General features: G+C 68.7%; 102 protein-coding genes, 1 other RNA gene and 1 pseudogene (2 of these 104 only partly in view). 60 read left to right on the top strand and 44 right to left on the bottom strand.

Features of this window, described 5'->3' with window-relative positions:
* Positions 1-2,051, bottom strand: partial view of an ATP-dependent DNA helicase RecG gene (recG, locus tag GGD82_RS05710; RefSeq protein WP_150062359.1) — the 5' portion only. 46 nt of this gene lie to the left of the window's left edge; 2,051 of the gene's 2,097 nt are visible here — the first part of the coding sequence; its start codon is at positions 2,049-2,051; its stop codon lies beyond the left edge, outside the window.
* A gap of 100 nt (positions 2,052-2,151) precedes the next feature.
* Here recG and GGD82_RS05705 point away from each other — a divergent pair, with 100 nt between their 5' ends.
* The 5 genes from GGD82_RS05705 to GGD82_RS05685 all read left to right on the top strand — a co-directional run bounded on the left by GGD82_RS05705 (position 2,152) and on the right by GGD82_RS05685 (position 7,786).
* On the top strand, positions 2,152-2,409 hold the full coding sequence (locus tag GGD82_RS05705; protein WP_150062360.1) for an FAD assembly factor SdhE: 258 nt from the start codon (positions 2,152-2,154) through the stop codon (positions 2,407-2,409).
* Positions 2,410-2,677: 268 nt separating this feature from the next.
* Positions 2,678-3,856, top strand: a complete 1,179-nt coding sequence (locus GGD82_RS05700) for a sensor histidine kinase (RefSeq protein ID WP_150062361.1) — start codon at positions 2,678-2,680, stop codon at positions 3,854-3,856.
* A gap of 140 nt (positions 3,857-3,996) precedes the next feature.
* Entirely contained in the window at positions 3,997-5,931 is a 1,935-nt protein-coding gene (amt, locus tag GGD82_RS05695; protein ID WP_150062362.1) for an ammonium transporter, read from the top strand.
* 52 nt (positions 5,932-5,983) lie between these two features.
* Complete coding sequence (locus GGD82_RS05690) at positions 5,984-7,066, top strand: DMT family transporter (RefSeq protein WP_150062363.1); 1,083 nt, start codon at positions 5,984-5,986, stop codon at positions 7,064-7,066.
* A 273-nt stretch (positions 7,067-7,339) separates the two neighbouring features.
* Positions 7,340-7,786: a CBS domain-containing protein gene (locus GGD82_RS05685; RefSeq protein WP_150062364.1), complete on the top strand. Its 447-nt coding sequence runs from the start codon at positions 7,340-7,342 to the stop codon at positions 7,784-7,786.
* A gap of 36 nt (positions 7,787-7,822) precedes the next feature.
* Here the strand turns inward: GGD82_RS05685 and GGD82_RS05680 are convergent, their stop codons facing one another.
* On the bottom strand, positions 7,823-8,725 hold the full coding sequence (locus GGD82_RS05680; protein WP_150062365.1) for a hemerythrin domain-containing protein: 903 nt from the start codon (positions 8,723-8,725) through the stop codon (positions 7,823-7,825).
* A gap of 437 nt (positions 8,726-9,162) precedes the next feature.
* Here GGD82_RS05680 and GGD82_RS05675 point away from each other — a divergent pair, with 437 nt between their 5' ends.
* Positions 9,163-10,140 (top strand): AEC family transporter, encoded by a 978-nt coding sequence (locus GGD82_RS05675; RefSeq protein WP_150062366.1) that lies wholly within the window; start codon positions 9,163-9,165, stop codon positions 10,138-10,140.
* Positions 10,141-10,178: 38 nt separating this feature from the next.
* Here the strand turns inward: GGD82_RS05675 and GGD82_RS05670 are convergent, their stop codons facing one another.
* Complete coding sequence (locus tag GGD82_RS05670; RefSeq protein WP_150062367.1) at positions 10,179-10,994, bottom strand: methyltransferase domain-containing protein; 816 nt, start codon at positions 10,992-10,994, stop codon at positions 10,179-10,181.
* Positions 10,995-11,120: 126 nt separating this feature from the next.
* On the opposite strand from GGD82_RS05670, the gene GGD82_RS05665 reads away from it, so the two are divergent.
* The 11 genes from GGD82_RS05665 to GGD82_RS05615 all read left to right on the top strand — a co-directional run bounded on the left by GGD82_RS05665 (position 11,121) and on the right by GGD82_RS05615 (position 20,325).
* A complete protein-coding gene (locus GGD82_RS05665; RefSeq protein ID WP_150062368.1) occupies positions 11,121-11,720 on the top strand; it encodes a phenylacetic acid degradation protein PaaY in 600 nt (199 codons plus the stop codon).
* Positions 11,721-12,103: 383 nt separating this feature from the next.
* Entirely contained in the window at positions 12,104-12,388 is a 285-nt protein-coding gene (locus tag GGD82_RS05660) for a hypothetical protein (RefSeq protein WP_150062369.1), read from the top strand.
* Positions 12,389-12,486: 98 nt separating this feature from the next.
* Positions 12,487-13,992, top strand: a complete 1,506-nt coding sequence (locus tag GGD82_RS05655; RefSeq protein ID WP_150062370.1) for a replicative DNA helicase — start codon at positions 12,487-12,489, stop codon at positions 13,990-13,992.
* A gap of 137 nt (positions 13,993-14,129) precedes the next feature.
* Positions 14,130-14,729: a D-sedoheptulose-7-phosphate isomerase gene (locus tag GGD82_RS05650; RefSeq protein ID WP_150062371.1), complete on the top strand. Its 600-nt coding sequence runs from the start codon at positions 14,130-14,132 to the stop codon at positions 14,727-14,729.
* Positions 14,730-14,757: 28 nt separating this feature from the next.
* Complete coding sequence (gene rdgB / locus GGD82_RS05645) at positions 14,758-15,405, top strand: RdgB/HAM1 family non-canonical purine NTP pyrophosphatase (RefSeq protein ID WP_246163876.1); 648 nt, start codon at positions 14,758-14,760, stop codon at positions 15,403-15,405.
* 313 nt (positions 15,406-15,718) lie between these two features.
* Positions 15,719-16,933, top strand: coding sequence for an NADP-dependent isocitrate dehydrogenase (locus GGD82_RS05640; protein WP_150062372.1), 1,215 nt, complete (start codon positions 15,719-15,721; stop codon positions 16,931-16,933).
* Positions 16,934-17,140: 207 nt separating this feature from the next.
* Positions 17,141-17,395, top strand: a complete 255-nt coding sequence (locus tag GGD82_RS05635) for a FitA-like ribbon-helix-helix domain-containing protein (protein WP_150062373.1) — start codon at positions 17,141-17,143, stop codon at positions 17,393-17,395.
* A gap of 68 nt (positions 17,396-17,463) precedes the next feature.
* The gene (locus GGD82_RS05630) at positions 17,464-17,814 is read left to right on the top strand and encodes a PIN domain-containing protein (RefSeq protein ID WP_375782116.1); all 351 of its coding nucleotides are present in this window, start codon (positions 17,464-17,466) and stop codon (positions 17,812-17,814) included.
* A 55-nt stretch (positions 17,815-17,869) separates the two neighbouring features.
* Positions 17,870-18,436: an AAA family ATPase gene (locus GGD82_RS05625; RefSeq protein WP_150062374.1), complete on the top strand. Its 567-nt coding sequence runs from the start codon at positions 17,870-17,872 to the stop codon at positions 18,434-18,436.
* A gap of 48 nt (positions 18,437-18,484) precedes the next feature.
* Complete coding sequence (locus GGD82_RS05620) at positions 18,485-19,447, top strand: proline dehydrogenase family protein (protein WP_150062375.1); 963 nt, start codon at positions 18,485-18,487, stop codon at positions 19,445-19,447.
* A gap of 80 nt (positions 19,448-19,527) precedes the next feature.
* Entirely contained in the window at positions 19,528-20,325 is a 798-nt protein-coding gene (locus GGD82_RS05615) for a substrate-binding domain-containing protein (protein WP_150062376.1), read from the top strand.
* A gap of 82 nt (positions 20,326-20,407) precedes the next feature.
* Here the strand turns inward: GGD82_RS05615 and GGD82_RS05610 are convergent, their stop codons facing one another.
* The 3 genes from GGD82_RS05610 to GGD82_RS05600 all read right to left on the bottom strand — a co-directional run bounded on the left by GGD82_RS05610 (position 20,408) and on the right by GGD82_RS05600 (position 23,596).
* Positions 20,408-20,836 carry a hypothetical protein gene (locus GGD82_RS05610; protein ID WP_150062377.1) on the bottom strand — a complete coding sequence of 143 codons (429 nt, stop codon included), beginning with the start codon at positions 20,834-20,836 and terminating at the stop codon, positions 20,408-20,410.
* 68 nt (positions 20,837-20,904) lie between these two features.
* Positions 20,905-22,203: a DUF2478 domain-containing protein gene (locus GGD82_RS05605; protein WP_150062378.1), complete on the bottom strand. Its 1,299-nt coding sequence runs from the start codon at positions 22,201-22,203 to the stop codon at positions 20,905-20,907.
* Positions 22,204-22,216: 13 nt separating this feature from the next.
* Positions 22,217-23,596 carry a YihY family inner membrane protein gene (locus GGD82_RS05600; protein ID WP_150062379.1) on the bottom strand — a complete coding sequence of 460 codons (1,380 nt, stop codon included), beginning with the start codon at positions 23,594-23,596 and terminating at the stop codon, positions 22,217-22,219.
* A 236-nt stretch (positions 23,597-23,832) separates the two neighbouring features.
* Between GGD82_RS05600 and fabI the strand changes: the two genes are divergently transcribed.
* The 4 genes from fabI (at position 23,833) to GGD82_RS05580 (ending at position 26,948) form a co-directional block, all read left to right on the top strand.
* Positions 23,833-24,678, top strand: a complete 846-nt coding sequence (fabI, locus tag GGD82_RS05595; protein WP_150062380.1) for an enoyl-ACP reductase FabI — start codon at positions 23,833-23,835, stop codon at positions 24,676-24,678.
* Between the two features lie 37 nt (positions 24,679-24,715).
* A complete protein-coding gene (aroC, locus tag GGD82_RS05590) occupies positions 24,716-25,807 on the top strand; it encodes a chorismate synthase (protein WP_150062381.1) in 1,092 nt (363 codons plus the stop codon).
* A gap of 119 nt (positions 25,808-25,926) precedes the next feature.
* Positions 25,927-26,169 carry an Lrp/AsnC ligand binding domain-containing protein gene (locus GGD82_RS05585; protein WP_150062382.1) on the top strand — a complete coding sequence of 81 codons (243 nt, stop codon included), beginning with the start codon at positions 25,927-25,929 and terminating at the stop codon, positions 26,167-26,169.
* Between the two features lie 119 nt (positions 26,170-26,288).
* Positions 26,289-26,948: an ABC transporter substrate-binding protein gene (locus GGD82_RS05580; RefSeq protein ID WP_150062383.1), complete on the top strand. Its 660-nt coding sequence runs from the start codon at positions 26,289-26,291 to the stop codon at positions 26,946-26,948.
* A gap of 10 nt (positions 26,949-26,958) precedes the next feature.
* Here the strand turns inward: GGD82_RS05580 and GGD82_RS05575 are convergent, their stop codons facing one another.
* From GGD82_RS05575 to GGD82_RS05535, 10 genes are all read right to left on the bottom strand, one after another.
* Positions 26,959-27,738, bottom strand: a complete 780-nt coding sequence (locus GGD82_RS05575) for a L,D-transpeptidase family protein (RefSeq protein WP_211364764.1) — start codon at positions 27,736-27,738, stop codon at positions 26,959-26,961.
* A gap of 16 nt (positions 27,739-27,754) precedes the next feature.
* Entirely contained in the window at positions 27,755-28,138 is a 384-nt protein-coding gene (gene erpA / locus GGD82_RS05570; RefSeq protein WP_150062384.1) for an iron-sulfur cluster insertion protein ErpA, read from the bottom strand.
* A 340-nt stretch (positions 28,139-28,478) separates the two neighbouring features.
* The gene (locus GGD82_RS05565; protein ID WP_150062385.1) at positions 28,479-29,351 is read right to left on the bottom strand and encodes a 3-hydroxybutyryl-CoA dehydrogenase; all 873 of its coding nucleotides are present in this window, start codon (positions 29,349-29,351) and stop codon (positions 28,479-28,481) included.
* An 83-nt stretch (positions 29,352-29,434) separates the two neighbouring features.
* Positions 29,435-30,370, bottom strand: coding sequence for an electron transfer flavoprotein subunit alpha/FixB family protein (locus tag GGD82_RS05560; RefSeq protein ID WP_150062386.1), 936 nt, complete (start codon positions 30,368-30,370; stop codon positions 29,435-29,437).
* 3 nt (positions 30,371-30,373) lie between these two features.
* On the bottom strand, positions 30,374-31,123 hold the full coding sequence (locus GGD82_RS05555; protein WP_150062387.1) for an electron transfer flavoprotein subunit beta/FixA family protein: 750 nt from the start codon (positions 31,121-31,123) through the stop codon (positions 30,374-30,376).
* 308 nt (positions 31,124-31,431) lie between these two features.
* Entirely contained in the window at positions 31,432-32,283 is an 852-nt protein-coding gene (locus tag GGD82_RS05550; protein ID WP_150062388.1) for a TIGR00282 family metallophosphoesterase, read from the bottom strand.
* Positions 32,283-32,936 carry a 5-formyltetrahydrofolate cyclo-ligase gene (locus GGD82_RS05545; protein WP_246163878.1) on the bottom strand — a complete coding sequence of 218 codons (654 nt, stop codon included), beginning with the start codon at positions 32,934-32,936 and terminating at the stop codon, positions 32,283-32,285. Before GGD82_RS05545 ends, GGD82_RS05550 begins: the two co-directional genes overlap by 1 nt.
* A 96-nt stretch (positions 32,937-33,032) precedes the next feature.
* Positions 33,033-33,191, bottom strand: a non-coding RNA gene (gene ssrS, locus GGD82_RS21685) — 6S RNA.
* Positions 33,192-33,201: 10 nt separating this feature from the next.
* On the bottom strand, positions 33,202-33,582 hold the full coding sequence (locus GGD82_RS05540; RefSeq protein ID WP_150062389.1) for a cell division protein ZapA: 381 nt from the start codon (positions 33,580-33,582) through the stop codon (positions 33,202-33,204).
* Positions 33,583-33,589: 7 nt separating this feature from the next.
* Positions 33,590-33,844, bottom strand: a complete 255-nt coding sequence (locus GGD82_RS05535; RefSeq protein WP_150062390.1) for a hypothetical protein — start codon at positions 33,842-33,844, stop codon at positions 33,590-33,592.
* 172 nt (positions 33,845-34,016) lie between these two features.
* On the opposite strand from GGD82_RS05535, the gene GGD82_RS05530 reads away from it, so the two are divergent.
* Together GGD82_RS05530 and ccoG are read left to right on the top strand one after the other, a co-directional pair.
* On the top strand, positions 34,017-34,460 hold the full coding sequence (locus GGD82_RS05530) for a hypothetical protein (RefSeq protein WP_150062391.1): 444 nt from the start codon (positions 34,017-34,019) through the stop codon (positions 34,458-34,460).
* Between the two features lie 333 nt (positions 34,461-34,793).
* Positions 34,794-36,308: a cytochrome c oxidase accessory protein CcoG gene (gene ccoG / locus GGD82_RS05525; RefSeq protein WP_150062392.1), complete on the top strand. Its 1,515-nt coding sequence runs from the start codon at positions 34,794-34,796 to the stop codon at positions 36,306-36,308.
* Positions 36,309-36,372: 64 nt separating this feature from the next.
* On the opposite strand, the gene GGD82_RS05520 is transcribed toward ccoG, so the two are convergent.
* Positions 36,373-37,212 carry a universal stress protein gene (locus GGD82_RS05520; protein ID WP_150062393.1) on the bottom strand — a complete coding sequence of 280 codons (840 nt, stop codon included), beginning with the start codon at positions 37,210-37,212 and terminating at the stop codon, positions 36,373-36,375.
* A 542-nt stretch (positions 37,213-37,754) separates the two neighbouring features.
* On the opposite strand from GGD82_RS05520, the gene GGD82_RS05515 reads away from it, so the two are divergent.
* Positions 37,755-39,041 (top strand): glutamine synthetase family protein, encoded by a 1,287-nt coding sequence (locus tag GGD82_RS05515; protein ID WP_150062415.1) that lies wholly within the window; start codon positions 37,755-37,757, stop codon positions 39,039-39,041.
* 48 nt (positions 39,042-39,089) lie between these two features.
* Here GGD82_RS05515 and GGD82_RS05510 read toward each other — a convergent pair whose 3' ends face one another.
* Entirely contained in the window at positions 39,090-40,190 is a 1,101-nt protein-coding gene (locus tag GGD82_RS05510) for an adenylate/guanylate cyclase domain-containing protein (protein ID WP_150062394.1), read from the bottom strand.
* A gap of 186 nt (positions 40,191-40,376) precedes the next feature.
* Here GGD82_RS05510 and GGD82_RS05505 point away from each other — a divergent pair, with 186 nt between their 5' ends.
* Both GGD82_RS05505 and GGD82_RS05500 read left to right on the top strand, forming a co-directional pair.
* Entirely contained in the window at positions 40,377-40,580 is a 204-nt protein-coding gene (locus GGD82_RS05505; RefSeq protein WP_150062395.1) for a hypothetical protein, read from the top strand.
* Between the two features lie 142 nt (positions 40,581-40,722).
* The gene (locus GGD82_RS05500) at positions 40,723-41,478 is read left to right on the top strand and encodes an SDR family NAD(P)-dependent oxidoreductase (RefSeq protein WP_246163880.1); all 756 of its coding nucleotides are present in this window, start codon (positions 40,723-40,725) and stop codon (positions 41,476-41,478) included.
* 79 nt (positions 41,479-41,557) lie between these two features.
* On the opposite strand, the gene GGD82_RS05495 is transcribed toward GGD82_RS05500, so the two are convergent.
* The 7 genes from GGD82_RS05495 to GGD82_RS05465 all read right to left on the bottom strand — a co-directional run bounded on the left by GGD82_RS05495 (position 41,558) and on the right by GGD82_RS05465 (position 48,204).
* Positions 41,558-41,896, bottom strand: a complete 339-nt coding sequence (locus tag GGD82_RS05495; protein ID WP_150062396.1) for a rubredoxin — start codon at positions 41,894-41,896, stop codon at positions 41,558-41,560.
* Positions 41,897-42,033: 137 nt separating this feature from the next.
* The gene (locus GGD82_RS05490; protein ID WP_184013234.1) at positions 42,034-42,783 is read right to left on the bottom strand and encodes an ABC transporter ATP-binding protein; all 750 of its coding nucleotides are present in this window, start codon (positions 42,781-42,783) and stop codon (positions 42,034-42,036) included.
* An 81-nt stretch (positions 42,784-42,864) separates the two neighbouring features.
* On the bottom strand, positions 42,865-43,656 hold the full coding sequence (locus GGD82_RS05485) for an ABC transporter ATP-binding protein (protein WP_150061858.1): 792 nt from the start codon (positions 43,654-43,656) through the stop codon (positions 42,865-42,867).
* Positions 43,653-44,411, bottom strand: a complete 759-nt coding sequence (locus tag GGD82_RS05480; RefSeq protein WP_150061859.1) for an ABC transporter ATP-binding protein — start codon at positions 44,409-44,411, stop codon at positions 43,653-43,655. Before GGD82_RS05480 ends, GGD82_RS05485 begins: the two co-directional genes overlap by 4 nt.
* Before the next feature lie 15 nt (positions 44,412-44,426).
* Positions 44,427-45,590 (bottom strand): branched-chain amino acid ABC transporter permease, encoded by a 1,164-nt coding sequence (locus GGD82_RS05475; protein ID WP_150061860.1) that lies wholly within the window; start codon positions 45,588-45,590, stop codon positions 44,427-44,429.
* A gap of 4 nt (positions 45,591-45,594) precedes the next feature.
* Positions 45,595-46,623, bottom strand: coding sequence for a branched-chain amino acid ABC transporter permease (locus GGD82_RS05470; protein WP_150061861.1), 1,029 nt, complete (start codon positions 46,621-46,623; stop codon positions 45,595-45,597).
* A gap of 237 nt (positions 46,624-46,860) precedes the next feature.
* Positions 46,861-48,204, bottom strand: a complete 1,344-nt coding sequence (locus GGD82_RS05465; RefSeq protein ID WP_184013233.1) for a substrate-binding protein — start codon at positions 48,202-48,204, stop codon at positions 46,861-46,863.
* Between the two features lie 300 nt (positions 48,205-48,504).
* Here GGD82_RS05465 and GGD82_RS05460 point away from each other — a divergent pair, with 300 nt between their 5' ends.
* From GGD82_RS05460 to GGD82_RS05430, 7 genes are all read left to right on the top strand, one after another.
* The gene (locus tag GGD82_RS05460) at positions 48,505-50,073 is read left to right on the top strand and encodes a helix-turn-helix domain-containing protein (RefSeq protein WP_150061862.1); all 1,569 of its coding nucleotides are present in this window, start codon (positions 48,505-48,507) and stop codon (positions 50,071-50,073) included.
* Between the two features lie 127 nt (positions 50,074-50,200).
* Positions 50,201-50,572, top strand: a complete 372-nt coding sequence (locus tag GGD82_RS05455) for a response regulator transcription factor (RefSeq protein WP_170284233.1) — start codon at positions 50,201-50,203, stop codon at positions 50,570-50,572.
* A 54-nt stretch (positions 50,573-50,626) separates the two neighbouring features.
* Positions 50,627-50,905 carry a hypothetical protein gene (locus GGD82_RS05450; RefSeq protein ID WP_150061864.1) on the top strand — a complete coding sequence of 93 codons (279 nt, stop codon included), beginning with the start codon at positions 50,627-50,629 and terminating at the stop codon, positions 50,903-50,905.
* Positions 50,902-53,613: a sensor histidine kinase gene (locus tag GGD82_RS05445; protein WP_150061865.1), complete on the top strand. Its 2,712-nt coding sequence runs from the start codon at positions 50,902-50,904 to the stop codon at positions 53,611-53,613. Before GGD82_RS05450 ends, GGD82_RS05445 begins: the two co-directional genes overlap by 4 nt.
* A gap of 130 nt (positions 53,614-53,743) precedes the next feature.
* Positions 53,744-56,110 (top strand): xanthine dehydrogenase family protein molybdopterin-binding subunit, encoded by a 2,367-nt coding sequence (locus GGD82_RS05440; protein WP_150061866.1) that lies wholly within the window; start codon positions 53,744-53,746, stop codon positions 56,108-56,110.
* Complete coding sequence (gene cysQ / locus GGD82_RS05435) at positions 56,110-56,934, top strand: 3'(2'),5'-bisphosphate nucleotidase CysQ (RefSeq protein ID WP_150061867.1); 825 nt, start codon at positions 56,110-56,112, stop codon at positions 56,932-56,934. The genes GGD82_RS05440 and cysQ overlap by 1 nt, the downstream gene beginning before the upstream one ends.
* Positions 56,912-57,724, top strand: coding sequence for a trypsin-like serine peptidase (locus tag GGD82_RS05430; protein WP_170284234.1), 813 nt, complete (start codon positions 56,912-56,914; stop codon positions 57,722-57,724). Before cysQ ends, GGD82_RS05430 begins: the two co-directional genes overlap by 23 nt.
* 39 nt (positions 57,725-57,763) lie before the next feature.
* Here GGD82_RS05430 and grxD read toward each other — a convergent pair whose 3' ends face one another.
* The 5 genes from grxD to GGD82_RS05405 form a co-directional block, all read right to left on the bottom strand.
* The gene (grxD, locus tag GGD82_RS05425) at positions 57,764-58,105 is read right to left on the bottom strand and encodes a Grx4 family monothiol glutaredoxin (protein WP_150061869.1); all 342 of its coding nucleotides are present in this window, start codon (positions 58,103-58,105) and stop codon (positions 57,764-57,766) included.
* A gap of 191 nt (positions 58,106-58,296) precedes the next feature.
* A complete protein-coding gene (locus GGD82_RS05420; protein WP_150061870.1) occupies positions 58,297-59,181 on the bottom strand; it encodes a TIGR01459 family HAD-type hydrolase in 885 nt (294 codons plus the stop codon).
* A complete protein-coding gene (locus GGD82_RS05415; RefSeq protein ID WP_150061871.1) occupies positions 59,178-60,260 on the bottom strand; it encodes a quinone-dependent dihydroorotate dehydrogenase in 1,083 nt (360 codons plus the stop codon). Before GGD82_RS05415 ends, GGD82_RS05420 begins: the two co-directional genes overlap by 4 nt.
* A gap of 2 nt (positions 60,261-60,262) precedes the next feature.
* Positions 60,263-60,667, bottom strand: coding sequence for a DUF952 domain-containing protein (locus tag GGD82_RS05410; RefSeq protein WP_211364736.1), 405 nt, complete (start codon positions 60,665-60,667; stop codon positions 60,263-60,265).
* A 289-nt stretch (positions 60,668-60,956) separates the two neighbouring features.
* Positions 60,957-61,934 carry an MlaA family lipoprotein gene (locus GGD82_RS05405; protein ID WP_246163794.1) on the bottom strand — a complete coding sequence of 326 codons (978 nt, stop codon included), beginning with the start codon at positions 61,932-61,934 and terminating at the stop codon, positions 60,957-60,959.
* Positions 61,935-62,661: 727 nt separating this feature from the next.
* On the opposite strand from GGD82_RS05405, the gene GGD82_RS05400 reads away from it, so the two are divergent.
* Together GGD82_RS05400 and GGD82_RS05395 are read left to right on the top strand one after the other, a co-directional pair.
* Entirely contained in the window at positions 62,662-63,936 is a 1,275-nt protein-coding gene (locus GGD82_RS05400; protein WP_150061872.1) for an OmpP1/FadL family transporter, read from the top strand.
* A 110-nt stretch (positions 63,937-64,046) separates the two neighbouring features.
* The gene (locus tag GGD82_RS05395; protein ID WP_170284235.1) at positions 64,047-66,098 is read left to right on the top strand and encodes a tetratricopeptide repeat-containing sulfotransferase family protein; all 2,052 of its coding nucleotides are present in this window, start codon (positions 64,047-64,049) and stop codon (positions 66,096-66,098) included.
* Positions 66,099-66,110: 12 nt separating this feature from the next.
* On the opposite strand, the gene GGD82_RS05390 is transcribed toward GGD82_RS05395, so the two are convergent.
* Complete coding sequence (locus tag GGD82_RS05390) at positions 66,111-67,142, bottom strand: glycosyltransferase family 2 protein (RefSeq protein ID WP_150061874.1); 1,032 nt, start codon at positions 67,140-67,142, stop codon at positions 66,111-66,113.
* A 146-nt stretch (positions 67,143-67,288) separates the two neighbouring features.
* On the opposite strand from GGD82_RS05390, the gene GGD82_RS05385 reads away from it, so the two are divergent.
* Positions 67,289-67,927 (top strand): SOUL family heme-binding protein, encoded by a 639-nt coding sequence (locus GGD82_RS05385; protein WP_170284236.1) that lies wholly within the window; start codon positions 67,289-67,291, stop codon positions 67,925-67,927.
* 20 nt (positions 67,928-67,947) lie between these two features.
* Here GGD82_RS05385 and GGD82_RS05380 read toward each other — a convergent pair whose 3' ends face one another.
* Entirely contained in the window at positions 67,948-68,886 is a 939-nt protein-coding gene (locus tag GGD82_RS05380; RefSeq protein WP_150061875.1) for an alpha-E domain-containing protein, read from the bottom strand.
* A gap of 4 nt (positions 68,887-68,890) precedes the next feature.
* Positions 68,891-70,318, bottom strand: coding sequence for a circularly permuted type 2 ATP-grasp protein (locus GGD82_RS05375; RefSeq protein ID WP_150061876.1), 1,428 nt, complete (start codon positions 70,316-70,318; stop codon positions 68,891-68,893).
* Positions 70,319-70,599: 281 nt separating this feature from the next.
* On the opposite strand from GGD82_RS05375, the gene holA reads away from it, so the two are divergent.
* The 11 genes from holA (at position 70,600) to fba (ending at position 86,713) form a co-directional block, all read left to right on the top strand.
* On the top strand, positions 70,600-71,637 hold the full coding sequence (gene holA, locus GGD82_RS05370) for a DNA polymerase III subunit delta (RefSeq protein ID WP_150061877.1): 1,038 nt from the start codon (positions 70,600-70,602) through the stop codon (positions 71,635-71,637).
* Between the two features lie 117 nt (positions 71,638-71,754).
* Positions 71,755-72,264 (top strand): Lrp/AsnC family transcriptional regulator, encoded by a 510-nt coding sequence (locus GGD82_RS05365; RefSeq protein ID WP_150061878.1) that lies wholly within the window; start codon positions 71,755-71,757, stop codon positions 72,262-72,264.
* 116 nt (positions 72,265-72,380) lie between these two features.
* A complete protein-coding gene (locus GGD82_RS05360; protein WP_150061879.1) occupies positions 72,381-73,865 on the top strand; it encodes an NAD-dependent succinate-semialdehyde dehydrogenase in 1,485 nt (494 codons plus the stop codon).
* Positions 73,866-74,044: 179 nt separating this feature from the next.
* Complete coding sequence (locus GGD82_RS05355) at positions 74,045-75,421, top strand: aspartate aminotransferase family protein (RefSeq protein WP_150061880.1); 1,377 nt, start codon at positions 74,045-74,047, stop codon at positions 75,419-75,421.
* Positions 75,422-75,823: 402 nt separating this feature from the next.
* A complete protein-coding gene (locus tag GGD82_RS05350; protein ID WP_150061881.1) occupies positions 75,824-77,890 on the top strand; it encodes a PhoX family protein in 2,067 nt (688 codons plus the stop codon).
* Between the two features lie 268 nt (positions 77,891-78,158).
* On the top strand, positions 78,159-78,815 hold the full coding sequence (locus tag GGD82_RS05345; protein ID WP_170284237.1) for an OmpA family protein: 657 nt from the start codon (positions 78,159-78,161) through the stop codon (positions 78,813-78,815).
* Positions 78,816-78,914: 99 nt separating this feature from the next.
* On the top strand, positions 78,915-81,296 hold the full coding sequence (locus GGD82_RS05340; RefSeq protein WP_150061883.1) for a caspase family protein: 2,382 nt from the start codon (positions 78,915-78,917) through the stop codon (positions 81,294-81,296).
* Between the two features lie 60 nt (positions 81,297-81,356).
* The gene (locus GGD82_RS05335) at positions 81,357-83,456 is read left to right on the top strand and encodes a serine/threonine protein kinase (RefSeq protein WP_150061884.1); all 2,100 of its coding nucleotides are present in this window, start codon (positions 81,357-81,359) and stop codon (positions 83,454-83,456) included.
* Positions 83,431-84,255, top strand: coding sequence for an alpha/beta hydrolase (locus tag GGD82_RS05330; RefSeq protein ID WP_150061885.1), 825 nt, complete (start codon positions 83,431-83,433; stop codon positions 84,253-84,255). The genes GGD82_RS05335 and GGD82_RS05330 overlap by 26 nt, the downstream gene beginning before the upstream one ends.
* Positions 84,256-84,358: 103 nt before the next feature.
* Entirely contained in the window at positions 84,359-85,348 is a 990-nt protein-coding gene (gene moaA, locus GGD82_RS05325) for a GTP 3',8-cyclase MoaA (protein WP_221240723.1), read from the top strand.
* A gap of 297 nt (positions 85,349-85,645) precedes the next feature.
* The gene (gene fba, locus GGD82_RS05320; protein ID WP_150061887.1) at positions 85,646-86,713 is read left to right on the top strand and encodes a class II fructose-bisphosphate aldolase; all 1,068 of its coding nucleotides are present in this window, start codon (positions 85,646-85,648) and stop codon (positions 86,711-86,713) included.
* A 99-nt stretch (positions 86,714-86,812) separates the two neighbouring features.
* Here the strand turns inward: fba and GGD82_RS05315 are convergent, their stop codons facing one another.
* The 3 genes from GGD82_RS05315 to GGD82_RS05305 all read right to left on the bottom strand — a co-directional run bounded on the left by GGD82_RS05315 (position 86,813) and on the right by GGD82_RS05305 (position 90,204).
* The gene (locus GGD82_RS05315) at positions 86,813-87,412 is read right to left on the bottom strand and encodes a hypothetical protein (protein WP_150061888.1); all 600 of its coding nucleotides are present in this window, start codon (positions 87,410-87,412) and stop codon (positions 86,813-86,815) included.
* A gap of 78 nt (positions 87,413-87,490) precedes the next feature.
* Complete coding sequence (locus GGD82_RS05310) at positions 87,491-89,086, bottom strand: DHA2 family efflux MFS transporter permease subunit (protein WP_150061889.1); 1,596 nt, start codon at positions 89,084-89,086, stop codon at positions 87,491-87,493.
* Complete coding sequence (locus GGD82_RS05305) at positions 89,083-90,204, bottom strand: HlyD family secretion protein (RefSeq protein WP_150061890.1); 1,122 nt, start codon at positions 90,202-90,204, stop codon at positions 89,083-89,085. Before GGD82_RS05305 ends, GGD82_RS05310 begins: the two co-directional genes overlap by 4 nt.
* Before the next feature lie 92 nt (positions 90,205-90,296).
* Between GGD82_RS05305 and GGD82_RS05300 the strand changes: the two genes are divergently transcribed.
* The 3 genes and pseudogenes from GGD82_RS05300 (at position 90,297) to GGD82_RS05295 (ending at position 91,925) form a co-directional block, all read left to right on the top strand.
* On the top strand, positions 90,297-90,938 hold the full coding sequence (locus tag GGD82_RS05300) for a TetR/AcrR family transcriptional regulator (RefSeq protein WP_150061891.1): 642 nt from the start codon (positions 90,297-90,299) through the stop codon (positions 90,936-90,938).
* 200 nt (positions 90,939-91,138) lie between these two features.
* A pseudogene (locus tag GGD82_RS21550) lies at positions 91,139-91,213 on the top strand (hypothetical protein); the annotation flags it as partial.
* A gap of 94 nt (positions 91,214-91,307) precedes the next feature.
* Positions 91,308-91,925, top strand: a complete 618-nt coding sequence (locus tag GGD82_RS05295) for a Fic family protein (RefSeq protein WP_246163796.1) — start codon at positions 91,308-91,310, stop codon at positions 91,923-91,925.
* A 3-nt stretch (positions 91,926-91,928) separates the two neighbouring features.
* Here the strand turns inward: GGD82_RS05295 and GGD82_RS05290 are convergent, their stop codons facing one another.
* From GGD82_RS05290 to sdhC, 4 genes are all read right to left on the bottom strand, one after another.
* Complete coding sequence (locus GGD82_RS05290; RefSeq protein WP_150061892.1) at positions 91,929-92,711, bottom strand: succinate dehydrogenase iron-sulfur subunit; 783 nt, start codon at positions 92,709-92,711, stop codon at positions 91,929-91,931.
* 160 nt (positions 92,712-92,871) lie between these two features.
* The gene (gene sdhA / locus GGD82_RS05285) at positions 92,872-94,659 is read right to left on the bottom strand and encodes a succinate dehydrogenase flavoprotein subunit (RefSeq protein ID WP_150061893.1); all 1,788 of its coding nucleotides are present in this window, start codon (positions 94,657-94,659) and stop codon (positions 92,872-92,874) included.
* 7 nt (positions 94,660-94,666) lie between these two features.
* The gene (sdhD, locus tag GGD82_RS05280) at positions 94,667-95,071 is read right to left on the bottom strand and encodes a succinate dehydrogenase, hydrophobic membrane anchor protein (RefSeq protein ID WP_150061894.1); all 405 of its coding nucleotides are present in this window, start codon (positions 95,069-95,071) and stop codon (positions 94,667-94,669) included.
* Between the two features lie 14 nt (positions 95,072-95,085).
* The gene (gene sdhC, locus GGD82_RS05275; RefSeq protein WP_150061895.1) at positions 95,086-95,484 is read right to left on the bottom strand and encodes a succinate dehydrogenase, cytochrome b556 subunit; all 399 of its coding nucleotides are present in this window, start codon (positions 95,482-95,484) and stop codon (positions 95,086-95,088) included.
* 17 nt (positions 95,485-95,501) lie between these two features.
* Between sdhC and GGD82_RS05270 the strand changes: the two genes are divergently transcribed.
* Complete coding sequence (locus GGD82_RS05270) at positions 95,502-95,675, top strand: hypothetical protein (protein WP_170284238.1); 174 nt, start codon at positions 95,502-95,504, stop codon at positions 95,673-95,675.
* 393 nt (positions 95,676-96,068) lie between these two features.
* The gene (locus GGD82_RS05265) at positions 96,069-97,649 is read left to right on the top strand and encodes an ABC transporter substrate-binding protein (protein ID WP_150061896.1); all 1,581 of its coding nucleotides are present in this window, start codon (positions 96,069-96,071) and stop codon (positions 97,647-97,649) included.
* 30 nt (positions 97,650-97,679) lie between these two features.
* On the opposite strand, the gene GGD82_RS05260 is transcribed toward GGD82_RS05265, so the two are convergent.
* Complete coding sequence (locus GGD82_RS05260) at positions 97,680-98,699, bottom strand: tyrosine recombinase XerC (protein WP_150061897.1); 1,020 nt, start codon at positions 98,697-98,699, stop codon at positions 97,680-97,682.
* Entirely contained in the window at positions 98,699-99,286 is a 588-nt protein-coding gene (locus GGD82_RS05255; protein WP_150061898.1) for a YqgE/AlgH family protein, read from the bottom strand. Before GGD82_RS05255 ends, GGD82_RS05260 begins: the two co-directional genes overlap by 1 nt.
* 397 nt (positions 99,287-99,683) lie before the next feature.
* Here GGD82_RS05255 and GGD82_RS05250 point away from each other — a divergent pair, with 397 nt between their 5' ends.
* The gene (locus GGD82_RS05250) at positions 99,684-101,786 is read left to right on the top strand and encodes a protein-disulfide reductase DsbD family protein (RefSeq protein WP_311731928.1); all 2,103 of its coding nucleotides are present in this window, start codon (positions 99,684-99,686) and stop codon (positions 101,784-101,786) included.
* 36 nt (positions 101,787-101,822) lie between these two features.
* Positions 101,823-102,308 (top strand): peroxiredoxin, encoded by a 486-nt coding sequence (locus GGD82_RS05245; protein WP_150061900.1) that lies wholly within the window; start codon positions 101,823-101,825, stop codon positions 102,306-102,308.
* Between the two features lie 62 nt (positions 102,309-102,370).
* Here GGD82_RS05245 and moaC read toward each other — a convergent pair whose 3' ends face one another.
* Complete coding sequence (gene moaC / locus GGD82_RS05240) at positions 102,371-102,844, bottom strand: cyclic pyranopterin monophosphate synthase MoaC (protein WP_150061901.1); 474 nt, start codon at positions 102,842-102,844, stop codon at positions 102,371-102,373.
* Positions 102,845-103,285: 441 nt separating this feature from the next.
* Here moaC and GGD82_RS05235 point away from each other — a divergent pair, with 441 nt between their 5' ends.
* From GGD82_RS05235 to ftsY, 5 genes are all read left to right on the top strand, one after another.
* On the top strand, positions 103,286-103,963 hold the full coding sequence (locus GGD82_RS05235; protein WP_150061902.1) for a response regulator transcription factor: 678 nt from the start codon (positions 103,286-103,288) through the stop codon (positions 103,961-103,963).
* A 67-nt stretch (positions 103,964-104,030) separates the two neighbouring features.
* Entirely contained in the window at positions 104,031-105,392 is a 1,362-nt protein-coding gene (locus tag GGD82_RS05230; RefSeq protein ID WP_150061903.1) for a sensor histidine kinase, read from the top strand.
* A gap of 44 nt (positions 105,393-105,436) precedes the next feature.
* Positions 105,437-106,288, top strand: a complete 852-nt coding sequence (gene dapF, locus GGD82_RS05225) for a diaminopimelate epimerase (protein WP_260178287.1) — start codon at positions 105,437-105,439, stop codon at positions 106,286-106,288.
* Complete coding sequence (gene mtaB, locus GGD82_RS05220; protein ID WP_150061904.1) at positions 106,285-107,556, top strand: tRNA (N(6)-L-threonylcarbamoyladenosine(37)-C(2))-methylthiotransferase MtaB; 1,272 nt, start codon at positions 106,285-106,287, stop codon at positions 107,554-107,556. Before dapF ends, mtaB begins: the two co-directional genes overlap by 4 nt.
* Complete coding sequence (gene ftsY, locus GGD82_RS21010) at positions 107,553-109,103, top strand: signal recognition particle-docking protein FtsY (protein ID WP_170284239.1); 1,551 nt, start codon at positions 107,553-107,555, stop codon at positions 109,101-109,103. Before mtaB ends, ftsY begins: the two co-directional genes overlap by 4 nt.
* Here ftsY and GGD82_RS05210 read toward each other — a convergent pair.
* Positions 109,100-110,269, bottom strand: coding sequence for a diaminopropionate ammonia-lyase (locus tag GGD82_RS05210; protein ID WP_246163800.1), 1,170 nt, complete (start codon positions 110,267-110,269; stop codon positions 109,100-109,102). The genes ftsY and GGD82_RS05210 overlap by 4 nt on opposite strands.
* 261 nt (positions 110,270-110,530) lie before the next feature.
* Between GGD82_RS05210 and GGD82_RS05205 the strand changes: the two genes are divergently transcribed.
* Positions 110,531-112,878, top strand: partial view of a PAS domain-containing protein gene (locus GGD82_RS05205; protein WP_150061907.1) — the 5' portion only. The gene runs 187 nt beyond the window's last position; only the first 2,348 of its 2,535 coding nucleotides appear in the window; it begins with the start codon at positions 110,531-110,533; its stop codon lies beyond the right edge, outside the window.

Here is a 112,878-nt window from a genome sequence, read left to right as displayed (position 1 = left end):
TACAGCAGCACCCGCAGGGCCTGACCGCGCGGGGTCGTCAGGTCCGGGTCGCGCTCCAGGATCAGGCGGGCGTCGGCGCTCGCGGTGTCCAGCAGGTCGGCGTGCGCCGCCAGATCGGCAAGCCGGAAGTTCGGCAGGCCGCTCTGGCGGGTGCCCAGAACTTCCCCGGCGCCACGCAGGCGCAGGTCCTCCTCGGCGATGACGAAGCCGTCTTCCGTGGTGCGGATCACCTGCAGGCGGTCCCGGGCGATCTCCCCCAGCGGCCCCTGATAGAGCAACAGGCAGGTGGACTTCGCCGAGCCGCGCCCGATGCGGCCGCGCAACTGGTGCAACTGTGCCAGCCCGAACCGCTCGGCGTGCTCGATCACCATCACCGTCGCGGCCGGCACGTTCACCCCCACCTCGATCACCGTGGTGGCGACCAGCACGTCGACGCCCTCGCCGGCGAAGCGCTCCATGACGGCGTCTTTCTCGGCCGCCTTCATGCGCCCGTGCACCAGACCGACGCGCCCGCCCAGGATCTGGCGGAGGTCCTCATACCGGCCCTCGGCCGCCGCGACGTCGTCGGTTTCGGATTCGGCGACCAGCGGGCAGACCCAATAGACCTTGTTGCCGGCCGCGATGGCGCGCTGGATGGCCGCGATGACGTCGGGCAGGCGCTGGGTCGGCAGCACCACGGTCTCGATCGGCTGGCGCCCCGGCGGCTTCTCGTCCAGGCGCGAGATGTCCATGTCGCCGTAGTGCGTCAGCGTCAGGGTGCGCGGGATCGGCGTGGCCGTCATCACCAACACGTCCGCGTCCGGCCCTTTGCTGGACAGGCCAAGGCGCTGGTCCACGCCGAAGCGGTGCTGCTCGTCGATGACCACCAGTCCCAGGTCGCGGAACCGCACGTCGTCCTGAAACAGTGCATGGGTGCCGACGATGACGCGGATGGTGCCGGCCTCCAGCGCGGCCAGGGTCTCCTCGCGCGGCTTGCCCTTGTCGCGTCCCGTCAGCAGGGCGATTCGGACGCCGATGGCCTCCGCGAGCGGGGTGAGGGTCTCCATGTGCTGGCGGGCCAGGATCTCCGTCGGCGCCATCAGGGCCGCCTGGGCGCCGGTTTCCAGCGCGATCAGCATGGCCAGCCACGCCACCACGGTCTTGCCGCTGCCCACGTCGCCCTGAAGCAGCCGCAGCATGCGCGAGGGGCGGGCCATGTCGGCGGCGATCTCGTCCAACGCCGTGCTCTGCGCGCGAGTCAGGGCGAACGGCAGGCCCGCCAGCGCGGCGGCGCGCATCGCGCCGTCCCCCTCGCGTGGGCGGCCCGGCCGGGCGCGCATCTTGGCGCGCGCGATCGACAGGGCGAGCTGGGTGGCCAGAAGCTCGTCGTAGGCCAGCCGTTGTCGCGCCGGGGACAGCGGCGACACCGCGTCGTCGTCCGCGGGCTCATGGGCGGCGCGCAGGGCATCGCCCCAGGTGGGCCAGCCACGCCGCGCCACCAGGGTCGGGTCGAGCCACTCGGGCGCGCCCTGGGCGACCTTGAGCCCGGCCGCCAGCGCCGCCAGCACGATCTTGCGCAGCACGCGCGGGGCCAGCCCCTGCGTCATTGGATAGACCGGTTCGATGGTCTGGATCGAGGCCAGCTCCGACAGCGGCACCACATGGTCCGGGTGCGCCATCTGCGGCAGGTCGTTGAACACCTCGATCCGGCCGCTGACGGCGCGCTGCTCTCCCGGGGGCAGCAGCTTCATCATGTAGTCTCGGCCCGCGCGGAAGTAGACCAGCGTCAGCGTGCCGGTCGCGTCGGACGCCGCCACGCGGTAGGGCGCCCGGCTGCCCGGCGGGGGCGCCCGGTGCTCGTCGACGGTCAGGACCAGGGTGGCCACCTTGCCCGGGATCGCCTCCGCCACCGTGGGGCGGTAGCGCCGGTCGATGACGCCGGTCGGCAGGTGCCAGAGCACATCCACGACCTTCGGCCCGGCCAATTTGTGGACCAGGGGGGCAACGCGGGATCCGACCCCCTTGAGGGAGTCGACGGGCTGGAACAGGGGGTAGAGCAGTTCGGGGCGCATGGCGGAGGGCGGAACCGGTCGGTGTGCTGACAGGGGCGTTTGGATCTCGTATAACACGGGCCGCAGGGATGCGCCGTCATCCTACCGCCTGGAGCACTCCATGGACGATCGCCGTAAACGTATTCTCTACCGCGCCAAGCTGCGCGGCATGAAGGAGACCGACCTGATCCTGGGTGGTTTCGCCGAGGAGTTCCTGGCCGATCTGAGCCCGTCCGAACTCGATCAGTTCGAAACGCTGCTTGAAGAACCGGACGCCAACATCATGGACTGGCTGTTCGACCGCACGCCCGTACCGGCGGCCTATGACACGCCGATCATGGCGCGCCTGAAGGCCTACCGGCTGATGCCGCCCGTCTGATCCGATCGGTCCGCGCCGGTCGCTTCGAGCGGTGTCCCGGCGTGCCGTGTCCTCTGTCTCCTCCGTCTCCTCCAAAGGGATACATCCCTTGGAACGGGTGTCGCGCGATCGAATCGCGGGCAAAAGCGTAATCCCCTCTAGCCGTGTGTGTATTGCTTCAGGCATGCTGAACAATGCCGGTTCGGGATGGCGGTGCCACCCGGACTAAGGCGTTGGTTTGGCTGGCCTTGGTCGTGCGTGTGTGCGCCGGGCGGAAAGGGGAGACGCCATGGCGGCGGACGGTATGGATGCGGTTTCGGTGCAGACACGGTGGGACGCCCTGACCCTGTTGGACGCCCTCGGCGTACCCGTCTACATCAAGGACACGGATCTGCGGTTTACGGCCAGCAACGTCCGCCATGCCGCGCGGGTGCTCGGCCGGTCCCGGATGGATGTCGTGGGGCGCATGGCCTCGGAAATCATCGGGGTCACCGCGCTGGTCGATGAGGACCACGACCGCGCTCTGTTGGCGGAGGCCGAGACAGGCTCGGCCGATCCCTGCACGCGCGACATGGCGGTTTCGTATGCGGACGGCACGCGCGGACACGCGCGCGTCATCAAGACCGTCATGCGCGACGAGGTCACCGGCATCGTGACCGGGCTGACCGGCATGCTCGTCGATACCACGGCGGATCAAGCGCAGGTCGCGGCCCTGAGCCGCGCGGCGGCGCACGCCGAGCATGCCAGCGCGGAAAAAGACCGGTTCCTGGGCGCGATGAGCCAGCAACTCCGGACACCGCTGAACACCATCATCGAATCCGCCGAGGCGCTCGGTCAGGGGGCGGCGGGGCGCCTCACCCCCGGACAGCGCGACGTCGCAAACGGGATCGTCGCGGCGGGGCGCCATATGGAAGCAGTGTTCGCCGTGGTGCCCGACATCGCGCGGCCCGCCGCGTCCGGTCACCGGGGGGCACGGGGGCGCGTGGACCTGCGTGCCCTCGCTGCCGACGTGATCCAGCGCGCACTGCCGGACGCGACGGCCGCCGGCGTGACGCTCGGGTTTCAGGTCGATGAGGCGCTGACGGGGCGTTCCCTGCGCGCGGACGGCGCCGCCATCCGGCACATTCTGCACAATCTGATCGCCAACGCCCTGGCCTTTACCGCGGCGGGCGGTCGGGTCGACCTGTCCCTGCGGCTGGATCGGGAGCGCTTGCTGCTGCAGGTCGGGGATACCGGGGGCGGGGGCGCGGCGGCCGGCCGTATCCGCCGCATGCTGATACCGTCCGCCAGCCGGGAGGGGAGCGCTGCCGGCGAATCGCATGACGCCGGCGTCGGGCTGACGATCGTGAAGACGCTGGTGGGTGCGCTGGGCGGTGTCTTCGATCTGCACAGCGTGCCGGGGCGCGGCACCACGGCAACCGTACGGTTGGCGGCCAGCCGGCTTGGACCCGGTCCGACGGTGGGGTGATATCCGTTTTTAGAGTGTTCTGTAAACGATACAAATATGCGTATTGTCACAGTCCATGTGTCTAGGTTGACATTCCGCGATGGGAGGCGCCCTTTTTTGGGCACGCGCCTTCTGCTGCCACTTTGTAAGGCAGTTTATCCATGTCCGACCAACACATGATCTGGCTTGCGCTGTCCACGTTCCTGGTGCTGCTCATGCAGGCCGGGTTCACGTGCTACGAGGCGGGCATGGTCCGCCGCAAGAACTCTGTGAACGTGGCGATCAAGAACGTCGCCGACCTGGGCACCACGATCGTGTTCTTCATGCTCATCGGCAACGGTCTGATGTTCGGGGCCAGTTGGTTCGGACTGCTTGGTCACGGGGCCTCGGTCATGGTGACCGGTAACGCCTCCGAACTGCTGGTGGCGCTGTTTCAGGCCATGTTCTGCGGCACCGCGATCACCATCGTGTCCGGCGCGGTGTCGGAGAGAACCAGTTTCGGTGGTTATCTTCTGTTGGCCATCTGCATGAGTGTGCTGGTCTATCCCGTCAGCGGCCACTGGGCCTGGGGCCAGGGCGGATGGCTGGCGGAGCTGGGCTTCCTGGACTTTGCGGGCAGCACCGTGGTGCATGCCGTGGGGGGCGCCATCGCGCTGGCGGCGGTGTTGCACATTGGGCCGCGCCTCGGGCGGTTTGACGGCACCCGTCCGAGCGGCACCATCGATGGTGACAACCTCGCGCTCTCCGCCCTGGGCGCCTTTCTGCTGATGTTCGGCTGGTTCGGATTCAACAGCGGCGCGGCCAAGGACTTTGAGCATCAGGTGCCGCTGATCCTGGTCAACACGGGCGTCGGCGCGGCGGTCGGCATTGTCGCCGTCCTGGCCTGGGCCATGCTGTGGCGGCGCAAACCGAAAGCCACCGAAATCCTCACCGGTATGCTGGGCGGACTGGTGTCGATCACCGCCGGGTGTTCGGTGGTGCAGCCCCTCGGCGCGATGGCGATCGGCGCCATGGGGGCCCTGGTGGCCGTCTGGGGGCTGGGGGTGCTGGAGCGCGTTGGCATCGACGACCCGGTCGGCGCCATTCCGGTTCACCTGTTCGCTGGCGTCCTCGGTACCGTGATGTTGCCGCTGTTCGCCACGCCGGAGCATATTCCGCCTGTCTTGGGCGGACGGTTGGCGTGGGTGGCCGTGCAGATGCTGGGCGCGGTGGTCATTCCGGTGTTCGCGTTTGTGGTCGCCTGGGTGTTCATGGCGGTGACGAGCGTCTGGATCGCCTACCGGGTTTCGCCCGAGGACGAACGCATCGGGCTGAACGTGGCGGAGCACGGCGCCGGCACGGCCATGCTCGATCTTCTGAACCAGCTGTCGCAGCAGGGCGCCATGGGGGATTTCTCGACCCCGGTGGAGGTGGACGAGGAAACCGACGCGGCGCATGTGGCCTGGTTCTACAATCAGGTGCGCGAACGCTTCGTGCGGGAGTCCGAGCGCAGCCGCAAGCTGCTCGACGAGGCCGCCTACCTTGCCCTCCACGATCCCCTGACCGGGCTCAAGAACCGCCGGGCGTTCATGCTGTCGGCGAGCGACTACATGGCGGACCTGAACCGGTACAGCGGCGACGCGGCCTTGATCATGCTGGACCTCGATCATTTCAAGGCGATCAACGACACCCATGGCCACGACGTCGGGGACGAAGTCCTGATCGAGGTCGCCCGGCGGCTGCACCATGTGGTGCGGGAGACGGACGCGGTCGCCCGGCTCGGCGGCGAGGAGTTCGCCGTCATTGTGTCGCATGCGACGGTGACGGAAGGGATGGTCGCCGCGCGGCGGATCCTGGCTGCGATCAACCGGGAACCCTTCGCGACCGCGACCGGTCCGCTGCCCGTGACGGCGAGTCTTGGCCTGACGGCCATGGCGCGGCACGCGGCCTTCGACGACGCCTTGAAGGCGGCCGACGACGCCCTGTATGAGGCGAAGCGGACGGGACGCAACCGGATGGCCCTGGCGGTCGGCGACCGCCCGGACATCGCGGGGACCGTGGCGTCGGAGGATCGGGACCGTACGGGCGCGCTGTCCTCGCAGGCGCGGCCCGCCTGACGACGGACCGGGACGCGCGCGCTGTCCGCACATCTGATTATGCGCGCACTGCATGGCAGCCCTGATGCGCAGCGCGTCGCTTTCGGGCCGCGCCGAGGAAGGAACCCGTTACTCTAATCGACTGCACACCAACGTTCGCCGCATACGCTGCGCGTTCCTCGCGAAAGGTCAACCCGTGCCGCCTGCCGTTGCCTCCTGGTGGCGGGCATTGTCCGGCAATGCCCGCGGGAGCCTGTTCATGCTGCTCAGCGCCTTCTGCTTCTCGGTCATGAACGGCATGATCAAGATGGCCGGGATGGAGCTGCACACCTTCCAGATCGTCTTTTTCCGCTGCCTGTTCGGCCTTATGGCCCTGCTTCCGTTCATTCGCCGCGAGGGGCTGGCGATCTATTGCACCCGACGGCCGGGGCTCCACGCCCTGCGGGTCGCGATCGGTATCCTGGCCATGTTCTGCCTGTTTCAGGCCATCACGCACATGGATCTGGCGACGGCGGTGTCGATCACCTATGCCCGCCCGATGTTCATGATTCTGCTGGCCATTCTGATCCTGGGCGAGGTGGTGCGGTGGCGGCGCGGGCTGGCGACCGCGGTGGGCTTTGCCGGTGTGCTGATCGTCATGCGGCCCGATACGGCCGCGCTGGACCTCAACGCCCTGACCGCGCTGGCGTCGGCCGCCCTGGTCGCGACGGCCATGACGCTGGTCAAGCTGCTGTCCCGGACCGAGCGGCCCTTGACCATTCTGATGTGGTTCGTGACCGGGGCCGTGGTCATCACGCTTGGTCCCGCGCTCTGGGTCTGGCAGTGGCCGGAGCCGCTGACCTGGGTCGTCCTGGTCGCCATCGGTGGGACGGCCAGCCTGGGCCAGTTCCTGGCGGTCAGCGCCTACCGGGAGGGCGAGGCCACGCTGGTCACGCCCTTCGACTACAGCCAGATCGTGTGGGCGACCCTGATCGGGATCCTGGCGTTCGGGGAACTGCCCGACGTCTGGACCTTCGTGGGGGCGGGGATCATCATCGTCTCGGCCCTGTATATCCTGTACCGCGAGGCGCAGCTCGGCCGCGTGGCGGCACAGAACGATGGGGCCCTGCCGGCGCCCGGCACCCACGTGGTGTCCGACCCCGAGCGACGGCGGTAGGGGCCCGCCCGAACCGAAACCCGATGGTTTCCATTGGTCGGAAACCGAGCGGGCGTGGGCCGCCAACGCCGCATTGTCCGACCCCGCAACACAGTCTATACTCCTCTCTCGTCAAGACGGACTTACCATCCGGACAACCGATGCGTTAAGGACGGTGTGTGGGCGGTCCGGCGTTTCGACGATCCGCGCCCGGATACACCCGATCCGGGTCACGCGCACGACCAAACGGGACGGGCGTTCGCAGCCACGTTCCAGCGATGGGGAGGGTTCCGTATGCTTCGGAAGCTCGTGCCGGACATTGTAAACATGAGCGTGCTGATCAGCGTCGCCCCAGAGGCGACGGCACGCGACGTGGCCGTGGCGATGACCACCCACCGGGTCGCGGCGGTGCTGGTCATGGATGGCAAACGTCTGGTCGGGATCGTGACCGAGCGCGATATCACCGGCCGCATCGTCGCAGAGGGCCGCAACCCGGCCGTCGTTCGCGCGGACGAGATCATGACGCGCGATCCCTACTCGCTGCCACCGGATGCGACCGCGTTCGAGGCGCTGGGCCTGATGCAGGCGCACAAGTTCCGGCATCTGCCGATCGTGGAGGATGACCGCGTCGTGGCCATGGTCTCGATGCGCGACCTTCACAGCGCGATTCATCGCCAGCTGTCGCAGGATCTCCGCGATCGCGACACCTACATTCACGGCGAGAACTACGGCGTCGCGTGATCGCTGCCGGTTCCGCGTTCCGATCCCGGCCGGCTGTCACGGCGCCCGTTCGAGCACGAGCGCGCGCAGCGGTACGGCGGCGTCGAGCGTGGTCTGGGCGGCCGTTGCGATGTCGGCGACGCGGCAGGGATAGCCGAGGATGTTGGCGACACCGGCGCCCTCGCACGCATCCAATATGTCCAATGGGTTGCCGAAATGGCACGCCACCACCGCCGTTTCGGTGGTCCGGTACACCCGCCGGGCCAGCGGTGTGGCGCCGGGTAGCGTCCAGTCGAGGAACAGCAGGTCCGGGGTCTCGGTCTCGATGAGGGCGCTGGCGGTTGCAAGATCGCGTGCCTGAGAGACACTCATGCCCTGGTCGCGTAGGGCGCGCGACAGGAAATAGGCGCGCCCGACGTCGCCCTCCGCGATGGCGGCGTGGCGGCCCAAGAGCGGTCGCCGGTCGGCGGGGTCTGGCGGGGCGTCCGGCCGACCGAGGTTCAATCGGTGTGTGATGGGTGCGTACCGGCACCGCCGGATCTCCGCCTCAATCTCCGGGTGGCGCCGCATGACGGCCCCCACGTGCGCCCGGTCTTCCTTGCCGATATGGCGTGTGAGCCACTGCGTCAGGGCCTGCACCATCGACGGGAACGGAACCGTGCTGGGATCGGCCTTGAACGCCCGGTCTGTCTCCATCAGCCAGGCGAGAAGGCGCTGGTGGCTGTCGTGGTGCGCCTGAAGGATGGTCGCCGGCGCGTTGGCGCGGGCCAAGACCCGTTCCTCGACAAAGAAATGGATCTGGGCGTAGCGCGCCAGAACGGCCAACTCGCGCCGCACCGCCGGCAGGCAGCCGCGCCAGTCCTCTCCGAGGTCCATCATCCGGTTGAGGCAGCCCAGCAGGATCTGATGGTGAAAATCCAGCGTGGGCGAGTGGACCGACAGCGTCTCGGTCCAGGCCATAGAACAGGAACGGCGCGCGGCCGGATGATCGCCCCCGCTATACCAGGAGGCGGCCGCGCCGGACGTGTCCCACGGCTCCTTCTTCGACCGGTGTATGTCCACCCGAGCCTTGTCCCCTCGCGGCGAGGCCTGTGTCCTCCGGGTCCAGGTGCGGCCACACACGCGGTGTTCGCGACCCGCCGCTCTGCCTCTGGGCTCGGGTTTGGACCCGGGCCGTCTCCCGCGAACTAAAAAGCATGACACATCGGTTACAGAATACCACGATGGTGAAGGAACGCCCACCTGGACGAAGTGTGTAGGAGGGGGACCGGTCCCCTCGGAGCGCCAAAGGTCCGAGAATCCCGTTGTGGTCGGCGCGCCTTTGCGCCAACGTTTTTTCGCCGTTTATGGTGAGAGGTGCGTGTTTCAACGGGTGGCCGCCACGATGACCGGGGCTCATGTTAAACGTTATCGGACTTATTCTTCCGCTGTTCGGTCTCATCGCGCTGGGTGCGGTTCTGGGGCGGCTGAAGCGGCTGCCGCTGAACGAGCTTGGGTGGCTGAACACGTTCGTCGTCTATCTGGCGCTGCCGGCGCTGTTCTTCAGCCTGCTGGCCAAGACGCCGGTGGAGACGCTGACACGCTGGGACTTCATCCTCACGAATGTCGGGATGACGTTCGTGGTCCTGGCTTTGACGTTCGGCGTGGCGATGGTGGCCACGCGCGGACGCGGTGATGAGGCCACGGTGCAGGCTCTGGCGGCCGGCTACGGCAACATCGGCTACATGGGGCCGGGCCTCGCCCTGCTGGTGTTCGGTCCGGACGCGGCTGTGCCCGTCGCGCTGATCTTCTGCTTTGAAAACGTTATGCACTTCACGCTCGCGCCGGCGCTGATGGCGCTGGCCGGGAAGCAGGCGCGCCCGCCGTGGCGGGTGGCGCGCGATGTGGTGATTCAGATCGTGACGCATCCGTTCATCGTGGCGACGGCGCTGGGGGTGGCGACGGCGTTCCTGGGCCTGGTGCCGCCCGGCCCGTTGAGCCGCATGATCGATACGCTGGCGGGGGCGGCGGCGCCCTGCGCCCTGTTCGCGATGGGGGTTACGCTGGTGCTGCGTCCGCTCACGCGGGTGCCGGCCGCGTTGGGCTACATCGTGCCGGTGAAGCTGGTGGTCCACCCCGCGCTGATGCTCGCGGGGCTGTCCCTGGTCGGGCCGTTCGATCCGGTCTGGACGGCGACGGCCGTGCTGATGGCCTCCCTGCCCACCGCGACCAACGTGTTCGTGATCGCGCAGCAGTACGATGTGTGGACCGAGCGGGCCTCGGCCAGCATCCTCGCGACCACGGTTCTGTCGGTGCTGACGGTTCCGGTGCTGCTGTACGCGATGACGGCGGGGATCCTGCCCGGCGCGTTGGCGGTGCCCGCGCTGCCAGGGTAGCGCCAGGGGACGGCGACCGTCGGTCAGGCGTCGGTCGGTCAGGCGTCGGGCCGCGTGGCGATCAGGAACAGCCGGCGGAACGGGAACAGGGTGCGCCCATCCGGCAACGCTGTGTAGGCCGCCGCCACCCGCGCGCGGTAGGCCGCGAGGAAGGCATCGCGCTTTGTGGGATCATCCTCCAGGCGGGCCAGCCAGGGCCGCAGCGTGGTCGAGCGGGTGACGTCGGCGATGGTCTCCGGGCCGCCCGGGAGAATCTGCTGGTAGTCCGTCTCCCACAGCGCCAGGTCCGCCGCGCCGGCCGCCAGCAGGCGCGCCGCGTAGGCGTCCGGTGGGTCCACGGGCGCGGGGCGCGCGATCAGGTCCGCGAACCGGTCCGCCCAGGGGCCGTCCGCTGCCACGGTCTTGACCAGGGCGTGCGAGGGGCGATCGAAATTCCGCGGCATCTGCACCGCGAGCACGCCCCCCGGCGCCAGAAGACTCAGCAGGCGCGGAAACAGGCGGTCATGATCCCCCAGCCAGTGCAGGGCGGCGTTGGACAAGAGGACATCGGGGCGAGCCTCCCGCGGTGGGGTCCAGGTGGCGATATCGGCCTCGGCCCAGGCGATATCCGGGGCGCTTTCGGCGCGCGCTCGCGCCAGCATGGCGGGGGAGGCGTCCACGCCCAGGATCGCCGCGTCGGGCCAGCGGGTGCGGGCGTGGCGGGTCAGCGTGCCGGTGCCACACCCCAGGTCCACGACATGGGCCGGCCGCTCCAGCGGTACGCGGGCCAGCAGGTCCAGGGCCGGGCGCAGGCGATGGTCGGCGAAGGCAAGATAGTCGCTTGGGGTCCAGTCTGGCGGGGTCCAGTCGGTCATCGGTGTGTTCTCCCTTGCCCGGCCGGGCGTCCGCCGTCACCATGGCGGGAACCATACGGTGGCGGATGGAACCGGTCCGCCCCGTCGTCGCGGACCCCGATCCGACGGACCCGGAGAGCCGAGCCCATGCCCGTGTATGCTTTCGAAGACCTGATCCCGGTCGTGCACCCCACGGCCTTTATCCACCCCACCGCGATTCTGATCGGGGACGTCCAGATCGGGGCCGGCGTCTATGTCGGGCCGTCCGCGTCGCTGCGGGGCGACTTCGGCCGTATCCTCCTGGAGGAGGGCAGCAACATCCAGGACAATTGCACCATGCACGGGTTCCAGAACACGGACACCGTGGTGGAGGCGGACGGCCATATCGGCCACGGCGCCATCCTGCACAGCGCGCGGGTGGGGCGCGGGGCGCTCGTCGGCATGAACAGCGTGGTGATGGACGGCGCCGTCATCGGGCCGGAAAGCATTGTGGCCGCGCAGTGCTTCGTGAAGGCGGGCAGCACGTTTGGGCCGCGTTCCCTGATCGCCGGCGTGCCGGGCAAGGTGATCCGGGCGGTGACCGACGCGGAATTTGCGTGGAAGACGGAGGGCACGCGGCAGTATCAGGACTTGGCGCAGCGCTGCCGCAGGGGGCTGCGGGTCGTCGAGCCCCTGACCGAGCCGGAGCCGGATCGTCCGACGGTGCAGTGGGCCGACCTCAAGCCGCTGTATCAGTCCCGGGGCTAGATCTTTGCGCGGCGGGTCCCGGGGCCACATGGCCCCGGAGCGTGTCGAGTCGCACACCGCGCGGGGGGAGCGGTCCCCGCCATGCGCAGAGTGCGGCACATTGAAACGAAATCGAAACGGCGCCATATGGTTTAGTCGACCCCATCCGAAACAATTCAGGGGCGGTCGAAGGCATGCGTTTTTGACCCGTATCGCTTCCGTCGTTGGTATACATATAGCTGCAGCCTGTACACATCGACGGCACACCTTTTCGGTGTCTCATCTTTTCTTATATGATTCGTGAGGTCCAAAAGTAGAGCACTCGCGGACGGCTATCCTGGAACCGAAGATCCCGTCTGTGTACGTCGTGCACGACGCGGACATCCTTGGAGGGGGATGGATCCATGCCGTACATCGAGCCGAGACCGAAGACACCCAAAGGGCGCGCGCGGCGGACACCGGAGCGGTCTTTGGAGCGGGGGGCCACCCCGGAGGACGATCAAACCCTCGTGGAGCGCGTGCATGCTTTCGCACTGTCGGTCTCTGCGACGGAAGAGCAGGCGTGGCGCGCGACCGTAGGCGCCTACCTTCAAAAGCATCCGGATGTCAGTCTCGCCATGGCTGAACGGGTGGTGACCTGTCTGATCCGGCCGATCAAGCCCGCTGTGCGATCACGGATCGCCGAATAACACCGATCCGGTTCCGCGCCTCCGTTATCCCCGGGATTCACAGGCTTGGATCCGCGACCCCTCTTCGTCGGACGCGGGCAAGGCGCTATGCTCCGGCCATGTCCACGTCCCTCAATCCCACGCGCGACGAGGCCGGCGCCAGCGCCGGTCTGCGTCCGCCCCCCGCCAGCCTGGAGGCCGAGCAGGCCTTTCTCGGCGCGCTGCTGTCCAACAACAAGGTCTTGGAACGGGCCGGTGAGTATCTCCGCGCGGAGCATTTCACGCACCCGGCCCACAGCCTGATCTATGACGTCTGCCAGCGCCTGATCGAGCGCAATCAGGTCGCCAACGCCGTCACCGTGAAGCCCTATGTGGAGTCGGACGACGCCCTGGCCGATCTGGGTGGGGCGCGTTATCTGGCGACGCTGATGGGCTCCGTCGTCACGATCATCAACGCGACCGACTATGCGCGGCTGATCCATGACTACTACCTGCGGCGTCAGCTTGTCGGCCTCGGCACCGACATGGTCAACGAGGCGCACGACAACGACATCGAGATCAACGCCACCGATCTGATCGAGGCGGGTGAGCAGCGCCTGTACGATCTGGCGACCCATGGGCAGTACGATGGCGGTCTGACGGACTTTTCCTCCGCCCTGCGCGGCGCGTTGACGATGGCGGAGGCCGCCCACCGCCGTGAGGGCCGGCTGGCCGGCGTGACGACCGGTCTGGTCGACCTGGACCGCAAGCTGGGCGGCCTGCACCCGTCGGATATGTTGATCCTGGCCGGGCGCCCGTCCATGGGCAAGACCGCGCTGGCGACCAACATTGCCTTCAACGCCGCCAAGTACTGCCTTGACGAAGCCGACGAGGAGTTCAAGGGCAAGGCGGTCGCCTTCTTCTCGCTGGAAATGAGCGCCGAACAGCTCGCCACCCGTATTTTGTCAGAGCGTCTGGAGGTGTCCTCGCACAAGATTCGCACCGGCGAGCTGTCCAATGAGGACTTCGACCGCCTGCTGGTCGAAAGTCAGGACCTGAACCGGATCCCGCTGCACATCGACGACACGCCGGCCCTGACCGTCTCCGCCATGCGCACCCGCTGTCGGCGGCTGGCGCGCCAGCACGGTCTGGCGCTGGTGGTGGTCGACTACCTCCAGCTCATGAGCGCGGGCAAGTTGGCCAACGCCGATTCCCGCGTGCAGGAGGTCTCGGCCATCACGCGCGGCCTGAAGGCGCTCGCCAAGGAGCTGAACGTCCCGGTCATCGCCCTGTCGCAGCTCTCGCGCGCCGTGGAGCAGCGCGAGGACAAGCGGCCGCAGCTCGCCGACCTGCGTGAATCCGGTTCCATCGAGCAGGACGCCGACGTTGTCATGTTCGTGTTCCGGGAGCAGTACTACCTGGAACGTGCGGAGCCCATGCGCCGGGCCGAAGAGACCGAGGACAAGTACATGGAGCGCCACCAGCAATGGCTGGAGCGCTGCGACAAGGCCCATAACGTGGCCGAGGTGATCGTCGCCAAGCAGCGCCATGGTCCCATCGGCAATGTGCGCCTGTTCTTCGACGGTCTCTACACGCGCTTCGGCAACCTGGAGGTCAGCGACGATCCGGAAGGGCCGGACTTCTGACCGGGCACGCGCCCTTAGGGTCATACAGGGCGGGATGTCACGCGCTCGGGCCTTGACCTGGACGGACCGGAGCGGGACAACCGAACGAACGCCCGACGCGGCGCCTTCTGTCCCTTGTCATATCGGACCTTTCGCCCATGGACGCTGCCCCGTCCGGCCCCCCGGGGGCCGAGACCAGCCTGACCGAGTATCTGGACGACAGCCTTGCGGTGCTGCGCGCCCTGCAGGACGCCGACGTCACCCATGCCATGCAGGCGGCGGTGACCCTGATGGTGGATGCGCTGCGCGCGCGCCGTCCCGTGCTGGTCTGCGGCAATGGCGGCTCCATGGCGGACGCGCAGCACATTGCCGGGGAGTTGACCGCCCGCTTTCTGCTCGACCGCGCCGGCCTGCCGGTGATGGCGCTGGGCACCAACACGGCGACCCTGACGGCCTGGAGCAACGACGTCGGGTTCGAAAGCCTCTTGGCGCGGGAAGTGGAGGCGTTCGGCGGCTCCGGTGGGGTGCTGCTGGCGATCAGCACCAGCGGCAACTCGGCCAACGTCGTGGCGGCGGCGCAGGCGGCGCGCGCCCGCGCCATGACGGTCATCGCGATGACGGGAGCCGGCGGTGGACGGCTGGCGCCGCTGTCTGATGTGCTGCTGGCGGCGCCGTCCTCGTTCACGCCGATGATCCAACAGGCGCACCAGTGCCTATACCATTATCTCTGCCTGCGGGTGGAGGCGGCTCTGGCCTGACCGTTCCAGTTCTGATCGGGAGACGCTCATGCACGGCACCATGCCCCCCCGGCCGGAGGCGCGCCCCGCGTCCCGCCGCTTCGACCACGGCACCCTGGTCGTCGCCAGCCACAACCCCGGCAAGGTCCGGGAGATTGCCGATCTGCTGGCGCCCCTGGGCGGCCCCCGCGTCGTGTCGGCCGGAGACCTTGACCTGCCGGAGCCGGAGGAAACCGGAACCACCTTCATCGCCAACGCGGAACTGAAGGCGAGGGCGGCGGCGCAGGCCAGCGGCCATCCCGCGCTGGCGGACGACTCCGGGCTAGAGGTGCGCGCGCTGGAGGGCGCCCCCGGTATCTACTCGGCGCGCTGGGGCGGACCCGACCGCGATTTCGCCCTGGCCATGAGCCGGGTGAACCGCGAACTGGGCGGCACCCGGGATCGCCGCGCCAACTTCACCTGTGCGCTGTCCCTCGCCTGGCCGGATGGGCATGTGGAGACCTTCGAAGGGCACGTGTACGGCGATCTGGTCTGGCCGCCGCGCGGCGCCAAGGGCTTCGGCTACGACCCCATCTTTCAACCGGACGGTCACGCGCAGACGTTCGCCGAGATGGAGCCCGCAGCCAAGCACGCCATGAGCCATCGGGCCGAGGCGTTCCGTCAACTCGTCGCCGCCTGCTTCGCCCCGGCCCGGTAGGGCGGGGGCGGGAGCCCGACATGCGGACTCGGCGATACCACTCCGGGCTTGCCTTCACCGGCGGGGTTGCTATGGTTCCGCCGTCCGTTTCCGGGCCTTCGTCCTGAGGGCCCCGCCGCGCTCGCCCCGGGCCGGCCTCACTTTCCCCAGGGGGCGCTCCCCCGCGGACATGAGCCGCCGCGCTGACCGGGATGGATCCGTCCCGCCGTCGCCGGCGGTGTTCGGTGACAATCCTGCGCGGCCCGTGCGCCCGCCCGGTCCGATCCGGCGGCGGTGGCGCCTGGGCGCGAATGAAGCAAGAGGAGCCCCCGTCATGAGCAAGATCAAGGTCGCCAATCCGATCGTGGAGCTGGACGGCGACGAGATGACCCGCATCATCTGGGCCTTCATCAAGGACAAGCTGATCCTGCCGTACCTGGATGTCGAGCTGCTGTACTACGATCTCGGCATCGAAAAGCGCGACGAGACCGACGACCAGATCACCGTGGACGCCGCCGAGGCGATCAAGACGCACCGCGTCGGCGTGAAGTGCGCGACCATCACCCCGGACGAGGCGCGGGTGGAGGAATTCAGCCTCAAGAAGATGTGGCGCTCCCCCAACGGCACCATCCGCAACATCCTGGGCGGCACCGTCTTCCGCGAGCCGATTATTTGCAGCAACGTGCCGCGCTATGTGCCGGGCTGGACGCAACCGATTGTGATTGGCCGTCACGCCTTCGGTGACCAGTACCGCGCCACCGACTTCACGGTGCCGGGCAAGGGTAAGCTGACCGTCACCTTCACGCCCGACGACGGCGGCGCGCCGATCACGCACGAGGTCTACGACTTCCCGAGCGCAGGCGTCGCCATGACCATGTATAACCTGGACGACTCCATTCGCGGCTTCGCCCGGGCCTGCATGAACTACGGCCTGAACCGGGGTTGGCCGGTCTACCTGTCGACCAAGAACACGATCCTGAAGGCCTATGACGGCCGCTTCAAGGATCTGTTCCAGGAGGTGTTCGACGCCGAGTTCAAGGACAAGTTCGACGCCGCCGGCATCACCTACGAGCATCGTTTGATCGACGACATGGTCGCCTGCTGCATGAAGTGGGAAGGCGGCTTCGTCTGGGCCTGCAAGAACTACGACGGCGACGTGCAGTCCGACACCGTGGCGCAGGGCTTCGGCTCGCTGGGCCTGATGACCTCCGTCTTGATGACGCCGGACGGCCAGACGGTCGAGGCCGAGGCGGCGCACGGCACCGTCACCCGCCACTTCCGCCAGCATCAGAAGGGGCAGGAGACGTCGACCAACCCGATCGCCTCCATCTTCGCCTGGACCCGGGGCCTGAAGTTCCGCGGCGAGTTCGACGGCACGCCCGAGGTGGTGCGCTTCGCCGAGACGCTGGAGCGCGTGTGCGTGGAGACGGTCGAAGCCGGCTTCATGACCAAGGACCTGGCGCTGCTGATCTCCAAGGATCAGCCGTACCTGACCACCCAGCAGTTCCTCGACAAGCTCGACGAGGGCCTGAAGGCCGCCATGGGGTGACGCGGCGGAGGCCGCTGCCTTGCCGGGGGTGACCCTGGGGCGTAAATCTAAAGGGTCCGTCGGTTGCCGCCGGCGGGCCCTTTTTGCGTTCGATCTGGGATGGCCACGTATGGCCTTCGTGGTTCTCGTCGCCGTCTGTACGTGCTGGACGATGGCAGGCTTATCATGCTGATAGCAGTGCAATCACATGGATGGAGGCGCGATCCGATGCCCGCTGTCACCATTCGCAATCTGTCGGCGGAGGCACACCGCGCCCTCAAGGTTCGCGCGGCCCAGCATGGCCGTAGCACCGAAGCCGAAATGCGCGGCATTCTGGAGGCAGCGGTTCGTCCGGCCGATCGCCTTCGCATCGGATCGGCGCTGGCGGCCTTGAGCCGCGATGCCGGGGTGACGGATGCCGATGTCGAGGCTATGGATCAAGGGCGCGACAGGACACCCGCCGCGCCCTTGGGCTTTGAATGATCGTCCTGGAGACGAACGTTGTGTCCGAGGCGATGAAGCCCGCGCCTGCCCCGGCCGTGCGCGACTGACTGGATGCCCAGGCGGCCGAGACGCTGTTTCTGTCCAGTGTGACCGTCGCGGAACTGCTGTTCGGCATTCGCGCCTTGCCCGAGGGGCAGCGTAGGCACGCCCTCGCCGGGATGTTCGACGGGCTGCTTGGGTTGTTCGAGGGCCGGATCCTGCCTTTCGATACAGAGGCCGCCTGTCACTATGCCGATCTTGCCGTGGCGGCCCGCGCCGCCGGTCAGGGGTTTCCGACACCGGACGGATACATCGCGGCCATCGCCAGCGCCCACGGGTGCGCGGTCGCCACGCGCGATGTGGGCGCGTTCAAGGCGGCGGCCGCTCCGACCCTTGACCCTTGGGCGACGGGACGGTAACGGGGCTGCGTTCGCGGTGCTTGATCCGGCGGTGTGATCGCGGAAGGGAAACCTGATGACTCGGTTTGTTGTGATCTCGGGGTGTTCGGGGGGCGGTAAGTCCACGGTGCTGGCCGCGTTGGCGCGGCGTGGGTACGCGATCGTCGAGGAGCCGGGGCGCCGCATCATCCGCGCGGAGGAGCAGCGCGGCGGAACGGCCTTGCCCTGGGTCGATCTCGCGGCCTTCGCGCGCCGGGCGGTGGCGATGGCCCTGGACGATCGGGCCGCCGCATCGCAAGCCCCCGGCGCCTGGGTGTTCTTCGACCGGGGCCTGATCGACGCGGCCGCCGCGCTGGCGCAGGCCACGGGCGACGACGCCCCGTTGGCGGACCTGTCCCTCTGTCACCGCTATCACCGGCAGGTTTTCCTGACGCCGCCCTGGCCCGAGATCTACGTCACCGAGCCGGAGCGGCGGCATGACCTGTCCGCTGCCGTGGCGGAGTATGATCGCCTGCTGCGCCTCTACCCCACGCTCGGATACGAGGTCGTGCTGGTGCCGAAGGTCTCGGTGGCGGAGCGGGCGGCGTTCATTCTCTCCACCCTGGCCGCGCCCGACGGTCCGGCCGACCCCGTCGCCGACTGAAGGCACCGAGTCCAGCCCTCCCTTCAAAACAGCAGGATCGACACGCCCATGTTCGCTCGCCTCTGGCAGTCTGCGATGATCGCCCTGGCCCGCTCACCCCGGGTGACCCACTTCATGCAGACGGCGCGCATCACGGCGGGCTTACGCGACCGGTTCGTCGCCAGCGGCGACGCGACCGACGCCGTGGCGCGCGCCCAAGCCTTGTTCCGGGACCAGGGCTTGCGATCCTCGCTGTTCTACCTGGGCGAATACGTCGATCAGCCGGCGTTGGTCGACGAGAACGTCGCGGCCAAGCAGGCGGTCATCCAGGCGCTGCGCGGCACCGGGCTCGACGTTCATGTGTCGGTGGACATGACCCAGGTGGGCCACCTGCTCGACCCCGCTCTTGCCGCGCGCCACTTGGACACCATTGCCGAGACTCTCCGGGACGGAGCGGCCGACGCGCCGCCGGACGGCCTGCATGTCCTGATGCTGGACATGGAGGATCCCTCGGTGGTCGATGCCACCATCGCCCTGCACGACGGTCTCGCGGATCGGGGCCTGCCGGTGGCGCTGACCCTGCAAGCCTACCTGAAGCGCACCGAGGCCGACCTGGACGCCCAGATCCGCCGGGGCGGCGCGGTTCGGCTGGTCAAGGGCGCGTTCGTCGGTACGCCGGCCATTGCCTACACCCGCCGCGCGGACATCAAGGCCAACTCCCGCCGTCTGATCGACCGCATGTTTTCGGCGGAGGCGCGGGCGGCCGGCTTTTATCCCATTGTCGCCACACACGACGCCCGCCTGACGGCCTACACGCGGGAGCGGGCGCGGGCCGGCGGCTGGCCGCCGGGTTCCTACGAGTTCGAGATGCTGCTGGGGGTGCGGGAACCGCTCGCCCGGGCGCTGGTGGCGGAGGGGGAACGGGTCCGCCTGTACGTGCCGTTCGGGCGCGACTGGTGGCCCTACTCGGTGCGGCGGATCGGGGAGAACCCGGCCAACGCCTGGCTTCTGACCCGCAGCCTCGTGGGCTGACTCTCGCCACCGCCCTAAGCCTGCCACATCGCCTCGGCACCGTTATTGCTCTGTCGTTTTGTCCGGTGTGGAGGTTTCTTATGGCCACTCCTGCTTTCGTCTCCCGGCGCGCGGCGCTGACCGGTGCGGCCGCGGCGACCGCCCTGGCGCTCGCGCCGTCGTCCGGTCGCGCCCAGACCGCCGGCACGACGGTGTTCGCCGATCCCTCCCTGAAACCCGTGCTGCAATCGCTGCTGCCCACGGTCCAAAAGACGGCCGGGCTGTCACTGATGGTGGCGTTCGGGGAGGCCTCCGGCGCGGCCGGCCGCACGGGCTCGCTGGTGCACGACGTCATCATCGTCGCCGGGGCCGGCAACATGGCGCGGCTGGTGGACGCCGGGCAGGTGGAGCCGCCGACCGACCTGCTGACCAACGGCCTGGCGCTGGTGGCGGCCCCGGGACGCGCCGCGCCGGACGCCGTGAGGCGCGGAATGGATCTGACCGCCTGGGTGGACCGGGACGCGCCGCTGGCTCTCGTGGATCCGGCGGCGAACAGCATCGGCGAGACCAGCCTGGATGCCCTCCGCGCCCTGGGGTGGGGTGAGGGTGTGTCCCGGCGGGTGGTGTTGGCGCCGGGACCGAGCACGGTGCTGGACTGGGTGGCCCACGACGAGGCCGCGCTGGGCGTCGCCCTGGCCAACGCGGCGCGGCACGACACCCGGGTTCGGGTCGTGGGCGCGTTCCCGCCCGGCACCTCAACGCCCGTGCTGTATCAGGTGGCGGTGCGGGCCGGCACGCCGGTCGACGCCCCCGCGCGGCGGTTCGTGCACGCGCTGTACAGCGAGGCCGCCCACGAGGCCTTCCGCGCCGACGGCCTGGTGCCGCTGGTGGCGCGTTGATGTCGTCCAGCCCCTTCGGCGCGCGGCGGGTGGTGGCGGCCGGGTCGGCCAGTCCAAAGTCCGCTCTGAGGGACAGCCCTGTCTACCGCGTTTCCTTGATCCTAGTGGCGATCAACAAGCATAAGGCCAGCGCAAGCCCGACAATCCCGGCGCACACGATCAAAGCCACGGCGGACCAATATGCGTCGCCAGTGGCGATGATATAGGCACACGCTGTCAGAGCGGGCGGGACCAGAAGCGCGAACCCCGTCGTTCCGGTATGCCGAGCACGGCTGACGTCGCTTGATAGTTTGGCAAGCGTTAGAAAGCACAGTGTCAATCCCAGTCCAAGCGACGTAAGGCCAAAAATAAGGGCTATACCGAGCCAGTATTCATCGGATGTAACGCTTAAATAGGCCGATATCGTCAATGCGGGCGGTATCGCTATGGCGATGAGCTTGTTTAGAAGTCCGTTGGATCCCTTTGTTATCTCGAGCTTTATGTTCCAGTTCTTTTTTTCTTGGTCTGTCATGAACAGTGTTCCCGCATGTTAAGATGTCAACAACCGTCACGCATCGGCTGCCAAAGGTCATTCGGCGCTTAAACGGGCTCGTCCGCTCCATCGCCGGTCCGTATCACCACGTCGCGGCCATAGCGGCGCAGCGTGCGCGCGCCGGCCCCTTCCGCCACCGCGCGCGCCAGCCCGTCCGGGTCTTCGGCCACGAACCCCGCCAGCGTCGTGATGCCGTGGTCGAACAACAGGGGGGAGAGCGGCGTGCCGGGGCCGACCAGCACGACCTCGGCGCCCGGCCGTGTGAGGGCGAGCAGGCCGGGCAGGGATCCGTTGGCGAAGGTCGAGGCGGTCAGCAACACCGCCTCGGCGTCGGGGATCAGGGCGCTGGCGGCGTGCTCGGGATAGCGATCCGGACCCGGGGTGCGCTCGATCAGGCGCAGGGCGGGTACGCGCTCGCGCACACCCGGGAACGCGCCCACCATTACGGGGGCGTTGGCGTGGACGGCGGCCTCCGCGAACAGATCGAGCCCGTTCGCGGAGTCTCCGGGGTGATCGAACCGATTCAGGGCCGTGTTCAGCGCCGCCGCACCCAGACCGCGCGCCATTGGATCCAGCGAGCCCGCCAGCCGTGCCAACTCGGCCAGGGGACGCCCGTTCAGGGTGCCCGCCGCCGGGGGCGGGCGACAGCCGGCGCCGTCGCGCGTGGGCGTCTGGGCGAGGCCGACGCCCTCCGGCCCCTCGACCAGGGTCCAGTTCAGGCCGATCACGACGCGCTGCACCACCGCGTCCGGCGGCACCAACGCCTGGAGGTCGTCGTACAGGCCGTGCGGTCCCCACCAGCGCCAGCATGCGTCCAGCGAGGGCGGCAACAGGCGACCGACCGGATGGGTGAACCGCAGCCAGTCCACGGCGTGGGCTTCCGGCACCAGGGTCAGCACCGGAACGCCCTCCGCCATCGCCGCCAGCATGTCGTGGGCGAGGCCGCCGCCCTCCGCCTCCAGGTGGGAGAACTTGGAGGCCACCAGCAGGTCAACCCCCGCGTCGAGGGCGGCGCGCAGCACGGGCGCGGCCCCGGCCAGCCCCTGCGTATCGAGGGAACACGCCGTGGAATCGCGGCCCAACGCCTGCATAATGTCGTGCGGTCGGCCGGTGGCAAGGTCGAGCAGGGTCATGCCCACCTTCCGCCCGGTCTCCGGATGGCGTTGGGTGCGTTGCGCAAGCCCGCCGACCCGCACTCCCCGGGCCTTCAGCGCCTCGGCGAAGGCGATCGGGATCGCCTCGACCGTGCCGGCGTGGCCGCTGTAGACCAGGGCGGCCGGGCCGGGGCGGGGGCGGGGAACGGTCGGGCCGGGATCGAGGCGGGCGGGCGGCGCGGATGCGGTCATGGTGTCCTCGTCCTCATGGGGTCGGGGGCGCTTCGCCCGCCAACAAAGGCTTGAGCGGCAAGGACAGAGCCTCGCGCTCCGCCGTGCGCGCCCGGCGCAGGCAGGCGCCGATGGTGTCGGCCCAGGGAGCGCCGGACAGGGGGCCACCAGATAGGGGACCGGTGTCCGGCATGCGCAGGCTCAGGCGCCCGAGCAGATCGTCCAGGGTCACCGCGTCGAGGTCCCGCGCCAACAGCCAGCGCCCGCCCTCCGACCGGGCGATGATCCCGGCCTCGGCCAGTTCGCTCAGGATGCGGCGCAGGCGTTCCTCGGGCAGTTCCGTGTCCCGCAGCAACTGCTGGCGCGTCGCGCCGGCCGATCCGTCGGGCCGCGTGGCCTCGTTTTGCAGGCCGGACAGCACCCGCAGCGCCGCATTCAGGTCCTGGCGGCGCGGGTCGGGGCCTTCCAGGCGGCGCATGCGCCACGCCGGCAGCACGGCCGTGAACACCGCACCCGCCAGCACCACCAGCCAGGACAGATACATCCACACCAGGAACACCGGGATCACGGCGAGGGTCCCGTACAGGGTGCGATACGCCTCGGCGTTGGTCACATAGATCAAAAAGCCGAAGCGCAGCGCCGCGACCAGGGCCGCCGCGACCAGCCCGCCGGCCAGGGCGTCCCGCATATGAATGGGGCGGTGCGGGACGATCAGGTACAGCAGCGTGAAGGCCGCCGCCGTCAGCACCCAGGGCACCAGCCGGGCGATCAGGCCGCCCAGGCCGGTCAGCAGCATCGGCCCGCCGGTCGTCATGTCCTGAAGGGCGTAGAGATAGCCGGACAGGGAGAAGCTGGCCCCCAGCAGCATCGGCCCCAGGGTCACTACGGCCCAGTACATCAGGAATCGGCCGATCAGGGAGCGGGTGGACCGCACGCCGAAAATGCCGTTCAGGGCCGTTTCGATGGTGACCAGCAGCATGACCGCCGTCACCCCGATGCCGACCACGCCGAACGCGGTCAGCCCGCCGGCCGCCTGCACGAACTCCTGCACTTTGCTGCGCACGGTGGCGTCGGCGTAGGGAAACAGCACCTCGAACAGGCTGGTCATGATCGTCCCGCGCACCTCCTCGAACACCGGAAAGGCCGCCAGCATCGCCAGCCCGATGGCCAGCATGGGCACCATTGCCAGCAGGGACGTGTAGCTCAGCGAGGCCGCCATCCGCACCGTCTGCGTCTCGTTGACCCGGTTCAGGATCAGCCGCGCCAGCAGCTCCAGGGACTCCGTGCGCGAGGGCGCAGGGGCGGTCGAACCGCTGTCCGCAGGGGATGCCGGGGCCGCATCGTGGTTCGCCGGGGCCGCATCGGTGTCGGTGTCACGGTCGGTGTCACGGGGGTTTGCGGTTGCGGTGGTCATGGTTGCTCCCTTGGCACGGGGTGGCGCACGAAGCGATTTCCTTGCATGGGATTCTGCTCTAGTGTACGGCCCCCCGGGACGTTTCCATACTTTCCGTACCCGTATTCGCGTGCCGGTGTCCGAGGGACCTGCGCCGGGTCGGCCGTCCGACCGGCCGGGTCCGGGCACACGGTGCGGTCCGCTGGGATTTCATGGGCACGCGCCTCAGCACAAGCAGACGAAAAAAGAGGAAGAGCATGACGGCTACCACCCCTATCCTGGCCGGGAAACGCGGTCTCGTCATGGGCGTTGCCAACGACAGGTCGATTGCCTGGGGGATTGCCAAGGCCTGCGCCGCGCACGGCGCGGAACTGGCCTTCACCTACCAGGGCGACGCCCTGCTGAAGCGGGTCAAGCCGCTGGCCGATAGCCTGGGTGTGACGACCCTTATCAACTGTGACGTCACCGATTCCGACAGCATGGACGCGGCCTTCGAGGCTCTCGGGCAGCAGTGGGGCGGTCTGGATTTCGTGGTGCATGCCATCGCCTATTCCGACAAGGATCAGTTGAAGGGGTTGTACCTGGATACGACGCCGGACAACTTCCAGCAGACCATGATGATCTCGTGCTTCTCCTTCACCGATGTGTGCCGCCGCGCCCGGCCTCTGATGAAGGAAGGCGGCAGTCTTCTGACCATGACCTATTACGGCGCCGAGCAGGTCATGCCGCACTACAACGTGATGGGCGTCGCCAAGGCCGCATTGGAGGCCAGTGTGCGCTATCTGGCCAACGACCTCGGGCCGGAGGGCATCCGCGTCAACGCCGTGTCGGCCGGGCCGATTCGTACCCTGGCGGCCTCCGGCATCGGGGACTTCCGCTTCATTCTGAAGTGGAATGAATACAACGCACCACTGCGCCGGAACGTTTCCACGGACGAAGTGGGCAACTCCGCCGTCTATCTGTTGTCCGATCTGGGCTCGGGCGTGACGGGCGAGGTCCACCATGTGGACAGCGGTTATCACACCGTCGGCATGGTCGCGCCGGATTCGGCTCCGCAGATCATCGACCTGCTGGGCGGGTTCAAGCCCAAGAGCACGGACTGAGAGAGTACGAACTGAGTCGGGCACGGGGGTCCACCGGATGTCGCACAACAGCTTTGGCCACCTGTTCCGCGTGACGACGTTCGGGGAGAGCCATGGACCCGCCATCGGCTGCGTCGTCGATGGCACGCCCCCCGGCCTGCCGTTGGCGGAGGCCGATCTGCAACGTGATCTGGACCGGCGGCGGCCGGGCCAGTCGCGCCACACCACCCAGCGGCGGGAGGCCGATCAGGCGCGGATCCTATCCGGTGTGTTCGAGGGTCGGACCACCGGAACGCCCATTGCCGTGCTGATCGAGAACACCGACCAGCGCAGCAAGGACTACTCCGAGATTGCGGCCAAGTACCGGCCCGGCCACGCCGATTACACCTATGAGGCCAAGTACGGTCTGCGGGACTATCGCGGCGGCGGTCGGTCCTCGGCGCGTGAAACCGCGTGCCGGGTGGCGGCGGGCGGCATTGCCCGGGTCGTTCTGGGACCCTCGGTGATCGTGCGCGCCGCCCTGGTGCAGGTGGGGGCCGACCGTCTGACCGTGCCCCGGAAGGACTGGGACTGGGACGAGGTCGGCCGCAACCCCTTCTTCTGCCCGGACGCAGCGACCGCTGAGCGTTGGGGCGATCTCATGGACGGGGTCCGCAAGGCTGGCAGCTCGGTCGGTGCGGTGGTGCAGGTGGAGGCCGAGGGTGTCCCGCCCGGCTGGGGCGCGCCCCTGTATGGCAAGCTCGATCAGGACATCTGTTCCGCCTTGATGAGCATCAACGCGGTCAAGGGGGTCGAGATCGGCGCGGGCTTCGCCGCCGCAGCCCTCAGTGGCGAGGACAACGCGGATGAAATGATGCCCGGCCCGGACGGCCGGCCCGTGTTCACCGACAACCATGCCGGCGGCATACTGGGCGGCATCTCGACCGGACAGACCGTGGTCGCGCGCATGGCGGTCAAGCCCACCAGTTCCATTCTGAACCCGCGCCGCACGGTCGACCGCGAGGGCCACGCCACGGACATCGTGACCAAGGGGCGGCACGATCCTTGCGTGGGCATCCGCGCCGTACCGGTGGCCGAGGCCATGCTGGCCTGTGTGCTCGCCGATCATCGCCTGCGCCACCGGGCGCAATGCGGCGAAGGGGCGTGTTGAGCGGCGCCGGCCTGTCGTGACACGCGCGGCATGCCGGGGCTTGACGGGCCTGCGTCGCCCGCCCACGATTTCGGCCCGCCGGGGTGTCCCGGTTGTGTCCTCCACCGTGAGACGGAACCATGCAGAAAATCTTCGTGCTGATGAAATGTGAACTGGGTCAGTCCTATAAGGTGGCCGCCGCCCTGGTGGATGGCCTGGAGGAGGTGTCCGAGGTGGACAGCATCTCCGGCCAGTACGACCTGCTGGCGAAGTTCTACCTGCCCCGGGATCTCGACGTCGGCCGCTTCGTCACCGAGAAGGTGCAGACCGTGGCCGGCGTGAAGGACACCTTCACCCTGGTGGCGTTCAACGCCTTCACCTGATACCTGACACCGCGAGACCTTACACGCGGTGGGGCGCCGCAAATCCGCCATGACGGTGAACAACACTGTGCCGGTCGCCTCGCCCCGTTTGACGGTCGTGTGTTCCGGAGCTCGCGTGCATGCCCCAACTGTCCCATTCCTTGCCATCCGTGTCCCGGCGCCGTCTGTTGGCCCTGGCGGGCGCGGCCGCGCTCGTCGCCGTGTTGCCTCGAGGTCCGGTCTGGGCGCAGGCCCCGGCCGATTCCGCCGCCGTGGCGCTGATCGAGACCTATCAAGCGGCCCTGCTGGATGTGATGCAGCGCGCGGAGGCGCTCGGCATCCAGGGCCGGGCCGAGGCGCTGGACGACCCCGTGCGGGCCACGTTCGATTTCAGCCGCATGGCGCGTGCCGCTGCCGGCCGCGCCTGGCGTGATGCGGCAGAGGCGGAACGCGCGGCCATGGCGCGCGCTTTCGGGGACTATTCCGTGGCGGTGCACGCGGACCGGTTCGATGGGTTCAGTGGCGAGCGGTTCGTCATCGACGGCACCGCGCCGGGGCCGGCCGGGACGACTCTGGTCCGGACCCATATCGACCGGCCCGACGTGGAGAATGTGCCGATCGACTACGTGGTCGCGGAGGGGGACGACGGGCCCGCCGTGGTCGATGTCCTGTTGAAGGGCTCGATCAGCGAAGTCGCGTTGCGCCGCTCCGAATGGGCGTCCATCGGGGCCCGCGACGGCCTGTCCGGGCTGGTGACGGCCCTCGATAGCCTGACGGCGCGGATGCTGAAGACCCCGTAACCCGCGCCTCTCATCCCGGACCGAACCGATAGCGGCCCTCCCGGACCGTGACGTCCGGCGGCCGGGCCGTGTCCTCGAACCACCGATACCCCTCCGCCAGATTGGCCCAGAACGCGGCCCAGGGATGATCCGCGTCCGCCGCCAGAGCGTCCGGCGTCAGGGCGAAGGGCAGGGCGTGCACCCGGACGAAGGGCTGTCCGGCCGCGAACGCCGCCACCATCAGGGTCCAGATTTCATTGATCGGGTCGTTGTGGTCGGCGCCCACGGGCAGCAGGCGCTTGCCCATGGCGTAGCAGCCCACCGACGCGCAATCCCCATGCACCATCAGGGCGCTGCCGGTCCAGCCGCGCGCCCGCTCATAGGCATTCGGGTAGCCGAGGTTGAACGACAGGTGGAACCGGCTGTGCGGATTCATCCGGCCGGGCGGCACGAAATAGAAGCCCTCCGGCGCCTGCCCATCGCCTTCGGCCGTCTTGGGGCCCAGGTCGCCGGACCGGGCGCAGACCGGCCAGGACCGGAACAGGGTGAAGGGGCCGCCCGGGGTCGTCTCAAGCCACGCCTCCAGCCGCCGCTCCCGCTTGAAGACGCGGAGGAACACGGGCGCGCCCCAGCGCAGCCCGGCGGCCTCCACATCGGCGCGCAGGCCGGATTCCACGCGGGCCATGGCGGCGGACGCGCGGTCGCTGGTCGGGATGGTCGACGCGGCCGCGGTAGGCTCGGAGACGACGGCGGCCATGGTTAAGGCGAGCCAGCCGAGCGCCGCGCGTCGCGGTATCGGCTCCGGTTCCATGCGCGATCCCGCCGGATCACACCGAGAACGATGTGCCGCAGCCGCAGGTCGCGGTGGCGTTCGGATTGCGGATGGCGAAGGCGGCGCCCATCAGGTCCTCGACGTAGTCGATGACCGAGCCGTCGAGAAGCTCCAAAGACGCCTCGTCGATCACCACGCGCACGTCGTGGGCGGCGAACAGGCGATCGTCCTCCGCCGTCGTCTTGTCCAGGTCGAAGCGGTACTGGAACCCGGAGCAGCCGCCGCCGTCCACGATGACGCGCAGCATCAGATCCGGATCGCCCTCGGCGGCGATCAGCGTTTTGACGCGGGCCGCGCAGGCCTCCGTGATGGTCAGACCGCCCGCGGAGGGCGGCGGCGGAGCGGTCAGCGTGTCAGGTTCGGTCGTCGTCGGGGCCATGACGGTGTCCTCGCGCGGTCTCCATGGAATGTTTCGCATGTAGGCATGCGGGTGGACCCTGTCGAGGGGCCGAAGCCTGTCACCCCTCTCCTCCCTCCGTCGGGGGGAGGCCGGGAGGGGGGCTGAGACCGTCGCCGCGTCTGCCTCAACCCCACCCCCTCCCTCCCCTGTCCAGGGGAGGGGGCGGCTGGCCCTTCAACCCGATCCGGATGCTGACCCAGCACGGACCCAGCAGGGGAGGTCCTGATCGTCCGAAAACGGTAGAAGACGGATCGGTCCTGCACCGGACCCGCCTTTTCGCGGTGTTAGGTCGGACGTCCGCGCCCGTCGGCCCGCGGGCTTACCGCGTCGGGATCGGGGGATCGTTGGTGTAGTCGTAGAAGCCGCGATTGGTCTTGCGGCCCAGCCAGCCGGCCTCGACGTACTTCACCAGCAGCGGGCAGGGGCGGTACTTCGAATCCGCCAAGCCCTCGTACAGCACCTGCATGATGGCCAGCACGGTGTCGAGCCCGACGAAGTCCGCCAGTTCCAGCGGTCCCATCGGGTGGTTGGCGCCCAGCCGCATGGCCGTGTCGATGGCCTCGACCCCGCCGACGCCCTCGTACAGGGTGTAGACGGCTTCGTTGATCATCGGCATCAGGATGCGGTTGACGATGAACGCGGGGAAGTCCTCGGCCGGAACCGACGTCTTTTCCAGCGTGTCCACCACGGCCCGGACGGCCTGATAGGTGTCCTCGTTGGTCGCGATGCCACGGATCAGCTCCACCAGCTTCATCAGCGGCACCGGGTTCATGAAGTGCATGCCGATGAACTTGCCCGGACGGTCGGTGGCCGCGCCCAGACGGGTGATGGAGATCGACGAGGTGTTGGACGCCACGATGCACTCGGGCGTCAGGTGTGGGCACAGGTCGACCAGGATCTGGCGCTTGACCTTTTCGTCCTCGGTCGCGGCCTCCACGACAAGGTCACAGTCGCCGAAGTGCTCCATACCGGTCGACGGGACAATCCGAGCCAGGCCGGCGTCCTTGTCCGCCTCGGTGATCCGCTCACGCGTGACCTGACGGGACATGTTGTGGTCGATCACAGCCATGCCCTTGTCGAGGGCGTCCTGACTCACATCCGTAAGCCGGACATCGAAACCGGCGAGCGCGCACACGTGACTGATGCCGGTGCCCATCTGGCCGGCGCCGATGACGCCGATCTTGCTGATCATGCCGTGGTCCTTGTCTGGGCGGGGCGGACGGCCCGTGACCGGTGCCGCCCGCCCGCGTGGGAAACAGCCCGTGCCGACGGGTCTTACTTCGCCAGTTCCGCCTCCAGCGCGGGCACCGCCTCGAAGAGGTCGGCCACAAGGCCATAGTCCGCGACCTGGAAGATCGGGGCTTCCTCGTCCTTGTTGATCGCGACGATGACCTTGGAGTCCTTCATGCCGGCCAGATGCTGGATGGCGCCGGAGATGCCGACGGCCACGTACAGCTCGGGGGCGACGATCTTGCCGGTCTGGCCGACCTGGAAGTCGTTGGGCGCATAGCCCGCGTCGACCGCCGCGCGGCTGGCGCCGACCGCGCCGCTGAGCTGGTCGGCCAGCTTCTCGATGTGGTGGAAGTTGTCCGCCGAGCCCATGCCGCGCCCACCGGAGATGACGACGCGCGCGCTGGTCAGCTCGGGGCGTTCGGACTTGCTCAGCTCCTGGCCGACGAAGCTGGACAGGCCGGGATCCTCGCCCGGGGCCAGGGTCTCGACCGGCGCCGTGCCGTCGCCGTGGGCGACCTTGTCGAACGAGGCGCCGCGCACGGTGATGATCTTGACGGCATCGCCGCTTTTGACCGTGGCCATGGCGTTGCCGGCGTAGATCGGCCGGATGAAGGTGTCGGCGTCCACCACGCCCGAGATGTCGGACAGCATGGCGACGTCCAGCAGCGCGGCGACGCGCGGCAGGGTGTTCTTGCCCATGGTGACGGCGGGCGCCAGGACGTGGGTGTAGTCCTTGGCCAGCCCGACGATCAGGGCCGCGAACGATTCCGCCAGATGGTGGGCGTACAGCGGGGAGTCACAGCACAGCACCTTGGAGACGTCGGCGATCTTGGCGGCGTCCTCGGCGGCGGCGGCGCAGCCCTCGCCGGCGACCAGCATGGTCACATCGCCCCCGATGGCGGCGGCGGCGGTCATGGTGGCCAGGGTGCCCTGACGGACGCTGGTGTTGTCGTGGTCCGCGATGACGAGAATGGTCATGGGTCAGATCACCTTCGCTTCGTTGCGCAGCTTGTCCACCAGGGTGGCGACGTCGGGAACGACGACGCCGGCCTGACGCGCCGGCGGCTCGTCGACGGAGACCGTGGTCAGGCGGGGAGCCGTATCGACGCCCAGGCTGTCCAGCTCCAGGGTCTCGATGGGCTTCTTCTTCGCCTTCATGATGTTCGGCAGCGAGGCGTAGCGGGGCGTGTTCAGGCGTAGGTCCACCGTGCCGACGCAGGGCATCTTGACCTCGATGGTCTCCAGGCCGCCATCGACCTCCCGGGTCATGGTGGCGGCGCCGTCACCAAGGGCCACCTTCGACAGGAACGTCGCCTGCGGCCAGCCGAGCAGCCCGGCGAGCATCTGGCCGGTCTGGTTGCTGTCGTCGTCGATGGCCTGCTTGCCCATCAGCACAAGGTCGGGGGCTTCCTTCTCGACCAGGGCCTTGAAGACCTTGGCGATGCCCAGCGGCTGCACCTCGTCGTCGGTCTTGACCAGGATGCCTCGATCCGCGCCCATCGCAAGGGCGGTGCGGATCGTTTCCTGGCATTGCTGGGGGCCGATGGAGACGGCGATGATTTCGGTGACGGTGCCGGCCTCTTTCAGGCGCACCGCTTCCTCGACGGCGATTTCATCGAACGGATTCATGGACATTTTGACGTTGGCCGTTTCGACGCCCGTCTTGTCCGCCTTCACGCGGATCTTGACATTGTAGTCAACCACGCGCTTGACCGCGACCAGGACCTTCATGGCACTCCCTGTCCTTATTGCGCGCGAGGAGCCGGAACCGGGGCCGAGGTCCGGCCGTCAGGGCGGCCAGGGCCGGGCGGGCAGTCCCCTCGCGGACTTCTCCCAAGTGGTGTCCAGGGGCGCGCGAACACGCGCCGGTACCGGACCGCGACGCCGAACCCGGCCGTTTGGGCCGATGGTCGCCGCGACCAACGATGTCTCGCCTGACGATCGCCGCTCGTCAAGCACGACGTGCCGTCGAGTCCCCTCGGTTGATGGGACCCATGATACTGTTGCATTGCACAACGTACGAAGCCCGACCGGCGGAGTCAAATACCGCTGGCCGCAGGTGCCGGCGCGGCCGGCATGGTTGCGGCCAGCCGCCCGCCGAGGCGCACCGGTGCAATGGTGATGGCCCGGCCGGTGGCGTCGTCCGTTTCGATGACGATGCCGCAGACGGTGGCGGGGCCGCCGGCGGGGCTGAGCCGCTCGGTCGGCATCTTGCGGGCAAAGCGTTCGACCGCCGGCTCCTTGACCATGCCGATGACCGAGTCGTAGTCGCCGCACATGCCGGCGTCCGTCTGGTACGCGGTGCCGCCCGGCAGGATCTGGGCGTCCGCCGTCGGGACATGGGTGTGGCCGCCGACCACCGCCGAGACGCGGCCGTCCAGATAATGGCCGAGGGCCATTTTTTCGCTGGTCGCCTCGGCGTGCACGTCCACCAGGATGGCGCTGACGCCGCGTCCGGGCGGGCCGGCCAGGGGATTCGCCTCGATTTCGCGGCGGGCGGCGGCAAACGGGTCGTCCAGCGGGTCCATGTACAGGCGGCCCATGACCTGTACGACCAGCAGACGGCGGCCGCGTGCGTCGGTCATCACGATGGCGCCTTGTCCGGGCGTGCCGGGCGGGTAATTGGCGGGCCGGAGCAGGCGGGGTTCCCGCGCGATATAGGGGATGATGTCGCGCTGATCCCAGCTGTGGTTGCCCAGGGTGACGACGTCCACGCCGCCCTCGAACAGTTCGTCACAGATCTTCGGCGACAGGCCGAAGCCATGGGCCGCGTTCTCGCCGCAGGCGACCACCACGTCGAGCGCCAGATCGCGGCGCAGGCCGGGTAGGGTGTCGATCACGGCGTCGCGGCCGGTGCGGCCGACGATATCTCCCAGGTACAGCAGGCGCATCAGAGCCTCTCCGGACGGATGATCCCCGCGTCCGTCACGAGGGCGGTCAGCGGGCGGTCGTGGGGTTCGCAGGGCACGCCCCCGTCGGCCAGGGGGATCTCCTGGACGGCAAAGGCGAAGCCGAGGGCGGTGAGGGCCGGACCCCGGGCCGCGAGGTAGCGGTCATAGAACCCGCCGCCATAGCCCAGCCGTTGGCCACGCCGGTCGAATCCGAGCAGCGGAACCAGCATCCAGTCGGGCTGGACGTCCGGTGCTCCCTCCGGGGGGTGACGGGTCTTGAACGGGCCGGGCGCCAGACTGGCCGGATTGCCGTCCCAGCGCCGGAAGCGCAGGCACGGCGGTGCGTCGGCCGGTGGGGTGACGGGCAGGGCCACGGGATGGCCGCGTTCCGCCAGGATCGCCAGCAGCGGCCCCGGGTCCAACTCCCCCCGCATGGGCCAGTAGCCGGCCACGATGGCGCCGGGCGGCGGGGGCGCGTCGCGCAGCACAACGGCGCATGCGGCTTCGGCCGCCTTCCGTGCGTCCTCGGGGGGAATGGCGCGGCGGCGTGTGAGTCCCTTCGCGCGGGCCTCGGCCTTGCGGACGGCAATGGCGTCCGGTGGCGAGACCGGCGGCGTCGGGACGGTTGGGGCAGGAATGGAAGCGTCGGACACGCGGCCTCCGAGCGGGCCGGCCGCACGATGGGCAGCGCGACGTCAGATGTGCGCGAAGTGATCGGCGGATCGAGCCGCGGATCCTTCGGAAAGGGGTGCGGAGCCACCCTGGCCGTTGGCGGTGCGACCTCCACATGGGCCGCGGCAACAACGTGGGCGCCGTGTGCCGAGACCAGGATCCCGACAGGGACAGCTCCCTTTCACAGACGTATAGCCCCCGGGAGTGTGCGTGCCTGACGCACCGGGCAGCCCCGCACCCCCAAACCTAGGCCTGGTCCAGGCGGTCGGCAAGGGCTTCGATGCGCGACGCCATGGCGACGATGGCGGCAGCGGCTTGTTCCTCGGCCAGGGCGTGCTCTCGGGCGCGGTCCTGCGCCGCTTCCTGGGCGGCCTCCTCGACTTCGTCCAGCGCCCCCCGCTGATCGCGCAGGACTTCGACTTCGCGCCGCAGGTCGGTCAGTTCGTCGGCCAGAGTCAGGCCCAGCATGACGAGTGCCATGCCCTCGCTGACGTGGCCGACGCGGGCGGTCAACTCGCGGGTTTTGACGTCGATCTGAGCGGCCAGCGTGCTGACATGCGACTCTTCGCCGGGACCGCAGGCGATCCGGTAGTCGCGACCGTTCACCGTAATCGTGACCTGGGGCATCGGCGGGCTATCCCTTGAGCAAGGCGCGGAGGCGCGCAACGGTGCCGTCCAGGCGGCCGTCTACCTGCCGGACGACGGTGCGAAGCTGCTCGTACTCGCCGCGCAACGCCTGGTACTCATCGCGCATGGCGTTCAGTTCTTCGTCGCGGCGGTCCAGGTCTGCGTCGTCCCGCACCCGGCGGGCCTCGCGTTCGGACATGGCCCGTTCCAGACGATCCAGGCTTTGGCCCAGTGTTTCGAGCGCGGCGTCAACCGGGGGCACGGCTGGGTGTTCCTCGTGCTGCGCGCGGGCCGGGACCGCACCCCCCCATCCCATCCCGGGTCGGAGGGGAGATTCGGTGTTGGTCCCGCCGCGAATTTCTTTTCGATTTCATGGCGCTACTTTGCCATGTTGGATGTTCGTACGAGAATAGGCACGGAACGGAGACGCGTCAATGGCGACACCAGTGTCCGAAGGCGACTCCTGTGCCCCGATTGCGGGCCGGATCGCGGAGGTCGGCACCCCGTCGGACCTGATTGGAGTCGCCCAGGGGGGGGCGCCGGACGGCGCGCCGCTGCGCGTGGCCGGGCCGCCCGGCGCGTTGGACCAATGGGGGCCGGGCTGGCCGGGGGCGCTTGCCGCTGCGTTCGCGGAGGGATGGGCCGAGACCATGCCGGGCCGGCCGGCCCCGACCATCCATTTGACCGTGGACGGTGGCGTGGCCGTGGGAACCGTGTTGGCGCTGCTGGCGGATTGGACCGCGCCGGCTGGATGGCAGCTGGACCTCGTGCTCGACCCGACCGTGCCGCCGTCGGCGGTCGCGGCGCTCGCGGCGCGGGCCGAGGCCGCGCATGGGAACCATGTCACCGTGCGTGTGATTCCCGATCCGCCGGCTTGAGCAGGTCGGACGTGCGGCGTCCCAGGCCCTTTGCGTTTCGCCAGGGGATCATCATATCCCGTCGGTGTGATAGACCGTGGGTATAGGATGGACGGGCGCGGCGCGATCGTGGGCTAGAGGATCCGTCGAGCCAACCAGTATCGGGTCCGGACCCAGGCCCGCGCCTTGATCGACATCAATGTGCAGAAATGAGGCGCGGGCGTACCAAAGGGAGCGCGAACAGCTGCGGCGGAACGCTATGGCTTCGGCGGTGGTCGGTCGCGGGGAGGGCTCCTCATCCCCCGGCTCGCGCTGCATGGCGTCGGATGACGCGATTAGGGAAGGCAGGCAAGGATGACGGCAACGGACGGAGTGGCCGTGGCGGCCGCGAGCGACGCGGACGCGAGCGCAAAGGGCCGGGGCGGCGCGGGCGGAGGACGTCCCAAGCCGGAGAAAGCCTCCCTGTACGACAGTTACGAGAAAGTGTACCCGCGCAAGAGCGAGGGCCGGTTCCGCCGCATCAAGACGGCGATGAATTGGGTTCTGCTGTCCATCTTTTTCATCGGGCCCTGGCTGCGCTGGGATCGGGGCGCCGGGGCGCCGGATCAGGCGATCCTGATCGACATGCCGGGGCGCAAGGCCTACTTCTTCGCCATCGAGATCTGGCCGCAGGAGGTCTACTACCTGACCGGCATCCTGGTGCTGGCGGCCATCTCGCTGTTCTTCGTCACCGCGCTGCTGGGGCGGGTCTGGTGCGGGTTTGCCTGCTTCCAAACCGTGTTTACCGACATTTTCGTGGCGATCGAGCGTGCCATCGAGGGCGACCGCAGCGCCCGCCAGCGTTTGGACCGGGGCCGTCTGACCGCCACCAAACTGCGCCGCAAGGTGGCTAAGAACGCCGCGTGGCTGGGGGTCGCGGCTCTCGTCGGCCTGGGGTTCACGCTGTACTTCGGCAACGCGCCGACGCTGCTGGTCGATATCCTGACGCTTCAGACGGGTCTGGCGCCCTACGGCACCATCGCCGTGGTGGGCGGGTTCTGCTTCCTGCTGGCGGGCTATGCGCGGGAACAGGTGTGCATTTACATGTGCCCCTACGCGCGCTTCCAGTCCGCCATGATGGACGACGAGTCGCTGATCGTGACCTACGAGCGGTGGCGGGGCGAGCCGCGCGGCAAGGCGCGCAAGACCGAGGATTTCAGCCAGCGCGGCCATTGCGTCGACTGCACCCTATGCGTCCAGGTCTGCCCGACCGGCGTGGACATCCGTAAGGGCACGCAGCTCGCCTGCATCGGCTGCGGTTTGTGCGCCGACGCCTGCGACAGCATCATGGAGCGGTTCAATCTGCCGACCGGGCTGGTGCGGTTCGATTCCGTGAAGAACCAGGCCCAACGCGCCAAGGGGCAGTCCGTGGTGGTGCGCTGGCTGCGGCCGCGCACGCTGATCTACACCGCCGCCCTGACGGTGGCGGTCGCGGTCATGGCCACGGCGCTGATGACGCGGTCGCGGCTGGAGGTGAACATCCAGGCGGAGCGGAGCCCGCTCTATGTGCAGCTTTCGGACGGCTCTATCCGCAACGGCTATACGGTCAAGATCCTGAACATGGAGCGCATCGATACGCCCTTCGTGGTGACCGCCGAAGGGCTGCCCGACGCGCAGATGAACATCATCGGCTACGACACCGATCCCGGCCAGCCGACCACGGCGACCCTGCCGGTGACCGGCGACAGCGTGGGCAGCTTCCGCGTCTATCTGTCGGCGCCGCCCGACGCTTTGGAGGGCGAGGCCACCCCGTTCACCTTCCGGATCGAGAACAGGGCGACCGGTGAGGTCACGACGCAGTCGGCCAACTTCAACGCGCCGGCCTCCTGACGCCCGCGTCTCAGGCGGACGCGGCCGGGGCGGCGACTGCTGCCGTCGCCCCGGGGCCGCCGGCTCAGTGCCCCATCAGGATGGGCACGGTCATGTGATGCAGGATGTGCCAAGTGGCGCCGCCCAGCACCAGTTCCCGCAGGCGGGAGCGGCCATAGGCGCCCATGACGATCAGGTCGGCGCCGGAGTCACTGGCGCGGGACAGCAGCAGGTTGCCGACATCGACATCGTGCGCAACGACGTGTTCGGCCACGGCCTTGACGCCATGCCGGGCCAAGTGGCCGCAGATATCCGCGCCGGGAATGTCCCCGTGGCCGTTGACGCCGTTGTGGTGCGGGTTGATGGCCAGGACATCGACCTCCCGCGCCGTTTGCAGGATCGGCAGCGCATCGCTGATGGCGCGCGTCGCCTCGCGGCTGGCGTTCCAGGCCACCAGGACCTTGTCGCCGATCCGGGGGTGCTGCCCGGCGTAGGGAATGACCAGCACGGGCCGGCCGGAATCCATGATGACCTGATCGGCCGCCTCGCGTTCGTCGGCCATGTTGTCGTCGCGGCGGTCGTATTGGCCCAGGATCACGAGGTCGGCATAGCGGGCGTGCAGCACCAGCGTGTCCAGCAACTCGCCCTCGGGGTCGCGGTACTCCGACGCGATCTCGAACCCGCCCAGGACCGCCTCGAATGTCGCCTTGGCCTTGGCCGATGCCTCCTCGGCATAGCGCCGCTGCGCGCGGGTGACCTCCGGGCCCAGTTGGGACATCACGAACTGGGGCACATGGGGGGTGGTTCGCACGAACAGACCGGTCAGCCGCGCCCCATGCCGAGTTGCGAGGCTCGCGGCGGCCTCGACCCGGGCCCGGCAATGCTGGGAACTGTCGAGATGAACGAGGATATCCTTGAGAGCCATCGAAAGGTCCCTTCTGGTGCGTAACGGCGCTGGGCGGTCCGCTCTGAACGGGACGCATCCCGGCATGGTGGCGGCCACGATGGATCGTGCCGAAGCGGTCTTCCCTTGGCAAGGGCGCCCCGCCATCCCCCACCGGGGTTGCGGACCCGGCGCCCGGGTCGGAGTTCTCGCACAGGGGAAGTGTACCGCCCGGCTGCGGCGCGCGGCTACGCAATCGCGGATGGTCTGGTCGGAGGGGGCTGCGCAGCACGGGGAGAACGCGCCATACGCCGCCGCCGCACCCTGGCCTTTGCCTCGCCGGAGGGCGGGAGTAGAGTCACGCACGGCCTACGTCCCGTGTCCCAGTCAGAAAGACCGCCCCCGTGACCTCCACGCCCTCGCCCATCGAGACCGACCCCACGCTCCTATCCAACGCGACCGAGGCACCCAGCGGGGTTCCCGTCGCCGCCGAGGCGCCGGCGGAGGACGATCGTCCGGGGCCGGGCGACATCGCCGCCCTGGAGCGCTGGGTCCGAACGCGCGGAATCACCGAGGTCGAATGCATGTTGCCTGACCTGACCGGGATCCCGCGCGGTAAGATCCTGCCGGCGCACAAGTTCCTGACCAGCCTCCGGGACCGGGGCCTGCGGTTGCCGGAATCGGTGTTCATCCAGACCGTGACCGGGGGCTATCCGGAAGACGACCCGGTCGATATCGAGGATCGCGACATCTTTCTGGTGTCGGACCCCACGTCGGTCCGCATGGTGCCGTGGTACGACGAGCCGACGGCGCAGGTCATCACGGACTGCGTCTACCGCTCGGGCGAGCCAGTCGAGGCGGCCCCGCGCCATGTGCTCAAGCGCGTGCTGGCGTTGTATGCCAAACAGGGGTGGCACCCCATCGTGGCGCCCGAGCTGGAGTTCTTCCTGGTCAAGATGAACGACGACCCGGACTATCCGCTCGAACCGCCGATGGGCCGGTCGGGCCGGGCGGAGACGGGCAGCCAGGCCTACGGCATCGACGCGGTCAACGAGTTCGATCCGCTGTTCGAGGATATCTACGACTTCTGCGAGGCCCAGGGCCTGGACGTGGACACGCTGCACCACGAAGCCGGCGCGGCGCAGATGGAGATCAACTTCAACCACGGCGATCCGCTGTCGCTGGCCGATCAGGTGTTCCTGTTCAAGCGCACGGTGCGTCAGGCGGCCCTGACGCACAAGGTCTACGCCACCTTCATGGCCAAGCCGCTGGAGGGCCAGCCCGGCTCGGCGATGCACCTTCACCAGTCCGTCACCGGCGGGCCGGACGGGCGCAACCTGTTCGCGGAGGCGGATGGCGCGGACAGCAACCTGTTCCGCTGGCATATCGCCGGCCTTCAGCGCCATTTGCCCGAGGCCATGCTGCTGCTGGCCCCGAACGTGAACAGCTACCGTCGGTTGGTGCCGGACTGGGGCGCGCCGATCAACATGCACTGGGGCTACGACAACCGCACCGTCTCGCTTCGGGTGCCGTTCTCCGACGCGGGCAGCCGCCGGGTGGAGAACCGGCTGTCCGGCGCCGACGCCAACCCCTATCTGGCCATCGCGGCGTCGCTGGCCTGCGGCTATCTGGGCATGATGGAACAGCAGGAGCCAAGCCGCCCGATCAAGGGCAGCGCCTATTCCCGCGCCCATGCCCTGCCGCGCCACATGCCGGACGCCATTGAGCGGTTCACCCGCGCCCGCTCGCTCCAGGAGGTGCTGGGCGAGGACTTCACCCGCGTCCTGACCAGCGTGAAGTGGGCGGAGTGGGATGCTTATCAGCACGTCATTTCGAGCTGGGAGCGGGAGTACCTCCTGCTCAACGTGTAGAGCCGATCGGGACGGTCCCCGTCGAAGCCCCTCGTTCGCCGTGGCGCGTTACGCGGCGCGGCGCCGGTCTACCGCGCGGGGCTGTTCGGCTGGGGGCGCCCCCGGGGTGAGCGTGCACAGTGCGATTGGGTCATCCCGCCCGCGCAACGTGACCGTGCCGACCTCCGTCCGGGACCAGCCGGGGATTGCGGGCATGCGGTCGATCAGAGCCGTCGGGACCAGCAGCCAGTGCCGCATCGCCCTCGTCGCCTGCTGCAGCCGGGCGGCGGTGTTGATGGTGTCTCCGAAGTAGACGATCTCGACGCGGGCGTCGCCGCATTCCCCGGCCACCACCGGGCCGCCGTTCAACCCCGCGCGGATCGCCGGTTCGACGCCGAAGCGGCGGCGGTAGGCCGACGCCCGCCGCGCCAACCGCTCGCGGATCGCCACCGCGCAGCGCAGGCAGCGGCCGTCCCGAAGGGCGGCATCAAGGGGCCACGTCACCACCACTTCATCGCCGACGTAGCGATGGACCTCGCCTCCATGCGCGGTGATCACCGTATCGAGGTCGAAGAACACCCGGCTGATCAGGGCGTGCGTCTCCACGTCGCCCAGCCGTCGGGCAATGGCCGTCGAATCCACCAGATCGACGAACAGGAACGCACGGTGCTCGCGACGCGGCCGGGCATAGCGCCCGAGGACGATGTTCGCGAGCACTCGCCCGCCGATCAGGCGCCGCATCTGCATCACGAACTGAATCAACAGGACGATCAGGAGCGAGAACGCCGTGTCCTGGGCCAGACCGGTCATCACGTAACGCCGGGCCGCGGACGTGGTCTCGGCCGAGGGCAGAAGCCACACGTTGTAGGCGATCAGGATGGCCAGGACGAGGCAAGTGTATACGGTCGTCTTGACCAGCAAACGGACGGGAAACGAGCGACGACGGAGCGGGGCGGCTATAGGTCCCGCCCACACGAAGATCTCGAACACGCCGATCATGCCGGTGATGGTGGCGCCGTTCAAAACGCCATTGCGGAGCAGTTGCCAGGTGAGCGGCAGGAGTTCGGCGCTCGCCAGAAAGGCGACGTAGAGCAACCCGGCCAGGATGCCGGCGAAGACAACCCAGGCCAACGCAGTGAGCTTGGCCCGGAGGCACTGGGGTCTCCACATGGTGGTACTCCTGTCCCGGTAGGGGCGGCCGATACGACACGCCAGTGTAGCAGAGCCGTCCGGGCGGAGGCGGCGACAACCGTCGGGTGTTGCGGGGCGGCAACGGTGTTCCGCCCCTTGAACGTGTCCCAACAGGCTCCGACATCCCGTGACATGTATCGAGTTCGTAAGGGAGGGCCGGCGACCATGGGAGACGGCGCGGCGATCGTCATCATGGAGGTGTTCATGTGGGCGGGGGGAGCGTTCTTCCTGCTCTGGCTGGACCGGCGCAACCTGAAACGCGCCAAGGCGGAGCGCGCGCGCCGCAAGGCGAAGGAGGACGGCGCTCCGTCGCGGCCGTCGCCGTCGATGGTGCCGACGTCGGTGGGGGACGCCGGCGGTCAATCCTGACCGGGCGACTGCGGCGGACCGGGCTCCCAGCGGACGGCATGCACGGGTTTCGGGTCTGGACAGGCCAAGGTGGCGCGGCGTAAACCGGGCCTCCCGCCACGGTATCGTGGCGGCCTCCGTTCACGCCTGACAGGATTGACCGATGACTTCGTCCGACTCGTCCGCTCCGATGTCTCCCTCTCCCGCAACGGGCCGCATGGCGGGGCGCGTGGCCGTGGTCACCGGCGCGTCGCGCGGAATCGGCCGGGCCGTCGCCCGGTTGTTCGCGCTGGAGGGGGCTCACGTGGTCGCCGTGGCGCGCACCCAGGCGGCGCTGGAGGAATTGGACGACGAGGTCCGGGCGGCCGGTGCGGGGCCACTGATGCTGGTGGCCGAGGATCTGTGCGATTTCGAGAAGATCGACCAGATGGCGTATGCCCTGGCGAAGCGCTTCGGGCGGCTGGATGTCCTGGTGGGCAACGCTGGACTTCTGGGCCGGCTGGGGCCGATGGGCGATCTGCCGCCGGAGATGTTCGAGCAGGTCATGAACGCCAACGTCACGGCCAACTGGCGGCTGATCCGCGCGCTGGATCCGCTGCTGCGCCAGTCGGAGGCCGGCCGCGCGGTGTTCGTCACCTCGTCCGTCGGGCATCAGGCGCGGGCGTATTGGGGCGCCTATGCCGTGTCGAAGGCGGCGCTTGAAATGATGGTCAAGGTCTGGGCGGACGAGTTGCACAAGACCAACGTGAAGGTCAATCTGGTCAACCCGGGCCGGACCCGTACCAAGATGCGGCAGGCGGCCTATCCGGGTGAGAAACCGGAGACCCTGCCGACCCCCGAATCCCACGGTGAGGCGTTCCTGCGGCTGGCCAGCGCCGACTGCCAGGATCACGGCGCCACGTTCGATCTGAGTGCGTAAGCTGTGGCCGCGTTGGAACGGCTTCGTCCGTTCCAACGCCTCCGTCGTGCCGCGCGGCGCGGTGCCGTGGTGTGCGGGATCAGCCCTCCTTGATGAACCAGCGTTTCGGCGCGCCGCAGACCGGGCACAGCCAACTGTCGGGCAGGTCCTCGAACGCGGTGCCGGGCGGAATGGGGTGCGATCCGACGATGTTTTCCGGGTCGCCCTTCTCCGGGTGATAAAAGTACGGCTCGCACTCGTTGTAGGTGCAGCGCCACACTTGCGTGAGCGGGTCATAGGGTGCTGTGGGCGCGGTGGTCTTGGCGTAGGCGGGCGCGCCGCCCGGCCGGGCGATGGCGGCAAGCAGGCCGACCAGGGCCACCGGCAGCCCGCGCAGCAGGGCGCGGCGGCTGGATCCGCGCGAACGATCCTCGGTCATTCTGGGGTCTCCCGTGTCGAGAAGGGCCAACACGGGTGGAGTTTGTGGCGCGCTGGGGGGCCCGGCATTGACCCGCCTCAAACGAGATGCGGTTGTCACGCAAAGGTCATACGCCCCGCGGCGTGTTCCGGGGTCGGTCAGACCGCGAGGTACTGTTGGCGCAGGTCGGCGTTGTCCAGGACCTCCTGGGCCGAGCCGTCGAACACGACCTCGCCCATGTCCAGGATCACGGCCCGGTCCGCCAGATTGAGCGCCGCAATGGCGTTCTGTTCCACGATCACGGTGGTCATGCCCAGGTCGCGCACCTTGGCCAGGGTGCGCTCGATCTCCTGCACGATCACGGGGGCGAGGCCCTCATAGGGCTCGTCGAGCAGCAGCAGCTTGACGTCGCGCGCCAGCGCGCGGCCAATCGCCAGCATCTGTTGCTCCCCGCCGGACAGGGTCGTGCCCTCCTGGTTCTTGCGCTCGCCGAGGCGGGGGAACAGCTCGTAGATCTGCTCGATGGTCCAGCCCAACGGCGGGGCGATGCGCGCGAGCTGGATGTTCTGATGCACCGTCAGGCCCTGGATGATGCGCCGGTCCTCCGGCACCAGGGCGACGCCGAGGCGGGCGGCCTGATGCGACCGCATGGTGTGGAGCGGCTGGCCGTCCAGCCAGACCTCGCCCTCCGTCAGGTGCGGGGCGTCCATGCGGGCGATGGCCCGCAGGGTCGAGGTCTTGCCGGCGCCGTTGCGGCCCAGCAGGGCCAGGATCTCGCCCTCGCGGATCGAGAAGCTGACCCCCTGCACGATATAGCTCTGGCCATAGTAGGCGTGCAGGTTGCGCGCGGCGAAATAGGGGGTGTCGGGGGAGCCGGCGGCGGATTCCGAGGGCGCCTGAGAGGGCATGATGGAACTCCTTCTCGTGCAGGCGACCGGACAGGCCGCCGCCGGGTGAGGGTGAATCGGATGACGGGGCGACCGTGCCCGTCACACCGCCAGGTACTCGTGGCGCAGGTCCGCGTTGTCCAGAACCTCCTGGGCCGTGCCGTCGAACACGACCTCGCCCATGTCGAGGATGACGGCGCGGTCGGCAAGGTGCAGCGCGGCAATCGCGTTCTGCTCCACGATGACCGTGGTCATGCCGAGCTGCTTCACGCTTTCCAGCGTGCGCTCGATCTCCTGCACGATGACGGGCGCGAGGCCCTCGTAGGGTTCATCGAGCAGCAGCAGCTTGACGTCCCGGGCCAGGGCGCGGGCGATCGCCAGCATCTGCTGTTCGCCGCCGGACAGGGTGGTGCCTTCCTGGTTCTTGCGTTCGCCCAGACGGGGGAACAACTCGTACAGCCGCTCCAGGCTCCAGCCGTGGGGCGGGGCGATCTGGGCGAGCTGGAGATTCTGCTGCACCGTCAGACCCGGGATGATGCAGCGGTCCTCCGGCACCAGCGCGACCCCGTTGCGGGCCGCCTGATGCGCCTTCATTTCGTGCAGCGGCTTGTGGTCGAGCCAGATCTCGCCGTGGGTCAGGCCGGGGGCGTCCATGCGGGCGATGGCCCGCAGGGTCGAGGTCTTGCCGGCGCCGTTGCGGCCCAGCAGGGCCAGGATCTCGCCCTCGCGGATGTCGAAGCTGACGCCCTGCACGATGTAGCTTTCGCCGTAATAGGCGTGCAGGTCCCAGGCGGAGAAATAGGCCGGCGCGCCGCCCCGCCCGCGCACGGGGGCGACGCCGGGCGCATGGCCGCCCTCGTACAGGTCCTCTCGCAGCAGCGTGTCGGTGGTCATAGGTGGGCTCCTCCCAGATAGGCTTCCTGGACGCGCGGGTCGCCCTTGATCTCGTTCGGGGTGCCCTCGACGATCGGCGTGCCCTGCGCCATCACGGTGACGCGGTCGGCCAGCGAGAACACCACGTGCATGTCGTGTTCGATGATGATCTTGGTCACGCCGTGCTCTTCCTGCATGCGGGCCAGCAGGTCGATGGTGGCGTTGGTGTCGGCGCGCGACATGCCCGCCGTCGGCTCGTCGAGCAGCACCAGCTTGGGCTCCTGGACGAGGCACATGGCCAGCTCCAGCCGCCGCTTGTCGCCGCGCGACAGGTTGCCGGAGTGATGGTGGCGCTTTTCGGCCAGGCCGACGCTCTCCAGGATGGCCTCGGCGCGGTCGCGGATCTCCGCCTGATTGTCCACGCGCCCCCAGGCGTTGACCGTGAACGATCCGTCGCGCACCGCCAGCGTCGGGATCACGACGTTTTCCAGCAGCGAGAGATCGGCGAAGATCTCGGGCGTCTGGAACACGCGCGCCACGCCCATCTGGTTGATCTCGTGCGGCGACCGGCCGGTGAGGGGCCGCCCGTTGAACAGCACCGCCCCGGTGTCGGGCACCAGGCGCCCGACACAGACGTTGAGCAGCGTCGACTTGCCGGCGCCGTTCGGCCCGATGACCGCGTGCACCGTGCCCTCGGTGATGTCGAGGTTTACGTTGTTGAGCGCCTTCAGACCGCCGAAGCTCTTGTTGACGTTCTGAACCTGTAGGATTCCCATGCCGTCGTCCTCCCCTTACTCGGCCGCCTGCGGCGCGGTGCCGGCATCTCCGCCGGACCGGCCGGAGCCGCCCGAGGACCGGCGCGCCATCTGCACCAGCTGGCGCACGCCCGATGTCAGGCCGCCGGGCAGGAAGATCACGATCACCATGAACAGCAGGCCCAGGGTCAGGTGCCAGCCCTCGCCGACGAACAGGCCGGCGACGGAGACCACCACGCCCTCGACGCCGTCCGGGAGGAACCCGAAGATGTCGTGCAGGGTCTGCTCGTGGAAGGCCGAGAAGATGTTCTCGGAGTATTTGATGAGGCCCGCGCCGATCACCGGACCGAGGAGCGTGCCGGCCCCGCCCAGGATGGTCATCAGCACCACCTCGCCGGACGCGGTCCACTGCATGCGCTCGGCGCCCGCCAGCGGGTCGGTGACGCACAACAGCGCCCCGGCGAGCCCGGCGTACATGCCGGAGATGACGAAGGCGGTCAGGGCATAGGGTCGCGTGCTGATGCCGGTGTAGTTCAGGCGGGTCTGGTTGGTCTTGATCGCCCGCAGCATCAACCCGAACGGCGAGCGGAAGATGCGGATCGAAACGTACATCCCGATCAGCAGCCAGACGGCGCAGAAGTAGAAGCCCGGCAGGCCGTTCATCTCCAGTCCGAAGATGTTGGAGACTAGCGGTCCGTCGACCACGCCTTGGCCGGTCAGGTGGTCCAGGGCGCGCGGGTCGCTGTTCAGCACGCGCAGGCCGGTCTCGCCGTTGGTGATCGGCGTCAGCACCGAATAGGCGAGGTTGTAGCACATCTGCGCGAACGCCAGCGTCAGGATCGAGAAGTAGATACCCGTGCGGCGCAGGCTGACGAAGCCGATGACCCAGGCGAACAGGCCGGACAGCAGGATGGCCAGCAGCAGCGCGGGCACCGGGTTCATGCCCAGCAGCTTGAAGCTCCACACCGCGGTGTAGGATCCCACGCCCAGGAACGCGGCGTGGCCGAACGACAGGTAGCCGGTCAGGCCGAACAGGATGTTGAACCCGATGGCGAACAGGCCGTAGATGGCGAACTTCTGCATCAGGTCGGGATAGCCCGCGCCCAGCGGCACCAGCCAGATCGGCATGGTCAGGACGGCGAGGGTGAAGGCGCCGAACAGGATCAGGTCGGAGCGGGCGGTTGCCAGTGGTGTCGTCATTGCGTCAGCCCTCCATCACGCCCTTGCGGCCCAGCAGGCCACGTGGCCGGACCAGCAGGATCACCACGGCGACCAGATAGATGATGATCTGGTCGATGCCGGGCAGGATGCTCTTGACCTCGGTCATCGAGGCGAACGATTGCAGGATGCCGAGCAGGAACCCGGCCGCCACGGCGCCCGGCAGGCTGCCCATGCCGCCCACCACGACCACGACGAACGACAGCACCAGGAAGTCCATGCCCATGTGGTAGTCGGGCGGCAGGATCGGCGTGTACATGACACCCGCCAGGCCCGCGACGACGGCGGCGAGGCCGAACACGAGGGTGAACCGCTTCTCGATGTCGATGCCCAGCAGGCCGACGGTCTCGCGGTCCGCCATGCCGGCGCGCACGACCATGCCGAAGGTGGTCAACTGCAGGAACGCGAACACGCCGCCGATCACCAGGGCCGAGAAGACGAAGTACACCAGCCGCCAGTATGGATAGACGATCTCACCCGGGTTGAAGCCCACCAGAACGCCGATGTCGGCGGCGCTGCGCAGGGCGGTCGGCGGGCTCTGGGGCAGGGGGTTGGCCCCGAACCAGGTCTTGATGATCTCCTGCAGCACGATGGCGAGGCCGAAGGTCACCAGGATTTGCTCGGCGTGCGGGCGCTTGTAGAAGAACTGGATCAGCCCGCGTTCCATGATGAAGCCGATCACGATCATGATCGGAATGGCCGCGAGGATCGACACCGGGACCGAGTAGTCCAGGATCAGGTGGCCGGTGTCGCCCAGCCACGAGACGATGTAGGGCTCGCGGATCTCGACCGGCGTGCCCCACGGCGTCAGATTGTTCGGATCCAGAGTGACCTGCTCCAGGCCGATCACTTGGTTGACGGTCACGGCGCAGAACGCGCCGAGCATGAACAGGGCTCCGTGCGCGAAGTTGACCACGCCGAGGGTGCCGAACACCAGCGTCAGTCCCAGCGCGATCAGGGCGTAGGCGCCCCCCTTGTCGAGCCCATTCAGGATCTGCAGAAGGATCGCGTCCATCCCGTCAGACTCCCCCTTGGCGGTTGGCGACCGCAGGCCACGGGGCCGCGATCGAACACATATCTATGTGAATTGGATCCTGGTCCGGCGGTCCCGTCTCGCCTGTGTGTGGACGGGTGTCCCGGAGTGCGGCGCAGGCCCGGCGGTCGAAATCAAAGCAGGTGCGCGGCCGCACGAAAGGGAGCGGCCGCCCCGCACCGGGGCGACCGCGTCACGTCGGAGACCTGGAGAGACGGCTTAGACGCCGTTGTTGCAGTCGCCCAGCTCGCCGCCGAAGATCGACGCATCGTAGGTGACGGCCTCGGCCGGCACTTCCTGCACGACCTCCAGAAGGTCGAACTGCGACGTCGGGTTCTCATTCCCCTTCACGACCAGCACCTTCTTGAAGCACTGGTGATCGTCGGCGCGGTACAGGGTCGGGCCGTTGCCCATGCCGTCGAACTCATGGCCTTCCAGCGCCTCGACCACGCCGCAGGGCATGAAGGTGCCGGCGCGCTCGCAGGCGTCGGCGTACAGCAGGGTCTGGACGTAGCAGGTGTGGGCGGCCTGCGACGGCGGGAAGCCGTATTCGGCGCCGAAGGACTTCACGAACGCCTTGGAGCCCTCGTCCTGAAGCGACCAGTGCCAGTTGGTGGACCCGAAGATGCCCTTCACGTTCTCGCCGGCACCCTGCGCCATCAGGCGGGAGTACAGCGGCACCACGATCTCGAACTGCTTGCCGTTGACCTGCTTGTCGCGCAGGCCGAACTGCACGGCCTGGGTCAGGCTGTTCACCATGTCCTTGCCATAGTGGTTCAGGATCAGCACGTCGGCGCCGGAGTTCAGCACGGGCGTGATGTACTGCGAGAAGTCGCCGGCGCCCAGCGGGGTGCGCACCGCCTCGACGGTCTCCCAGCCCAAGGCCTCGGTGGCGTTCTTGATCGACTCCTCCTGGGTCCAGCCCCAGGTGTAGTCGGCGGTCAGGTGGTAGGCCTTGCGGTCGGAGCCGTAGGCTTCTTTCAGCACTGGGGCCAGAGCGGCGCCGGACATGTAGGCGTTGAAGAAGTGGCGGAACCCGTTGCGCCGCTTGTCCTTGCCGGTGGTGTCGTTGGAGTGCGTCAGGCCGGCCATGAAGATCACGCCCGCTTCCTGGCAGAGCGACTGCACCGCGATGGCCACGCCGGAGGACGAGCCGCCGGTGATCATCAGGGCGCCGTCCTTCTCGATCATGCGCTTGGCGCTGGCGCGGGCGGCATCCGACTTCGTTTGGGTGTCACCGGTGGTGAAGGCCACCTTCTTGCCCAGGACGCCGTTCCCCTGCAGGGTGAGCGGCTTCATGGTGTTCAGCATGCCGCCGTCGCCCTCGCCGTTGAGGTGCTTCACGGCGAGCTGGTAGGCGCGCAGTTCGTCCGCGCCCTCATCGGCGTAGGCACCGGTCTGCGGCACGTTGAAGCCGAAGGTGACCGTGTCGCCGGTCGGCTTGTTCAGGTACTCGGCGGCCCACGCCTGGGACGAGAAGATGGTCGGCGCGGCCAGACCGGCACCGATGGCGGCGCCACCCTTCAGCACGCCGCGGCGGCTGGGGTTCAGGAAATCAACCATGACGCTTCTCCCTGTCGATCACGATGTTATGTCGCGGTCACGCCGCGTCCGCCGAACAGTCCCGACAGGACCCGCGTGCGCGCAACCGGGTCCGGTTCCTCGCTTTGAGCGCGTTGGTTTCCGGACCTCCTGGATGCAGAGATACGCGGCAGCAGTCAAAAACACAATAATATATTGATTTGGAAGCCGATTTTTGTAATAAATTGTCTTGTGCTTTGCGGAAAATTGTCAAAAAATTGACTTTGCGCCGCGTCCGGTGGGGCCCGCCATGGGCGTGCGCGGCGGTGTGCGGGAGGCAAGATGGAAAGCGGGTTCGGCCTCAAAATCCGGGAGCGACGCCGCAGTCTGGGGCTGACGCAGGCGCGGGTGGCCGAGGCGGTCGGCATCTCGACCTCGTATTTCAACCTGATCGAGCGCGGGAAGCGGTCTATCGGCGGGGCTTTGCTGCTCCGGATCGCGGAGGCGCTGGACCTGGACCCGGGCACCCTGGATGACGATGCGGAGCGCCGTCTGGTCGCCCAGGTCACCGACATTGTCGGTGATCCCCTCATCGGCGGCCTGGACCTGCGGACCGCCGATGTGGTCGCGCTGGTCGGGCGTCACCCGGACTGGGCCCGGGCGCTGACGGTGCTGTACCGCGAATGCCGCGACCGGGGCGAACTGGTGGCGGCCCTGTCCGACCGCCTGCACCAGGATCCATTCCTGTCCGATATCGTGCATCGGATGCTCACCAACATCGCCGGCATCCGCTCGACGGCCGAGATCCTGGAAAGCGTGGAGGACATCAACCCGAACCAGTCGCACCGCTTTCATTCCACGCTGGTGGAAGAAAGCACGCGCCTGACGGAGGCGGCGCAGGCCCTGGCCGATTTCCTCGACCATGCGGAGGCGCCGAAGCAGGCGGTGACCCCGGCCGAGGAGCTGGACGACTTCATCACCGCGCACGGCAACTATTTTCCGGACCTGGAGGAGGGCGCGGCGCGGCTGCGTGCCCGCATTCGCGCGGACGGCCGCAGCGGGGGCGCGGCTCTGGCCGCCTACCTGGACCGTCCGGATGCGGAGCGAATGGTCCGTTTCGGCTCCGCTTCGGGGGCGCGCGGACCGGTGGGGGCGGAGGCCGACGGCGAGAGCGCCGCCATGGCCCGGGCGCTGGAGGATGGCGCTCCCCCGGCCAGCCGGCGTTTCGCGCTCGCCCGTTTGGCGGTGGCGCGGGATCTGGCCGAGCCCATCGCCGCCATCGTGGCGGGGTCGTCGGCGCTGACGTCGGAGGGGGCCCGGCGCCAGGCCGTGGACGTGCTGGCGCGCTACGGCGCCGGTGCGCTGTTGATGCCCTACGAGCGCTTCCTTGAGGACGCGGAGCGGTTGCGCTACGACATCGGCCCCATGCGGCGGACCTACCGGGCCAGCGTGGAGCAGGTCTGCCACCGCTTCGTGTCGCTGCGCCGGCCGGGGGCGGAGGGCGTGCCCTTCGGGATGGTGCGCGCCGATCCGGCGGGCAACCTGAGCAAGCCCTTTCCGCTGCCCCGCCTGCCCATGCCGCGCCAGGGGTCGGCCTGTTCCCTGTGGGCGGTCTATCGCGCGTTCCAGAGCGTGGGCACCGTGGCGCGGCAGGTCACGGAGACGCCGTCCGGTGATCGCTTCCTGTTTTTCGCCCAGGCGGTCGCGAAGGGCGTGGACCGGTTCGGCACCCCGCCGCGCCACCTGTCCATCATGCTGGCCTGCGATCTGCGGGTGGCGGATCGGGTGGTCTATGGCGACGGGCTCGACCTCTCCGGCGCGGTGCGGCCCGACCCGGTCGGGGTGTCGTGCCGCGTCTGTCCGCGCGAGGGCTGCGCGCACCGGGTCGCCGGGCCGATCATTCCGGCGTGAGCCATCTTTGATGCCGAACAGTACCCCTGCCGTCGCTGCGGCTTTGTCAGGCGCGCGATCTGTGGGTAACATGCCCGGCATACGTCGAACGCCGCGCGAATCGAACACGGAAGAAGGGAGGTCCCGTTTGGCCACGCGCCTGCTGATTGCCGAGGATGAACCGAGCATTCTGGAGTCCCTGGTGTTCATCCTGGGACGGGAGGGGTATTCCATTGCCACGGCGCGCGACGGTCGCGAGGCGCTGGAGTGCCTGAAGACCCACGGGGCGCCCGGATTGCTGATCCTCGACGTGATGCTGCCGGCCGTCAGCGGGTTTGAGGTGCTGAAGGCGGTGCGCACCGAACCCGAGCTTGAGGCCGTGCCGGTCCTGATGCTGACCGCCAAGGGGCAGGCCCGGGACCGCCAGATGGCCGAGCAGATGGGCGCCAACGCCTTTATCGCCAAACCGTTTTCCAATCAGGATGTGGTGCAGGCGGTGCGCCGTCTGGCGGCTCCCTAAGGTGGCCCTTCAGGACACCGTGAGGGCACCATGAGCCCGGACGATGAAGGATGCGTGACCTCTGATGTTGAGGCGCCCGAGGGGGAGGCGCCCTATGTGGAATCGGACGACGGGCCGCCGCTCGCCCCCGCACCCCGGCGCTGGCGCGATCTCGCGATGCTGCTGCCCGCGTTCGGCACCCTGTTGTGGATGCCGCCCGTGGTTGGCCTGACCGCGTCCGGCGGGGCGATCTGGGGCGTGCCGGCCATCGTGGTCTATCTGTTCGGGGTCTGGGCGCTGCTGATCGCACTGGCGGCCCTCGTGGCCGTGCGGCTGGGGCGGGGGCGCGGATGACCCCGGCGATCGAGTTTGCCCTGGTCGCGGCCCTGGCCTACGCGGCGCTGCTGTTCGCTCTGGCCTGGTGGGTCGACCGCCGGTCGCGCCAGGACGGCGGGCTGCCTTGGCTGCGGACGGCGTTGGTCTACACGCTGTCGATCTCGATCTACTGCACGTCCTGGACCTTCTACGGCGCGGTGGGGTCGGCGGCGCGGGGCGGGCTGGAGTTCGCCACCATCTATCTGGGGCCGACGCTGATGTTCGTCGGCTGGTGGCTGCTGCTGCGAAAACTGGTCCGGATCGGGCGCCTGCATCACATTACGTCGATCGCCGATCTGATCTCGTCGCGCTTCGGCAAGAGCGAGGCCCTGGGGGCCCTCGTGACCGTCATCGCGGTGGCGGCCGCGACGCCGTACATCGCGCTTCAGCTCAAGGCCGTGACGACCAGCTATCAGGTCATCACCGGCGCGTCGCTGGAGTCGGTGGATTTCCGGGCCGGGTTCTGGGTGGCGGTCGGCATGGCCGCGTTCACGATCCTGTTCGGCACGCGCTCCCTGGACGTCAACGAGCGTCACCACGGTGTGGTTGCGGCCATTGCGCTGGAGGCGCTGGTGAAGCTGTGCGCCCTGGTCGCCGTCGGCGTGTTCGTCGTCTTCGCTCTGTTTGACGGTCCCGGGGACCTGTTCGCCCACGCGCCGCCCGGCTTCCTGCATGCGGAGGAGGTGTTCGGCCCGCGCTGGATCACGCTGATCTTCCTGTCGGCAGCCGCCGTTATCTGCCTGCCGCGCCAGTTTCAGGTGGTGGTGGTGGAAAACGAGAACGAGCGCCATCTCGCCACGGCCTCCTGGCTGTTCCCGGCCTATCTGTTCCTGATGTCGGTGTTCACGCTGCCGATCGCCATCGCCGGCCTGACCCTGATGCCGGCCGGCGCCGACCCGGACATGTTCGTGCTGACCCTGCCGCTGGTGGCGGAGAAGGAGGCCCTGGCCCTGCTCGCCTTCCTGGGCGGGTTCTCCTCGGCCACATCGATGATCATCGTGGCGTCCATCGCCCTGTCGACCATGGTGTCGAACCACATCGTGGCGCCGCTCGCGCTGCGCCTGTCGCGTAACCGCACCCGCACCAGCGGTGATGTGCGTCGGCTGCTGCTGACCACACGGCGCATCGCCATCGCCACCCTCATCCTGCTGGGCTTCCTGTACTTCCGCGTCAGCGCGCAATCGGGCGCGCTAGCGGCCATCGGCCTGATCGCCTTCGTGGGCGTGGCCCAGGTGCTGCCCAGCCTGATCGGCGGTCTGTTCTGGCCCCAGGCCAATGCGCGCGGCGCGGTGTGGGGGCTGACGGCCGGGTTCGTGATTTGGATGTACGCCCTTGGCCTGCCTAGCCTGGAGGACGGCGGACCACTGGGCGCGGACATCCTGGCGGAGGGGCCGTTCGGGCTTGCCGTGCTGCGGCCCCAGGCGCTGTTCGGCCTGGACGGTCTGGACCCGCTGGTGCACGCCACGTTCTGGAGCCTGACGATCAACACCGTGCTGTTTGTGATCGGCTCCCTGACGCGCGAGCCGCGCCCGCTGGAGTGGGTGCAGGCGCGCCAGTTCGTGGACGTGTTCCGGGGCGGCGCCGCCATCGGGCCGGACAGCGGGCGGCCGCGCTTCCACCGCACCGCGACCAGCGAGGAGCTTTACATTCTGGCCCAGCGCATTCTGGGCGCGGCGCCGGCGCACGAACTGTTCGACACCTTCGCCCGCCGTCAGGGGCTGGCGCAGGGGCTGCCGCTGCCGACGCAGGAGCTTGTCGAGGATCTGGAGCGTCGTCTGGCGGGCAGCGTCGGTGCGGCCTCCGCCCGGGCGATGATGGCCCAGGTGGCGGGCGGCGAGGAGGTCAGCATTGACGAACTCGTCAGCATCGCCGACGAGACGGCGCGCATCATGCGCTACAGTCAGGCCCTGGAGCGCAAATCGACCGAACTGGAGACCACGGCGCGCCAGCTTCGCGAGGCCAACGAGCAGTTGCGCGAGATCGACCGGCAGAAGGACGACTTCCTGGGGCAGGTCAGCCACGAAATCCGCACGCCGATGACCGCGATCCGCTCCTTTTCGGAGATTCTGCGATCCTCGGATGACCTGGAAAGCGCGCAGGCTCGCCGCTTCGTCGCCATCATCCACGACGAAAGCCTGCGTTTGACCCGGCTGCTGGATGTCATCCTCGACATGCGGGTGGTCGAGAAGGGCGAGATTCCGATCAATCTGGAGCCGCTGGATCCCGATGCCGTGCTCGACCACGCCCTGCAGACCTGCGAGGGGCTGCGCGGCACCGCCCCGGTCACGGTGACCCAGGGCGCGCGGGCCGGCACGGCCCGGGTGGCGGCCGATCCCGACCGCTTGCGGCAGGTGTTCATCAACCTGCTGTCCAACGCCGTGCGGCACACCGACAAGGACGCGATTCTGATCCGGGTCGAAAGCCGGATCGAGGCGGGTGCTTACGAGGCTGTGATCTCGGACAACGGTCCCGGCGTGCCCGAGGCCGACCGGGAGCGGGTGTTCTCCCTGTTCTCCGCCACCTGGACCCGGGCCGGGGAAAAGGGCGCGGGCCTGGGGCTGGCGATCAGCCGGGGCATCATGCGCCGCATGGGCGGGGATTTAATGCTGGATGTCGGCGCGCCCAGGGAGGAGGGGGCCCGGTTCCGGGTCACCCTGGCGCTGACGGCGGACGATCCGCCGCCCTGAGGCCCGCGCTCCCGCCCCCGGTTCGGCCCCCAAAAGTTTGGACCCTTGACCCGGGCGGCGCTCCGCTGTTGGCTGGCATCAGGCGGGCCCCGGTTCGCGAGGTTCCTCCGCAGGCAGAAGGGAGACCGGGATGGGACGCTTCGGGGCAGGCCAGGGGATCCGTCGGGTCGAGGACGCCCGCTTTCTGACCGGGACCGGCCGGTACACCGACGACATCGTGCTGCCCGGCCAGGTGCACGGCGTGGTCGTCCGCTCGCCCTACGCCCACGGCATCCTCACGGGGGTGGACACCGACGACGCGCGGGCGATGCCCGGCGTCCTGGGTGTGTTCACCGCCGCCGACCTGGAGGCCGCCGGGCTGGGACCGATCCCGATCGAGATGGCGGTGAAAAACCGGGACGGCAGCCCCATGGGCGCGCCGGAGCGGCCGACCCTGGCCCGCGACCGGGTGCGGTATGCGGGCGAGCCGGTGGCCTTCGTCGTGGCCGAGACCGTCCATGCCGCGCGCGATGCCGCCGAGGCGGTGATGCTCGATGTGGAGCCGCTGGACGCGGTGCCCGACATCACGGCGGCCCTGGCGGAGGGCGCGCCGGTGCTGCATCCGGAGGTGGCGCCGGGGAACATCCTGTTCGATTGGGAGATGGGCGATCCGGCCGCGACCGAGGCCGCGTTCGCGGGCGCGGCGCGGGTGGTGACGCTCGATCTGGTCAACTCCCGTCTGTCGCCGACGTTCATGGAGCCGCGCGGCGCCATCGGTCACTTCGACACGGCGACCGACCGATACGAACTCTACACGGGCAGCCAGGGGTCGCACAACCTGCGGGAGACCCTGGCGAAGGCGGTTTTTCACCTACCGGAGGAGCGCTTTCGCGTCGTCTGTCCCGATGTCGGCGGCGGGTTCGGCACCCGGCTGTTCGTGATGAGCGAGCATGTGCTGGTGCTTTTCGCGGCCAAGGCCCTGGGGCGGCCGGTCAAGTGGATCGCCGAGCGGACGGAAGGCTTCGCCAGCGATCTGCACGCCCGCGACCACCGGACCCGGGCCGAGCTGGCGCTGGACGACACCGGGCGGTTCCTGGCGCTGCGGGTCGACATCCGGGCCAACATGGGGGCGTTCTGCTCTCAGTTCGGGGCCTTCATCCCGACCAGCGCGGGCGCCGCCATGAGCGTCGGCGTCTACACCATCGGGACGGCCACGGTCCGCTCCCGGGGTGTGATGACAAACACGGTGGGCACCGATGCCTATCGGGGCGCGGGGCGGCCCGAGGCGGCCTATATGCTCGAACGCCTGATCGACGTGGCGGCGGCCGAGACCGGAGTGGCGCGGGATGCGATCCGGCGGCGCAACTTCATCCCGCCCGAGGCGCTGCCCTATACCTCCGCGCTCGGCCACGTCTACGATTCCGGCGACTTCGCCGCCATCCTGGACCGGGCCATGGCCAAGGCCGACTGGGCCGCCGGGTTCGAGGCCCGCCGCGCCGTCCGCGCCGCCGCCGGGCGGTTGCGCGGGATCGGCCTGAGCTATTACGTCGAGGCCTGCGGCGGCGGCCGCAACTTCTCGGAGCCGGCGACGGTCCAGGTGGCCGCCGATGGCACCGTCACCGTGCTGATCGGCACCCAGTCCACCGGCCAGGGGCACGAGACCGCCTATGCCCAGATGGCGGCCGCCGCCCTGGGCGTGCCGGTGGAGACCATCCGCGTGCGCCAGGGCGATACGGACGAGGTGAAGACCGGCAAGGGGACTGGCGGCTCCCGGTCGATCCCCTCCGGCGGGGCGTCGGTGGTGGCGGCCGCCGCGACCCTGATCCGGCGGGCCAAGGCCGTGGCGGCTCATCTGTTGGAGGCCGACGGGCCGGACGCCATCGACCACGATCCGGACACCGGCCTGTTCCGCCGGCCGGGCAGCAACCGCGTGCTGCACCTAGCGGAAATCGCCGAGGCGGCGAAGGATCCGGCCAACCGGCCCCCCGATCTGGCGGACCAGCCGGGGCTGGTGGCGACCGAGGCCTACGTCTCCACCCACTTCACGTTCCCCAACGGCTGCCATGTCTGCGAGGTGGAGGTCGACCCGGAGACCGGCACGACCCATATAGAGCGCTACACCATCGTCGATGACATGGGGGTGGTCCTGAACCCCCGTCTGCTGGAAGGGCAGATCATCGGCGGCACGGTCCAGGGGCTGTCGCAGGCGCTGATGGAAGAGATCGTGTACGATCCGGAGAGCGGGCAGCTCGTGACCGGGACCTTCCAGGATTACGCCGTGCCGCATGCCGGCGGCATCCCGGATTTTTCGTTCGAGGCGGTCGAGGACTATCCCTGCCGCACCAATCCACTGGGGGTGAAGGGCGCCGGTGAGGCCGGCACCGTCGGGGCCGCCCCCGCCGTCATAAACGCCGTGGTGGACGCGCTGGCGCCCCTCGGCATCCGGCATCTGGACATGCCCGCCACGCCCCACCGGGTGTGGCAGGCGATCCAGGCCGCGCGACAGGAGACCGCTTGATGACCACGTCCTCCGTTCTGTCCTTCGATGGCGCCGCGTTGGCCCGTCTGGCTGAGGCCTTGCGCCCCGTGATCCGCGCTGCCGGCGATGCGGTCATGGAGGTGTACGCGAGCGACTTCGCGGTCGAGCACAAGGAGGACAAGTCCCCCGTGACCGAGGCCGATGGCCGCGCCGAGGCGATCATCCTGGCGGCCCTGAAGGAGCTGACCCCGGATGTGCCCGTGGTGGCGGAGGAAAGTGTCTCGGAAGGCCGCGTGCCCACCGTGGGGGACGGGCCGTTCTGGCTGGTCGATCCGCTCGATGGCACCAAGGAGTTCATCAAGCGCAATGGCGAGTTCACCGTGAACATCGGGCTGGTGGACGGGCGCACGCCCATTCTGGGCCTGGTGCTCGCCCCGGCGCTGGGCACGTTGTATGTCGGCCATGGCCTCGGCACGGCCTGCATGGCGGAGAAGGACGGCGCCGAGCGGCCGATCGCCTGTCGTAAGCCCGGAGCGGAAGGGCTGGTGGTGCTGGCCAGCCGGTCCCATGGCGACGGCGGCGCGATGGACAGCTTTCTTGCCAAGTACACCGTGGCCGATCGGGTGGGGGCCGGCAGCTCGTTGAAGTTCTGCCGTGTGGCGGAAGGGGCCGCCGATCTGTACCCGCGCCTTGCCCCCACCTGCGAATGGGACACGGCGGCCGCCCATGCCGTTCTGCTGGCGGCCGGAGGTTCCGTAGAGACGGAGGACGGCGCGCCGTTGGGCTACGCCAAGAACGATCGCTTCCTGAACCCGCACTTCATCGCTCGGGGCGCATGGCGTGACGCGGACCTGGGCGTCTAGACTCCGACGGGTCCGGCCCAGGGGGCCGCGCCGCACCGCCGTTCTGGGCGTGGTCCTGGGCACGTTGATGGCCGCGTCGGCCGGTGCGGACACGCTGCCCGGCGTGCACGGCGAGGATAACCGCCATGCCGTCGTGATGGGCGGGCCGGACAACGTGGGGGACTATCCCTGGCCCTGGCAGGCCATCGGGCGGGTGAACCGGGGACCGGGCGGGTTTTGCTCCGGGGCGTTAATCGCGCCCGACCTCGTCCTGACGGCGCGGCACTGCATGTCCGACCGGACGGTGGGCGAGTTGCCGTCGGAGAGCATGCACTTCGTCGCGGGCTACCGGTTCGGCGACTACGACGCGCATGGACGCGCGGCCGAGGTCCTGGAGCCGGACGCGCCGGGGCCGGTCGGCGATTTCGCCATCATCAAATTGACGAAACCGCTGACGATTCGGCCGATCCCGCTGGCGTCCCCCGATGACATGAACTGGCATGCGGCGGCGCCCAGTCACGCGCTGCTGGCCAGCTACAGCCGCGACCGGCCGCACCTGCTGTCCGTGGATGATCAGTGCATCATCCTGGGCCGGACCGAGGATCTTTTGTGGCGGCACAATTGCGATGGTCCGACCGGGTCATCGGGTGCGCCGATCCTGGTCGGGACCGATAAGGGCCTGGAGAAGGCCCGTATCGCCGGCATCACCATCGGCTTCGCGCGCAGCGGGCCATCGCCCCGCGGCATCATGGTCCCGGCGAACGTGATTCGCGCGTTCCTCCGGGACCATGGAATTGCGCTGCAGCCCTGAGGGGCGGGGGATCACCCCGGCGCCCTGACGGAAGGGCGATCAGGCCGCCGTCGCCATCTCCACGCCCTTGTCGCGGAACAGGGCTTGGAGTTCGCCCTCGGCGGCCATCTCGCGCACGATGTCGCAACCGCCGACGAACTCGCCCTTCACGTAGAGCTGCGGAATGGTCGGCCAGTTCGAAAAGTCCTTGATGCCCTGCCGGATGGCGTCGTCTTCCAGGACGTTGACGCCCTTGAACTTCACGCCGATGTGGCTGAGCACCTGAACGACGGCGGCCGAAAAACCGCACTGCGGAAACATCGGCGATCCCTTCATGTACAGGACCACGTCGTTGCTGGAGATCTCGTCGCGGATGCGCGCTTCGGCCGAGGTATCGCTCATGACGGACTTGCCCTTCGTTGGCGGGGCCGGGGTGTGCTGGCCGCAGGCCCCGGGCGTGGAGACACGAAGCTAAATAGGATTGTTTTCGTCCTATATAGCTCCGGCGGGATATGGCGCCGCCGAAGGGGCCTGTCAACGTGGGCCGGGCCAGAAGGAGGGCGGGAGAGGGTGTCCGATCGCGACCGCGAATCCTACCACCGCAACGCGGGGATGGCGGCCAGCGGAGCCTGGCCCTCGGCGGCGCACAGGGCCGCGACGCGCGCCGGGTCCGGCCGCTCGCCGTAGGCGGTCAGACCGAGTGGCGCCGCATACAGCCCGCCGGCCACGAACACCGCGTCGATGCCGGCCGCCGCCGCGCCCTTGATGTCGGTCTGCAAGCCGTCGCCGACGGCCAGCACGCGGGCCCGGTCGGTAATGCCCAGGCGCTCCAGAACGCGGTCGTAGATGGCCGGGTCCGGTTTGCCGCGTTCGATGACGGTGCCACCCAAGTCGGTGTAGCGGACCGCCAAGGCGCCGGCGCAGATGACCTTGCGGCCTTCGCGGATGACCTCGCGGTCCGGGTTGGCGCAGACCATCGGCAGATCCCGGGCCCGGCAGCGGGTCAGCCGGTCCTCGTAATCCGCGACCGTCTCGTCGAACGACCAGGGTCCGGTGTTCAGGACGAAGTCGGCGTCTTCCGGCGTGTCCACCACGGTGATGGCGTCCAGGCCCTCGAACACGCTGCGGTCCCGCGCCGGGCCGAGGTGCCAGCAGCGTGGCCCCAGCGCCGCGAACGCCGGATCGGTGCGCGTTTGCAACTCGGCGTGGACGGCGTCCCCGGACGACAAGATGCCGTCGTACAGGTCGCGCGGAAGGCCCATCCCGTCCATCGTGGCGATGAGGGGGGCGGACAGGCGTGGGGCGTTGGTCAGCAGCAGAGTCCGCTTGCCGGCCGCACGGATGGCGGCCAGCGCTTCGGCCACACCGGGATAGGCCGTCGAACCGTCGTGGAGGACGCCCCACAAATCGATGATCAAGCCGTCACGGTCCGCGCACAGATCGCGCAGACCGTCCAGGACGGGAATGGACGAGGTCATGCGGCGGCGGCCTGCCGATCCGCGCCGACCACCTGCTGCATCGTCTCGAAGCCCTCGGCGCGCATCAGGTCCAGCAGCTCGGCCTTGAGCTTCGGGATCAGGCGCGGGCCGAAGTACGCCAGGGCGGTGTACATCTGCACGGCGCTGGCGCCGGCCTTCAGCCGCATCAGGACGTCGGCGGCGCTGTCGACACCGCCCACCGAAATGACCGGCACTCGCCCGTACAGGCGCGCGACAAAGAAATGCAGCACCTCCAGCGCGCGGCCCTTCAGTGGGGCGCCGGACAGGCCGCCGGTTTCCTGCTTGGCCGGATGCGTCAGGCTGTCCGGGCGGGCGGTGGTGGTGTTGATGGCGATAATGCCGTCGAGCGGATTTTCCGGCTCCAGCGCGATGCGGGCGATGTCGTCCAACTCGGCGTCGGTGAGGTCCGGTGAGACCTTCAGGCACAGCGGCGGCTGAGCGCGCGTCGGCATGGCGGCGCGGGTGCGGCGGATGATGGCGCGCAGCGACTCGGCGGCCTGGAGCTGGCGCAGCCCCTCGGTGTTCGGCGACGACAGGTTCAGCACCAGGAAGTCGGCATGCGGCCCGAGCACCGCGGCGAGCGTGGCGTAGTCGTCGGCCGCATGTTCCAGCGGCGTGTCGGCGTTCTTGGCCAGATTGACACCGACGAAGCCCCGGTCCTCCCACCGCGGACGGCGCGACAGCCGGCCGTAGGCGACCAGCATGCCGTCGTTGTTCAGGCCCATGCGGTTGATGACCGCGCCGTCCTCCTGGAGGCGGAACAGGCGCGGGCGCGGGTTGCCGGGCTGCGGGCGCGGTGTGATGCCGCCAACCTCTACGAAGCCGAAGCCCATGCGCAGGCAGGCGTCCGGAACCAGGGCGTTCTTGTCGTAGCCGGCGGCGAGACCGAGCGGGTTGTTGAACCGCTTGCCCCACAGCTCGATCCCAAGGGCCGGATCGTCCGGGGGCGGAAGCGTCGGTCCCATGCCGCGCGCCAGCGTTCGGATGCTCAGGTCATGGGCCTTTTCGGGGTCCATGGCATGCAGCAGGCCGAGGAACATGGAATCGACCGATTTCATGGTCACACATCTCCAGGCGTATTCGTCAGCAGCGGAAAGATGAGGTGGTGGTCGCGATCCTCGGCCAGGGGCAGGGCGGACAGCACGGCCTCAAGCGGGATGGAGCCATACAGATGCGGGAATGCGGCGCCGTCCCGGCTCCGCTCCCAGCGCAGGTCGCCCACCACCCGTGCCGTGTCCACCGCCACCAGGATGAGCGGCCGGACATCGGCGTAGTGCCGACGCGCCGTTTCCTCCACCTGATCGGCGGCCGACAGGTGGACGAAGCCGTCCCGGGTGTCGACGTCGGTACCAGTGAAGGTCCCCGCGCGCACGGCCGCCTGCCAGTCGTCGGCGTGGCACAGGCGGTAGACAAGGCGGGGCCGGTCCGTATTGGCTCTCTCTGGGCGGTCAGGCGTAGTCATCATGACGCGGACCTTAGACCATTTGCGCGGTGTGGGACACCCTTTCCGGCGCGTCGGAGGCCCGCTGGCCGCGAATTCGCATCGCGTGAGGGAGGGGTGCCGCCTGTGCGCGTCGCGTGCGCGCCCGACGCCACGGCGAGCCCCGGCCGATGGCCTCCGGTTCCATGCAAAACGGGGCGTCCGGTGGGACGCCCCGTGAGACTATCGGTCCACGCGGATCCATCGATAGGATCCGCAGATGGGACCAGCCGGTGGGGCGGGCGGGGTGGGCATCCGGCCGCCGTCACAGGGCTCAGCCACCAGCGTTCGCCGGCAGGGCCTGGGTTTGCCCGGTGCGCACCCGCGAGATGGCCGGGGCGGACGATGCGGGGTTGCCCTCCTCGTTGGCGATGGCCGCCCGGCGGGTCTGGACGTACAGGCTGCGCACGGCGGCGTAAAAGTCGATCGACGAGGCGCGCAGGCTCTCCATCCGGTTGACGTTGCCGCCGAGCTGGCTGGACACGGATGCGTACGTCTTGCCGTTCGCCAGCGCCTGGCCGGTCGATCCGGCCAGCCAGAACGTCGGGTCGCTGACCATGTCGACCGCACGACCAACGCCGTCCCGGGGGTTCGCGGGCCCCAGCAGCGGCAACACCATGTATGGACTGTCGCCAGCACCCCACACGCCCATCGTTTGGCCGAAGTCCTCGGAGTGCTTGGGCAGGCCCATGTCCTCGGCCGGGTCGCCGAAGCCCAGGACGCCCACGGTCGAATTGACCGCGAACCGCTGGGTGGTCACCCAGGCGCGGTCCGTCTCACCCTGCAACAGATCGTTGGCCAGGATGACCGGGGTCGACAGGTTGTGCAGGAAGTTATCGACGTTGCGCTTGCGCTCCTCCGGCAGCACGCCGTACGGCGCGATCACCGGCTGCATGAACATGTACAGCAGCGTGTTCAGGTCGAACACGTAGCGGTTCCAGTCCTCCATCGGATCGGAAACCAGCGTGTCCTCGGCGGTGTACGGGTCGTCGATGTCCGGCGCGGTCTGGGCCAATGCCGCAAGCTGCGCGCCGGCATCTCCGGTCGCGGCCGTGTTCTCAAGGTGCGCGGTCGTCGGCCCAGTCGCGGTGGGGCCGGTCGCGGTGGGGCCGGTTGCGGTGGGGCCGGTTGCGGCTGTGGTGGTGTCGGCGTCGCGCAGACCCGAGCACCCGCTCAGGAGTCCAAGCCCGATCAGGGTGCCCAGCGCACTCCCCAGCACGCGTTTCGGACCGCTCCGTGTGTTCTTCATCATACTGTCTCGCCGCCCACCGTTCATGTTGTCCGTCTCACAACCTTCGGCAGCTCGTCCGGACAGGACCGACGGGCCGCCTGATGTCTTCTCGATATGGTCCGGGCATCCTACCGGGAACGCGACGCCCGTGCGAGCCCTTGATGCACGGACGTCGGGCGGCGGAGGGCGCGTATCCGGCGCGACGCAGACCCTAGGTCCGAAGGCCGCCGGAGGATGCGCCGGGGCGTCGGGTCCGGTCCCGCACAGAGCCGGCTGGCGCGCCAACCCCTTGAGTCCCTTGGGTCTCGTGCCGGCGGTGGTGGGGCGTCCATCGCCGGCCGGGGGGGCGGCACGCGGCGTCGGGGGCGTTTGCGGGTCGGGTGTTTGGAAGCGTGCGGGCGGCGTCAGGGCCGCATCGGGGGCGCGGGGCTGTGAAAAATACAATGACGGTGTTGCCGGGGTGCCACGCGCATTTGAAAACCCGTTGCCCATTTGCGGTCTGATTTTTGGGCGTGCGGGATTTTTATATATAATTTCAATCGATTGCTGCGCGACCGATGCGAGTCGGAATGGCCATAAATATATTGAATTGTGACGAAGACGAGACACACTGGTCCCATTCGTTGACGTCGGATCCGGGCCTTGTTTGTACATAAGTGCCGTGCATGCGGCTCTTCTGGACAGGAAGGGCGGGTCCGAAAGAAACGCAAGACGTGAAAAACCACGAGACGATGGGGAAACGAAAACCATGATGGTTTGGACCAAGGGATGCGGTCTGATTGCAATCGGCTGCGTCGGGGCGGTGACACTCTGGGCAAGCGCGGCGGGGGCCTCCGGCTTCCAGCTCAAGGAGCAGAGCAGCGAGGGATTGGGGAACGCCTACGCCGGATCGACGGCCAAGGCGTACGATCCCAGTACGGCCTTCTTCAACCCAGCGGGCATGACCCGCCTCAAGGGGAATCAGGGCAGCATGACGGCCGCCCTTGTGATGCCCCAGGCCCGCTTCAGCGGGTCCGCGAGCACGGTGTTTGGCACGCCGGTCACAGGCGTTGACGGTGGAGACGCGGCCGACGACGCGATGCTGCCCTCGATTTACGGCGTCTATACCCTGACCGACGATCTGCGCTTCGGTCTGGCGATCAACACGCCCTTCGGCATGAGCACGTCGTACTCGAACGACTGGGTCGGGCGCTATCAGGCGCTGGATTCCTACCTTCAGTCGACCAGCATCATGCCCAGTCTGGCCTATCGGGTGACGGACAACCTGTCGGTCTCGGCCGGGCCGGTGTTCCAGTACACCGGCGTGCGGTTGACCACCGCCGTCAATAATATGGGGCTGGCGCCGGGCGACGGCCTTCAGAAGCTGAATGGCGAGGACCTTGGCTTTGGCTTCAACCTCGCGGCGATGTGGGAGTTCGACGAAAACTCCCGGATTGGCGTCAACTACCGCTCCCAGGTCGAGCACACTTTCGATGGTAAGGTGAAGTATCACGGCGTCTCGCCGCTGCTGGCCCAGTCGCGCGGTCTGGTGAACAGCGACGCCAGCGCCGATCTGACCACGCCGGATGTGCTGAGCGTGGGCGTCTATCACGCCTTCAATCCCGAGTGGGCGGTCGTCGCCGACGCGGCATGGACCCGCTGGTCCGTGTTCGATGAATTGCGCGTGGACGCCGATCAGGGCGCCGACAGCCTGACGGAGGAGAACTGGCACGACACCGTGTTCGTGGCGCTTGGCGGGATCTGGACGCCCAACGAGAACTGGACGTTCCGGGGCGGCGTGGCCTACGACATGACTCCGATTCCGGACAAGTACCGCACGGCCCGCATTCCCGGCGAGGATCGCTATTGGCTCTCGGGCGGCGCCTCGTATCACTTCGAGGACTGGCTCAGCGTCGATGCCGGCTATGCGCACGTCTTCGTGAAGGATTCCTCGCTGCACGAGACCACCAGCCAGGGCACCGTGGAGGGCACGTACGAAAACAGCATCGACATCCTCAGCATCGGCGCGACGCTTCGGTTCTAGAGGCGCGAGGCCGTTCGGGCCGCACCGGTTCGGAAAAGGGGTTGCGGCGGTGGCCGGAACCCCTTTTTCATGGCGGTCCAATGGACCCGGGCAAAAAGGCGGGAGAGGGAATGAGCAAGAAGTCGAAGGCGCCGCCGCCGAAGAGCGCCGCGGGTCGCACAACCGGTCCGTCCTCGGGTGGCACGCTGGCGCATCTGGTGCCGGGCGCGCGCCCGGCGGTCGGCGTTCGTGGCGGGGCCAAAGCCGCACCGCCGACCGGGAACCCGCGCGCGCTCGCCGCCGAGGGGCATCGCCACCTGTCCAAGGGGGACGTGCGCGGGGCCGAGCGTCGGTTCCGCGAGGCGCTGTCGCTGGACGACCGCTGTGCGCCGGCGCTGGCTGGCCTTGGCATGGTGGCCGGGCAGGCGGGCCATCTGGAGCCGGCGGCGCGTCTGTTCCTGCAAGCCGCCACCGTTGAACCGAACCAGCCCGACCATGGCGTGAATGCGGGCAGCGCGCTCTGGCGGCTCGGTCAGCGGGACACGGCCCTGGGCGTGTTCGCCGAGACGGCGAAACGGGCCCCGCGCTTCGGCCGCGCACGGGTTGCCTATGGCACAGCGCTTATGGAAGCGGGTCGGTTCGACGATGCCGAGGCGGAAGCCCGCGCCGCGCGGGCGCTCGACCGGCGCGATGCGGCGGCTCTCAGCCTGTTGGGGCGTGTTCTGACCCGGGCGGGGCGTCCGTCGGAGGCGATCGCCCCGTTGGAGGCCGTCGCCGCGCGCGCCAAAAACGATCCCGGTGCGGCCAATGACCTCGCCATGGCGCTGTCCGCCGCCGGGCGCCGCGAGGAGGCCATCGCCGTCTGGCAAAAGGCCACCGAACGCGCGGGCACCGGGCCGGGGGCTGTGGAACTGGGCGTCAATCTGGCCGGTGCGCTGCTGGCCGAACAGCGCGCGGACGCCGCCGAGACGGTCCTGCGCGACCTGCTGGCCCGTGTGCCCGATCACATCGGGGCGCGCCTGACGCTGGGCGACGCCTTGCAGCGCCAAGGCCGCTTCGATGCGGCGCGCGCCGCGTTCTCCGCCGTGCTGGAGCGCGAGCCGGGCAACGTCGGCGCGCTGCGCGGGCTCGCCAAGTCGGGCACCGTGGCGGCGGGCGATCCGATGCTGGAGGCGCTGCGGACGGCGGCCGCCGAGCCGGACCAGCCCGAAAGCGCGCGCATCGAGATTCTGTTCGCGCTCGGCAAGGGACTGGATGATGCCGGAGCCGATCCGGCAGCGGTCTTCGGGGCGCTGGCGGAGGCCAACGCCCGGCAGGGCGCGGGGCGTCCCGACGATATCCCCGCCCGAACCGCGCTGGTCGACCGGTCGATCGACGTCTTCACGCCCGATTTGTTTGAGTCGCTTGCGGCGCTGGGAAACCCCAGCGAGCGGCCGGTCTTCATCGTCGGCATGCCGCGCTCGGGAACGTCGCTGGTCGAACAGATGATCGCCAGCCACCCGGCGGCCGTCGGCGCGGGGGAACTCGGGGTGATGCCGAATGTGGAGCGTACGCTGCGCGAGGGGCTGGGCGGCGGCTACCCCGCCGGGCTGGCCAACGTTCCCGGGCCGCAGCTGGCGGATGGGGCCGCCCGCGTGCTGGCGGAGCTCGACGCGGCGGCCCAGCGGGCCGGCAAGCCCGAGGCTCTGCGCGTGACCGACAAGCTGCCGGACAACGCCATGCGGCTTGGCTTGATCGCCCTGTTGTTTCCGCGCGCGCGGGTGATCGTCTGCCGGCGCGACCCGATGGACACCGGCCTGTCGTTGTTCCAACAGAACTTCTCAGACGGCATTCCCTACGCCAACGGGCTGGAGACCATCGGCGCCGCCATGGTGCAGCACGACCGGCTGATGGCCCATTGGCGGGCCGTGCTGCCGCTGTGGACGCTGACCGTGGATTACGAGACGCTGGTCACCGACCTGGAGGGTGAGGGCCGGCGCATGATCGATTTCCTCGGCCTGCCCTGGGACGACGCCGTGCTGCGCTTCCACGAGACGGAACGCGCGGTCTACACCGCCAGCAAATGGCAGGTGCGCCAGCCGGTGTTCACACACTCGGTCGGGCGCTGGCGCCGCTACGCCAAGCAGCTTGAGCCGCTGCGGGCGGTGTTGGACGAGAACGGTCTGCTTGATCGGGGGGTGTGAGGCTGGCGTGTTTTAACCGTCGTGCCGGGTGTCGTCCCGTGCGTCGGCGCCCGGCGGGGTGGTGCGCACGAGGTACGGGTCCTGGCCGGCGATGCGGGCATGCGTGTCGGACAGCAGCTCCAGCACGAACCCAAACCCCAGCAAGGTCATGGCCGCCAACCCGGCGCCCATGGAGATGTAGAAGAACGGCCGCTCCGTCATCGGGTTGCCGAACAGCACCCGGTCCACGCCGATCCACAGGAACGCCGCGATGCAGATCGCGAGCGTCATCAGGCTGATGCGGCCGAACAGGTAGATCGGCCGCGCCTTGAAACTGGCCTGGAACCACAGCATCAGAATATCGAACAGCACATCCACCGTGCGACCGATGCCGTACTTACTCGTGCCGGCGAAGCGGGCGTCCGCGTGTACGTCCACCTCGCCGATGGAGCCGCCCATCAGGTGGACCAGTGCCGGTAGCAAGCGGTGCTGGCCGGCGCGCAGCCGCAGCTTGCGCGCCACGTCGCCGCGCAGGCACTTGAACCCGCCCATGTCGCGGGCCGGGCAGCCGGTGGTCGCGCGCAGCATGGCGTTGGCCGCCCGACTGGGCAGCAGGCGCAGCACGGCGCTTTCCGGGCGGTTGGTGCGGCGACCGGAGACGAGGTCGAAGCCCTTGCGCGCCTCCGCCACCATCCGGGGAATATCCTCCGGCCGGTTCTGGAGATCCGCGTCCATCACCACCACATACTCCCCACGCGCGACCCGGAAGCCGGCGGACAGGGCGGCCCACTGGCCGGTGTTGCGGGTCAGGAAGAACGGACGCAGGCGGGGTTCGTCCCGGGCCAGCGCGGCGAGATGCGCGTTGGTATCGTCGGTCGAGCCGTCGCTGACCGCTACGATCTCCCAGGGGGCGCCCATGCCGTCCAGTGCCGCCGAGGTCCGGCGGTGGAACTCGGCCACGCAGTCGGCCTCGTTGAACATGGGCACGACGATGGAGACGGCGGGTGTCGGTGTGACCGGGGGCGAGGCCAGGGGTGTGGCGGCAGGAGCGGACGGATCGGTCATGACGGTGGAGCGGACCTTGCGGCGAAAGGGAGTCGGAGCGGCGCCGCGCCTATATAGACCGCGCACTGCGGCGGATCCAGCGCCGCGCCGCCCGCGTACAGATCCCGCCGGCCCGTGTTCAGGCAACAACGATCGGGAGAGTCCTTATGGGCGTGTGTTCCGTGTTCGGCATTCGAGATCGCATTGAAGAACCGGCGTTCACCGTCGAGCAGCGGTTGGACCAAGCCACCGCCATCCGACGCTATCCGCCACGGTTGGCAGTGGAGGCCCGCCTGCCCGGCGGGGATGGTCCGATGACCCGGGGGCGGGCCTTCCGGATCCTGTTCGACTACATCGCGGGGAACAATACGTCGGGCGACCGGGTCGCGATGACGGCGCCGGTGGAAAGCCAGGGGGGGCGCGATGGCAGCGCCATTCCGATGACGGTGCCGGTGGAATCCGCCGGGTCGCCGAAAGGCGGATCCACCAAGGACGGCTATGCGATGCGGTTCTTCCTACCGGCTTCGTTTACGCCGGAGACCGCGCCGCAGCCGCGCGATCCGCGCGTGACCCTGGTCGAGATCCCGGAGGCGCTGGTGGCGGTTCGGCGCTTCACAGGGCTGCGCGGCGGCACGATGGTGCGCCGACAGGCCGGCTTTCTGCACCGGAGTCTGAGCGGCACGCCGTGGGCGCCGCAGGGGCCCGCCGTCGGGTGGTTCTACGATCCGCCTTCGACGCTGCCCTTCCTGCGCCGCAACGAGGTCGCGGTGCCGGTGGCGCGGGTAGAGGCGCCCGTGGCAGCCTGACGGACGCCGCTTAAAGGACCTTAGTCGGCCGGAACAAACAGGAAGGCGCGGGCGATCTCGTTGGAGATCTGGCCGTTGCGGGTGACGAAGTCGGTCAGGAAGCGGTGCAGGCCGCGCCGGGTGACGTCCTGCGGCCGGTCATAGCGCAACCGGGCGTACATCTGGCCCGCCATGCGGGTGCATTCCGCCTCAGCGCGCAGGGTCTCCAGGATGGGCACCATCTGCGCGTAGCAGGCGTGCAGGGCACGCGGAAACTCCCGGCGCAGCACCAGCAGGTCCACGACCTGACGCGGCTTGATGCTGTCGCGATAGATCATACGGTAGGCCTTGAACGCGCTCAGCGCCCGCAGCAGCGCGCCCCACTGGTAGTAGTCCACGGCCTCGTCGGCCTTGTCCTCGTCCGGCACCAGGACATGATATTTCACATCAAGCAGCCGCGCGGTATTGTCGGCGCGTTCGATCATCATGCCAAGTTTTGTAAAGTAATAGGCGTCGGTGGTCAGCATGGTTCCTCCCACGACGCCCGAAAAGACCTGACTTCGCAGCTTGACCCAGTCAAAGAACTCGCGGTAGCCCCATTCGACCAGCCGCGAATACTGGATGTCCTGCATCTCCAGCCAAGTGGTGTTGATGGATTCGAACACCTCGTTGGGCAGGACGTTGCGTTCGGCGCGGGCGTTCTCGCGGGCAGCCCGCACGATGCTGTGGATCGAGGACGGGTTGTCCGGGTCCAGCGCCATGTAGGCGATGACGTGGCCGGCATTGATGCCGGCGTACTTGCGCTCGTAGTCCTCATGTTGGCCCGAGATGACCAGCGCCGGCAGCCACTCCCGCGAGGCGTCTTCGCCCCCCGGCAATTGCGACATCCGGTGGCTGACGTCGAGGATCCGGGCCATGTTCTCGGACCGCTCCACAAGGCGCGCCATCCAGTACAGGTTTTCGGCGGTTCGGCTCAGCATCGCATCAGCGCTCCAGCACCCAGGTGTCCTTGGTGCCCCCGCCCTGCGATGAGTTCACCACCAGCGAGCCCTCGCGAAGGGCCACACGGGTCAGGCCGCCGGGCACCACGGTGGTCTTCTCGCCGGTCAGCACGAACGGCCGCAGGTCCACATGGCGCGGCGCGATGCCCTGATCGACGAAGGTGGGGCAGGTGGACAGCGCCAGCGTCGGCTGCGCGATGAAGTTGCCCGGATCGGCGAGAATGCGCTCGCGGTAGGCGCTGATCTCCTGCGTGGTCGACTTCGGCCCGACCAGCATGCCGTAGCCGCCGGAGCCGTGGACCTCCTTGACCACCAGTTCGGCCAGATGCTCCAGCACGTACGTGCGATGGTCCTCGCGTTTCAGGAACCACGTCTCGACGTTGGCCAGGATCGGCTCCTCGCCCAGGTAAAAGCGGATCATGTCCGGGACGTGGTGATAGATCGCCTTGTCGTCGGCGATGCCGGTGCCGATGGCGTTGGCGAGGGTCACCCGGCCCTTGCGGTAGGCCTCGAACAGGCCGGGCACGCCCAACGCGCTGTCGGGGCGGAAGGCTTTCGGGTCCAGGAAATCGTCGTCGATGCGGCGGTAGATCACATCGACCCGGCGCGGTCCCTCGATGGTGCGCATGTAGACCGCGTCGTCCTCGACGAACAGGTCCTGGCCCTGCACCAACTCCACGCCCATCTCGTCGGCGAGGAAGGCATGCTCGAAGTAGGCGCTGTTGAACTGTCCCGGGGTGAGCAGGACGACGGTGGGCTCCTCGTCGCGGCCTGCCGGAGCGACGTAGCGCAGATTGCGCAGAAGCTCCTGCGGGTAGTGATTCACCGGGGCGATGGGGTAGGTGTCGAACAGGTCCGGGAACAGGCGCATCATGATTTCCCGGTCTTCCAGCATGTAGGACACGCCGGATGGGGTGCGCAGGTTGTCCTCCAGGACGTGGAACGCGTTCTCGCCGGTGCGCACCACGTCGATGCCGCCGATGTGGACGTACACCCCACCCGGGGGTGTGAAGCCCTTCATCTCCTCGCGGAACAGGTCGTTGGCCAGAACCAGATCCGTCGGGACCTTGCCGGCGCGCAGGATCTCCTGGTCATGGTAGACATCGTGGATGAACCGGTTCAGGGCGTCGATGCGCTGGCAGACGCCCCGGGACAGCATCTTCCACTCGTCGCGGCTGATGATGCGCGGGATGACGTCGAACGGAATCAGGCGTTCGCCGCCGGAGGCCTCGCCGTAGACCGCGAAGGTGATCCCGATGCGCCGGAACAGCATGTCGGCCTGCGCATGCCGACGCGACAGCAGATCCTCCGGCATCTTTTTAAGCCACTTGGAATAGGTCTGGTAGGGTGCGCGGACCTTGTTCGCGGTCTTTTGCATTTCATCGAATGCCGCCGGTGCCTTCGGCCCCATTCCGCCAGCCCTCCCGTTCCCTGTTCGTTTTCGCCCACGCAAAACCGTGGACGTTCCGTGCGCCCGAAGCTCCCGTATCGAGCGCGCGGAATGCGTCGCCGCATCGCAAAAAGGCTGCACCAGTGATTACGGGGCCGTCAATTGGAAATGGGTGCCTTGAAAGCAGGCACACGATCCGACCGGAGGGTCAGCTCCGGCTTTCTCGAACGGCGGTCGTCTGCTAGGCCTTCTGTCCGCGTCCAGGCCGGTGTGATTCGGCCGGCAGGAATTGAGGGAGCCCGATGAAACTGAAGCCCGCGGCCGTCGCCGCCTTCGTCAAGCGGCCGGATCCGGCCGTCCGGGCCGTTCTGGTGTACGGGCCGGACCGTGGGCTGGCGCGCGAGCGCGTGGACGCCCTGACGCGGACGGTGGTGGCGGATATCGCCGATCCCTTTCGTGTAACCGAACTGCCGGGCGCGCGCCTGGGCGACGATCCGGCGCGTCTGGCCGACGAGGCGGCGTCGCAGTCGCTGATGGGCGGCCGCCGGGTGCTGCGCATCATGGACGCGACGGACGGTCTAGCCCGCGCCATGGAGGCGTTTCTGGACGATCCGGCCGGGGATTCGCTGGTGCTTGTCCTGGCCGGCGATCTGGGGCCGCGCTCCAGCCTGCGTAAGCTGTTCGAGCAGGCGGATGCGGCCGCGGCGATCCCGTGCTATGCGGACGATGGGCGGGCACTGGAAGACGTCATTCACGAGACTCTGGCGCCACACCGCATGACGGCGGGGCGCGATGCCATGGCTTTTCTGCTCGGCCATCTGGGCGGGGACCGGCTGCTGACCCGTGCGGAGTTGGAAAAGCTCATCACCCACAAGGGCGAGCCGGGGGAGATTTCCCTGGCGGAGGCGGTCGCCTGCGTCGGCGACAGCGCGGCGCTTGGCATGGACGATCTGGCGATGGCGGTCGCGGACGGCGATGATACGCAGGCCCAGCGTGTCCTTGACCGGCTGCTGCGCAGCGGAACCGGTCCCATTCCGGTGCTGCGCGGGGTCTCGCGGCACTTTCAGCGTCTGCATCTGGCGGTGGGGGCGGTGGCCAGCGGGCGCTCGCCGGATCAGGCGGTGTCGTCCTTGCGTCCGCCGCCGATCTTCAAGCACAAGGACCGCATTCTCGCGCAGGTCCGCCGCTGGGACGGCGCCCGGTTGGGGCAGGCGCTCGATCTGCTGCTGGAGGCGGAGGCCGACTGCAAGAGCTTCGGTCCGCCGCCGGAGGTGGTGTGCGCCCGTGTGCTGCTGCGCCTGGCTCAGGGCGCGCGCATGACCGGCGGGCGGTCGCGGTAGCGAACGGGGCATTTCGCGCGCATCGTTATTGTCTATGGCCGGGGTTCGGCTTCATATAAGCGGTGACATATCGGCGGGGCGGCGGCGTGACCCGCTCGTAGGGCGGCATCGGAGCGCATGAAAACCAACGGCGTGAAACTGGACGAGCGCGACCTTCGGATCATTGAGATTCTGCAACGGGAAGGCCGCCTGTCGAAATCGGAACTGGCGCGCCGCGTTCACCTGTCGTCCACGCCCTGCTGGGAGCGCCTGCGCCATCTGGAGGACGCCGGCATCATCGAGGGCTACGAAGCCCGGGTGTCGCTGAAGGCGTTCGGCCCTCTGACCCAGGTGGTCGTGACGGTGGAGTTGGAAAGCCACTTGCCGGCCGACTTCGCGCGGTTCGAGCGCGCGATCCAGGATCACCCCGAAATCCACGAGTGCGATTCCCTGGGGGGCGGCATCGACTACATCCTGAAGGTGCTGGCGCGCGATTTGGAATCCTATCAGGCCTTCATGGACCAGCTTCTGTCGGCCGGTCTGGGCATCCGGCGGTACTTTACCTATGTGGTGACCAAGCCGGTCAAACGGAGCCCGCCGCCGGTCACCCGGCTGACCGGACCCGAGGGACGGAAAATCTCTCCCTGAACGCCCCCTCCGACAGGGGTTTCTTCCTTCGCGGCGTGGCTCTTCAGAACCACTTTCAGCGCGCGGCCCCCTATTCTCGGGGTCTGCCGTTCACCGCCACACAATGGGAGAAGGCCATGTCGCGCCCTGCCGTTCGCACGTCCGCACCGTCGGCACCCCTGACCGACCCCGCGCTGTTCCGTGCCCAGGCCTACATCGGCGGCACATGGCGCGATAGCGCGTCGGGCCGCGTGGTCGAGGTGGCCAACCCGGCCGACGGAACCATCGTCAACACCGTGCCCGCCCTGACGGCCGATGAGAGCCTTGAGGCCGTCAATGCCGCCCACCGGGCCTTTCCGGACTGGGCGCATACGCTGGGCTGGGAGCGGTCGCGTATTCTGCGGCGCTGGTTCGAGCTGATGGCCGCCGCCCGCGAGGATTTGGCGATCATCATGACTCTGGAACAGGGCAAGCCCCTGTCCGAAAGCCGGGGTGAGATCGACTACGCCGCCTCGTTCGTGGAGTTCTTTGCCGAGGAGGCCAAACGCCCGAACATCGAGGGCGTGACCAGCCACCTGCCCGACGCCGAGGTCGAGGTCTGGCGCGAGCCGGTGGGCGTGGCCGCGCTGGTCACCCCGTGGAACTTCCCCTGCGCCATGATCACCCGCAAGGCCGCCGCCGCCATGGCCGCCGGCTGCCCGGTCGTGGTGCATCCGTCGCGCGAGACCCCGTTCTCCGCCTTGGCGCTGGCCGAACTGGCCGATCGCGCGGGTGTGCCGCCGGGCGTATTCAACGTGGTGACCGGGCGGTCGTCCGAGGTCGTGCCGCCGTGGATGGCGGAACCGCGTGTGCGCGCCCTGTCGTTCACCGGCTCCACCGAGGTGGGCAAACTGCTCTACCGCCAGTCCGCCGATACCGTAAAGCGCATGGTGATGGAACTGGGTGGGCATGCCCCCCTGATCGTGTTCGGGGATGCCACCTTCGACGAGGCGGTGGCCGAGAGCATCAAGGCGAAGTTCGCGACCTCCGGCCAGGACTGTCTCGCGGCCAACCGCTTGTTTATCGAGCGTCCCATCTACGACGCCTTTTGCGAGGCCTTCGCCAAGGCGACGGCAGCCATGAGCGTCGGACCAGGGATGGATGATCCGGACATCGGACCGCTGATGAACGAGGCCGCGGTCAAGAAACAGGAAGAGCACGTGGCCGATGCCCTGGAAAAAGGCGCGCGGCTGCTGTGCGGCGGCAAGCGGCACAGCGCCGGTCCGCTGTTCTTTGAGCCGACCGTGCTGGTGGATGTGCCGCCCGACGCGCTGATCTGGCGCGAGGAGACGTTCGGGCCGGTGGCGGCCCTGGCGCCGTTCGACGACGAGGACGAGGTCCTGCGCCGCGCCAACGACAGCGAGGCGGGCCTTGTCGCCTACCTGCACACCAACGACCCACGTCGGATCTATCGCGCCAGCCGGGCTTTGCGTTATGGCATGGTGGCGGTCAACCGGACCAAGGTGACCGGGGCTCCGATCCCCTTCGGGGGCTACAAGCAGTCCGGCATCGGGCGCGAGGGCGCTCGGCTGGGCATGGAGGCCTACACCGAGGTCAAATACGTGTGTCGGGATTGGGCGTGACCGCTCGGTCCGCGTCCCGCGCAGGCTTTGGACCGCCGAGGCGGGCGACGGCGCATCCGCGAGGCCCCTACCGGGCTCGCTCGCGCCGGCCCGCCCTGTGACGCCCCAGCGGCGCCGTCGCCCTCCGGCGCGACGGACCGCGGCGGTCCCTGTGTCGATCTGAAAGGAAATAGAGTGCTATGCTGACCAATGATCAACTGACGGCGTGGGACCGGGAGTACTTCATGCACCCCTCCACCCATCTGGGCCAGTTCGCCCGGGGGGAGGCCGCGAACCGCATCATCACGGGCGGGTCCGGGGTGTTCATCGAGGACCGGGATGGGACCTCCCTGCTGGACGCCTTCGCCGGGCTCTACTGTGTGAACGTGGGCTATGGCCGCTCCGAGGTGGCGGACGCCATCGCCGAGCAGGCGAAGACGCTGGCCTACTATCACGCCTACGTCGGGCATGGCACCGAGGCGTCGATCACCCTGTCGCAGATGATCCTGGAGCGTGCCCCCGAGGGCATGAGCAAGGTCTACTACGGCCTGAGCGGCTCCGACGCCAACGAGACCAACGTCAAGCTGGTCTGGTACTACAACAACGTGCTCGGCCGCCCGCAGAAGAAGAAGATCATCTCGCGGTGGCGCGGCTACCATGGCTCGGGCCTGATGACGGGCTCGCTGACCGGTCTGGCCGCGTTCCAGGCGCAGTTCGACCTGCCGCTGCCCTACGTCAAGCACACCGAGGCGCCGTACTACTTCCGCCGTCCCGAGGCCGGCATGAGCGAGGCCGAGTTCTCCAAGTGGTGCGCCGGCAAGCTGGAAGAGCTGATCCTGGCCGAGGGTCCGGATACCGTGGCCGCCTTCATCGGCGAGCCGGCGCTCGGCACGGGCGGTCTGGTGCCGCCGCCGGAGGGCTACTGGGAGGCCATCCAGGAGGTGCTGGCGAAGTACGACATCCTGCTGATCGCCGACGAGGTCGTGACCGGCTTTGGCCGCCTGGGTTCCATGTTCGGCTCGACCCACTACGGTCTGAAGCCGGACATCATCACGATCGCCAAGGGCCTGACGTCGGCTTACGCGCCGCTGTCCGGCTCCATCGTGTCCGATAAGGTGTTCGAGGTGTTGATGCAAGGCACCGATACCCACGGTTCGTTCGGTCACGGCTGGACCTACTCCGCGCACCCGATCGGCGCCGCTGCCGGTGTCGCCAACCTGAAGCTGATCGACGAACTGGCTCTCGTGGACAATGCGGCCAGCGTCGGGTCCTACCTCAAGCAGGGCCTGACGGCCGCGCTGGGCAAGCACCCGAACGTGGGCGAGGTGCGCGGCGAGGGCCTGATGTGTGCCGTGGAACTGGTCGAGGACCGGGGCAACACCACCTTCTTCGACGCCGACAAGAAGGTGGGGGCGAATGTTGTGGCCTCCATGCTGAAGCAGGGTGTGATCGCACGCGCCATGCCGCAGGGTGACATCATCGGTATCGCCCCGCCGCTCTGCCTGACCAAAAGTGAGGCGGACACCATCATCGAGGCCGTCCGCACGGGCGTCGAGGAGGTGATCGGCCTCGGCTGAGATCCCGCCTGACGGGCGAAAACGACGGAGTGCCGGTCCGCTCCCGTGGGTGGGCCGGCCCGGATGAACGGCGTCCTCCGTATGGAGGGCGCCGTTTGCGTTTGGACGCCACTGCGGCTCGGACAACGTAATGCAAATAAGAGTGACTTGCAAATAATCGTCACCGAACTGTGATTTGTGACTGACCCGGTATTGGCGAACACTGCGCCGGCCCGGCCTTGTGCTTTTTGCGCGAGGTCAGGCGTCCGGGTGTTTGCAAGATAGCGCCGGGCGGCGGGGTCCCCTGCGCGTTCCGACGGTGTCGAGGCTTCGGGCCTCCCCTGGGGGCGGGGACGCCGGCTGTTCGCGGGCGGTCTTGGGGCGCCCCCTTTGTCGCAACGAGCCCCCCAACGGAGAGTTTCGATGACCCAAGACCTGACCTGGAGCCAGCGCCTTGATGCGGCCGACGACGTCGTCCTGAACCCGTCGACCGCGCGGCCCTTTGGGTCCATCCTGGCGCAGCGCCTGGGCGCCATCGGCACCCCGGCCGGCCTGACCGCCTCGACTGCGCTGGGCGGCGCCGGCGCCATCGTGGCCGCCAGCCTGTTCAGCGGCAAGACGCTGAGCCGTCGTGGCCTGATGAAGGGCGCCGCCGCGTCCGCCGCCCTGGCCACCAGCGCCGGGGCCATGGCGACCGTCGCGACCGCCACGCCGGCCCGCGCCGCCGAGGGCGGCAGCTCCCTGACCTTCCCGGCGCTGCCGCAGGTCTACGACGCCAACAGCCATGTGGCGGACGGCTACGAGATCCAGACCCTGATCCGTTGGGGCGATCCGGTCGTGGCCGGCGCGCCGGACTTCGATCCGGCCAACCAGTCGGCCGAGGCGCAGTCGCAGCAGTTCGGCTACAACAACGACTTCGTGGCCTTCATGCCGCTGCCGCGGGGCTCCAAGACCGGGGATCACGGCCTGCTGTGCGTGAACCACGAGTACACCAACCCGCACCTTATGTTCCCCGGCCTTGCCGACGGCGAGATCGACAAGCTGACCAGGGATCAGGTCGATATCGAGATGGCCGCCCACGGCCACGCCGTCATCGAGATCAAGCGCGAGGGCAACACCTGGAGCGTGGTCAAGGACAGCCCGCTGAACCGCCGCATCACCGCGCTGGCGACCGAGTTCGAGATCACCGGCCCCGCCGCCGGCTCCGACCGCCTGAAGACCAGCGCCGATTCCACCGGCACCAAGGTCATCGGCACCTGCAACAACTGCGCGGGCGGCAAGACCCCCTGGGGCACCATCCTGTTCGCCGAGGAGAACTTCCACGGCTACTTCATGGGCGACGTCGAGAAAACCGCCGAGGCCGAGAACTACAAGCGTCTGGGCGTGGGTGGCGGCAGCTACGCCTGGGGCACGTTCCACGACCGCTTCAACGTCGAGAAGGAGCCCAACGAGGCCAATCGCTTCGGCTGGATGGTCGAATACGACCCGTACGACCCGAACTCCGTGCCCAAGAAGCGCACCACCCTGGGTCGCTTCAAGCACGAGGGGGCGACCACCGTCCTCGACAAGAACGGCCATGTCGTCGTCTACGCGGGTGACGACCAGCGGTTCGAGTACGTCTACCGCTTCGTGACCGCGGGCACCTACAACCCGGACGACCGCGCCGCCAACATGGACCTGCTCGACGAGGGCACGCTGTCCGTGGCGCGCTTCAACGAGGACGGCACGCTCGACTGGCTGCCGCTGGTCCACGGCGAGGGCGAATTGACGGCCAAGAACGGCTTCAACAGCCAGGCTGATGTGATGATCGACGCCCGCAAGGCCGCCGACCTGATGGGCGCCACCCCGATGGACCGCCCGGAAGACGTCGAGCCGAACCCGGTCAACGGTATCATCTACGCCGCCATGACCAACAACACCAAGCGCAAGGCCGATCAGGTCAACGCACCCAACAGCCGCGCCATCAACCGCCACGGCCATGTGGTCGAGATGATCCCGCCCGGCACGGCTGCGGACGGTGACGGCGCCAACGCCGATCACACCGCCGACCAGTACACCTGGGATATCTTCCTGCTGGCCGGCGATCCGTCCAAGCCGGAGGACGGCGCCCAGTACGGCGGCGATGTCGGCCCGGACGGCTGGCTGTCCTGCCCGGACAACGTGGCCTTCGACAGCAAGGGTCGTATCTGGATCGCCACCGACGGCGGGCCGAAGAGCGGCATCGCGGACGGTGTCTGGGCGGCCGACGTGTCGGGCCCAGGCCGGGCGCTGACCCGTCGCTTCTACGCCTGCCCGCAGGGCGCGGAGCTGTGCGGTCCGGAATTCACGCCCGATGACGCCGCCTACTTTGCCGCTGTACAGCACCCGGCCGACGAGGCGGGCAGCACCTTCGACAATCCGTCGACGCGCTGGCCGGACTTCGACGATGCCATGCCGCCGCGCCCGTCGGTTCAGGTGATCGTGAAGACCGGCGGCGGCGCCATCGGCTGATCCGACGGACCAAATCGCTCCGATCCCCCGGTCATCGCATCGGGTAAGGGGCCGGTTGGAGGGAACTCCGGCCGGCCTCTGGTCGTTTCGCCGCTCTCTTCGGCCCGGTGCCCACTCTCGGAGCAGGGGTGACAACGGGATGGGGAAATCCTACTCTGATACCCGGACACTTGAGCTGATCGTGACGCCGATCAGGACGGTGGGAGCCGGCTCTCGCACCAATCGTTCGGGCGTTGAGCCGCCCCCGGGACGCCAAAGGGGACGACCGATGATGCGCCATACCCTGCGTGGCCAATGTCTGATCCGTGGTCTGGGCCTTTGCACGATCCTGCCCTTGGGCCTGTCCTTGGGCCTGTCCTTGGGCCTGTCCTTGGGCCTGACCGCCGGGGTGGGCGTCGGTGCGGCCCAGGCCCAAACGGAGCCCGAAAATCCCGGCATCGCCATCCCGGACGTGACCGGGGCGGAGCGGAGCCCCGACGAGATCATTCAGATGCTCAGCCCGCAGGGGCGTGGCATCCGTGTGCACGCCGGGGACGACGACGGCACGGCGTCGGCCTCGCCCGAGGGCGACATGGGCCAGCTTTCGGCATCCTTCGACAGCATCCTGTTCGAGATCAATTCGGCCGAGATTATGCCCGGCGCTCGGCCGACGCTGGACGCGATCGGCAAGGCCCTGGCCTCCGACGAGTTGAAGGCCTATCGGTTCGGCGTTTACGGCCACACCGATGCCTCCGGCGAATCCGCCTACAACAACGACCTGTCGCAGCGCCGCGCCCAGGCGGTGCGGGACTATCTGGTGCAAACCTATGACATCGACCCGGCGCGCCTGGAGGCGCGCGGCTTCGGCGAGCAGCGCCTAAAGGACGCCGCGCACCCGCGCGCGCGCGCCAACCGCCGCGTTGAACTCGTGAACCTGGATTCCTGACCGGCCGCCCGAACTCAGCAGGACGGGGGCTCAGACGGAGACGCCACAGAAGACGCGGCGCAACAGAAGACGGGGCGCCACAGACAGGGGAGCATCCGCATGTCTGTTCGCAGGCTCGCCCGGACCGCATGCGCGGTCCTCGTTCTTCTCGCGCCCGGTGCGGTTCCGACCGCCGGCGACGCCGCCGCCCAGTCCAGCGTTCTGCGCAACTCCAGCCGCAACCTGGGGCGCGCGATCCAGAGCCAGACCCGCACCGTCTTTCGGCCCACGCTGGTGATCCGGGGCAACCTGGGGCCGGTGCAGGGGCTCAGCGTCGACTCCGGCTGGACCCATGCGGTCGCGATGCAGGGCAACGGTGCCCTCGCCCTGTGGGACCTGCGGCAGGGGCGCGAGATCCGGCGCTTCCCCAACCCCGGCCTCGGCCCGCTGCGGGAGGTGCATGTCGGCCCCCTAGGTGACTTCCTGCTGGTGGGGGCGCAGTCCAATCAGGTCCGGCTGTTGCCCGCCGCCGACAACAGCGGGTTGGCGCCGTGGCCTTCCGCCGTGTCCTCCGGGGTCAGCGCGCTCGGCCTGTCGCCCGATGGGACCGAGGCGATCGTCGGCCGGACCGATGGCTCCGTGCTGGCGGTGACGCTGGCCACCGGGGCGGTGCGCACGCTGCACCGGGCGTCGGCCACCGTGACCCACGTGGCGCAGACGGACGCCGGCGCGTTCGCGGCCGCGACGTCGGACGGCGGGCTTCTGCTGGGCAGCGGCGGCGCGGTGCGTCCTGTGCGCCCTGGGGGTACGGTCAGCGCGCTGGCCATGGCACCGGACGGCGGCGTGGTCGTCGGCACCGAAAGCGGTGCCGTGGAAACGTGGTCGGTGACCTCCGGCCAGCGCGAGTCCTCGGCGCGTCCGCATGATGGCCCCGTCACCGCCGTGGGCGCGGCCTCCGGTGGTCGGGCGGTGTCCGCCGATGCCTCGGGCCGGCTGGTGCGGCTGTCCGCCGGGGTGGCGACGCCGGCCTCGGTGCCGCTGGCCGGGCGGGTGAGCGGCCTTGCCCTGCGCGCCGATCCCGCGCGCATCCTGGCCGCCGGCGCCGACGGCACCGTTCATGTGCTGGACGCGCAGACCTTCCGGCCGCTGGCGCGCATGATCTCCAACACCGACGGTTGGGCCGTGGTGTCGCCGGAGGGGCGGTTCGACGGCGCCATCGACACGTACCAGGACGTGGTCTGGAGCACGCCGGTCGCTGACATGCCGATCGACCGATTCGCCAGCACGTACTTCGAGCCCGGCCTGCTGTCCAAGGCGGTGCAGCCCGGCATGGCGATGCGCACCCGGCCGGCCGTCTCGATCAGCCAAGAGGTTCGCCTGCCGCCGGAGGTGACACTGTCCGTGTCGCCGTCCTCCAATGCCCAGGCCGGGCAGACCCTCACCGTCACCGTGACCGCCGTGAACCCCAGCGACGACACCATGCCGCGCGTGCGGCTGTTCAACAACGGCAAGCGGGTGCCGCCCGACGCCATCGTCTCCGAAAGCAGCGGCACCACGGACGGCAGCCCGAGCCGCACCGTCACCTTCGGCGTGCCGGCCGTTGTGGGGGCCAACGCCCTGTCCGCCGTCGCGCTGGGCTGGCAGGACGGCGAGAGCGCCCCCACCACCACCACCGTGCAGGCCATCGGCGGCTCGACGTCGAGCCAGCTGTACCTGACCTCGGTCGGCATCAACGCCTACCGTGCCCGCGGGCTGGAGCCGCTGACCTTCGCCGCCAACGACGCCAAATCGGTATCCGGCCTGTTCAAGAGCGGGGTGCGGACACCCTACGCCGCCGTGCGCGACACCCTGTTGTTGGATCGCAACGCCTCCCGCGCCGCCATCCAGGCCAACCTGAAGAGCCTGCGCACCGTCTCAGACCGCGATGTGGTCGTGGTCTATCTCGCCGGCCACGGTAAGGCGCTGGACGACGACTGGTACTTCCTGGCCGCGGACGTCGGCGGTGCGTCGGCGGGCGCGATCCGGGCGAACGGCCTGTCCGCGCGGGAGCTGGCGGACGATCTACGCCGCATTCCTGCGCAAAAGGTCCTGCTGCTGGTGGACTCCTGCGGCTCCGGCGCGGTGTTGCAGCAGTTCGACGGGTTCGAGCAACGGCGGTTCCTGGACTCCCTCAGCCGCGAGACCGGGGTGCATGTCCTGACCGCCGCCCGCGCGGGGCAGGAGGCGCCGGAGTACCGCATCCTGAACCACGGCCTGTTCACCTACGCCTTCCTTCAGGGCTTCGAGGGGGGCACGGTCCGTCAGGCCGACCGCGCGCCCCGCGACGGGCAGGTGACGGTGACGGAGATCAAGACCTACGTCGAGGATATGGTGCCCGTGGTCATCAAGGCGCTCGAAAATCAGTTGGCGCAGGTCGGCGGTGGGCGCGGTGGCATCGCGAACCGGACCATGGTGACGCCGGTGGGGATCAGCCGGGGGGCTGATTTCGTGCTGGCCCGTTAACGCCAGAGCTTTGGGCGGCGATCCGCGCTCGGCGGACGCCGACAGGAGGGAGGAGGCCGTATGACCCCGTCCGATCCGGGCGACGACACGCCGGGGGGTGACACTCCAGGTGGGGAGCGCCCCGACGATGCCACCGTGTTTTCGTCGCCCGGTGTCTCCCGGCCACCCTCCCGGTCCGAACCCGCTCCGCCGGACGGTCCGGCCGCGCATGAGGACTCCAGCCCTGAGGATGATTCGGATGTGACGCGGTTCGCGCCGGCGCCCCCGCCGGAGCCCCCCGCTGCGCCCGATCTGGAGACGCGGCCCTCGGGCGGGACGATCCCGATCAACGCGGTGATCTCGCACACCTACCGGATCGAGAGCCTGCTGGCGATGGGCGGCATGGGCGAGGTCTACCGCGCTCGCCACCTGTTCAATCAGCGTCTGTACGCGCTGAAGATGATCAAGCCGGAGTTCGCCAGCGATGACCGCATCATCGCGCTGTTCCGGCGCGAGGCGGGCATTCTGGAGTCCATCCGCAACCCGGTCATCGTGGGCTACAGCGGGCTGGTGCTGGACGAAAACACCCACCCCTTCATCGTGATGGAGTACGTCGACGGTCCCTCTCTGGCGGACCTGATCGGCACGCGCACGTTCACCCTCGCCGATATCCGGATGCTGCGCGACACGCTGGCCAGCGCCCTGGACGAGACCCACCGGGCCGGCGTGGTGCACCGGGACATCTCGCCCGACAACATCGTCCTGCAGGATGGTCAGATCGACCAGCCGCGCATCATCGATTTCGGCATCGCGCGCCAGGAGGCGGCCGCCACCACCATCATCGGCGACGGGTTCGCCGGCAAGTACCGCTATGCGTCGCCGGAGCAGTTGGGCGCCTACGGCGGGCAGGTGGACGGCCGCTCCGACATTTACAGTCTTGGCTTGGTTCTGGCTGCCATCGCGCGGGGCGAACCGCTCGACATGGGGCAGACCCCGACCGAGGTGCTGGCGCGCCGCGCGACGGTGCCGGATCTCGCGGGCGTGCCGGAGGATCTGTGGCCGGACCTGACGGTCATGCTGGAACCGGACCCGGCCGACCGCCCCGTGGAGGCCCGCAGCCTGATCGGGCACGGCGTGGGGGCGGGCGGGGACGGCTCCGCGCGCGAGGCCTCCACGTCGGGGGGCGGACGGCCGCGCCGGAGTGCGCTGATCCCGGCGCTGTGGGGGCTGCTGATGCTGTTGGCAGGCGGCGGGCTGGGCGCGCTGGCGTGGCACGAGGGTTGGATCACGATACCAGGGCTGGACCGCTCCGGCTCGCCCCCGCTGACGGTGGACGGGACCGGCCAAGACCGCCCGGAGTCGCCCGCGACCGCCGAGAGCGAGGCGAATGACTCAGGGGTGGAAGAGCCCCCGACGCCGGACACGGCCGCCACGACGATAGCAGAGAGTCCCGCCGAGACTCCGGCCAACACGCCGGCCGACACGGGCGGTGAGCAGGTGGCGTTGCGGCCGCCGGTGCCCGATCCGGCTGCGCTGACCCGCGATCTGCCGTGCAGTTCCCTGTCGGTGGCGTTCGAGGCCGACATGACCGCCCGCGTGGCCGGCTATCTGGAAACCAGCGACGATCTCGACCGTCTGCGCGCCCGGCTGGCCGACGTGCCCGAGGTGACGGGCATCGACACCTCGGCCGTGGCCGTGGCGCCCCGTCCGTTGTGCGCCATTCTCGGGACGCTTGATGCGTGGCGGTTCACGGACGGGCCGATCATCCACGTCGGCAACGGTTCGGGCCGCTATGCGGTGGGCGACTTCCTAACCCTGTCGATCGAGCCGACGCTGCCGCGCGCGCACCTGCATGTCGTCTACATCGACGCCACGGAGCGGCTGGCGCTGCACATGCTGCCCAACCCGGTGCGCCGCGACACCCGGGCGCAGGCGGGCGTGACGGTGGAGATCGGCGAGCCGGGCCCCAGCCCGTCCGGGGTGCCTCGGGCCTACGAGATGGCGCCGCCGGTCGGCCGCCAGATGGTGCTGGTGGCGCAGGGGCCGGAGCCGTTGTTCGAGGGCGACCTGCGCCCGGAGGTCGAGCCGTTGCAGGACTTCCTCAACGCCATGCTGAGCGCCGAGGCCGACGCGGGTCCCATGCTGCGGTTCAGCTATGCCTTCGTCGACATCGTGCCGTAGCCTTCGGCGAGCGGCCGCGTGCCTGCTGGCGGTTGGGCTGCTGGCGGCCTGCGCGGTCGGGGCGTCGCCTCCCGAGCGGGCAACCCTGGAGGATCGGGCGCGCGCCGCCGGGTTCACGCGGCTGTCGATCGGGGATCCCGAACTTCCCCTCGCAACATGGCTGGGGCCGGAGCCGGGGCGAACCACGGTGCTGACCGTGGTGCTGGAGGGCGACGGGGCCGCATGGCCGCGCCCGGACCGCCCGCCGGCCGATCCGACACCCCGCCATCCGGTGGCGTTGGGGTTGGCGCTGACGGTCGCGGACCCGCCGGTGGCCTACCTCGCGCGACCCTGCCAGTACGATCACCCGCCGGCCTGTCGTCCCGCCCTGTGGACCCGCGACCGCTTTTCCGACGCCGTGATTCGGGCGACGGGCGCGGCCCTGGATGCGCTCAAGGACCGGACGGTGGCCACGCGGCTGCGGCTGGTGGGGTACTCCGGCGGGGCCTATATCGCGGCCCGCCTCGCCGCTGTGCGCGACGATGTGGCCGCGCTGGTCACGGTCGCCGGGGTGCTCGATCCCGCCGCCTGGGCGCGCCATCACGGCGTCTCGCCGCTGCCGCCCCTGGACGCCGCGACGGTGGCGCGTCTCGCGACCGTGCCGCAGGTGCACTGGATCGGCGCGCGGGACACGGTGGTGCCGCCGGCGCTGGCGCGGGCCGTGCTCGCGCGCATCCCGGGGGCGCCGGCTCCGCGCGAGGTGCCCGGCTTCGATCACGCCTGCTGCTGGGTAGACGGCTGGTCCGGTTCGTTCCCATAGCGTGTTCCGCCCTGGGCAAAGGCGCCGCGCGTCACCATATCGGGGGCACGACCCTGAAACGGCCCGCCGCACGCGGACCGCCACCAGAGCCAGGACCCGGATGATGCAAGACCCTTTCGGCCGCGCCGTGACCTACCTTCGGGTCTCCGTCACCGACCGCTGTGATCTCCGCTGTCAGTACTGCATGGCCGAGGAGATGACGTTCCTGCCCAAGCGGGACCTCCTGACCCTGGAGGAAATGGAGCGCGTGTGCCGTGCGTTCGTGACACGCGGGGTGCGCAAGCTGCGCATCACCGGCGGGGAGCCGCTGGTGCGCAAGGACGTCATGACCCTGTTCCGGGGCCTGGGGCGGCTGCGGGACGGTGGCGGGCTCGACGAACTGACCCTGACCAGCAACGGGACCCTGCTGCCGCGCTACGCCGAGGAACTGGTCGCTAGCGGGGTGGAGCGCATCAACATTTCGCTCGATACCCTGGATCCAGAGCGGTTCCGTGTCGTCACGCGGCGCGGGGACTTCGATCTGGTGATGAAGGGCATCGCCGCCGCGCGGGCCGCCGGCCTGAAGGTGAAGATCAACACCGTGGCGATGAAGGGCTTCAACGAGGACGAGTTCAACCGCCTCGTGGCGTGGTGCGGTGACCGGGGCTTCGATCTGTGTTTCATCGAGACCATGCCGATGGGCGACATCGGACACGGCCGGGTCGATCAATATGTCCCGGTGTCCACAGTGCGGGCGCGTCTGGGCGAGACCTGGACCCTGTCGGAGAGCGGTCATAATACCGGCGGCCCGGCGCGCTATGTCGACGTGGCCGAAACCGGGCAGCGCATCGGCTTCATCACGCCGATGACGCACAATTTCTGTGAAAGCTGCAACCGGGTCCGCCTGACCTGCACCGGCACGCTGTACATGTGCCTGGGGCAGGAGGACGCGGCCGACCTGCGGACACCCCTGAGGGCGTATCCAGACGACGACGGCCCGCTGCTGGCGGCCATCGACGCGGCCATCGCGCGCAAGCCCAAGGGCCACGACTTCATCATCGATCGCGAGAACCGGCCCGCCGTGGCGCGCCACATGAGCGTGACCGGCGGATAGGTGCAGACCGGCCGTTCGGGCGCGGATGGGTGTCATCCCCTCTGGACCGGACCCCCGCAAGGTTGGTATCACCGCTGTCGATACACGTCAGAAAAAGGGGCGCGCGCCGAGGATCGGATGCCGCGCCACGGGATTGTCGATCATCCGCCGGAGGGCCGTTTGGCGTGCCGGACCAGACCCGACGAAAATCGGCGGGTTTGGGCGCTGAATCGCTGGTATCCTGGCGTCCAACTCGCACTTTGGGCTTTCGGGCCCCGTTCGACACGACCGCGCCCAACCACGAGAGGAGAGGAATCCATGGCTCTGGTATCCCTGCGCCAAGTTCTCGATCACGCCGCCGAGCACAGCTACGGCGTTCCGGCGTTCAACGTCAACAACATGGAACAGGTGCTGTCGATCATGCACGCGGCCCAGAAGACCGACTCTCCGGTCATTCTGCAGGCCAGCCGCGGTGCGCGCGCCTACGCCGGCGACATCATGATCAAGCATATGATCCAGGCCGTCGCCGAGATGTTCCCGGATATCCCGGTCGTGATGCACCAGGACCACGGCAACTCCATGTCGACCTGCCTGTCGGCCATCGCCAACGGCTTCTCGTCGGTGATGATGGACGGCTCGCTGGAGGCGGACGCCAAGACCCCGGCCTCGTACGACTACAATTGCGACGTCACCGGCAAGGTGGCCGAGGCCGCCCATATGGTCGGCGTGTCCGTCGAGGGTGAGTTGGGCTGTCTGGGCTCGCTGGAAACCGGCAAGGGCGACAAGGAAGACGGTCACGGCTTCGAGGGCGAGCTGGATCACTCCATGCTCGTGACCGACCCGGACGAGGCTGCCGACTTCGTCAAGCGCACCAAGGTGGACGCGCTGGCGGTGGCGATCGGCACCAGCCACGGCGCCTATAAGTTCACGCGCGAGCCGACCGGCGACATCCTGGCCATGAACGTGATCAAGGCGATCAACAAGCGCCTGCCGGACACCCATCTGGTGATGCATGGCTCGTCGTCGGTGCCGCAGGACCTGCAGGACATCATCAACGCGCACGGCGGTGCGATGCCCCAGACCTACGGCGTGCCCGTGGCGGAGATCGTCGAGGGCATCAAGAATGGCGTGCGCAAGGTCAACATCGACACCGATTGCCGTATGGCGATCACCGGCGCCATCCGGAAGGTCTTCGCCGAGAAGAAGGAAGAGTTCGATCCGCGCAAGTACCTGAAGCCGTCCATGGAGGCGATGCAGAAGGTGTGCGAGGACCGCTACGAAGCTTTCGGCACCGCCGGTCAGGCGCACAAGATCAAGCCGATCCCGCTGGCCGACATGGCGAAGCGCTACGCCGACGGCACGCTGGACCCGAAGGTGAAGGCGTAATCCCAGGCGACCACGTGGCCGGTCTTCGGGCCGGTCGCGCCGACATCTGTGCATCGGGCGGGAGGAACACTCCCGCCCGTTTGTGTTTTGTGGTGGGACTCAGCCCGGCCAGCCGTCGTTGCCGTCGCGGTCGTAGTCCCGCTCGCGCTTGAACACGGCGTCGGCAAGCTGGTTCATCAGGGCCGCATAGCCGGAATCGGGCATCGCCGGGACCGGCCCGCCCCAACCTTCCGCCCAGGCCACCATCTCCGCGCCGTCGCACAGGGCCGCGCTGGCGTGCAGAGTGCCGCCTTTCACTGTCTCGGCGGTCACGGTGCCGGCGCACAGCTCCGGTCCCGGCACCACGCCACCCCCGCTGACGAATACGACCGTGCGATAGCCGGGGTGCTCCGGACCGTCCGTTTCCATGGTGGGAATGAACGTCAGGGACCGTCCGTTTACATTGCCGCTCATGCCCTGGGCGGTGGCGGCGGCCACGACGGCGTCCGGCGCGCCGGAGAACGGGTTGCCGATGACGTCCAGCGGCAGGCTCGACGTGATGACGTAGTTGAAGACGTCGTTCTGGCTGGAGACGTGGGACACGGTGCGTGGGCCGGCGCACGCGCTCAGGGTCAGGAGCGCGGCGGCGGCGACCGTCACGCCGATGGTTCGGGCGGGCCGATCCGGGCGCCCGGTGAGGAGGGGCAGGGCATCACGCATGACAGCGACCTTTCGCAAAGGGGGTGCCCAAGATGTGGGGCGCGCCCAGCCGCTCGTCCACTGCGGGGTCAGCCGGCCCTAATGCCCGCCTCCTCCGTCCCCTCCGCCCACGGGCTTGGATTGCAGGAGCACCAAGGGGGCAAAGACGATGAAGGCCATCGACAGCATGAAGAACACGTCGTTCCAGGCCATGACGTTGGCCTGTTGGGCCACCGTGCGTGTGGCCACGGCGTACGACGCCAGGTCAGGGTGGCCGATCTGCGGACCGAAGGTCTCCATGCGATCCTGAACACCCTGGAGGAAGGCCTGCGTTTCCGGCCGGCCGGCCGGCATGGACTCCGCGATACGCCAGTAGTGCAGATCGTAGCGGCTGTCCCATTGGGTGTTGATAAGCGACAGGCCCACCGCACCACCCATATTCCGGAACACGTTGAACAGGCCGCTGCCGATGCTGACAAGATGCTGGTCCATCGTGCCCAGGGCCGTGGCCGTGATCGGCACGATACACAGCATCAGGCCGACTCCGCGCACGATCTGCGGCGCCAGAAGCTGGTCAAACCCGACCTCGGCGGTCATATGTGCGTTCAGCCACAGGCCGGTGGCGACCAGCGCGAACCCGATCAGCAGCGGGCCGCGCGGGTCCAGGGTGTTCGAGACGCGCCCGGCAATGGGCGCGGTGCAGAACATGGCCGCGCCGGTCACGAACATCACGTGCCCGATCTGGAGCGAATTGTAGCCCCGGATCTGCGACAGCACCTGCGGCAGGATGAAGGTCTGGCCATACAGGCATATCCCGACGATGAAGACGAGAATGCAGCCGACGGCGAAATTGCGGTTGGCGAACACGCGGAAGTCGATCACCGGATGCTCGGCCACCATCTCCCGCCAGATCAGAAGCAGGCCCGAGACCGCCGAGACGATCGCGAAGATCAGGATGGTGCGGTTTTCGAACCAATCTTCGCGAGGCCCTTCGTCCAGCACGAACTCCAGTGAGCCGAGGAATCCCGCGACCAGGACGATTCCGATCAGGTCGATGTGGCGGAGAAGCCCCGGTTTGGCCCGGTCGATGTTCACCATCAGGGGAACGGCCACGGTGATGAACAGGCCGGGCAGCACGTTGGCCAGAAACAACCAGTGCCACGAGAAGTGTTCGGTGATCCAGCCGCCGATGGTGGGGCCGGTTGCGGGCGCCACGGTGGCGGTCAGTCCAAGAACGACGGTGCCGAGCATGCGCTTGTTCGGCGGTAGCAGCTTGTAGTTGGCCGCGAACACGGTCGGGATCATGGCGCCGCCGATGAAACCCTGGGCCGCCCGGAACACGATTAGCGAGTTGATGTCCCACGCGAAGGCGCAGGTGATGCTGGTCAGCGTGAACCCCGCCGCCGAGGCCGCGAACAGCCAACGCGACGACATGACCTGCGCCAGCCAGCCGGACAGCGGGATCATAACCACCTCGGCCACCAGATAGGCGGTCTGGACCCAGGTGACTTCGTCGACCGACGCGGAGACGCCCGCCTGAATTTCGGGCAGGGAACTGGCGACGATCTGGATGTCCAGGATCGCCATGAACATGCCCAACACCATGATGAAAAAACCGACGATCCCGCCGCGCGGCTGGAAGCCGTCTGGTGGCCCCTGCGACGGGTCGGATCCGGCGGCGGGGGCGTCCGTCATTCCTGTTGGCCCTTGGTGTCGATCGAGACGATGGCCGAGGTTCCGGGCTTCAGCCGGTCAACCTCCGGCTGATCGGGGGCGAAACGGATTTTGACCGGCACGCGCTGCACGATCTTGGTGAAGTTGCCGGTGGCGTTCTGCGGCGGCAGGATGGCGAACTCCTGGCCGGCGGCCGGCGCGAGGCTTTCGATCGTGGCGTGCAATGCGGTCCCGCTCAGCATGTCGATCTCGATATCGGCGTCCATGCCCGGCTTGAAATACTCGAGCTGCGTTTCCTTGAAGTTGGCGACGACGTAGGGATCGTCGGGCACGACGCTGATGGCCTGCACGCCGGGGCGGACGTACTCGCCAGCCTCGATCTGCCGGTTTCCGATGGTGCCGGCGGCGGGGCTCAGGACGGTCGTGCGGTTCAGGTTGATCTCCGCCGTGCGCAGTTGTGCGGCGGCGCGCTGTCGCTCGCTGACCAGGCGGGTGCGCTGGGCATCGATCACGTCCAGTTGCTGGCGGGCGCGGGCAAGGGTTGCCTCGCGGCTGGTGACGGCCGACTCGGCGTTGACCAGCGCTTCGCGCGAGCGCTGGGCGGCCCGGACCGTGCCGGAGCCTTTGCGCGCCAATTCGCTGTCGCGGTCGTACTCCTGCCGCGCGAAGTCGAGCGAGGCCTTGGCGGCGGCCACATCGGCTTCGGCGACGGCGATGGTGCGCTCTTGCAAGGTGCGCTGCTCGGCGTTCTCGGCCAGCGAGGCGTCCGCGCTCGCCACGGCGGCCTGGGCTGCGTCACGGGAGGCCTCGTAGTCCGAGGCGTCGATGGTGAACAGCAGGTCGCCGGCCGCCACGGTCTGATGGTCCTCAACCGCAACGCGGGTGACCTCGCCGGCCACCAGCGGCGAGACCGCCACGATATCGGCCTGAATGTAGGCGTCTTCGGTGGTCTCGATGAACCGGAAGACGGTCCACCACTGCCATCCCAGCCAGAGCGCGCCGATCAGCAGGCCAACGCCCACCACGCTCAGCACGATCTTGCGGGGCGAGGGGCCGCGGCGGTCGCCGGTGTTTTGGGGCGTGTTCGTGGGCGCCGTCCCATCCTGGGGCGGTGCCTGTTCTGAGTCGTGTGTGCTCATGCGCTACCTTTGAACTAAACTGAACCGTTTAGTTTGATCCTGATGTTGGGGGTGGTAAGGTGCCCTGTCAAGACAGCAGAGGTCATGGCGGTATGAGAACCCGAAGCGAGATCGGCCGGCGCAAGGCGGACCAGGTGATGGCGGCCGCGCGGTCCCTGTTCCTGGAACGCGGCTTCAGCGGAACGTCCGTGGAAGACATCGCCACCCGTGCGCGGGTGTCAAAGCCAACGGTCTACAGCCATTTCTGCGATAAACGCGGGCTGTTCATCGCGTTCATACAGGCCGAGGTGGAGGCGGTCGCCGGCTCCATGTTGGATTTCGAGGATCGGCTGGACGGTGTGCGCGCCGACCTGGAGCGGTTTGGTCGCGCCTATCTGGACATCGTTCTGAAGCCCAGCGCGCAGGCGCTGTTTCGGCTCGTTCTGACGGAGTCGGCGGCGTTTCCCGAAATCGGAGCCGCGTTCTATAAGACCACCATCGGTCGGATGGAGCAGCGCCTGTCCGGGCGGCTTGCCGACTGGGTCGCGCTGGGCGCGCTGGACATCGACGACCTGACCCTGGCGAGCCATCGCTTCCTGGAGCTGTGTCGCGCGGACCTGCACTACAAGGCCCTGATGGGGGTGTGTCGCGACATTCCCGATGCGGAGCGGACGGTGCATATCCGGAACGCCGTGGATGCGTTTCGGCGAATTTATCAGAATGGAGTAGAGTCCGAAGCGCACACGCCAGGATAATCGGACGAGCCGTCCGCTGCCGACCCTTGTTAAAGCGAAAGGCCGAATGCTTTAATAAGCCTCGGCCTTGTTAAAGGATGCTTTCATAAGGAGGGCCCGTGGATCGGACCGCGCGGTTGGGTCGCTATGAGGTGACGGCGGTGGGCGAGACGGTGCGGGCCTTCATTCCTCCGCCGTTGCCCCCGGTTCCCCCCGTGGATATGACGCCGCTTACGTCGCCTCTGGAACAGGCCGCCCAGGCATTGGGGCGGCTCGATGGTGTGGCATCGGTTCTCCCCGACACCCCGCTGTTCCTCTATATGTACGTGCGTAAGGAAGCCCGGCACGGCGGCTTATGTGCCGCCCCCACCGCACCACGTGACCGATCTTATGGGAGATTTGGAAACGTTCCTGCATGCGGACACGCCCGGCATGGCAACCCTGGTCAAAGCCGGTCTGGCGCATGTGCAGTTCGAAACCATCCACCCGTTTCTGGATGGCAACGGCCGCCTCGGGCGGCTCCTCATCACCTTGTTCCTATGCGAACGCGGTCTGCTTCGCGCGCCTCTGCTCTACCTCAGCCTGTATCTGAAGACGCACCGTCGCCAGTACTACGACCTCCTGCAAGGTGTGCGGGACGAGGGGGACTGGGAAAGCTGGCTCGCGTTCTTTTTGGAGGGCGTCGAACGCACGGCTGAGCAGGCCAGTGGCACCGCCCGAACGATCTTACGCCTGTTCGAGGCCGATGCCGCTCGGCTTACGGATCTGGGCCGTGGCGCCAACGCGCCGATCCGCGTTCACCGCCTGCTTCAGTCGAAGCCGCTGATCCGAATCCCCGAGGCTTCGGACCGCCTGACCCTGTCACAGCCGACCGTCGGGAAGGCGCTGGATACGCTTGGCGCTCTTGGCATCGTCGAAGAGGTATCCGGCCGCAAGCGCGGCCGGGTGTACGTCTACCGGCGGTATCTGGATATCCTCAACGAGGGGACGGAACCCCTTCCGCGCTGATCCTCAGCCCGTCCGTTCGAACATCGCGATCTTCAGATCGGCGATGGCCTTGCCTGGGTTGAGGCCCTTCGGGCAGGTGGTGGTGCAGTTCATGATGGTGTGGCAGCGGTACATGCGGAACGGATCGTCCAGCATGTCCAGACGCTCCTCGGTCGCCTCGTCGCGGCTGTCGAACACCCAGCGCGCCGCCTGGAGCAGGATCGCCGGGCCGAGATAGCGGTCGGCGTTCCACCAGTAGCTCGGGCAGGAGGTCGAGCAGCAGAAGCACAGGACGCACTCCCACAGGCCGTCCAGCTTCTCGCGTTCTTCCGGGCTTTGCAGGCGCTCGCCGCTGGTGGGCGTGGGGGTGTCGGTCTTCATCCACGGCTCGATCATCTCGTACTGCGCGTAGATGTGTGTCAGGTCCGGCACCAGATCCTTGACCACGGCCATGTGCGGCAGGGGGTAGATCTCAACGTCGCCCTTCACCTCCTCGATCGGCTTCAGGCAGGCGAGGGTGTTGTCGGTGTCGATGTTCATCGCGCACGACCCGCAAATGCCCTCGCGGCAGGACCGGCGGAAGGTCAGCGTCGGGTCGATCTCGTTCTTGATCTTGATGAGCGCGTCCAGGACCATCGGCCCGCAGTCATCCAGGTCGATGTGGAAGGTATCCAGGGTCGGGTTTCCACCCGTGTCCGGATCATACCGGTAGATCCGGAACGTCTTGACGTTCTTGGCGCCGGCCGGAGCCGGCCAGGTCTTGCCGGGCTTGACCCGGGACTTGGGAGGAAGCGAGAACTCCACCATGACGTCGATCCTTGATTAGGCGGCGGTCAATCTTGTGTGCGGGCTTGAATGCGGCGAATGGTCGCGCCCGAGGACGGCGCCATCCCCCCCTAGAGCCCCGACCGAGGATGGGCGACCTCGCGAGGCCGGACCCATCCTTCGGCCGTGCCGATCGGGACGGTTAGTACACGCGCTTCTGCGGCGCGATGTACTCGATATCCTTGGTCAGCGTGTAGGTGTGCACCGGCCGGTAGTCCAGGGTCACCGCGCCGGTTTCGGGCTCCACCCAGGCCAGCGAGTGCTTCATCCAGGTCTGGTCGTCGCGGTCCGGATAATCCTCGCGGGCATGCGCGCCCCGGCTTTCCGTGCGGGCCTCGGCGCTGTGCACGGTGGCCTTGGCGCAGGCGAGCAGGTTCTGCAGCTCCAGCGCCTCGACCAGATCGGTGTTGAACACCAGGGAGCGGTCGGCCAGCTTGATGTCCGCCACCGTCTCGGCGATGGCATCGACGCGCTTGACGCCCTCGGACAGGCTTTCGGCGGTCCGGAACACGGCGGCCTCGGTCTGCATCGCCTTCTGGAGGTCGAGACGGATCTCGGAGGTCGCGCGCGGCCCCTTGGCGTTGCGCAGCCACTCCAGGTTGGCGACGGCCGCCTCGCCGGCACCGGCCGGCAAGGGCGCATGCGTGGTGTCCGGTGTGATGGTCTGGGCGCAGCGCTTGGCCGCGGCCCGGCCGAACACGACCAGATCGAGCAAGGAGTTGGTGCCCAGCCGGTTGGCGCCGTGCACGGACACGCTGGCGCATTCCCCCACCGCCATCAGGCCCGGCACGATGCGGTCCGGGTCGTCGGCGGTCGGGTTGATGACCTCGCCCATGTAGTTGGTCGGAATGCCGCCCATGTTGTAGTGCACGGTCGGCAGCACCGGGATCGGGTCCTTGGTGGCATCGACGCCGGAGAACACGCGCGCGGTTTCCGTGATGCCCGGCAGGCGCTTGTGCAGCACGTCGCCGCCCAGGTGCTCCAGGTGCAGGTAGATGTGGTCGTTGTCCTTGCCCACACCCCGACCCTCGCGGATTTCCATGGTCATGGCGCGGCTGACGACGTCGCGGCTGGCCAGATCCTTGGCGTTCGGCGCGTAGCGCTCCATGAAGCGCTCGCCCTCGGAGTTGGTCAGGTAGCCCCCCTCGCCGCGCGCGCCCTCGGTGATGAGGCAGCCGGCGCCGTAAATGCCGGTCGGGTGGAACTGCACGAACTCCATGTCCTGCAAGGGCAGGCCGGCGCGCGCCACCATGGCGTTGCCGTCGCCGGTGCAGGTGTGCGCCGAGGTGCAGGAGAAGTAGGCGCGGCCGTAGCCCCCGGTCGCCATGATGGTCTGGTGTGCGCGGAAGCGATGCAGCGTGCCGTCATCCAGGTTCCAGGCCACCACGCCCCGGCAGGCCCCGTCCTCCATGATGAGGTCGAGGGTGAAGAACTCGATGAAGAACTTCGCCTTGTACTTCAGCGACTGCTGATAAAGCGTGTGCAGGATGGCGTGGCCGGTGCGGTCGGCGGCGGCGCAGGCGCGCTGCACCGGGGCTTCGCCGAAGTTCCGCATGTGGCCGCCGAATGGGCGCTGGTAGATCTTGCCGTCGTCGGTGCGCGAGAAGGGCACGCCGAAGTGCTCCAGCTCCTGCACGGCCGGAATGGCCTCGCGGCACATGTATTCGATGGCGTCCTGGTCACCCAGCCAGTCCGAGCCCTTCACGGTGTCGTACATGTGCCATTCCCACTTGTCCTCGGCCATGTTGCCGAGCGCGGCGCCGACGCCACCCTGGGCGGCGACGGTGTGGGAGCGGGTGGGGAAGACCTTGGTCAGGCAGGCGGTCTTGAGGCCCTCGGCCACGGCGCCGAACGTGGCGCGAAGACCGGCGCCGCCGGCGCCGACGACAACAACGTCGTAATCGTGGTCGATGAACACGGGGGATGCCATGGACCCGTTACCCTCCGAAGGCCAAGGTGAGCACGCAAACGGTGCCGAAGAGCGCGCCGGCGATGGCGAACAGCTTGGTGAGCAACACGGTCACGTGCTTCACCGCCGGGGCGTGGATGTAGTCTTCCTGCACGACGATCGCGCCGAGCGCGCCGTGATGGAACGCGGCGAGGATGAACAGGATCATCAGGGTGGCGTTGAGCGGCTGGCCCATCCAGGCCTGGAACGTGGCGTGGTCGACCCCTTGGTTGCCGATGACGGCCCCGAAGATGAACCACAGCGCCAGCGGAACCAGCGCGATGCCGCCGATGCGCTCGGCGAACCAGTGATCGGCGGCGCCGGTCTTGGCGGAGCCGCGTCCGCGCGCCACGCCCAGGGCGGAGCGCATGGTGTTGCCTTTCGCGGAACTCATGGTCCCCATCTCCCTTACAGCGCGACCGCGAGGCCGACGATCCACACCAGCGCCGTCAGCGCGACGACGGCCGCCAGCATCGTGAGCCCGGTGCGGCGCACCCCGGCGATGGAGACCTGGCAGCCGGTGTCCCAGACCAGATGCCGGATGCCGTTGGTCATGTGGTAGAACAGGACCACCGTCCAGCCGAACAGGACCAGATACCCAAGCGGGGAGGCAAACAGCGCCTGCGCGGTGGCGAAGCTCTCCGGCCCATAGGCGGCCGCGCCCAGCCAGAGGATCACGAACAGAGTGCCGAGGCAGAACATCAGCATCCCGGTGATCCGGTGAGAGATGGAGAGCGCCGGGGCGATCTTGCGATGCAGCTTGTAGACCTGGAGGTGGGGAGACAGCGGCCGCTCATGGGTCGGCATGGCAGGGGCCTCTCGCGTTGCTGGCGCCGAACGCGGCGCGGGTAAGGACGACGAAAACCATCGGCTACTGTGGAGCGTCTCCACGCTCCAACCGGCCCCTGTCGCGCGCCAACGGCACACGCCACGCACCGCTCGACCCGGCCCGGCTGTCCCGGGCGGCCCGCGTCGGTCTGGCGCTGGTCGTCACGTGAAAGGGCTCGGGCGGCCGTCGCAGGAAACCCGAGAACCGCTGTCATGCACTACGGCAGAAACGGCGGAACGGCATCCCCGCGGCGCCGCGGGCGGTCACCGGAACGCGTTCGTGTTTAACGACCGTAAATGCCCGAGTCAAGTTGCGGCGCACAATGTACGCATTGGCAACGGCGCGGCTTCATCTAGGGCGAGAAAAGCCCCATGGAAACAAGGGCACGCACTACGTCTCCGGTATCCATGTCGGCTCTGGCCAATCGGTCCCGGGCGTTGAATAATCTCAAACAATATGGCGGTTGCTGCGGCCACCGCCTGTCTCATCCACGCCGGTCCGGCGCCTGTTCCGTGGTCGCGGTGCGCACCGGATCCGATCCCTTGCACCAGGAGGTGAAACCATGCGCAGCCCGCGCTCCCGTTCCGTGTTCCTCGCGGTCGGTGTCACGGTCGCCAGCCTTGCCGGCACGGCCCAGGCGGAGACGTTTCGTTGGGCGTTTCAAGGCGATTTCCAGGCCCTTGAGCCCTACGTTCTGAACGAGACCCACACGCTCGGCACCCTGTCCAATGTGTACGAGGGTTTGGTGCGCCGCGACCGCGACCTGGGCATCGAGCCCGCGCTGGCGGAGTCCTGGGATGTGGTGAATCCCACCACGTGGCGGTTCCACCTGCGGGAGGGCGTGACGTTCCACAATGGCAATCCGTTCACGGCGGACGACGTGCTGTTCTCGCTGGCGCGCGCCGCCAAGGACGGCTCCGACATGTCGTCGCGCGTGGCGGCGATCGCCGAGGTGCGCAAGGTCGATGACCTGACCGTCGACATCATCACCACAGCGCCCTATCCCATCCTGACGTCGGACATGACCGACCTCTACATCATGGACAAGGAGTGGGCCGAGGAGCACGACGCCGTCGAGCCCGCCAACATCAAGGCGGGCGAGGAAAACTATGCCACCCGTCACGAGAACGGCACCGGGCCGTTCATGGTGACCGAGCGTCAGCCCGACGTGCGCACGGTGTTCGTGCCGTTCCCCGACTGGTGGGACGAGCCGGAGCACAACATCACGGAAGCGATCTTCACCCCGATCACCAGCGACGCGACGCGGGTGGCCGCGCTGCTGTCGGGCGAGATGGATCTGGTCTATCCGGTGCCGCTCCAGGACGCGCCGCGGGTCGAGGCCGCGCCCGGCGTGGAGATGCTGGACGGGGCCGAGGTGCGGACCGTGTTCCTGGGCATGGACCAGTATCGCGATACCCTGTTCGAGGGCAGCGTGACCGACGCCAATCCGCTCCAGGACGTGCGGGTGCGCGAGGCGTTCTACCGCGCCATCGATATCGAGGCGATCCGGAAGAAGATCATGCGTGGCAAGGGCACGCCCACGGCGTTGCTGATCGGGCCGCAGGTTAACGGCTTCGACCCGGCGCTGAACGAACGCCCGGCGGTCGATCTGGACCGGGCGAAGGCGCTGCTGGCCGAGGCCGGCTACCCCGACGGGTTCGAGATCGGGATGGACTGCCCCAACAACCGCTACGTCAACGACGAGGCGATCTGTCAGGCGGTCGCCGGTATGCTGGCCAAGATCGGCGTCAAGGTGAACCTGCTGGCGCAGCCGAAGAGCAAGTACTTCGCCAAGATCCTGGCCCATGACACCAGCTTCTACATGCTGGGCTGGACGCCCTCGACGCTGGACGCCCACAACGCCATGCGTGACCTGCTGATGTGCACCAAGGACGACTTCGGCAAGTTCAACCTGGGCCGCTACTGCAACCCGGAGATCGATGAACTGGCCAAGGCGGTGCAAAGCGAGATCGACCCGAACAAGCGTCAGGTCATGATTTCCGAGGCGTTCCAGATCATGCAGAACGACTGGGGTTATATCCCGTTGCACCAGCAGCCGCTGTCTTGGGGCAAGAAGGAGTCGGTCGATCTGTTTCAGCGCGCGGACAACATCTTTGAACTGCGCTTCGTCACCGTGCAGTAACCGGGGGCAACGGCCGGGGGCGGGCAGGGATTACCGCTCGTCCCCGCCTCGGTCATCCCTTCCCACGCCGTGGGCGCGCGGATGGGCGGCGTCGTGCAGCCGCTTCAGGCGGGCCACGTCCACGGCGGTGTAGCGCTGGGTGGTGGACAGAGACGCATGCCCCAGCAGTTCCTGGATGGTGCGCAGATCGCCCCCGCGCCCCAGCAGATGCGTGGCGAAGCTGTGCCGCAGGGCGTGCGGCGTTGCGCTCTCCGGTAGACCCAGGCGGTCGCGCAAGGTCCGCACCTGCCGCTGAACGACCCCGGGGTTGAGGCGCCCGCCCCGCGCGCCCACGAACAGCGGAGCGTCCGGCCCCAACGTCATCGGGCAGGCGGCGCGGTAGGCATCCACCGCCTCGATCACCACCGGCAGGACCGGAACCATGCGCTGTTTGCGGCCTTTGCCGGTCACGACCATGGTCGGGCCGTTCGGCGCGTCCCGTTGGTTCAGGGCCAAAGCCTCGCCCAAACGCAGGCCGGCGCCGTACAGCAGCGTCAGAAGGGCCACGTCCCGCTTTGCCAGCCAGGGTTCCTCCTGAAGGTCGGCGATGGTGTCGAGTGCCTCGCGCGCTTCCTCTTCGTCCAGGGCCTTGGGTACGGCCTTTGTGCCACGCGGCCCGCGCACCAGCCCGATGGCGGGGTTGTGGGCGATGCCCTCGCGGTCGAGCCAGCGGAAGAAGCCGCGTAGGGTGGACAGGCCGCGCGACTGGGAGGTGCGGCCGACTCCGGCGGCGCCCCGCCAGGCGAGCCACGCCCGGATGTCGGCGGTCTGGAGCGTGGCCAGATCGGTCAGGGTCGGCGGGCCGCCCAGATGCTCGGCGAGAAAGCCGAGAAAGCCCGCAAGATCCCTCACATAGGCGTCGAGCGTGTGCCGGCTGACCCGCCGCTCGCCCCAGATCCAGGCCCGCCAGCGATCGACCGCGGCGCATAGCCCCTCGTCTCCGGCGAGCGCGACGGCGGGGCCCGGCGCGGGATCGTGGGGCGGCGGTGTCCGGTCCGGCGTTGCGCCCATCAGGCGTGTCCGCCCTCGCTCGACAACAGCGAGGGATCGACGCCGAGGCTGCGCAGCGCGAGGTCGTATTTGGAGTCCAGGTCGCCGGCGAACACGACGTTGGGGTCCGCGTCCACGGTCAGCCAGACGTTCCGGCGCAGTTCGTCGTCGAGCTGCCCGGCGCTCCATCCGGCATAGCCCAGCGCCATCAGGGTGCGGGTCGGGCCGGTGCCGACGGCCATGTCGCGCAGCACCTCCAGCGTGGCGGTCAGCGCGACCGTGTCGTCGACGACCAGCGTGCCCTCGTGGATGTAGTCGGCCGAATGCAGCACGAAGCCGCGCTGGCTTTCCACCGGGCCACCGAACTGCACTTGGATCTGCTCACAGCGGGGCGTGGCCGAAATGCTGAGTTGTTCCAGCAGGTCGGTGAAGCTGAAATCCGGGATGGCGCGGTTGACCACCAGACCCATCGCGCCCTCGGAGGTATGCGCGCACAGATAAATGACGGCCCGGACGAAGCGCGGATCGCTCATGCCCGGCATAGCCACCAGACACTTGCCGGTCAGAAAGCCCTCCGCGGCGCCGACGCTTGCGAATGCGTCCACCATGATCCTCGTGCCTCCCTTACCGCCCGGGAAAGAGGAGCGATTCGACCACGTCCGGGCTGGAATTCCAAGACAAACCATACGCGGTGGCACTCTTGCGCTCCGGCGCGCTTTCGCCGATATGGGAAGAGCCGCAACCCGTGTAGGCGGCGTGGCGCGTCCCGGATGACCGCGCCCGGCGCGAGGATCCCCACCCATGAGTCACTCTGACCCTGATCGGCCCGACCGATCCGCTCCGGCCCGGCATGCATGTGTGCCCGGATCGTGGACGGCGGTTGTCGGCCTGTTTTTTCTGTCTATGGCCATGGGGTTGGTCGCCCCGTCCGGCGCGGCCCGTGCGGACCTTGGGGCGTGGGCGCCGCCGGGCACGAGCGCCTGGGCCGAAACGCCGGAAGGCCGCGTGCGCCTGATTGCCGCGCGTGGGGCGCTGAACGATGCCGAGACCGCGCGGCTCGGCCTTCAGTTCGAGATGAAGGACGACTGGAAGGTCTACTGGCGCTCGCCAGGGGACGCCGGCTATCCGCCGACCATCGACTGGACCGGCAGCGCGAACCTGGCCGGGACGGAGATGCTCTGGCCGGCGCCGGAGCGCTTTTCTGTCCTGGGCATCCAGACGCTGGGCTACAAGCACGGCGTGGTCTACCCGATCCATGCGACGGTCGCGGACCCGTCCCGGGGCCTGCGGCTTGCGGCGTCGGTGGACTATCTGACCTGCGCCGAGGTGTGCATTCCCCGCACCGTCAATCTCACCATGGATCTGCCGGCCGGGCCGGGCGCGCCGACCGCGCACGCGCACACCATCAACCGCGCCGAATCCGCCGTGCCCGGGGATGGGGCGGCCCACGGCCTGACCCTGACGGAGGCGGTGACGGAGACCGGGCCAGATGGCCCGGTACTGCGGGTGACCGTGCGTGGCGAGCCACCGCTGACCCACCCGGATCTGTTCATCGAGGGGCCGGAGGGAAGCTGGTTCGATCCGCCCACCGTGGCATCGGGCGACGACGGCACCACGGTTCTGTGGGCGAAGGCCGGCGGCCTTGAGAGCCTGGCCGGCGTGCCCCTGACCATCACCGTGGCGGACGGCGTGCGCGGTCTGGAGGCCGCGGTGGCGCCCGATCCGGTGGCGGGACCGCACCCCCTGGCCGCCCAAGCCGAACCGGTCGCCGCCGGGGCCGCGATTCCGGACCCGGTCAGGGGCGCCGAACCCGCCGCGCCGGTGGCCGCCGGAACGCTGCTGGGCATGGTCGGCTTCGCGCTGCTGGGGGGCCTGATCCTCAATCTGATGCCCTGCGTGTTGCCCGTGCTGTCGCTGAAGGTGCTGGGCCTCGTCGGGCACGGTGGCGGAGCACCCGCCCGCGCCCGCGCCAGTTTCCTGATGAGTGCGGCCGGCATCGTGGCGTCCTTCGCGGTGCTCGGCGCGGTGGCGATCGGGGTGAAGGCGGCGGGCATCGCCGTCGGCTGGGGCATCCAGTTTCAGCAGCCGGTGTTCCTGGTGGCGATGATCGTCCTGTTGTCGCTGTTCGCGGCCAACCTGTGGGGCCTGTTCGAGCTGTCCCTGCCGAGTTGGCTCACTGGAGCGGCCCATGCGGGCGCGGTGCGCGCGGGCGGCGACGATCCGCACTCCCTGTGGGGGGCGTTCGGCACCGGCGCGCTGGCGACCCTACTGGCCACGCCCTGTTCCGCCCCGTTCCTTGGTACGGCGGTCGGCTTCGCCCTGTCGCGGGGCTGGATGGAGATCGCGCTGATCTTCCTGGCGCTGGGGATCGGCATGGCGCTGCCCTATCTGCTGGTCGCCGCGCGGCCCGGACTGGCGACGCGGTTGCCCCGGCCCGGCCGCTGGATGGTGTGGCTGAAGGCCGTGCTCGGCGTCGCCCTGGCCGGAACCGCCGTGTGGCTGCTGACGGTCCTGGCGGCGCAGGTGCCGCCCCTGGCCGCCGCCGTGGTGGCCGGCTTGATGGCGCTGATGGTGCTGGCGTTCGTCCTGCCGCGGGAGCGGCTTCCGGGCCGGGCCGTGTTGGCGGGGCTGGCGGCTGTGGCGGCGCTCGCGGTGCCGGCGTGGGCCGGCTTCCTGCCCGGCGCGGAGACGGTCGGCGGGGAGGCCGTTCGGAACGGCGGCCTGGGACCGGCCGAGTCCGGGGACTGGCAAGCGCTCGACGTTGCGGCCATTCCCGATTTCGTCGCCGAGGGCCGGGTCGTGTTCGTCGACGTCACGGCCGATTGGTGCGTCACCTGTCTGGTCAACAAGCGCGTGGTGCTGGACCGGGATCCCGTGGCGACGCGGCTTGCGGCCGACGGCCTTGTCCGCATGCGCGGCGACTGGACCCGTCCCGACAGCGGGATCGCGGCCTATCTCGCCCGTCACGGGCGCTATGGCATTCCGTTCAACGCGGTGTATGGCCCGGGGGCGCCCGACGGCCTGATTCTACCCGAACTGCTGACCGAGGGCGTCGTTCTCGACGCCCTCGACCGGGCCGGCGCGCGGACCACCGCGGCCGGCTCCTGAGCGGACCGACACCATCACGAAAACAAGGGAGGCTTCATGTCCATGATCCAGGCGGGCGACCGCATGCCGAGAGTGACGTTGCACATGCTGACCGACGACGGCATCAAGCCCGTACCCACCGACGAGCTGTTCGCCGGCAAAACCGTGGTGCTGTTCGCGGTGCCGGGCGCCTTCACGCCGACCTGTTCGGCGCGCCACCTGCCGGGTTTCGTCGAGCACATCGACGCCTTCGCGGCCAAGGGTGTGGACGCGGTCGCCTGCGTCGCGGTCAACGATCCGTTCGTGATGGCCGCCTGGGGCGCCAGCGCCGGCGCCGACGGCAAGGTGCTGATGATCTCCGACGGCAACGGCGCCTTGGCCGAGGCCACCGGCACCCAGATGGACGCCAGCAAGGCGGCCATGGCCACCCGATCCCAGCGGTACGCCATGATCGTGCGGGACGGCACGGTGGAGCAGTTCTTCCTGGACCCCGCCGGCCAGTTCGAAGCCTCCAGCGCCGAGAATGTACTGGCGCATCTTTGATCCGGCTCGGTCCTGAAACGGACGGATCCGTTTCAGGGCCTCCGCCGCGTTGCGTCGCCGGATCAATCGGCGTCGTAGGTTCCGGATTTCCCCCCGGACTTGTGGACCAGCCGGACGTCGGTGATCCGCATGCTCCGGTCGACGGCCTTGCACATGTCATAGACCGTCAGTGCCGCCACGGAGACGGCGGTCAGCGCCTCCATCTCCACGCCCGTCCGCCCGGTCAGGGCGCAGGTGGCCGTGATCTCCACCGCGTGGTCCGCCTCGTCCAGCCGCAGGTCGACCGTGACCTTGGTCAGGGGCAGCGGGTGGCACAGCGGGATCAGGTCGGGCGTGCGCTTGGCGCCCATGATCCCGGCGAGTTGCGCGACGGACAGCACGTCGCCCTTCGATAGGCCGTGATCGCGAATGCGGCGGAGGGTCTCGGGCGCGGCGAGAACGCGGCCCTTGGCGACGGCGGTGCGCGTCGTTTCGGGCTTGGCGGACACGTCCACCATGACGGCGTTGCCATGTTCGTCGAAGTGCGTGAGGGGCATGCGCGTCGGCCTTTCATAATCACAGAACAGCCTATCAGTACGGCGTATTGGGGCGGTGCCAGCGAAAAAAAAAGACCCCGCCGAGGTCGCTCGGCGGGGTCAATCCCAGCATGAGGAAATGTCTCTTCGACACGGTCGGAGGACCTGATCTCTCATGGCGCAGTGATCGCGCGATTGGCATGGTGACGCAAGCTGGCCAAAGGTTAGAGGGGCGGTGCGTCGCGCCGGATCGATGCGCAACCGAATAAACCGGGCGCGAGTCCAAGGCGTTGGCGCGCACGCCGGTGGGAGTCCCGGCCGGGCGTCGGGGGTGTCGGGGTGTCGTGACGGCTCGCGCACGACGCCCTCAGGCGGTCGTTTCGGGGGCCGACTCCACCCCTTCCGCACACCCCGGTTACGGTCCCTGTTGCCGTTCGGCGCCGAACCGGTATAGTCCCGCTCATGCGAATCCTGGTTGTCGAAGACGATGCCGAGGCGGCGGCTTATCTGGCCAAAGGCCTGCGCGAAAGCGGCTATGTGGTGGACCATGCCGACAACGGCATGGACGGCCTCTACATGGCCACGAACGAACCCTATGACGCCATCGTGCTCGACCGCATGCTGCCCCGGCTGGACGGGCTGGCGGTGGTGGAGACCCTGCGCAAGGCGGGCAAGCAGACCCCGGTGCTGATCCTGTCGGCGTTGGGCGAGGTCGATGCGCGCGTGCAGGGCCTTCGGGCCGGTGGCGACGACTACCTCGCCAAGCCCTACGCCTTCTCCGAACTGCTGGCCCGCTTGGAGGCGCTGCTGCGCCGGGGCGAGGGGCCGACGCAGCAGACCCGCCTGACGGTGGGCGACCTGGAGATGGACCTGCTGGCGCGGCAGGTGACCCGGTCGGGCAAGCCGATCGCCCTGCAACCGCGCGAATTCCGGCTGCTGGAATACCTCATGCGCCACGCCGGGCAGGTCGTGACCCGGACCATGTTGCTGGAAAACGTCTGGGACTACCATTTCGACCCGCAGACCAACGTGATCGACGTGCACGTCAGCCGGTTGCGCCAGAAGGTGGATAAGGACTTCGAAAAGGCACTGATCCACACCGTCAGGGGCGCGGGCTACTGCTTGCGGGAAGCCGATTAAGCCGGCGATCGCCACTGGGCGCCTGTTTCGCACGACGGTTTTCCGACTGGCGCTGATCTCCGCCATCGTGTTCGCGCTGCTGTCGAGCTTCGTGCTCGGGCTGGTGTACTGGACCACGGCCGCCCTGATCGACCGCCAGACCGTCACCGCCATCAACACGGAAATGGCGGGCCTTCAGGACATCTACGAGCGGGGCGGGACGGCCTCGCTGGTGGCCGCGATCGAGAATCGCGTGACCGGGTATCAGGGCTATCACCACATCTACATCCTGGCGCCGCGCGAGGGGCCGTCGGTGGTGGGCAACCTGCGGGAATGGCCGACCGTGCCGCCGGACCGGAACGGCTGGCTGCACTTCTCGGTCGAGGCGGAGTCCGAGGGCCGGCGGCAGGTCTGGCCGGCACAGGCGCGCATCGTCCACCTGTCCAGCGGCCTGTGGCTGATGGTCGGTCGCGACATGACGGAGCGCACCGGCTTCGCCCGCATCATGGAGCAGTCGCTGGCGTTTGCGCTCGGCGCCGCCCTGATCCTGGGCGTGATTGGCGGCATCGTGATGAGCCGCAACCTGCTCAGCCGCATCGATCAGGTCAACCGGACCGCCCGGACTATCTTGGAGGGCGACCTGTCGGGCCGCGTGCCGGTGTCGGGCAGCGGCGACGAGTTCGATCGGCTGGCGCTCAACCTCAACAGCATGCTCGACCGGATCCAAAAGCTGGTCTCGGCCATGCGCGAGGTGACGGACAACATCGCCCACGATCTGCGCAGCCCGCTGAACCGCATGCGCTCCCGGCTGGAGATCACCCTGGTCGGCACGCCCGATCCCGACGAATACCGCAAGTCCCTGGAAGGCGCGCTGGAGGATACGGACGCCATCCTGCACACCTTCAACGCGCTGCTGTCCATCGCGCGGATCGAGGGCCGCAACGCGACCGAAACCTTCGAGCCGGTCGATCTGACCGATCTGGCCGCCGGGACGGTGGAACTGTACGAGCCGGTGGCGGAGGAACGCGGGCAGACCCTGACCTTCACGCCGCCCGACTTTGGTAAGGCGGCCGTGGTGAACGGGGACCGGCATCTGCTGACCCAGACCGCCGCCAATCTGGTGGACAACGCCATCAAGTACACGCCGGAGGGCGGGCGCATCCGGGTCTGGGTGGACCCCGCGCGCGATTCGGTGCGGCTTGTGGTTGCGGACAGTGGTCCTGGCATACCGGAGGAGTTCCGGGGCGCGGTGCTGAACCGCTTCGTTCGTCTGGAACAGAGTCGCCACACCGCGGGCACCGGTCTGGGGCTGAGTCTGGTGGCAGCGGTCGCGGATCTGCACGGGGCACGGCTGGATCTGCTCGACAACGCGCCGGGCCTGCGGGTCGACCTGGTGTTCCCGGAAAAGGCGGTGAGGGCCGCGACCGAGGCCGAGGACGGCGCGTCCTGACGCGCGCTCTTGCTCCCGGCCGTGGCGCGGCCTATAACCCCGCCATGCAGGGTCCCGGTGTTCCGTTCCGAAAGATGCATGGTCTGGGCAATGACTTCGTGGTCATTGATACCCGGGCGCGTCCGCTTGCCTTGACGACCGCTCTGGCGCTCCGCATCGCGGACCGCCGCGAGGGCGTGGGCTGCGACCAGCTTGTCACCATCGAACCGCCGCGTCCGGAGGATCCGGGTAGCGTTGCCTTCATGGGCATCCGCAACGCGGATGGGTGCGTGGTGGAGGCCTGCGGCAATGCGACTCGCTGCGTCGCCCATCTTCTGATGGAAGAGGCGGGGACAGACACGGTGACGATCGGAACCCTCGCCGGGGTGGTGGTCGCGAACCGGGCCGGCGCCGACGAAGTCCGCGTGGACATGGGGCCCGCCCGCATCGGCTGGGACCAGATCCCGCTGGCGGAAGCGCGAGACACGCTGCACCTGGACGTGGGGATCGCGCCGTTCACGGACGCCGTGGCGGTGTCCATGGGCAATCCGCACGTCGTGGCCTTCGTCTGCGATGCCGAGGCCCAGGGGCTCGCGGTGTTCGGTCCGTCGGTGGAGCGCCACGCCCTGTTCCCGGCCCGCGTCAACGTGGAGATTGTCACCGTCCGTGAGGACGGCCGCCTGCGCATGCGGGTGTGGGAGCGGGGCTCGGGCATCACCCGCGCGTGTGGCACCGGCGCCTGCGCGGCCGCAGTCGCGGCCATGCGCCGTGAGTTGGTACCGCGCGGCCCGGTCACGGTGCTGCTGGACGGCGGCCCGCTCACCATCGACTGGCGCGTGGCCGACGACCACGTTCTGATGACCGGCCCGGTGGCCACCGCGTTTACGGGGGTCCTGGACGGAGGCTTGCTGCCATGACCGACGGGCCGGACCCCCAACTCGTTACCTTCGGATGCCGCCTGAACGGCTACGAAAGCGAGGTAATGCGCGAACACGCCCGTGCGGCCGGCCTGGACCACGCAGTCATCGTCAACACCTGCGCGGTCACCAAGGAGGCGGAGCGTCAGGCCCGCCAAGCCATCCGCAAGCTGCGGCGCGAGAATCCCGGGATCCGCCTGATTGTGACCGGCTGCGCGGCGCAGCTCGACCCGGCGCGCTTCGCGGCCATGCCGGAGGTCGACCGCGTTCTGGGCAACGACGAGAAGCTGCGGCCCGAAAGCTACCGAGACGATGCCGCGCCCCTGCTGGTCGACGACATCATGCAGGCGCGGGAGACGGCCGGGCACCTCATCACCGGGTTCGAGACCCGCACCCGCGCCTTCGTTCAGGTGCAGCAGGGCTGCGACCACCGGTGCACCTTCTGCATCATCCCGTTCGCGCGTGGGCCGAACCGCTCCGTGCCGCTCGGCCGTGTGGTGGAGCAGGTGCGCACGCTGGTGGAGGGCGGCACGCAAGAGGTCGTGCTGACGGGTGTCGATATCACGTCGTATGGCGCCGATCTGCCCGGGCGTCCGACGCTGGGCGAGACGGTGGCGCGCCTGCTGGCGTTGGTGCCGGACCTACCCCGGCTGCGGCTGTCCTCGCTTGATCCCGTCGGGGTGGACGAAACGCTCCTGCGGCTGGTGGCGGAGGAACCGCGCCTGCTGCCCCACCTGCACCTGTCGGTGCAGGCCGGCGACGACCTGATCCTGAAGCGCATGAAGCGCCGCCATCTGCGCCATCATGTGGTCGATCTGGCGGCGCGGTTGCGCGATCTGCGGCCTGGGCTGGCCTTGGGCGCCGACCTGATCGCGGGCTTCCCGACCGAAACCGAGGCCCACGCCGCGAACACTCTGGCGTTGGTGGACGAGGCCGATCTGACCCACCTGCACGTCTTTCCCTATTCCGCACGGCCGGGCACCCCGGCGGCCCGCATGCCTCCGGTGCCGGGCGACGTGGCCCGGGCGCGCGCGGCGGCCCTGCGCGAGGCGGGGGAGCGGCGCTTGGCGGGGCGGCTCGCGGCGCGCGTTGGTGGCGTGGCGGATGTGCTGCTGGAAACGCCCGGCGTGGGTCATACCGAAGACTATCTTCCGGTGGATGTGGGGGACGCCGACGGCGTGGCCCCCGGAACCGTGGTGCGTGTCCGCCTGACCGGCACGGACGGGCTGCGCCTGACCGGTTGCACGAAAGAGAGGATGTCGGCGTGATCTGGGGCTTTGGACGCAAAAAGAAACAGCAGCGCGACGAGGACGAGGCGCGCCAACGCGCGGAAGAGGACGCTCAGGCGGCGGAACAGGCCCGGGCGGCGGAAGAGGTCCGCCAGCGTGAGGCCGCCGAGGCGGAGGAACGCCGCCGCGCCGAAGAGGACGAAACGCTCACGCGCCGTGACGCCGCGCGCCTGCTGGTCGAAGCGGAAGCCCAGGCCCGCGCGGACGCGCAGGAGCAGCGGCGGCGCGCAGACGAGGCCCGCCGTCAGGCCGAAGAGCAGGACCGCCAGCGCCGCGAGGCCGAAGAGGCCGCTCGTCGTCAGGCGGAAGAGGAGGCCCGTCGGCAAGCCGAGGAGCAGGACCGTCAGCGTCGCGAAGCCGAAGAGGCTGCTCGTCGTCAGGCGGAAGAGGAGGCCCGTCGGCAAGCCCAGGAGCAGGAGCGTCAGCGCCGCGAGGCTGAAGAGGCTGACCGTCGCAAGGCGGAGGACGAGGCTCGTCGCAAGGCCGAGGAGCAGGACCGCCAGCGCGCCGCCGCCCGGGGCAAGGGGCAGGAGGCGGAGGAGCCCGACGAGGTCCGGGACCCCAACCTGCACGCCATCGAATGGGGCGAAACCCCGCGCAAGAAGAAGGGCTCGGGCGGGTTGTTCGCCCGCCTGCGCGAGGGGCTGACGCGGTCGTCCACCAAGATTTCCAAGGGCATCACCGACCACATGGTCACGGCCCGCCTGGACGACGAAGCGCTGGAATACTTGGAGGATGTGCTGATCCAGTCGGATCTGGGCGTCTCCACGGCCTCGGACCTGATTCAGTCCCTGTCGCACGCGCGGTTCGGCGCCAATCCGACCGAGCAGGAGGTGCGCGAGCACTTCGCCGGGGAACTGGCCAAGCTGATCGAGCCGGTGGCTCATCCGCTTCAGATCCGCAAGAACCCCAAGCCGCACATCGTGCTGGTCGTGGGCGTCAACGGCTCCGGCAAGACCACCACCATCGGCAAGATCGCCCGCCAGCTCGTGGACTGGAACATCAAGGTGTCGCTGGCCGCCGGCGACACCTTCCGCGCCGCGGCTGTCGAACAGCTCAAGATCTGGGGGGATCGGACGGGCGCGCCCGTGGTGGCCCGTCAGACCGGAGCGGACGCGGCCGGGCTGGCTTTCGATGCCATCCAGGAGGCCCGCACGCGCGGCGATGATGTGCTGCTCATCGACACGGCTGGACGGTTGCAGAACCGCACCGAGCTGATGGAGGAGCTGAAGAAAATCGTCCGCGTTATCAAGAAGCTGGACGAGACCGCACCCCACACCGTGCTGTTGGTGATCGACGCCACGGTCGGTCAGAACGCCCTGCAACAGGTCAAGGTGTTCCAGGAGATGGTGGGCGTCACCGGGCTGGCGGTCACCAAGCTGGACGGCACCGCCAAGGGCGGCGTGGTGATCTCGCTGGCGCAGGAGTTCGCGCTGCCGATCCACTTCGTCGGCATCGGCGAGGCGGTCGAGGACCTGCGGCCGTTCCGCGCCGACGAATTCGCCAGCAGCCTTATGGGGCTCTAACTCGCCGCGACGACCGACGCAGCGGGGCGTCCGACCAGTTCGGCGTAGACGTCCGGATCGGTGGCGCCCTCCGTTGACAGGGCGAGCACGCGGCTGTCGCGGTCCAGGCCCAGCGCCCCCCGCAGGGTGGGGTTCGCGAGCGCAAGAAGGCATCCGGCCAGTCCGGCGGTCGCGCTATCGCCGGCCACCACCGGCGCATCGTACCGTCCCGACGCCAGCAGACGCATAACCTCCACCGCCGGCGCGTCCGGTACGGCCAGGAAGTTGTGCGCGCCCTCGTCCAAGACCTCCCACGCCAGCAGCGACGGCGCCCCGCAGGCCAGCCCGGACATGACGGTGTCGAGGGCGCCCAGCGCCATGACCGGCCGGCCCGTCCGGGCGCTGGCCAGCAGGCAGGCGGCGCGGTCCGGTTCCACGACAACGATGCGCGGCCGATCCGTGCCCCAGGCCTCCCAGGTCTGGGCCGTCACGGCGGCCGCGAGCCCGCCGACGCCCCCTTGCACGAAGATGTGGGTGGGCGGCCGGTCGATCTGGGTGACGATCTCGTCCGCCATGACCGTATAGCCCTGCATCACGTCGCGCGGGATGTTCATGTAGCCGGGATACGACGTGTCCGAGACGACGACCCACCCATGCGCCACCGCATCCTCGGCGGCGGCCCGTACCGAATCATCATAGGTCCCGAGCACGCGGCGGACGTCCGCGCCCCACCGCGCGATGGCTTCGCAGCGTCCCGGACTGACCGTCCCATGGACATAGATCACACAGCCGCAGTTCTGCCGGTGGGCCCCCCAGGCGACCGAGCGGCCATGGTTGCCGTCGGTGGCGCAGCAGACCGTCAGGCCCTCGGCGCCCCGGCGGCCGACCAGACGCTCCACGGCGTACGCGCCCCCAAGGGCCTTGAAGCTGCCGAGACCTAAGCGCGTGCTTTCGTCCTTCAGGTACAGGGCGGCGAGCCCGGCGGCGGCGGCCAGTCCGTCCAGGCGGCGCAACGGCGTGGGCGCGTAGCCCTCCCAGGCGCGGATGGCGTCGCGGGCGGTCGTCATGCCTTCGACCGTCAGCACCGCGCGTTCGCGCGGGCCGATGGGGCGTGCAGGGTCGGCGGCGCGCGGGTTCGCGATGTGGGTGACGGGGTGGGCGCTCAGCAGGGGCAAGGTGTACGGCACGGGCTGGGCATCTCCGGACGGTGACCGTATGAGGGTCGCACAGACCGGCGTCGGGTGTCTTCTGTTTGGCGGGGTTCCGTGGGCTCTCCCCGCCCCCATCCGGGACTTTGATCCGGGATGGCAAATGGCCGACTGGGAGAGTAAACTATCTTAGGGTAGTCTTTTGGAGTGGCAACCAAAGCGAAGGTTGTGTTTTGGGGGTGCGTGGCGGGCGCACGGTATCGCGGGCGGGGCGACGGGTTCTATCAGGGTGACCACCGCATGGGGCAGAAGTTCGTTGATCCGCGCCGGTTTGCGGCGCGCGCCACGGCCCCGGACTCAGAGGGCGCCGAGGCGGGTGGGGCCTTGCCATCGCCGGTCGCCGAGAAGGCGCGCGTCCGATCCGAGGACAGCGGCCGGCATGCGGCCGTTCAAAAGGCGGTCGAGTCGGAACCCGGGGCGGTGGTGCGCGCCTGTCTCGACACCCTGACTCCTTGGCTGGAGTCTCTGCAAACCCTGATTGGGCAACCCGTTGCTGTGACCGACCGTCTCGGCTGTCCGTTCGGCGCCGTGCCACGTGCGGACGAGAGCCAAGCGGTTCTAGCGGCGCTCGCCGACCGGCTGACGCGGGACGGCACCATCGAGGCCTGGGCGGATGATCCGGGCGGCCCGGCGGCCTGGGCGATCCGCGTGTACGTGAGCGAGGCCTATATCGGCAATCTGGTTGCCGGGCCGGTTCCGGCGGAGGCGCCTTCGGCGGATGCCGAGCGTCTGAAACGCGCGCTGCCATTCCTGCGGGAAACCGCGCGGGAGATCGGGCGTCGTCTGGACGCGGAGTCGCGCGCCGTGCTGCGGGAGCGGTCGCGGTCCCTGGCGTGGACGACCCCGGTGGCCGAGGGACCGCTGGCCCGCGCCGCCGCCCAGGTTCCCATTGTTCTGTATCAATATAAGGTGTGGCCGGACGGCCGCGCGGCGTTCCCGCACGCCACCGAGGGGTTGCGCGCCATCTTCGGTCTATCCCCCGACGTCGTGCGGACGGATGCCCGCCCCGTCATGGAGGTGCTGCACCCGGACGATGCCGACCGGGTCACCGACGCCATCCGGCACTCGGCGCGCACGCTCGGGCGGTTCGAGGAGACGTTCCGCGTGTGCCATCCCGATCGCGGTCTTCTCTGGATCGAAGGGCGCGCGGAACCGACGGTCGCGGCGGACGGCAGCATTCTGTGGCATGGGATGTTCCTGGATGCGACCGAACGGGTGGAGCAGGAGGAGGCGTTGCGGGTCCTGCGGGACCAGTCCCGCGTCGTCGCCCAGGATTTGCGTTATGGGACGTGGACACTCGACCTTCGGGCGGGTCTGTTCGATGTCGACGACCGGTTTTTCGAGATGCTCGGCTACCTGCCGCAGGCGTTCCGGCTGACGGTCGAGACGTGGCTTGACCTCATGCATCCCGACGAAGCCGCCGTGGTCTGGGACATGATGGGGCGGCAGATCGCGCGCGGAGACACGTTCGCGCTGGAGATCCGGTTCCGCACCGGCCGGGGTGACTGGCTGTGGGTGGAAACCCGCGGTCGGGTGCTGGAGCGGCGCGGGGATCGCCCGGTGCGGATGACCGGCACCAACGTTGATATCTCAGCGCGAAAATCGCTGGAGATGGCTCTGCAGGACAGCGAGAGCCGGTTCCGTAGGCTGCATGACCAATCGCCGGTTCCCTATGTGGCCTTGGATCGCGACGGGCGGATCCGTGACCTGAACGCGCCGTTCCGCACCCTGATGGGACGGGCCAGCGCGGCCTTGATCGGCCAGAAGCTGAAGACGTTTCTGGCGGAAGAGGATCGGGAGATCGGGGTCCGGTGCTTGCGCGCGCTGCTGTCCGAGGTGGGCGAGGTGGCCACGCACGGCTGCGACATCGTGTTCACGCATCCCGAGGGACAGGACGTGACCGTGCGATTGCTCGGCCGGGTGCAACGGGATGCCGGGGGCGGGTTCGTTCTGCTCCATTGCGTGCTGCACGATCTGTCGGAACGCAACCGGCTTGAGGAGCGGCTTGCACGGTCCAACAGCGAGTTGGCGCAGTTCGCGCACGCCGTGTTTCACGATCTGCGCGGCCCCTTGCGTCTGGTGACCGATTTTCTGGAGCGCGTCGAGAAGGATTTGCCCGCCAGCGCCACGGAAACCCTGGACTGGGTGGCCTTTGCGATGGACGCCACCGGGCGCATGAACACCCTGGTTCTCGATCTGATGGACGTTGCGCGGCTCGGGGCGGCGGACCACCGGCGCGAGGCCGTTCCGCTCGATGAGGCCGTCACGGAGGCGTTGCACCCTTTGCGGTCGGACATCGGTCAGCGTGGGGCGCAAGTGACCGTCGCGCGCCCTTTGCCCACCGTGCCCGCCGACCGCCGTCAGATGGTGCGGCTGTTTCGGACCCTGATCGGTGCCGCGCTTGCGTCCGTGCCGAATGAGCGCGTGGCGGAGGTGCGGGTCGCCTGCCGGTCGATCACGGCGCAGGGCTGGGTTCTGACGGTCTCCGACAATGGGGGCGGCGTATCGGGAGACGCGCGCGCATGGTTGGCCACGGCCTTTCAGCGTCCGGGGGGGCGGCGGACTGGGGACGGCCGGGAGCTGGAACT

It is taken from the genome of Roseospira marina, assembly GCF_014197855.1.
Lineage (GTDB): Bacteria > Pseudomonadota > Alphaproteobacteria > Rhodospirillales > Rhodospirillaceae > Rhodospira > Rhodospira marina.
This window is presented reverse-complemented; position numbering and strand designations above follow the sequence as displayed.

What these genes read in the sequence shown, in the direction of transcription:
- GGD82_RS05365 (WP_150061878.1), top strand. Translation starts at nt 71,755, where the DNA reads ATGAAAACCAACGGCGTGAAACTGGACGAGCGCGACCTTCGGATCATT.
- cysQ (WP_150061867.1), top strand. Translation starts at nt 56,110, where the DNA reads ATGACCACGTCCTCCGTTCTGTCCTTCGATGGCGCCGCGTTGGCCCGT.
- GGD82_RS05515 (WP_150062415.1), top strand. Translation starts at nt 37,755, where the DNA reads ATGTTGCCTGACCTGACCGGGATCCCGCGCGGTAAGATCCTGCCGGCG.
- GGD82_RS05575 (WP_211364764.1), bottom strand. Translation starts at nt 27,738, where the DNA reads ATGGAACCGGAGCCGATACCGCGACGCGCGGCGCTCGGCTGGCTCGCC.
- GGD82_RS05345 (WP_170284237.1), top strand. Translation starts at nt 78,159, where the DNA reads ATGATGCGCCATACCCTGCGTGGCCAATGTCTGATCCGTGGTCTGGGC.
- GGD82_RS05690 (WP_150062363.1), top strand. Translation starts at nt 5,984, where the DNA reads ATGGCAGCCCTGATGCGCAGCGCGTCGCTTTCGGGCCGCGCCGAGGAA.
- holA (WP_150061877.1), top strand. Translation starts at nt 70,600, where the DNA reads ATGAAACTGAAGCCCGCGGCCGTCGCCGCCTTCGTCAAGCGGCCGGAT.
- sdhD (WP_150061894.1), bottom strand. Translation starts at nt 95,071, where the DNA reads ATGAGTTCCGCGAAAGGCAACACCATGCGCTCCGCCCTGGGCGTGGCG.
- GGD82_RS05655 (WP_150062370.1), top strand. Translation starts at nt 12,487, where the DNA reads ATGTCCACGTCCCTCAATCCCACGCGCGACGAGGCCGGCGCCAGCGCC.
- GGD82_RS05700 (WP_150062361.1), top strand. Translation starts at nt 2,678, where the DNA reads ATGGCGGCGGACGGTATGGATGCGGTTTCGGTGCAGACACGGTGGGAC.
- rdgB (WP_246163876.1), top strand. Translation starts at nt 14,758, where the DNA reads ATGCACGGCACCATGCCCCCCCGGCCGGAGGCGCGCCCCGCGTCCCGC.
- GGD82_RS05400 (WP_150061872.1), top strand. Translation starts at nt 62,662, where the DNA reads ATGATGGTTTGGACCAAGGGATGCGGTCTGATTGCAATCGGCTGCGTC.
- GGD82_RS05470 (WP_150061861.1), bottom strand. Translation starts at nt 46,623, where the DNA reads ATGGACGCGATCCTTCTGCAGATCCTGAATGGGCTCGACAAGGGGGGC.
- amt (WP_150062362.1), top strand. Translation starts at nt 3,997, where the DNA reads ATGTCCGACCAACACATGATCTGGCTTGCGCTGTCCACGTTCCTGGTG.
- GGD82_RS05550 (WP_150062388.1), bottom strand. Translation starts at nt 32,283, where the DNA reads ATGCGCCTGCTGTACCTGGGAGATATCGTCGGCCGCACCGGCCGCGAC.
- GGD82_RS05650 (WP_150062371.1), top strand. Translation starts at nt 14,130, where the DNA reads ATGGACGCTGCCCCGTCCGGCCCCCCGGGGGCCGAGACCAGCCTGACC.
- GGD82_RS05585 (WP_150062382.1), top strand. Translation starts at nt 25,927, where the DNA reads ATGCAGAAAATCTTCGTGCTGATGAAATGTGAACTGGGTCAGTCCTAT.
- mtaB (WP_150061904.1), top strand. Translation starts at nt 106,285, where the DNA reads ATGACCGACGGGCCGGACCCCCAACTCGTTACCTTCGGATGCCGCCTG.
- GGD82_RS05610 (WP_150062377.1), bottom strand. Translation starts at nt 20,836, where the DNA reads ATGACAGACCAAGAAAAAAAGAACTGGAACATAAAGCTCGAGATAACA.
- GGD82_RS05490 (WP_184013234.1), bottom strand. Translation starts at nt 42,783, where the DNA reads ATGCCCTCTCAGGCGCCCTCGGAATCCGCCGCCGGCTCCCCCGACACC.
- GGD82_RS05385 (WP_170284236.1), top strand. Translation starts at nt 67,289, where the DNA reads ATGGGCGTGTGTTCCGTGTTCGGCATTCGAGATCGCATTGAAGAACCG.
- GGD82_RS05665 (WP_150062368.1), top strand. Translation starts at nt 11,121, where the DNA reads ATGCCCGTGTATGCTTTCGAAGACCTGATCCCGGTCGTGCACCCCACG.
- fabI (WP_150062380.1), top strand. Translation starts at nt 23,833, where the DNA reads ATGACGGCTACCACCCCTATCCTGGCCGGGAAACGCGGTCTCGTCATG.
- erpA (WP_150062384.1), bottom strand. Translation starts at nt 28,138, where the DNA reads ATGGCCCCGACGACGACCGAACCTGACACGCTGACCGCTCCGCCGCCG.
- GGD82_RS05360 (WP_150061879.1), top strand. Translation starts at nt 72,381, where the DNA reads ATGTCGCGCCCTGCCGTTCGCACGTCCGCACCGTCGGCACCCCTGACC.
- GGD82_RS05415 (WP_150061871.1), bottom strand. Translation starts at nt 60,260, where the DNA reads ATGAAATCGGTCGATTCCATGTTCCTCGGCCTGCTGCATGCCATGGAC.
- GGD82_RS05440 (WP_150061866.1), top strand. Translation starts at nt 53,744, where the DNA reads ATGGGACGCTTCGGGGCAGGCCAGGGGATCCGTCGGGTCGAGGACGCC.
- GGD82_RS05705 (WP_150062360.1), top strand. Translation starts at nt 2,152, where the DNA reads ATGGACGATCGCCGTAAACGTATTCTCTACCGCGCCAAGCTGCGCGGC.
- GGD82_RS05305 (WP_150061890.1), bottom strand. Translation starts at nt 90,204, where the DNA reads ATGAGCACACACGACTCAGAACAGGCACCGCCCCAGGATGGGACGGCG.
- moaA (WP_221240723.1), top strand. Translation starts at nt 84,359, where the DNA reads ATGCAAGACCCTTTCGGCCGCGCCGTGACCTACCTTCGGGTCTCCGTC.
- GGD82_RS05265 (WP_150061896.1), top strand. Translation starts at nt 96,069, where the DNA reads ATGCGCAGCCCGCGCTCCCGTTCCGTGTTCCTCGCGGTCGGTGTCACG.
- GGD82_RS05410 (WP_211364736.1), bottom strand. Translation starts at nt 60,667, where the DNA reads ATGATGACTACGCCTGACCGCCCAGAGAGAGCCAATACGGACCGGCCC.
- GGD82_RS05315 (WP_150061888.1), bottom strand. Translation starts at nt 87,412, where the DNA reads ATGCGTGATGCCCTGCCCCTCCTCACCGGGCGCCCGGATCGGCCCGCC.
- GGD82_RS05390 (WP_150061874.1), bottom strand. Translation starts at nt 67,142, where the DNA reads ATGACCGATCCGTCCGCTCCTGCCGCCACACCCCTGGCCTCGCCCCCG.
- dapF (WP_260178287.1), top strand. Translation starts at nt 105,437, where the DNA reads ATGCAGGGTCCCGGTGTTCCGTTCCGAAAGATGCATGGTCTGGGCAAT.
- GGD82_RS05475 (WP_150061860.1), bottom strand. Translation starts at nt 45,590, where the DNA reads ATGACGACACCACTGGCAACCGCCCGCTCCGACCTGATCCTGTTCGGC.
- GGD82_RS05235 (WP_150061902.1), top strand. Translation starts at nt 103,286, where the DNA reads ATGCGAATCCTGGTTGTCGAAGACGATGCCGAGGCGGCGGCTTATCTG.
- grxD (WP_150061869.1), bottom strand. Translation starts at nt 58,105, where the DNA reads ATGAGCGATACCTCGGCCGAAGCGCGCATCCGCGACGAGATCTCCAGC.
- GGD82_RS05495 (WP_150062396.1), bottom strand. Translation starts at nt 41,896, where the DNA reads ATGACCGAGGATCGTTCGCGCGGATCCAGCCGCCGCGCCCTGCTGCGC.
- GGD82_RS05555 (WP_150062387.1), bottom strand. Translation starts at nt 31,123, where the DNA reads ATGAAGGTCCTGGTCGCGGTCAAGCGCGTGGTTGACTACAATGTCAAG.
- GGD82_RS05540 (WP_150062389.1), bottom strand. Translation starts at nt 33,582, where the DNA reads ATGCCCCAGGTCACGATTACGGTGAACGGTCGCGACTACCGGATCGCC.
- GGD82_RS05330 (WP_150061885.1), top strand. Translation starts at nt 83,431, where the DNA reads ATGCCTTCGTCGACATCGTGCCGTAGCCTTCGGCGAGCGGCCGCGTGC.
- sdhA (WP_150061893.1), bottom strand. Translation starts at nt 94,659, where the DNA reads ATGGCATCCCCCGTGTTCATCGACCACGATTACGACGTTGTTGTCGTC.
- GGD82_RS05675 (WP_150062366.1), top strand. Translation starts at nt 9,163, where the DNA reads ATGTTAAACGTTATCGGACTTATTCTTCCGCTGTTCGGTCTCATCGCG.
- GGD82_RS05520 (WP_150062393.1), bottom strand. Translation starts at nt 37,212, where the DNA reads ATGGCTCTCAAGGATATCCTCGTTCATCTCGACAGTTCCCAGCATTGC.
- GGD82_RS05310 (WP_150061889.1), bottom strand. Translation starts at nt 89,086, where the DNA reads ATGACGGACGCCCCCGCCGCCGGATCCGACCCGTCGCAGGGGCCACCA.
- GGD82_RS05680 (WP_150062365.1), bottom strand. Translation starts at nt 8,725, where the DNA reads ATGGCCTGGACCGAGACGCTGTCGGTCCACTCGCCCACGCTGGATTTT.
- GGD82_RS05445 (WP_150061865.1), top strand. Translation starts at nt 50,902, where the DNA reads ATGACCCCGGCGATCGAGTTTGCCCTGGTCGCGGCCCTGGCCTACGCG.
- GGD82_RS05565 (WP_150062385.1), bottom strand. Translation starts at nt 29,351, where the DNA reads ATGATCAGCAAGATCGGCGTCATCGGCGCCGGCCAGATGGGCACCGGC.
- GGD82_RS05485 (WP_150061858.1), bottom strand. Translation starts at nt 43,656, where the DNA reads ATGACCACCGACACGCTGCTGCGAGAGGACCTGTACGAGGGCGGCCAT.
- GGD82_RS05620 (WP_150062375.1), top strand. Translation starts at nt 18,485, where the DNA reads ATGTTCGCTCGCCTCTGGCAGTCTGCGATGATCGCCCTGGCCCGCTCA.
- GGD82_RS05340 (WP_150061883.1), top strand. Translation starts at nt 78,915, where the DNA reads ATGTCTGTTCGCAGGCTCGCCCGGACCGCATGCGCGGTCCTCGTTCTT.
- GGD82_RS05530 (WP_150062391.1), top strand. Translation starts at nt 34,017, where the DNA reads ATGGCGACACCAGTGTCCGAAGGCGACTCCTGTGCCCCGATTGCGGGC.
- GGD82_RS05560 (WP_150062386.1), bottom strand. Translation starts at nt 30,370, where the DNA reads ATGACCATTCTCGTCATCGCGGACCACGACAACACCAGCGTCCGTCAG.
- GGD82_RS05255 (WP_150061898.1), bottom strand. Translation starts at nt 99,286, where the DNA reads ATGGTGGACGCATTCGCAAGCGTCGGCGCCGCGGAGGGCTTTCTGACC.
- GGD82_RS05685 (WP_150062364.1), top strand. Translation starts at nt 7,340, where the DNA reads ATGCTTCGGAAGCTCGTGCCGGACATTGTAAACATGAGCGTGCTGATC.
- GGD82_RS05600 (WP_150062379.1), bottom strand. Translation starts at nt 23,596, where the DNA reads ATGACCACCGCAACCGCAAACCCCCGTGACACCGACCGTGACACCGAC.
- GGD82_RS05605 (WP_150062378.1), bottom strand. Translation starts at nt 22,203, where the DNA reads ATGACCGCATCCGCGCCGCCCGCCCGCCTCGATCCCGGCCCGACCGTT.
- GGD82_RS05260 (WP_150061897.1), bottom strand. Translation starts at nt 98,699, where the DNA reads ATGGGCGCAACGCCGGACCGGACACCGCCGCCCCACGATCCCGCGCCG.
- GGD82_RS05625 (WP_150062374.1), top strand. Translation starts at nt 17,870, where the DNA reads ATGACTCGGTTTGTTGTGATCTCGGGGTGTTCGGGGGGCGGTAAGTCC.
- GGD82_RS05460 (WP_150061862.1), top strand. Translation starts at nt 48,505, where the DNA reads ATGGAAAGCGGGTTCGGCCTCAAAATCCGGGAGCGACGCCGCAGTCTG.
- ccoG (WP_150062392.1), top strand. Translation starts at nt 34,794, where the DNA reads ATGACGGCAACGGACGGAGTGGCCGTGGCGGCCGCGAGCGACGCGGAC.
- GGD82_RS05660 (WP_150062369.1), top strand. Translation starts at nt 12,104, where the DNA reads ATGCCGTACATCGAGCCGAGACCGAAGACACCCAAAGGGCGCGCGCGG.
- GGD82_RS05405 (WP_246163794.1), bottom strand. Translation starts at nt 61,934, where the DNA reads ATGATGAAGAACACACGGAGCGGTCCGAAACGCGTGCTGGGGAGTGCG.
- GGD82_RS05420 (WP_150061870.1), bottom strand. Translation starts at nt 59,181, where the DNA reads ATGACCTCGTCCATTCCCGTCCTGGACGGTCTGCGCGATCTGTGCGCG.
- sdhC (WP_150061895.1), bottom strand. Translation starts at nt 95,484, where the DNA reads ATGCCGACCCATGAGCGGCCGCTGTCTCCCCACCTCCAGGTCTACAAG.
- fba (WP_150061887.1), top strand. Translation starts at nt 85,646, where the DNA reads ATGGCTCTGGTATCCCTGCGCCAAGTTCTCGATCACGCCGCCGAGCAC.
- GGD82_RS05640 (WP_150062372.1), top strand. Translation starts at nt 15,719, where the DNA reads ATGAGCAAGATCAAGGTCGCCAATCCGATCGTGGAGCTGGACGGCGAC.
- moaC (WP_150061901.1), bottom strand. Translation starts at nt 102,844, where the DNA reads ATGCCCCTCACGCACTTCGACGAACATGGCAACGCCGTCATGGTGGAC.
- GGD82_RS05480 (WP_150061859.1), bottom strand. Translation starts at nt 44,411, where the DNA reads ATGGGAATCCTACAGGTTCAGAACGTCAACAAGAGCTTCGGCGGTCTG.
- GGD82_RS05355 (WP_150061880.1), top strand. Translation starts at nt 74,045, where the DNA reads ATGCTGACCAATGATCAACTGACGGCGTGGGACCGGGAGTACTTCATG.
- GGD82_RS05300 (WP_150061891.1), top strand. Translation starts at nt 90,297, where the DNA reads ATGAGAACCCGAAGCGAGATCGGCCGGCGCAAGGCGGACCAGGTGATG.
- GGD82_RS05375 (WP_150061876.1), bottom strand. Translation starts at nt 70,318, where the DNA reads ATGGGGCCGAAGGCACCGGCGGCATTCGATGAAATGCAAAAGACCGCG.
- GGD82_RS05295 (WP_246163796.1), top strand. Translation starts at nt 91,308, where the DNA reads ATGGGAGATTTGGAAACGTTCCTGCATGCGGACACGCCCGGCATGGCA.
- GGD82_RS05615 (WP_150062376.1), top strand. Translation starts at nt 19,528, where the DNA reads ATGGCCACTCCTGCTTTCGTCTCCCGGCGCGCGGCGCTGACCGGTGCG.
- GGD82_RS05505 (WP_150062395.1), top strand. Translation starts at nt 40,377, where the DNA reads ATGGGAGACGGCGCGGCGATCGTCATCATGGAGGTGTTCATGTGGGCG.
- GGD82_RS05580 (WP_150062383.1), top strand. Translation starts at nt 26,289, where the DNA reads ATGCCCCAACTGTCCCATTCCTTGCCATCCGTGTCCCGGCGCCGTCTG.
- GGD82_RS05335 (WP_150061884.1), top strand. Translation starts at nt 81,357, where the DNA reads ATGACCCCGTCCGATCCGGGCGACGACACGCCGGGGGGTGACACTCCA.
- GGD82_RS05670 (WP_150062367.1), bottom strand. Translation starts at nt 10,994, where the DNA reads ATGACCGACTGGACCCCGCCAGACTGGACCCCAAGCGACTATCTTGCC.
- GGD82_RS05500 (WP_246163880.1), top strand. Translation starts at nt 40,723, where the DNA reads ATGACTTCGTCCGACTCGTCCGCTCCGATGTCTCCCTCTCCCGCAACG.
- GGD82_RS05380 (WP_150061875.1), bottom strand. Translation starts at nt 68,886, where the DNA reads ATGCTGAGCCGAACCGCCGAAAACCTGTACTGGATGGCGCGCCTTGTG.
- aroC (WP_150062381.1), top strand. Translation starts at nt 24,716, where the DNA reads ATGTCGCACAACAGCTTTGGCCACCTGTTCCGCGTGACGACGTTCGGG.
- GGD82_RS05290 (WP_150061892.1), bottom strand. Translation starts at nt 92,711, where the DNA reads ATGGTGGAGTTCTCGCTTCCTCCCAAGTCCCGGGTCAAGCCCGGCAAG.
- GGD82_RS05395 (WP_170284235.1), top strand. Translation starts at nt 64,047, where the DNA reads ATGAGCAAGAAGTCGAAGGCGCCGCCGCCGAAGAGCGCCGCGGGTCGC.
- GGD82_RS05510 (WP_150062394.1), bottom strand. Translation starts at nt 40,190, where the DNA reads ATGTGGAGACCCCAGTGCCTCCGGGCCAAGCTCACTGCGTTGGCCTGG.
- GGD82_RS05465 (WP_184013233.1), bottom strand. Translation starts at nt 48,204, where the DNA reads ATGGTTGATTTCCTGAACCCCAGCCGCCGCGGCGTGCTGAAGGGTGGC.
- GGD82_RS05245 (WP_150061900.1), top strand. Translation starts at nt 101,823, where the DNA reads ATGTCCATGATCCAGGCGGGCGACCGCATGCCGAGAGTGACGTTGCAC.
- GGD82_RS05350 (WP_150061881.1), top strand. Translation starts at nt 75,824, where the DNA reads ATGACCCAAGACCTGACCTGGAGCCAGCGCCTTGATGCGGCCGACGAC.
- GGD82_RS05635 (WP_150062373.1), top strand. Translation starts at nt 17,141, where the DNA reads ATGCCCGCTGTCACCATTCGCAATCTGTCGGCGGAGGCACACCGCGCC.